The 90,862-nt window shown below is 40.0% G+C and carries 80 protein-coding genes, 1 pseudogene and 1 riboswitch (1 of these 82 running past the window's edge); of the genes and pseudogenes, 64 read left to right on the top strand and 17 right to left on the bottom strand.

The annotated features are described in order from the left end of the window. From fabD to PBAT_RS19835, 3 genes are all read left to right on the top strand, one after another. Positions 1–711, top strand: the 3' portion of a protein-coding gene (gene fabD / locus PBAT_RS19825; protein ID WP_068652165.1) for an ACP S-malonyltransferase. Its footprint begins 564 nt before the window's first position; only the last 711 of its 1,275 coding nucleotides appear in the window; its start codon lies off the left edge, out of view; the stop codon is at positions 709–711. Between the two features lie 44 nt (positions 712–755). Continuing rightward, a complete protein-coding gene (locus PBAT_RS19830) occupies positions 756–2,117 on the top strand; it encodes a M20/M25/M40 family metallo-hydrolase (RefSeq protein ID WP_246168390.1) in 1,362 nt (453 codons plus the stop codon). Between the two features lie 35 nt (positions 2,118–2,152). Beyond that, positions 2,153–2,287, top strand: a riboswitch (cyclic di-AMP (ydaO/yuaA leader). A gap of 4 nt (positions 2,288–2,291) precedes the next feature. After that, positions 2,292–2,762 carry a C40 family peptidase gene (locus PBAT_RS19835; RefSeq protein WP_068652167.1) on the top strand — a complete coding sequence of 157 codons (471 nt, stop codon included), beginning with the start codon at positions 2,292–2,294 and terminating at the stop codon, positions 2,760–2,762. Between the two features lie 115 nt (positions 2,763–2,877). Here PBAT_RS19835 and PBAT_RS19840 read toward each other — a convergent pair whose 3' ends face one another. Together PBAT_RS19840 and PBAT_RS19845 are read right to left on the bottom strand one after the other, a co-directional pair. Next, the gene (locus PBAT_RS19840; protein WP_068652169.1) at positions 2,878–3,465 is read right to left on the bottom strand and encodes an SGNH/GDSL hydrolase family protein; all 588 of its coding nucleotides are present in this window, start codon (positions 3,463–3,465) and stop codon (positions 2,878–2,880) included. A gap of 33 nt (positions 3,466–3,498) precedes the next feature. Further along, the gene (locus tag PBAT_RS19845; RefSeq protein ID WP_068652171.1) at positions 3,499–4,470 is read right to left on the bottom strand and encodes a YpdA family putative bacillithiol disulfide reductase; all 972 of its coding nucleotides are present in this window, start codon (positions 4,468–4,470) and stop codon (positions 3,499–3,501) included. 204 nt (positions 4,471–4,674) lie between these two features. Here PBAT_RS19845 and PBAT_RS19850 point away from each other — a divergent pair, with 204 nt between their 5' ends. The 4 genes from PBAT_RS19850 to PBAT_RS19865 are packed head-to-tail and all read left to right on the top strand — an operon-like array spanning position 4,675 to position 7,104. After that, on the top strand, positions 4,675–5,100 hold the full coding sequence (locus tag PBAT_RS19850) for a DMT family transporter (RefSeq protein ID WP_068652173.1): 426 nt from the start codon (positions 4,675–4,677) through the stop codon (positions 5,098–5,100). Between the two features lie 45 nt (positions 5,101–5,145). Further along, on the top strand, positions 5,146–5,844 hold the full coding sequence (locus PBAT_RS19855) for a Crp/Fnr family transcriptional regulator (RefSeq protein ID WP_068652174.1): 699 nt from the start codon (positions 5,146–5,148) through the stop codon (positions 5,842–5,844). Between the two features lie 47 nt (positions 5,845–5,891). Beyond that, a complete protein-coding gene (locus tag PBAT_RS19860) occupies positions 5,892–6,347 on the top strand; it encodes a DMT family transporter (RefSeq protein ID WP_068652176.1) in 456 nt (151 codons plus the stop codon). 40 nt (positions 6,348–6,387) lie between these two features. Next, positions 6,388–7,104, top strand: coding sequence for a YjjG family noncanonical pyrimidine nucleotidase (locus tag PBAT_RS19865; RefSeq protein WP_068652178.1), 717 nt, complete (start codon positions 6,388–6,390; stop codon positions 7,102–7,104). A gap of 132 nt (positions 7,105–7,236) precedes the next feature. On the opposite strand, the gene PBAT_RS19870 is transcribed toward PBAT_RS19865, so the two are convergent. After that, the gene (locus PBAT_RS19870) at positions 7,237–7,599 is read right to left on the bottom strand and encodes a winged helix-turn-helix transcriptional regulator (protein WP_068652180.1); all 363 of its coding nucleotides are present in this window, start codon (positions 7,597–7,599) and stop codon (positions 7,237–7,239) included. A 222-nt stretch (positions 7,600–7,821) separates the two neighbouring features. On the opposite strand from PBAT_RS19870, the gene PBAT_RS19875 reads away from it, so the two are divergent. From PBAT_RS19875 to PBAT_RS25660, 17 genes are all read left to right on the top strand, one after another. Next, a complete protein-coding gene (locus PBAT_RS19875; RefSeq protein ID WP_068652182.1) occupies positions 7,822–8,664 on the top strand; it encodes an aldo/keto reductase in 843 nt (280 codons plus the stop codon). Between the two features lie 132 nt (positions 8,665–8,796). After that, complete coding sequence (locus PBAT_RS19880; RefSeq protein WP_068652184.1) at positions 8,797–9,591, top strand: SDR family NAD(P)-dependent oxidoreductase; 795 nt, start codon at positions 8,797–8,799, stop codon at positions 9,589–9,591. 660 nt (positions 9,592–10,251) lie between these two features. Next, positions 10,252–10,569 carry a winged helix-turn-helix transcriptional regulator gene (locus PBAT_RS19885; protein ID WP_068652186.1) on the top strand — a complete coding sequence of 106 codons (318 nt, stop codon included), beginning with the start codon at positions 10,252–10,254 and terminating at the stop codon, positions 10,567–10,569. Positions 10,570–10,899: 330 nt separating this feature from the next. Next, complete coding sequence (locus PBAT_RS19890; protein ID WP_068652188.1) at positions 10,900–11,655, top strand: SDR family NAD(P)-dependent oxidoreductase; 756 nt, start codon at positions 10,900–10,902, stop codon at positions 11,653–11,655. A 214-nt stretch (positions 11,656–11,869) separates the two neighbouring features. Continuing rightward, the gene (locus tag PBAT_RS19895; protein ID WP_068652189.1) at positions 11,870–13,138 is read left to right on the top strand and encodes an MFS transporter; all 1,269 of its coding nucleotides are present in this window, start codon (positions 11,870–11,872) and stop codon (positions 13,136–13,138) included. Positions 13,139–13,250: 112 nt separating this feature from the next. Next, on the top strand, positions 13,251–14,516 hold the full coding sequence (locus PBAT_RS19900) for an MFS transporter (RefSeq protein ID WP_068652191.1): 1,266 nt from the start codon (positions 13,251–13,253) through the stop codon (positions 14,514–14,516). A 215-nt stretch (positions 14,517–14,731) separates the two neighbouring features. Beyond that, positions 14,732–15,100 (top strand): globin domain-containing protein, encoded by a 369-nt coding sequence (locus tag PBAT_RS19905; protein ID WP_068652194.1) that lies wholly within the window; start codon positions 14,732–14,734, stop codon positions 15,098–15,100. 74 nt (positions 15,101–15,174) lie between these two features. After that, positions 15,175–16,113 (top strand): bifunctional riboflavin kinase/FAD synthetase, encoded by a 939-nt coding sequence (locus PBAT_RS19910; RefSeq protein WP_068652196.1) that lies wholly within the window; start codon positions 15,175–15,177, stop codon positions 16,111–16,113. Between the two features lie 49 nt (positions 16,114–16,162). Further along, positions 16,163–16,804 (top strand): helix-turn-helix transcriptional regulator, encoded by a 642-nt coding sequence (locus PBAT_RS19915; RefSeq protein WP_068652198.1) that lies wholly within the window; start codon positions 16,163–16,165, stop codon positions 16,802–16,804. A 57-nt stretch (positions 16,805–16,861) separates the two neighbouring features. Then, positions 16,862–17,749 carry an oxygen-dependent tRNA uridine(34) hydroxylase TrhO gene (gene trhO / locus PBAT_RS19920; RefSeq protein WP_068652305.1) on the top strand — a complete coding sequence of 296 codons (888 nt, stop codon included), beginning with the start codon at positions 16,862–16,864 and terminating at the stop codon, positions 17,747–17,749. A 250-nt stretch (positions 17,750–17,999) separates the two neighbouring features. Next, a complete protein-coding gene (locus tag PBAT_RS19925; protein WP_068652200.1) occupies positions 18,000–19,100 on the top strand; it encodes an amidohydrolase/deacetylase family metallohydrolase in 1,101 nt (366 codons plus the stop codon). Continuing rightward, positions 19,078–20,181 (top strand): DgaE family pyridoxal phosphate-dependent ammonia lyase, encoded by a 1,104-nt coding sequence (locus tag PBAT_RS19930; RefSeq protein WP_068652202.1) that lies wholly within the window; start codon positions 19,078–19,080, stop codon positions 20,179–20,181. Before PBAT_RS19925 ends, PBAT_RS19930 begins: the two co-directional genes overlap by 23 nt. A 1-nt stretch (position 20,182) precedes the next feature. Further along, on the top strand, positions 20,183–20,938 hold the full coding sequence (gene dagF, locus PBAT_RS19935) for a 2-dehydro-3-deoxy-phosphogluconate aldolase (RefSeq protein ID WP_068652204.1): 756 nt from the start codon (positions 20,183–20,185) through the stop codon (positions 20,936–20,938). After that, positions 20,931–21,947 carry a sugar kinase gene (locus PBAT_RS19940; protein WP_068652206.1) on the top strand — a complete coding sequence of 339 codons (1,017 nt, stop codon included), beginning with the start codon at positions 20,931–20,933 and terminating at the stop codon, positions 21,945–21,947. The genes dagF and PBAT_RS19940 overlap by 8 nt, the downstream gene beginning before the upstream one ends. 9 nt (positions 21,948–21,956) lie before the next feature. Beyond that, entirely contained in the window at positions 21,957–22,670 is a 714-nt protein-coding gene (locus PBAT_RS19945) for a GntR family transcriptional regulator (protein WP_068652208.1), read from the top strand. Between the two features lie 72 nt (positions 22,671–22,742). Next, entirely contained in the window at positions 22,743–23,438 is a 696-nt protein-coding gene (locus PBAT_RS19950; RefSeq protein WP_068652210.1) for a copper homeostasis protein CutC, read from the top strand. 235 nt (positions 23,439–23,673) lie between these two features. Then, on the top strand, positions 23,674–23,847 hold the full coding sequence (locus PBAT_RS25660; protein ID WP_169810143.1) for a hypothetical protein: 174 nt from the start codon (positions 23,674–23,676) through the stop codon (positions 23,845–23,847). A 117-nt stretch (positions 23,848–23,964) separates the two neighbouring features. On the opposite strand, the gene PBAT_RS19955 is transcribed toward PBAT_RS25660, so the two are convergent. Beyond that, positions 23,965–24,147: a uracil-DNA glycosylase gene (locus tag PBAT_RS19955; RefSeq protein ID WP_068652307.1), complete on the bottom strand. Its 183-nt coding sequence runs from the start codon at positions 24,145–24,147 to the stop codon at positions 23,965–23,967. A gap of 773 nt (positions 24,148–24,920) precedes the next feature. Between PBAT_RS19955 and PBAT_RS19960 the strand changes: the two genes are divergently transcribed. From PBAT_RS19960 to PBAT_RS20040, 16 genes are all read left to right on the top strand, one after another. Beyond that, positions 24,921–25,970 carry a chymotrypsin family serine protease gene (locus tag PBAT_RS19960; RefSeq protein WP_338045665.1) on the top strand — a complete coding sequence of 350 codons (1,050 nt, stop codon included), beginning with the start codon at positions 24,921–24,923 and terminating at the stop codon, positions 25,968–25,970. 199 nt (positions 25,971–26,169) lie between these two features. Continuing rightward, the gene (locus PBAT_RS19965) at positions 26,170–26,730 is read left to right on the top strand and encodes an SLOG family protein (RefSeq protein ID WP_068652214.1); all 561 of its coding nucleotides are present in this window, start codon (positions 26,170–26,172) and stop codon (positions 26,728–26,730) included. Between the two features lie 134 nt (positions 26,731–26,864). Then, on the top strand, positions 26,865–27,149 hold the full coding sequence (locus PBAT_RS19970) for a DUF6509 family protein (protein WP_068652216.1): 285 nt from the start codon (positions 26,865–26,867) through the stop codon (positions 27,147–27,149). A 42-nt stretch (positions 27,150–27,191) separates the two neighbouring features. After that, entirely contained in the window at positions 27,192–27,722 is a 531-nt protein-coding gene (locus tag PBAT_RS19975; RefSeq protein WP_068652218.1) for a hypothetical protein, read from the top strand. Positions 27,723–28,215: 493 nt separating this feature from the next. Next, positions 28,216–30,276 carry a methyl-accepting chemotaxis protein gene (locus tag PBAT_RS19985; RefSeq protein ID WP_068652221.1) on the top strand — a complete coding sequence of 687 codons (2,061 nt, stop codon included), beginning with the start codon at positions 28,216–28,218 and terminating at the stop codon, positions 30,274–30,276. Positions 30,277–30,511: 235 nt separating this feature from the next. Then, entirely contained in the window at positions 30,512–31,669 is a 1,158-nt protein-coding gene (locus tag PBAT_RS19990; RefSeq protein ID WP_068652223.1) for a cation:proton antiporter, read from the top strand. 194 nt (positions 31,670–31,863) lie between these two features. Further along, positions 31,864–32,601, top strand: coding sequence for a glycerophosphodiester phosphodiesterase (locus tag PBAT_RS19995; RefSeq protein WP_068652225.1), 738 nt, complete (start codon positions 31,864–31,866; stop codon positions 32,599–32,601). A 3-nt stretch (positions 32,602–32,604) separates the two neighbouring features. Further along, entirely contained in the window at positions 32,605–33,822 is a 1,218-nt protein-coding gene (locus tag PBAT_RS20000) for an SLC45 family MFS transporter (RefSeq protein ID WP_068652227.1), read from the top strand. 122 nt (positions 33,823–33,944) lie between these two features. Beyond that, the gene (locus PBAT_RS20005; RefSeq protein ID WP_068652229.1) at positions 33,945–34,877 is read left to right on the top strand and encodes a manganese-dependent inorganic pyrophosphatase; all 933 of its coding nucleotides are present in this window, start codon (positions 33,945–33,947) and stop codon (positions 34,875–34,877) included. Positions 34,878–35,108: 231 nt separating this feature from the next. Continuing rightward, positions 35,109–35,426, top strand: a complete 318-nt coding sequence (locus PBAT_RS20010) for a thioredoxin family protein (protein ID WP_068590801.1) — start codon at positions 35,109–35,111, stop codon at positions 35,424–35,426. Between the two features lie 182 nt (positions 35,427–35,608). Continuing rightward, positions 35,609–36,286: a deoxyribose-phosphate aldolase gene (gene deoC, locus PBAT_RS20015; RefSeq protein ID WP_068652231.1), complete on the top strand. Its 678-nt coding sequence runs from the start codon at positions 35,609–35,611 to the stop codon at positions 36,284–36,286. A 233-nt stretch (positions 36,287–36,519) separates the two neighbouring features. After that, positions 36,520–37,812, top strand: a complete 1,293-nt coding sequence (locus PBAT_RS20020) for a homocysteine synthase (protein WP_068652233.1) — start codon at positions 36,520–36,522, stop codon at positions 37,810–37,812. A gap of 195 nt (positions 37,813–38,007) precedes the next feature. Next, entirely contained in the window at positions 38,008–39,210 is a 1,203-nt protein-coding gene (locus PBAT_RS20025) for a hypothetical protein (RefSeq protein WP_068652235.1), read from the top strand. A gap of 364 nt (positions 39,211–39,574) precedes the next feature. Then, positions 39,575–41,482, top strand: a complete 1,908-nt coding sequence (locus PBAT_RS20030) for a heavy metal translocating P-type ATPase (protein WP_246168784.1) — start codon at positions 39,575–39,577, stop codon at positions 41,480–41,482. A gap of 124 nt (positions 41,483–41,606) precedes the next feature. Next, positions 41,607–42,548, top strand: a complete 942-nt coding sequence (gene trxB / locus PBAT_RS20035) for a thioredoxin-disulfide reductase (RefSeq protein ID WP_068652237.1) — start codon at positions 41,607–41,609, stop codon at positions 42,546–42,548. A 78-nt stretch (positions 42,549–42,626) separates the two neighbouring features. Further along, on the top strand, positions 42,627–42,863 hold the full coding sequence (locus tag PBAT_RS20040; protein ID WP_068535939.1) for a glutaredoxin family protein: 237 nt from the start codon (positions 42,627–42,629) through the stop codon (positions 42,861–42,863). A 154-nt stretch (positions 42,864–43,017) separates the two neighbouring features. On the opposite strand, the gene PBAT_RS20045 is transcribed toward PBAT_RS20040, so the two are convergent. After that, the gene (locus PBAT_RS20045) at positions 43,018–43,215 is read right to left on the bottom strand and encodes a hypothetical protein (RefSeq protein WP_068652239.1); all 198 of its coding nucleotides are present in this window, start codon (positions 43,213–43,215) and stop codon (positions 43,018–43,020) included. A 334-nt stretch (positions 43,216–43,549) separates the two neighbouring features. On the opposite strand from PBAT_RS20045, the gene PBAT_RS20050 reads away from it, so the two are divergent. After that, on the top strand, positions 43,550–44,686 hold the full coding sequence (locus PBAT_RS20050) for a transglutaminase domain-containing protein (RefSeq protein ID WP_068652309.1): 1,137 nt from the start codon (positions 43,550–43,552) through the stop codon (positions 44,684–44,686). An 88-nt stretch (positions 44,687–44,774) separates the two neighbouring features. On the opposite strand, the gene PBAT_RS20055 is transcribed toward PBAT_RS20050, so the two are convergent. The 5 genes from PBAT_RS20055 to acnA form a co-directional block, all read right to left on the bottom strand. Continuing rightward, positions 44,775–46,376, bottom strand: a complete 1,602-nt coding sequence (locus tag PBAT_RS20055) for an alpha/beta hydrolase family protein (RefSeq protein WP_246168404.1) — start codon at positions 46,374–46,376, stop codon at positions 44,775–44,777. A 33-nt stretch (positions 46,377–46,409) separates the two neighbouring features. Next, positions 46,410–47,510: a DUF1648 domain-containing protein gene (locus tag PBAT_RS20060; RefSeq protein WP_068652243.1), complete on the bottom strand. Its 1,101-nt coding sequence runs from the start codon at positions 47,508–47,510 to the stop codon at positions 46,410–46,412. Beyond that, positions 47,510–47,908, bottom strand: coding sequence for a GntR family transcriptional regulator (locus PBAT_RS20065; protein WP_068652245.1), 399 nt, complete (start codon positions 47,906–47,908; stop codon positions 47,510–47,512). Before PBAT_RS20065 ends, PBAT_RS20060 begins: the two co-directional genes overlap by 1 nt. A gap of 219 nt (positions 47,909–48,127) precedes the next feature. Next, a complete protein-coding gene (locus tag PBAT_RS25350; protein ID WP_157091332.1) occupies positions 48,128–48,283 on the bottom strand; it encodes a hypothetical protein in 156 nt (51 codons plus the stop codon). A gap of 254 nt (positions 48,284–48,537) precedes the next feature. Beyond that, positions 48,538–51,252 (bottom strand): aconitate hydratase AcnA, encoded by a 2,715-nt coding sequence (gene acnA, locus PBAT_RS20070; RefSeq protein ID WP_068652247.1) that lies wholly within the window; start codon positions 51,250–51,252, stop codon positions 48,538–48,540. Positions 51,253–51,584: 332 nt separating this feature from the next. On the opposite strand from acnA, the gene PBAT_RS20075 reads away from it, so the two are divergent. From PBAT_RS20075 to PBAT_RS20105, 7 genes are all read left to right on the top strand, one after another. Next, a complete protein-coding gene (locus PBAT_RS20075) occupies positions 51,585–52,589 on the top strand; it encodes an amidase domain-containing protein (protein WP_068652249.1) in 1,005 nt (334 codons plus the stop codon). Positions 52,590–52,725: 136 nt separating this feature from the next. Then, positions 52,726–53,817, top strand: coding sequence for a D-alanine--D-alanine ligase (locus PBAT_RS20080; RefSeq protein ID WP_068652251.1), 1,092 nt, complete (start codon positions 52,726–52,728; stop codon positions 53,815–53,817). Positions 53,818–53,864: 47 nt separating this feature from the next. Further along, positions 53,865–54,185, top strand: a complete 321-nt coding sequence (locus tag PBAT_RS20085; RefSeq protein WP_068652252.1) for a hypothetical protein — start codon at positions 53,865–53,867, stop codon at positions 54,183–54,185. Further along, on the top strand, positions 54,182–55,183 hold the full coding sequence (gene uvsE / locus PBAT_RS20090; RefSeq protein ID WP_068652254.1) for a UV DNA damage repair endonuclease UvsE: 1,002 nt from the start codon (positions 54,182–54,184) through the stop codon (positions 55,181–55,183). Before PBAT_RS20085 ends, uvsE begins: the two co-directional genes overlap by 4 nt. 113 nt (positions 55,184–55,296) lie before the next feature. Then, positions 55,297–56,067 carry an enoyl-ACP reductase FabI gene (gene fabI, locus PBAT_RS20095; RefSeq protein WP_068652257.1) on the top strand — a complete coding sequence of 257 codons (771 nt, stop codon included), beginning with the start codon at positions 55,297–55,299 and terminating at the stop codon, positions 56,065–56,067. Between the two features lie 246 nt (positions 56,068–56,313). After that, positions 56,314–57,183 (top strand): inositol monophosphatase family protein, encoded by an 870-nt coding sequence (locus PBAT_RS20100; protein ID WP_068652258.1) that lies wholly within the window; start codon positions 56,314–56,316, stop codon positions 57,181–57,183. A gap of 141 nt (positions 57,184–57,324) precedes the next feature. Continuing rightward, on the top strand, positions 57,325–58,584 hold the full coding sequence (locus tag PBAT_RS20105) for a stalk domain-containing protein (RefSeq protein WP_068652260.1): 1,260 nt from the start codon (positions 57,325–57,327) through the stop codon (positions 58,582–58,584). 96 nt (positions 58,585–58,680) lie between these two features. Here PBAT_RS20105 and PBAT_RS20110 read toward each other — a convergent pair whose 3' ends face one another. After that, entirely contained in the window at positions 58,681–59,658 is a 978-nt protein-coding gene (locus tag PBAT_RS20110) for a DMT family transporter (RefSeq protein WP_068652262.1), read from the bottom strand. A gap of 114 nt (positions 59,659–59,772) precedes the next feature. Between PBAT_RS20110 and PBAT_RS20115 the strand changes: the two genes are divergently transcribed. After that, a complete protein-coding gene (locus tag PBAT_RS20115) occupies positions 59,773–61,134 on the top strand; it encodes an aminotransferase-like domain-containing protein (RefSeq protein WP_068652264.1) in 1,362 nt (453 codons plus the stop codon). A gap of 62 nt (positions 61,135–61,196) precedes the next feature. Here the strand turns inward: PBAT_RS20115 and PBAT_RS20120 are convergent, their stop codons facing one another. Together PBAT_RS20120 and PBAT_RS20125 are read right to left on the bottom strand one after the other, a co-directional pair. Next, the gene (locus PBAT_RS20120; protein WP_068652311.1) at positions 61,197–62,507 is read right to left on the bottom strand and encodes a glutamate-1-semialdehyde 2,1-aminomutase; all 1,311 of its coding nucleotides are present in this window, start codon (positions 62,505–62,507) and stop codon (positions 61,197–61,199) included. A 107-nt stretch (positions 62,508–62,614) separates the two neighbouring features. Continuing rightward, positions 62,615–63,613 carry an LCP family protein gene (locus PBAT_RS20125; protein ID WP_084403272.1) on the bottom strand — a complete coding sequence of 333 codons (999 nt, stop codon included), beginning with the start codon at positions 63,611–63,613 and terminating at the stop codon, positions 62,615–62,617. 141 nt (positions 63,614–63,754) lie between these two features. On the opposite strand from PBAT_RS20125, the gene bcp reads away from it, so the two are divergent. The 3 genes from bcp to PBAT_RS20140 all read left to right on the top strand — a co-directional run bounded on the left by bcp (position 63,755) and on the right by PBAT_RS20140 (position 66,383). After that, the gene (gene bcp / locus PBAT_RS20130) at positions 63,755–64,228 is read left to right on the top strand and encodes a thioredoxin-dependent thiol peroxidase (RefSeq protein ID WP_068652266.1); all 474 of its coding nucleotides are present in this window, start codon (positions 63,755–63,757) and stop codon (positions 64,226–64,228) included. 163 nt (positions 64,229–64,391) lie between these two features. Beyond that, on the top strand, positions 64,392–64,886 hold the full coding sequence (locus tag PBAT_RS20135; protein WP_084403273.1) for a MarR family winged helix-turn-helix transcriptional regulator: 495 nt from the start codon (positions 64,392–64,394) through the stop codon (positions 64,884–64,886). A 3-nt stretch (positions 64,887–64,889) separates the two neighbouring features. Beyond that, positions 64,890–66,383, top strand: coding sequence for a DHA2 family efflux MFS transporter permease subunit (locus PBAT_RS20140; protein WP_068652268.1), 1,494 nt, complete (start codon positions 64,890–64,892; stop codon positions 66,381–66,383). Positions 66,384–66,541: 158 nt separating this feature from the next. Here the strand turns inward: PBAT_RS20140 and clpP are convergent, their stop codons facing one another. The 3 genes from clpP to PBAT_RS20155 form a co-directional block, all read right to left on the bottom strand. Then, complete coding sequence (gene clpP / locus PBAT_RS20145; protein WP_068652271.1) at positions 66,542–67,126, bottom strand: ATP-dependent Clp endopeptidase proteolytic subunit ClpP; 585 nt, start codon at positions 67,124–67,126, stop codon at positions 66,542–66,544. A gap of 76 nt (positions 67,127–67,202) precedes the next feature. Then, entirely contained in the window at positions 67,203–67,892 is a 690-nt protein-coding gene (locus PBAT_RS20150; protein ID WP_068652273.1) for a sigma-70 family RNA polymerase sigma factor, read from the bottom strand. 248 nt (positions 67,893–68,140) lie between these two features. After that, positions 68,141–68,788 (bottom strand): DedA family protein, encoded by a 648-nt coding sequence (locus tag PBAT_RS20155; protein WP_068652275.1) that lies wholly within the window; start codon positions 68,786–68,788, stop codon positions 68,141–68,143. Positions 68,789–68,910: 122 nt separating this feature from the next. Between PBAT_RS20155 and PBAT_RS25665 the strand changes: the two genes are divergently transcribed. The 11 genes from PBAT_RS25665 (at position 68,911) to PBAT_RS20210 (ending at position 87,388) form a co-directional block, all read left to right on the top strand. Then, the gene (locus PBAT_RS25665; protein WP_084403274.1) at positions 68,911–70,251 is read left to right on the top strand and encodes a polysaccharide deacetylase family protein; all 1,341 of its coding nucleotides are present in this window, start codon (positions 68,911–68,913) and stop codon (positions 70,249–70,251) included. Positions 70,252–70,342: 91 nt separating this feature from the next. Next, a complete protein-coding gene (locus tag PBAT_RS20165) occupies positions 70,343–71,353 on the top strand; it encodes an AAA family ATPase (protein WP_248912442.1) in 1,011 nt (336 codons plus the stop codon). Continuing rightward, positions 71,350–72,645: a DUF58 domain-containing protein gene (locus PBAT_RS20170; RefSeq protein WP_068652277.1), complete on the top strand. Its 1,296-nt coding sequence runs from the start codon at positions 71,350–71,352 to the stop codon at positions 72,643–72,645. Before PBAT_RS20165 ends, PBAT_RS20170 begins: the two co-directional genes overlap by 4 nt. Further along, positions 72,605–74,899 carry a transglutaminase-like domain-containing protein gene (locus tag PBAT_RS20175; protein WP_068652279.1) on the top strand — a complete coding sequence of 765 codons (2,295 nt, stop codon included), beginning with the start codon at positions 72,605–72,607 and terminating at the stop codon, positions 74,897–74,899. The genes PBAT_RS20170 and PBAT_RS20175 overlap by 41 nt, the downstream gene beginning before the upstream one ends. A gap of 84 nt (positions 74,900–74,983) precedes the next feature. Next, on the top strand, positions 74,984–76,522 hold the full coding sequence (gene guaA, locus PBAT_RS20180; protein ID WP_068652281.1) for a glutamine-hydrolyzing GMP synthase: 1,539 nt from the start codon (positions 74,984–74,986) through the stop codon (positions 76,520–76,522). Positions 76,523–76,982: 460 nt separating this feature from the next. Beyond that, positions 76,983–79,280 carry an AraC family transcriptional regulator gene (locus PBAT_RS20185; protein WP_068652284.1) on the top strand — a complete coding sequence of 766 codons (2,298 nt, stop codon included), beginning with the start codon at positions 76,983–76,985 and terminating at the stop codon, positions 79,278–79,280. 279 nt (positions 79,281–79,559) lie between these two features. Further along, positions 79,560–80,510, top strand: a complete 951-nt coding sequence (locus PBAT_RS20190) for an ABC transporter permease (protein ID WP_084403275.1) — start codon at positions 79,560–79,562, stop codon at positions 80,508–80,510. A gap of 24 nt (positions 80,511–80,534) precedes the next feature. Further along, complete coding sequence (locus tag PBAT_RS20195; RefSeq protein WP_068652286.1) at positions 80,535–81,434, top strand: carbohydrate ABC transporter permease; 900 nt, start codon at positions 80,535–80,537, stop codon at positions 81,432–81,434. 172 nt (positions 81,435–81,606) lie between these two features. Then, on the top strand, positions 81,607–83,163 hold the full coding sequence (locus PBAT_RS20200; protein ID WP_068652288.1) for an ABC transporter substrate-binding protein: 1,557 nt from the start codon (positions 81,607–81,609) through the stop codon (positions 83,161–83,163). 105 nt (positions 83,164–83,268) lie between these two features. Beyond that, complete coding sequence (locus PBAT_RS20205; RefSeq protein ID WP_068652290.1) at positions 83,269–84,660, top strand: sulfatase family protein; 1,392 nt, start codon at positions 83,269–83,271, stop codon at positions 84,658–84,660. 64 nt (positions 84,661–84,724) lie between these two features. After that, the gene (locus PBAT_RS20210; RefSeq protein WP_068652292.1) at positions 84,725–87,388 is read left to right on the top strand and encodes a carbohydrate binding domain-containing protein; all 2,664 of its coding nucleotides are present in this window, start codon (positions 84,725–84,727) and stop codon (positions 87,386–87,388) included. A gap of 138 nt (positions 87,389–87,526) precedes the next feature. Here the strand turns inward: PBAT_RS20210 and PBAT_RS20215 are convergent, their stop codons facing one another. After that, entirely contained in the window at positions 87,527–89,521 is a 1,995-nt protein-coding gene (locus tag PBAT_RS20215; protein ID WP_068652294.1) for a beta-galactosidase, read from the bottom strand. Positions 89,522–90,597: 1,076 nt separating this feature from the next. Here PBAT_RS20215 and PBAT_RS26425 point away from each other — a divergent pair. Beyond that, positions 90,598–90,730: pseudogene (locus PBAT_RS26425) on the top strand (GMP synthase (glutamine-hydrolyzing)); the annotation flags it as partial. Between the last annotated feature and the right edge of the window lie 132 nt (positions 90,731–90,862).

Below are 90,862 nucleotides of genomic sequence, written 5' to 3' on the forward strand. Positions count from 1 at the left end.
ACGAAGCGGGGAGGAGTTGTTATCCCTCTTCAAGTGAGCGCCCCATTCCATAGTCCACTTATGGCGCCTGCAGCTGAACAATTTGCGGAAGAACTTAATAAGTATACGTTTTCGCCGCTACAATATCCCGTATTATCGAGTGTGACAGCCAAGTTGTACGCAAGCTCTGATGAAATTACCAAGGTTCTGACTGAGCAGTTGACTGCGCCTGTACAATGGGTGGCAGTACTCCAATATTTACGAGAGAACGGAGTGGCGGAAGCCGTAGAGTTAGGACCGAGGACGGTTTTGAAAAAGCTAGCACAGAATACTACAGGCATGAAGATGTTTGCCTTCGACGATGGTTCGGATGCAGAGCAGTTGCTAAGTAATAGTAAGATTGCTAAAGAAGAATATCCGCTTGATTTCATAATCCAATGCGTGTCGATCGCGACATGTACACGTAACAGGAATTGGGACTCAGAAGCTTATGCACATGGTGTTATTACGCCTTACCGTAACGTTCAGACGATGATATATCAACTTCAGCAATCAGGAGGTCAAGTGACATGGTCGAATATGGAGCAAGCATATAAGATGCTTCTGTCTGTGCTAAGGACGAAGCTGATCCCGGAAGTTGAACAGCTCAGTCGATTGGAGCGTTTGCTGGCAGAGTATAGCTTACAGGACAAATTTGCTCAAGGATTACCTGTAGGCGTACTGAATTCCTGATGGTCATGGAATATGTCCCAGTGATGCGGAAGGGGGAAGAACTGGTGAATGAAGGAAGTCATGATAGTCGTATATACGAATCACCTGAAGTAATACTACAGCAATTAATTCGGTTCAACACTACGAATCCACCGGGTAACGAAGCGGCCTGTGTGCAATTTATTCAGGAGCTGTTGCATCAGGCAGGAATTGAGACGACGATTGTTGCGGAAGTGGAAGACAGACCAAATCTGATCGCTCGTCTAAAGGGGTGCGGTGAAGCGCCCCCTCTTCTGATGTATGGGCATGTCGATGTTGTTGGCGTAGAGAAGCAAGTATGGAGCCACGACCCATTCGGTGGTGAAATCCATGACGGTTGCGTATGGGGCAGAGGAAGTCTTGATATGAAGGGTGGCGTGGCGATGATTCTCGCAGCCTTTCTCCGCGCTCATGCGCAGAGAGTTGAACTACAGGGTGACATTATACTAGCCATCGTGTGTGATGAAGAAGCTGGTGGTGATCGGGGAGCTTCCTATTTGGCAGATTATCATGCGCATCACTTTGAAGGGGTGAGATATGCCATTGGTGAGTTCGGGGGATTCTCATTGCAGGTAAGTCATCGGAAATTCTATCCCATCATGGTTGCTGAGAAGCAAATCTGTTGGCTTAGAGCTTCATTGAGAAGCGAAGGTGGACATGGTTCACTTGAACATAGCGAAGGTTGCATGGCCCAGCTTGGAGATCTTCTTCAAGCGCTGAATAAGATTAAGCTACCCGTTCATGCGACACCAGCAGCGAGCTATATGATTGAATCTATGGCATCGGCATTACCTATGGTGCAGAGATTATTGCTGAGAGGTCTACTTCGACCACGAATGAGCAACAGTATTTTGAAACTGATGGGTGATAAAGGTAGATTATTTCAGCCGCTTCTTCGCAACACAGTGAGTGCTACAATTGTGCGTGGCGGAGAGAAAATTAATGTACATCCAAGTGAGATTATAGTGGAGTTGGATGGGCGCCTACTACCTGGATTTACACCTGCACAACTTATAGAAGAGCTTTACGAACAATCCGTACATCGTAATGTTATGTTTGAGTTGATACGCCATGATGCTTGTCCAACAATCCCGGATATGGGGATGTTTGAACTGTTGTCGGATGTACTCAGAGCAGCAGATCCCGATGCCGTTCCCGTACCTATGCTTCTACCAGGAGGGACGGATGCGAGACATTTCGCAAGATTAGGTATTCAAACGTACGGTTTCCTACCTATGCCGCTACCAGAAGATATGAAATTTACTGAACTGATTCATGCTGCTGATGAACGTGTACCCGTAGATGCTATTCGTTTTGGAGCGGAAGCCATTTATCAAGTCATTAAGAATTATGGTCTATCACATTTTAAGAAAGGATTGACAAGGTGAATCTAAATATACTAGAGTATAAATAGTTACAAAATATTAACCAATTGCCGAATTTTGTTTTTTTGAAAACGGGGGAACCATTCCGGGTGAATTATTCTTGAAAGCAAGAGAATATAGGGAACCTTTTACCGAATCCTCAGCTAACTCCGTAGGCATCGAAAGGAAGACGAGATTCTGAAGAAGTTCATAATATCACTACTTGGAGCTGCAGTATTATTCACCACAGTTGCACCTAGTACATTTGCAGCACGTGAGGCTAGAATGGAAAATGAAGTGAATCAGGTAGTGGGAACGCCATACTTATGGGGTGGAACCACAGCTTCAGGATTTGATTGCTCCGGATTCATCCTGTATATAATGGGTAAGTTTAACGTTGATAATCTTCCACGGACATCAGAGACTCAAGCCAAAGAGGGAATAGCAGTTGCTAAAGAGGATCTGCAATTAGGTGATTTAGTATTTTTTAATACTATTGGTAATAAAATCTCTCATGCAGGAATCTATCTAGGCGACAATCAATTTGCGCATTCCTCCAGTAGTAAGGGAGTAAGAATAAGTAAGTTGTCGGAAACTTACTATAAAGATCGTTATGTTACTGCTCGACGAGTGGTAGATGAGAAAAGTTATCTTAAAATGATTGAATAATACATATCGAAAAAAAGGACAAACCTGTTATTCATATAACGGGTTTGTCCTTTTTTTTGTTCATGTAACAATCTAATCCTGTTGTCTTAATTAGGGGGCTAGTTCCATAGCTGTCTTATTTGATGTTTACAGATACGTGTTTAAAGATCGTCTCAGCAATTACCCGATATCCTCTTGAATTGGGGTGAATCAAATCTTTAGACCATAAGGTATTGTCTTTAGCCATAGGGTGATTCCAACAATCAATATGATATAACTTGTACTCGTTACTAAGTGATTGTAAGATTTCATTTGCTTCTATTAATTGTTCTTTTACTATATGTTGTTGTTCAATAGGCAATGGCAATCGAACTGTAAAGTCCGGAAGATTAGCTATGATAATGGCAGCACCCGACTTATGTATACGACCGACCATAAGTTCCATGTCATTCTTGTATTGATTATGATTCCAACGGCCTTTTAATATATCGTTAGCTCCTGCGATTAGACTGACTAAGTCGGGCTGCAATGCTATAGCTTTTTCTAATTGCGTGACGCGAATCTCTTGGCTTACCAATCCTCTTTTAGCTAAGTTGGTATATTGTAACTCAGGCGTATGCAGGTTAGCGAAGTGATCAACCCAACTATGTAATGCTGCTCCCTCAACTTCATCACCAATTCCTTCTGTGAAACTATCTCCTAGTGTTACAAAATGCTTCCACATATCAGACACCCCTTTGTTGAATCTAAACTTATTCTATACTAGGCGTCGTTCGATTTCTTCTGAAATGGCTAATCCGTGAAATCTTCCATCTTCAATATAAACACGATTAGTAGTTCCCCCTGTTACGACACCTGCAAGAAAAACGTTATCAACGTTGGTTTCATAAGTACTTGGATTAAAGGTAGGCACTAATGTGGAAGGATCTACTTCTATCCCAATACTTTGAAGCATCGTTGTATTCGGTTGATATCCAATCAGTGAAAAGAGGTAGTCATTTGGAATGGAGACTAATCCTTCAGGTGTATGTATACTAATGGATCTGTCCTTTATCTCTTTAACACTAGAATTGGGATAAAATTTAATTTTTTCTTTTTGGATGAAATTACGGATATCTAGAAGTAAAGATGGTTTGATTCCTTCGTAAGCAGAGTCTCCCCGATGGATAAGTGAGACATGAGCCCCGTTACGATAAAGGTCGATTGCTGCTTCGATAGCAGAATTCTTACCTCCTACTACGGCTACTTCTTGTCCATGATAGGAATGTCCTTCTTTGTAATAATGCATTACTTTGGACATGGACTCCCCTTCAACGCCGATTCTTTTTGGGTGATCAAAAATCCCAGTAGCCATAACGATCATCCGTGCTTGATAGACAATGTCTGATCCTGTACGATCTTCGGCATGTACGGTAAAAGAATCCGTTTCTTTCGAAATACGAGTAACCTTATGATAACATTTGATATTAATGGATTGTCGTTCGGTAACAAGGCGATAATACTTTAACAGTTCAGAACGTGTAGGTCGTGCTTCTTGAGATAAGAAGGGGATATTACCGATTTCTAGACGGTCTGAAGTACTATAGAAGCGCATATCTAAAGGACAGTTCACAATTGAATTCACTATCGCTTCTTTTTCAATAATGATATAACGAATTCCTTTTTCTTGAAGTGCAAGTCCAGTGCTTAAGCCACAGGGTCCTCCACCGATAATGATAACATCGTACATTGTTTGACACTCCTTATGTAGTTTCCATGTTTGATTAGTATTTTGTATCATGCCCAGATCATATCACAATATGATTGTGTAATAACTTCTTTTCACTAGAAGATTAAATTCTCGGTATTTATTCGTTTAGGACATATGTCCTTCCCATGATGCACGAATATATCATTTAATGAAGTAAAGAAATTGATTTAAGGAGAGAGACTTTTGAGAGGAATTATATTTGCGTTATTTGGAGGTGCCTTTATTACACTCCAAGGTGTAGTGAATGCACGAATTAGTCAAGATATTGGGACGTGGCAAGCGGCGACGATAACCCAGTTCACGGGATTCATTGCTGCCTTGGTTATCCTGATGTTCGTCCGAGACGGGAAATGGCAGGGATTTAAGCAAGTAAACCCATTATATTTGATGGGCGGAGCCTTTGCGGCGATTATTATTTTCAGTGATGTCACAGCGATTCAGCAGATCGGGGTTACGCTTACGATATCTGCGCTATTGATTGCTCAACTGGGTCTGACCTTTATAATTGATATTAAGGGATGGTTCGGGGTACAGAAGCAGAAAATGAGAGTACCACAGTTCATTGGCATTGGTATGATGATTGCTGGTGTGGTGATTCTAGGATTTTAAAATTTTTAATGTTAGTGGTTAAGGACAGGAGGTAAATTTCGAGTCATGAAAGAAATAAAAGATCATGTGCAACTAGATCATTATTTGCATACACATCACATAGATTCCGTATTTAATGAGCAATTATTGCCGTATTTATCGTTGTATAGCTATGATCAAGGGGAACTGATCTGTTCCCAAGGGGAACATTCGGAGGTTCTTTATGTTCTTGTGAAGGGGAAAGTTAAAATTTATACGACTTCGCCTGAGGGCAAAAAACTTATTCTTTCTTTTAAGAAACCGCTTGAGATCATCGGGGATATTGAATACGTACAGGAAATTAACATTATCAATACGGTTGAGGCAGTATCATCAGTTCATATGATCTGTATTGATTATCGTTGGTTAAGAAAATACGGAAGCGATCATGCGCCATTGCTACAATTTCTACTGAGCATCATTACACGGAAGTTTCATCTTAAAAATAATGCCATGAGCTTCAATTTGATGCATTCGGTGGAAGTTCGATTGGCAAGTTATCTATTGTCTGTTTCATTCAATGGATCCGAATCTCTTAATCAAGGGCAACAAAGTATCGTCAATATAAGGGATGCAGCGAACTTTATTGGAACCAGTTATAGACATCTGAATCGGGTTATCCTACAATTCTGCACAGAAGGTCTGATTGAGCGAAATAAAGGGTTCATTTTTGTTAAAGACAAGGAAGGTTTAAGTAGGCTCTCAAGTCACAATATCTATGAGTAAGCGTAAGATTTCATTAGAATAAATCAGCATATGGGAGAATAAATGGTATGATGCTAGGACTCGTATTGGCAGTTATCGCAGGTTCACTGGTTAGTTTGCAAAATATTTTTAATAGTAAGGTGAATGAACGCGCGGGGTCTTGGGCGACAACGACATTGGTATTAGGTATGGGATTCTTGGCTTCACTAACGTTCGGTCTGATTTTTGAAGGGAAAGAAATGTTTAACTTGCACAATACGCAGCCATGGTACTGGTTCAGTGGCTTGATCGGTGTTGGTGTGGTTATCTGTATGGTACAGGGGATGAAGCTACTGAGTCCTACGTATGCCATCGCTATCGTTCTAACATCGCAGCTTGGGTTCGCTTTATTATGGGACTCACTAGGATGGTTGGGACTAGATAAGGTTCCATTTACAATTAGCAAGTTGGTAGGTGTGTTGGTCATCGTAGGTGGGATCTATGTATTTAAATTAGGCGGTGGAGAGAAACAGAGGGCGTCTTAGTTGACTACTTAAGTAAGTTTACGAAAATGGAGTGATGATTTTGAAGAATTACCAGACGTTATTATTTGATGTAGACGACACACTATTAGATTTCGGTGCAGCGGAGAGATTAGCGTTATGCTTGCTATTTGAGGAACAAGAAATGCCATTAACCAGTGAAATAGAAGCTCATTATAAAAGAATAAATCATGGTCTATGGAGGTCTTTTGAAGAAGGGGAAATGAATCGTTATGAGGTAGTGAATACGCGATTTTCAATTTTATTTAAGGAATACGGTCAAGAAGTTGATGGATCCTTACTGGAAAAGAAGTATCGTAGCTACTTAGAAGAGGGGCATCAGCTTCTTCACGGTGCTTTTGAATTGATAACAGCTCTACAACATCAATATGACTTATATATTGTTACGAATGGTGTTTTCAAGACTCAGGATAGACGTTTACGTGATTCAGGTTTACACACGTTATTTAAAGATGTTTTTGTGTCAGAGGACACAGGCTTTCAAAAACCTATGAGGGAATATTTCGATTATGTCTTTGCAAGAATCCCTAATTTCACTGTGGAAAAGGGATTGATTATTGGAGATTCCTTAAGCGCGGATATTAAAGGTGGGCAGCTAGCAGGGTTAGATACATGTTGGTTCAACCCGAACATGTTACTCAATAACACTGGGATTGTGCCAACTTATGAAATCCAACATCTCGATGAGTTGTATAAGATTTTGAATGTTGAGAAAGAAACGGTGGCTGTCAGCTCGTGATTGTGTCCTGAAGATCGAAGTATCGTTAAAGTAATCCTTACCCTTGGGTAAGGATAATAAATGAGCAGAAATGACATCCTACATGAGATGATTTTTCTGCTCTATTATGTGTTTATTTATTTATTTATTTATTTATTTATTTAATATGTTGTCCTCTAAAACAGCGAACTTATCACCGTATTCTTTAATGATGTGTTGTTCACCCCAATTACATAATAAATTCAAAATACTTTCCAGACTCGTTCCATATTCACTAAGTTCATATTCGACTTTTGGAGGAACCTGATTATAAATAATTCGATTAATGATTCCATCAGATTCTAACTCTCGTAGTTGCTGTGTTAACATTTTTTGTGTAATCCCAGGCATCAACTTTTTTAACTCTGAAGTACGCTTTTTTCCATGGGTTAAATGACATAGAATCACACATTTCCATTTCCCGCCGATGACCTCAAGTGTTGCTTCAACTGAAATGTTATATTTTTTCTTGATCATGATGTTCCTCCGATTTAGATGTTATAGGTACTTTAAAGTACCTATATTACTTTTAAGTACGTACTATTCTTTTTGTCTGATTTCATCTATCATAGCACTTGTAGCCATTGATGACTATAACTCAAATACGTAAGTTGGTTTGATAGGTGGGATATTTCATACTGCATTATATTTTGTTAGTATGTGGATTTATAAAATATTAATTAGATGGAGGAAAATATAATGGTAAAGAATTTGCAAGATACAACAACGTTGCATAATGGTGTGAAGATGCCTTGGTTTGGATTAGGTGTATTTCTAGTGGAGGAAGGTCCTGAACTTGAAAATGCTGTGAAAACGGCAATCAAGAATGGCTATCGAAGTATTGATACAGCTGCTATTTATGGAAATGAAGAAGGTGTTGGTAGAGGGATTCGCCAAGGGATGGAAGAAGCGGGTATTTCTAGAGAAGAACTTTTCATCACATCGAAGGTATGGAATGCTGATCTAGGTTATGAAGCAACTATCGCTGCTTATGAGACAAGTTTAAGTAAATTGGGATTGGAATATTTGGATCTGTATCTGATTCATTGGCCTGTAGCGGGTAAGTTCAAGGATGCTTGGAGAGCTTTGGAGACGATCTATAAAGAGGGGCGCGTAAAATCAATCGGTGTAAGTAACTTCCTTATTCATCAACTCGAAGAACTAATGAAAGATGCGGAGATTAAACCAATGGTGGATCAAATGGAACATCATCCACGTTTGACTCAAAAGGAACTTCAAGCATTTTGTAAAGAAAATGGCATTCAATTTGAAGCATGGTCTCCATTAATGCAAGGTCAGTTATTAGATAATGTGGACTTAAAAGAAATTGGTGATAAATACGGGAAATCCATTGCCCAAGTGATCTTACGTTGGAACTTACAAAATGGCGTCGTAACGATACCGAAATCAACGAAAGAACATCGTATCATTGAAAATGCATCTATTTTTGATTTTGAGTTGACTAGAGAAGATATGGAGCGTATCGATGGATTGGATCAGAATCTTCGAGTGGGTCCAGACCCAGATAATTTCGATTTCTAACCATCTGACAACGCGACATATATAAACAGAACAATCCCTTTTATTTCTTTGCAAATAAAGGGGATTGTTCTATATTATGAACCCCAATAGATCAGAGTAACGTAATAAGAAAACACATCGGGAGGGTATTTCATGGAACTACATTTAAAAGGGAAAACGGCATTGGTTACAGGATCTACAGCTGGTATTGGTAAAGCAATCGCTATATCTTTAGTTGCAGAAGGTGCGACAGTTCTTATTAATGGACGCAATGAACAGAGAGTGAGCCAAACGATTCATGAAATTCAAGAACAATATCCAGAGGCTATTCTTCAATCAGCAGTAGCTGATTTAGGAACAGAACAAGGATGCCAGGAGATGATTAAGAAATATCCGGAAGTAGATATTCTGATAAATAATCTTGGAATATTTGAGCCGGCAGAATATTTCGATATCCCTGATGAAGAATGGTTTAAATTCTTTGAGGTCAATATAATGAGTGGCGTTCGCCTTACAAGGCACTACCTTAAATCAATGATTCATAATCAGGAGGGGAGAATCGTCTTTATTGCCAGTGAGGCAGCTATTATGCCATCTCAGGAAATGGCTCATTATAGTGCAACCAAGACGATGCAACTCTCACTCTCTCGCAGTTTAGCTGAGCTAACCAGAGGGACGAACGTGACTGTGAATACGATTATGCCTGGTTCTACGCTAACGGAAGGGGTGGAGACGATGTTAGATACTCTTTATCCTGGTGATCATTTGACGCTCGAAGAAGCAGAAAAGCGATTTATGAATGAAAATCGTCCAACGTCCATTATTCAAAGGCTTATTAGACCCGAAGAAATAGCAAATCTCGTTGTCTTTTTAAGTAGTCCACTATCATCAGCTATTAATGGTTCTGCATTGCGAATTGATGGGGGACTTGTGCGTAGCGTGTTTTAATAGTGGAGCTAACATTAGCGCTTTGATTATCCGCTGAACTGAGCAAATTTCAGGTATCTATTCCTGTGGTTTACTCGGTTTTTCTTTTGTATTAAAACACGAAAAGAAAATTTCTTGTTCGTGTGTTTTCTTGATAATGCTATGTAATTACATAAGTACTAGGGTTGCATGAATTGAAGTGAAGATATTGAATGTTTATGCGTATAAATGTTATTCAGTATAAGGGATTGTCAATAACATGGTATGAAAGTCAGGGGAATGACACACTTGTTATATCATGCGCATTTATCATACTTTCCTGTAATTCCTAAAGCATTTGGTATTTTTTTAGGGTCTCATCACTTGCTTCAGTGAACTTGGATTTTACAGTTATGGTCGTTTATCTAGTGATGAAATAATTATTCAGTACGATCATTTTTATGTATATATATACTTATGCTTTTACTGACAAATCTATATTTATATACTGAAAGTTTGGCTTTTCTATCAAAGTACAGATACTTAAATTTTGTGCCAATAATGTGTCTCTTAATTATTTATAAGGTCATTTTTAGCTTTATAAGGAAGAAATTGCATGGTACTATCAAAGGATACAAATAGTTTCTTTGTTATTAATTGTCACATGTTTAATAAAGTAGCACCTATCAAGGGGGGGCAGTCATGACTAAAGAAGTGCACAACGAAGCATTCAAAAGAATAGAAAAAGGCTATCAAATTTTAGGGAAGAGGTGGTCGGGGCTAATCATTTATACGTTGGTTGATGAGCCAAAGCGATTTAGTGAAGTGCATGCGCGTATACCTGTATTAAGCAAAAGAATGCTGAATGAGCGGCTGAAGGAACTTGAAGATTGCGGTATTGTAATACGAAATGTGATTTCTGACCGCCCTGTGCGGATAGAATATTCTTTAACTAGAATGGGTACTGAATTAGCAGTTGCTCTAAAGCCAGTTGAAGTATGGTCTAATAAATGGTTATAGTATACATGCGAAAAGCAGTTCTTCTTGATAAAGAGATGAACTGCTTTTTTATATGGACTCTTTAATATGTTTGTGATTAAGATGTGTTATTTTTATGATATCTTTGTGTTATATTTCACATTATTGACACAATAGATTATTGGGGTTACTATGGTTACATAAAGTAACTTAAATAAAAAAAGTTACTTCGATTAATTTAGTTTTAACAGGTACAAACATGCAGTCCGGACTCGTAGAAGTCTATAATGCAACAGGGAACATGTAGTTACTTCAAAATTAATTTAGTCGTTTGATACTTATAAATTATTTTGCTATAAAGGGGATTGAATGATGAAAAAGCTTGAAGGAAAAATCGCCATCCTTACTGGCGCTGCTGGTGGTATTGGTAAAGGAATGGCAACTGCTTTCGTAAAAGAAGGAGCAACCGTTGTTATTATCGACTTGAATGAAGAAGCTGGTAAGCAAACCATTAAGGAATTACAGGAGTATGCACCGGAATCCATTTTCATTCAGGCAAATCTTGCAGAACATGATAAATTAGCTGGTATTGTTAAACAAGTTGCTGATAAGTTCGGCAAATTAGATATCTTAGTAAATAATGCGCATGCATCAAGAATGAATTCAATCGCTGAAACAACACAAGCGGATTTTGATCTATCCTTCAACACAGGATTTTATCCAACATTCTACTTCATGCAAGCAGCACTACCTTACTTAAAAGAAACACAAGGGAAAATCATTAACTTTGCATCTGGTGCTGGAATTAACGGAGATGTAAATCAGATTTCTTATGCTGCAGCAAAAGAAGCTATTCGTGCAGCTACACGTGTAGCTGCAAATGAATTCGGTCCATTTGGTATCAATGTTAACATCATTGCCCCAATTGCTAAATCACCTGGATTGATTGAATGGGCAGAGAAAAACCCAGAGTATTATCAAGGTATGCTAGCTAAGATCCCTATGAGAAGACTTGGTGAACTTGAAAGTGATATCGGACGTGTTGCGGTATTCCTAGCAAGCGAAGATTCTGATTATATTACGGGTCAAACGATTATGGTAGATGGCGGTTCTATTAAATTACGCTAATTTATCTTTAACTAATCATATGAATTATTGAATGGAATGCCCTTTCCTATAAAGGGCATTCATATTGTAATGCAAAGATTAGTAGGAATTATTTCAAAAACAATTATTCAAGCTGTATTTTTTTTTGCAAAAATAGCTCTCAGATACGGATTTAAAGCTATCTGTGAAATATAAAAGACAACAATATAGATAAGTAGAAGAATGGGGATGCAACATGAGTCAAACAAAAAAGAAAATTCATTTCGCATGGTGGGTATTAGTAGGAATCGTTATTATGGTCGGTCTTATGAAGGGCGGTATTAACTCAGCAGGGGGATTATTCTTAACACCTGTTACCGAGGATTTAGGCATTGGGATGGGAAGCTTGTCCCTGTACTTTAGTATCTCGTCAATTGTTACAATGGTATTCTTGCCTATCGCAGGTAAATTGATGGGTAAATATGATATTAGAACGGTACTCATAGCGGGTACTATTTTACAAGCGGGATCATTTGCAATGTTCGGTCTTATGAACTCCGTATGGGGTTGGTACTTGTTCTGTATCCCAATGTCTATTGGTTCGGTATTCGTGTGTCAAATGGCAGGTCCAGTACTGATCAATAACTGGTTTAAAAAGCACAATGGTTTAGCAATGGGTATTATGGCTGCTTCAGGTGGTTTGTTCGGAGCGATCCTTCAACCGATGGCAGGTAACCTTATTTCTAGCGAAGGCTGGAGATATACTTATATCTTCCTAGGTGTATTAGTTGCGGTTATTCTTATTCCGACGATCATTCTAACACTTAGAATGGCTCCACAACAAAAAGGTTTACAACCACTTGGTATGGACGAAGTGAAGAGTGAGGATAAATCTACTGCTCCTAAAGGTATGGTAAATAAAGGTGTTACAGCAGCGATCGCAAGAAAATCATCTGCTTTCTATTTCTTGGTCCTATTCTTCTTCCTAATCACTTCTATCGGAAGTTTTGGTCAATATGTAGCGCCATACGCTATGAGTTTGGGTTATGATATCGCATTTGGTGGTACTGCAATGGGTGGATGGATGGTTGGTTCACTTATTGGATCACTCACGTTCGGATTCTTGACGGATAAAATTGGTGCAAAAAACACGGCAATGTTTGCAATGATTTTAGGATTAGTACCTGTTATCATGCTCGTAACGGTTGGTACTAACAAAACGATGTTTGCATTAGCAATTGCTATTTATGGATTCGTAGTTGCATCTATCGCTACATTAGGGCCCCTACTTACATCAGCATTATTTGGTAATAAAGAATACAGTCAAATTTATTCAACTGCTGTCATGGGACTAGCTGTTGCCGGTATCGTTGCTCTACCAGCATACGGATTCATCTCTGATATCACAGGCAGTTATACTTCTATTCTTTATGCAGTTGGCGTTATGTTGCTTATCAACGTTGTTGCAATTGCCTTTGCTTTCAAAGGTAAAAAGAAATTAGAACAAGCAGGTCACTGGAACTAAAATAATCACTTATATAACAAAAAAAGAGATGCCCCTCTGGGAATTCTCTTTTTTTATGCCAATTAAAGTTATTTATTAGTGCTTAAATATAAAAAAATGAGGCTTTCACAAAATGAGTAAGCAAAAGAGAAAAATTCACTTTGCATGGTGGGTATTACTGGGTATAGCAATAATGGTAGGTCTAGCCAGAGGCGGTGTTATGACAGCAGGTGGCTTATTCTTAAGCCCAGTTACGGAAGACCTAGGTATTGGAATGGGAAGTTTGTCCTTATATTTCAGTATCTCTGCCATTGTTACCATGATCTTTCTACCCTTCGCAGGTAAGTTAATGGCTACATTTAATATTAGAGTGATACTAATCTTAGGTGTTATTTTACAAGCTGGATCATTTGCTATGTTCGGACTTATGAACTCCGTATGGGGCTGGTACTTGTTCTGTATTCCAATGTCTATGGGTTCCGTCTTTGTCTGTCAAATGGCAGGCCCTATCCTGATTAATAACTGGTTTAAAAAGCATAACGGCTTGGCAATGGGTATTATGGTGGCTTCAGGAGGTTTATTCGGAGCGATCCTTCAACCTATGGCGGGTAACTTAATCTCTAGCGAAGGTTGGAGATACACGTATATCTTCCTAGGCTTGTTAGTTATGATCATCGTGATTCCTACCGTATTGTTAACAATTAGAATGGCTCCACAACAAAAAGGTCTACAAGCATTAGGCAGTGAAGAAATAACCACAGATCAGCCTTCCACTACTCAAACAACAGTAGCTAAAGGTGTTACCGCATCTGTTGCACGCAAATCATCCGCATTTTTTGCACTGGTTATCTTCTTCGTCTGTATAACTGCGATTAGTAGTTTTAGTCAATACGTAGCCCCATTTGCCATGAGCGTAGGCTATGATGTATCATTTGCAGGTTCCGCAATGGGTGGATGGCAGATTGGTACTCTGTTTGGCGCTTTATCATTTGGTTTATTGACAGATAGAATTGGTGCCAAGAACACGGCAATCTGTGCGATGATTCTAGGACTAATACCTGTCATTATTCTTATAGCGGTTCCTTCCAACAAAACCATGTTCACGATTGCTATTTGCATCTATGGATTCGTGGTTGCTTCGGTGGGTACTTTAGGTCCGCTACTTACAACGGCTTTATTCGGTAATAAAGAATACGGTCAAATCTATTCAACTGCTGTTATGGGGTTAGCCGTTGCAGCTATGGTTGCTCTTCCTATTTACGGTTTTATTGCTGACACTACAGGTAGCTTTACCGTGATTTTATATGCGATTGCTGCTATGATGCTCATCAACATCTTAGCTGTAACGTATGCCTTTATAGGTAAGAAGAAATTAGAAGCAGCAGGATTATGGAATTAACCCTATCTAAAGCCACTTATAAACAGCGCATGCCGATGGATCATCGACTATGCGCTATTTTTTTCTTCTATTATAAATATGTTATATCATCAATGATTAAATGAATTAAGTTTTGGTATAACACTATACATTGTCAACATTGCTGTATACAATATATACTTATGAGAGTATTTCATAAATGATAATAATAGAATGATATAAAGAAACTGGAGGGCATGCCCGTGATCTTATTTGATGAACTTGGCGGACAGCAAGGCGTACGCAAATTAGTAGAGTCCTTTTACCCCAAGGTGTTGAAGGACCCTTTGTTAGCACCATTATTTCCAAAGGACATTTCGACTACAATGGATAAGCAAGAAATGTTTCTAAGTCAGTTCTTTGGAGGACCTGATCTATATACATCCGAATTTGGACACCCTAGAATGAGAGCGCGCCATATGCCCTTTAAGATTACGCCAATACACGCGGATGCATGGTTATCATGTATGAGCCAAGCACTCGAAGAAACGGTTGATTCTGAACTCATTCGAGAAGCAGTCATTGAACGATTGAGGGTTTCCGCCTACTTTTTCGTTAATTCCTAAGATTTCTTAAGTGAGAGACTAATAAAGAGTGCTGTTCATGGATCACAATAAATAAGTAAAAGAAGGAATATAATGTGGAGTATATTGAAATTACGTCCAAACCCCCAGAAGATTCAACACCTATAGTATTAGTCATAGGCAAATTTGACGGCGTGCATAGAGGTCACTCACAGCTTTTACATACGGCATCTGAATTTCAAGATGGCATGTTAACTGTGATGAGTTTCTCGGAACATCCTTCTTGGATTGTGAAGAAGGACCCAGCGTATGACAAGTCACTTACACCGGTGCATCATAAAATGGAATTATTACAGAACGATGGCGTGAAGAGGTTCTATAACATTCATTTCACTAAAGATTATGCTCAAATTACGGCAAAAGAATTTGTGTTAGATCATTTAAGCAGATTGAACATTAAACACATCGTAGTTGGGGAAGGTTTCCACTTAGGGAAAGCACGAGAATCAGATACGCTTGATCTAATTAGACTTTGTAAACAAATAGGTATTCCAGTTACGGTGATTCCTCTATTAAAAGAAGTTGGAGAAAAGATAGATAGTACCGCGATTCGATCGCTTATTAAGAATGGCGAGGTGGTAGCTGCTCAAGGTCTATTGGGTCGACCTTATACTGTGAGAGGAAACGTAATCCATGGTGAAGCCTTAGGCCGAACATTAGGGTTTCCAACGATCAATCTAGGAGGGGAAGTAGCTCAATATGTCCTCCCTAAACCGGGTGTGTACTTAGGTATTGCCGAGATCGTAAATGGCGATCATGGCCAGGAACGTCGGAATGCACTTATTAGTGCTGGTTACCGTCCTACGGTCGAAGGAGAAACATACTTAATTGAAGCCTACTTATTAGATTATTCTGGTGATTTGTACGAAAAAAAAGTATCGCTATCATTTGTTTCGTTTCTACGTGAAGAGATTAAATTCTCTGACCTTGATGAGTTGGTAGAACAAATGAAGCTAGATGAACGTGATGCATTTGTATTTTTCGAAAATGTATGAAGTCGGGGTGTAAAATATAACGTTTATCGGATGGTGATTATGATTGACAATGTTAGATAAGAGGCAACTTTCGACGAGGGAATGTATTCTTCAACTCCTTAAAACGAAAGGTGAATTAAGTACAAAAGATCTTACAGAAGAGTTAGGAATAACCGTTATGGCTGTCAGACGCCACATTCAATCGTTAGAAAGAGATAATCTGATTTCATCCAAGACGATAAGGCAATCCATGGGTAGACCTACGGCTGTGTATTGTTTGACCGAACATTGTGATCGTTTCTTTCCGCGTAAATATCATACATTAACACTTGAATTATTAGATGAACTCACTGATAGTTTTGGAGAACCAGCTATTGAACAGCTCTTTGAAGGGCGTAAAAATAAAATGGTTAAGAAATATGATACGAGTATGGAAGGTAAGAATCTTGAACATCGGGTCTCGACACTCGCAGAAATTCAGAACGACAACGGTTATATGGTCGAGTGGGAAAAGATTAATGATGAAGAATTTCTGTTAAAAGAACACAATTGCCCCATTGAGCAAGTGGCAACAAAGTATCAACATGCGTGCCTTTGTGAGTTGAAGTTGTTTGAATCTTTGCTAGGCGATGCAGAAGTTGAGAGAACGGAATGTCTTGCCAAGGGCGGACAACGATGCACTTATTTAATTAAAAAGAAAACAGAAAAATAACAGTGAGATGTCGATGACATATCACTGTTTTTAGGTATTAGATTGAAAGGTGGAAATATTGTGGATAAATATCAAATTTTGTTGTTCTATAAGTTCGTAGAGATCACTAATTCCGAGAAGGAAGCCGTGAATCATTTGGCATACTGCAAAAGCCTAGGGGTAAAGGGACGGATATTAATCGCAGATGAAGGCATAAACGGTACGATATCAGGAACTATAGAGCAAACAGAGGCTTATATGCGAGAGATGCATAGTAATCCGCTGTATTCTGATATGGAATTTAAAATAGATCCGGCGGAGGAACATGCATTCAGAAAGATTTTTGTAAGACATAGAAAAGAATTAGTGACTCTGGAGTATAAGAACCCTATAAATCCTGCTGTCACAAGTGGAAAGCGATTGGATCCGATACAATTTCATGAGTATCTACAAAGAGACGATGTCATCGTCGTTGATGGAAGAAATGATTACGAATATGATCTTGGACACTTCCGCAATGCGATCAAACCAGAGGTTGAAACGTTCAAAGAATTTCCTGATTGGATCAATGAGAATTTAAGTGAATTTAAGGATAGACCGATCTTGACGTATTGTACGGGTGGTATTCGTTGTGAGAAATTAACTAGCGTACTTCTTGATCAAGGTTTCACGGATGTCTACCAACTAGATGGCGGCATTGTAACTTATGGGAAAGACCCAGAAGTCGAAGGCAAATTGTTTGATGGTAAATGTTATGTATTTGACGAGCGTATGTCGGTAACGATCAACCATACGGATGAAGATACGCTGATAACGGCGTGTAAACATTGTCACAAACCTTCCGCGCATTATATTAACTGTACGAATAACGACTGTGATGCGCAGTACATTTGTTGCGAGGATTGCGAAGAGGAGATGCAAGGCTTCTGTTCGAGCGAATGTAAAGAGATTGAACACGCACTATAAGTAGATCATTCCATAGCGTGTAATAAGTCCCAAAGGGTGTTCCCTTTGGGGCTTATTTGAGTTCTGATGAATCGTTAATACATCGTCTAATGCGGAAAGTTCAAACACCAATGAAGATGAATTAAACATTATAACGTTATATTTACTTAGCTCATTGCCTGTGTTATTCTGAGTTCATTAGGCAATGAACGCTATGGATATGTGATATAGAAATAGAGTAAGTAGTTATGCCATTAAGGAGTGAGAGCGAGTGACAGACAGATTAGTGCTGCGCAATGCTAAGCTTGTCAATGAACAGCCTGTGGATATTGTCATTGAGAACGATAAGATTGTCGAAGTGACGAACCCGGGCGGAGCAACGGGTGTTGACGGTTATGACTGTTCGGGCTTATATGTTTCTAGCGGATGGATTGATATGCATGTACATGCGTTTCCAGCTTTTGATCCATATGGTGATGAGATTGATGAGATAGGTGTTAAGCAAGGGGTAACAACCATTATAGATGCAGGAAGTTGTGGCGCAGATCGAATAGCACATCTTCGGGCTAGTGGGGTTAAGGCACAGACGAATTTGTTCGCTATGCTGAATATTTCCCACATTGGTCTCCTACAAGTGGATGAATTGTCCCGATTAGAATGGATTGATCTAGAGAAAGCAGCACAAGCCATTCTCGATAATCAGGATATTATCGTAGGATTGAAGGCGCGCATTAGCAAGAGCGTCGTTAAAGACACTGGGATTGAGCCACTTCGACTAGCTAGAATTCTAGCAGAGAAGATGTCACTTCCGATTATGGTTCATATTGGTTCGGGACCCCCAAGAGTCCAAGATGTGTTGGCTTTGCTTGTAGAAGGGGATATCATAACTCATTATTTGAATGGCAAGCCGAATAATCTGTTCGATGTGGATGGGCAGCCGCATCAAGAACTGTTAGATGCAGTTGAACGGGGCGTTCATCTTGATGTTGGACACGGAACGGCCAGTTTCTCATTCAAAGTAGCGGAAGCTGCGAAGCGTGCGGGTATCAGACCAAATACAATCAGTACGGATATTTATCGTGGTAATCGTGTGAATGGTCCGGTGTATAGTCTGTCGAGTGTGCTGACGAAGTTCCTTTACTTGGGCTACAGCTTGAAAGAGGTTATCGATACGGTGACAATTCATGCGGCGGAGTGGCTGAACAAGCCAGAGCTGGGACGCATTCAGCCTGGAGAAGCAGCTAATCTTACACTGTTTGCTGTCAATCAAGGGGCGGTTACGCTAACGGATTCCGAAGGTGAACAACGAATTGCAAATACCTATATTGAAGCAAAAGGAGCGATTGTGAATGGCACATTCATTAAATGCTAAATATGGTCTGAAGCGGGTTATTAATGCAAGTGGACGTATGAGTATTCTGGGTGTCTCGGCACCGACGGATACGGTTATGGAAGCCATGAAGCAAGGTGGCCAACAGTATGTAGAAATTGCCGATTTGGTCGATAAAGCGGGAGATTACATAGCAAATATTCTAGGGTCGGAAGCAGCCGTTGTCGTTAATTCGGCATCCAGCGGAATCGCACTTTCTGTAGCGGCAATTGTGACGCAGGGGAACCGCCGCAGAAGTGAACGGCTTCATCAGGAGCCAATCGTGAAGAACGAGATCATCATGCTCAAGGGCCATAATGTTCAGTATGGAGCTCCTGTGGAAACCATGGTCTATTTGGGTGGTGGAAGAATCACTGAAGTAGGTTACGCCAATGAAGGGCGCAAGGAACATATTGAAGATGCTATTTCTGAGCATACGGCAGCTATTTTATATGTGAAGTCACATCATTGCGTACAGAAGAATATGATTTCCGTTGAAGAAGCATGGGAGATTGCGCAACGTCGTGGCGTTCCTCTTATTGTAGATGCCGCAGCAGAAGAAGATATCCGTAAGTATGTTCAGGTATCCGATCTGGCAATTTACAGTGGATCCAAAGCAATAGAAGGACCAACGTCGGGTATCGTTGGCGGTAAACGCTGTTACATTGACTGGCTAAAGGTACAACTCCATGCGATCGGTCGCAGTATGAAAGTAGGCAAAGAGACTACTTTTGGATTGCTTCAGGCGTTGGATGAATATATGAACAAAGAAGATAAGAGTGAACAAGAAAAAGCATCATTGGAAGCATTAATGTCATTGTCTCAACATCCTGGTATTAAGGTATCTGTCGTGCAAGATGAAGCGGGTAGAGCTATCTACCGTGGTCGAATTCATATTGATTCGCAAGTCGCGGGTAAATCAGCTAAAGAAGTGAATGATCAGCTTCGTGATGGCAGTATTGCGATATATACCCGTGATTACGGTGTTCGGCAAGGATACTTTGACATCGATCCGCGTCCTTTACAAGGTGATGATATTCAGGTTATTGCAACAACAATCCAAGAAATCGTAGGAGGTAATTAATATGACTCAAATGGAAAAACGCCTTTATAAAAATCGTGTGGCACTTAACGTACTGACAAATAGCATCCAGAATGCAAAGGAGATTTTTGATGCGGCAGAAGGGCATGTTGTGGTCGGCGTATTATCTAAGAGTTATCCCAATGCACAAGAAGCCGTCGTAGCGATGAAGGAGTATGGAGCAGCTATTGACGATGCTGTTTCGATCGGTCTTGGAGCAGGCGATAATCGTCAAGCATCAGTGGTTGCTGAAATTGCTAAGAGTTATGGGGGGACGCATATTAATCAAGTGTTCCCTGCTGTTGGAGCAACTCGTGCTAATCTTGAAGGTCGAGATAGCTGGGTTAACAGTCTTGTATCTCCAAGTGGACGTGTAGGTTATGTGAATATCTCTGCGGGACCCATTAGCGCAGCGCACACGGAACAAGCCATAGTTCCAGTGAAAGCAGCAATTGCACTCGTACGCGATATGGGAGGGAATTCGCTAAAGTATTATCCGATGCAAGGTCTGAAGTTCGTAGACGAGTATCGTGCAGTGGCACAAGCTTGCGCAGAAGAGGGATTCGCGCTGGAACCGACGGGTAGCATTGATATGGATAATTTCGAGGAAATCCTGGAGATTGCTCTAGCAGCAGGTGTTCAGCAGGTGATTCCGCACGTCTATTCTTCGATTATTGATAAAGAAACAGGGAGCACGAATATAGATGATGTGCGAGTATTATATGACATTGTGAAGAAACTGGTTGATAGCCATGGCTAAGCGGATCGCGGCATTCGGAGAGGTCATGATGCGGATGCAAGTTCCGGGTTATGAGTCACTTACCCAAGCAAGTACGCTACAATATTCCTTCTCCGGAACAGGGGTAAATATCGCTTCCGCTTTATCCCGGTTCGGTCATTCAGGATATCTCGTCTCTACACTGCCCAACAATTCCATTGGTGAAGCGGCAATAGCCTACTTACGCAAGCTCGGAATTCAAACGCCATTCCTCAGCAGGGCCGGGAAATATGTCGGCATGTACTTTCTAGAGAATGGGTTCGGCGCTCGTCCGAGCCGTGTGACGTATTCGGATAGACTTGGAAGTAGCTTTAACACATCTGCACCGGATACCTATGATTTCAGTAAGATTTCCGAAGAAATCGATATTGCTCATTTTTGTGGCATTACATTGGCTATGAATGATTCAGTACGAGACCAGATGAAGCAATTTGCTAGGGAAGTAAAGAGTAAAGGCAAGTCCGTCGTATTCGATTGCAACTTTCGTCCGTCCCTCTGGGGTACGGATGGCTATACAATAGCAAAGCCGCATTATGATGAGATGCTCGCGTTAGCGGATATTGTGATGATGAACGAGAAGGATGCCATTCTTACCTTAGGAATGGAAACACAGGAAGTGGATTCATTGGAACAACTCAAGGACCTTATACCGAAAGTGGCCGAGAAGTATGGTATAACTGTAATAGCAGGTACACACCGCTTAGTAAATCGTGATAATACACATTCACTCAGAGGTTATATGTATAAAGATGGCGCATTTGAATTTTCAAAAATGTTAACGTTCTCTGTATATGATCGCATTGGAGCAGGAGATGCTTACGCAAGTGGCATCATTCATGGGGAAGCGAGCGGATTTACAACAGAACGTACAATAGCTTTTGCATCAGCTGCCGCCATGCTGGCTCATACGGTAGTTGGTGATACACCAACTTCGACTGAAGCAGAGGTGTTTCAAGCGATGACGGATAAAGCGTTTGATGTGGAAAGGTAGTGACAATGCATGGCTATTACACGCAAAAAAGGTCCTTTATATCTCCAAATAAAGAAGATTATTAAAGATCGTATTTTGCAAGGTGTGTATCCACTCGGAAGCATTATCCCGTCAGAACCACAATTGGAGAACGAATTTAATGTCAGCAAGATGACGGTTCGTAATGCAATTCAAAAGCTTGTGCAAGAGGGATATGTGGACAAGCGAAGCGGGATAGGAACGAAGGTTATTAGCAACACCTCATTCACCAAGTGGTCAAAAGGAAAGAACTTTACGGAAATATTAGTCGGTGAAGGTCATAAAATCGAGAAAAGATTACTGGGATCAGAATTGGTTCGTAATGATGAAGATACGGAATTATTCGAGATGTTTGGAGAGCAGTGCGTAAGAGTGGATCGACTTTATATTTTAGATGGGCAGCCGTACATCCATTACGTTCACTTTCTTACTTCCGATATTCCAAATGTAGATTTGGAAGGGTTAGATATCCAGTCTTTATATGATCTCATCGAAGAACACAATATTGAACTGGAGAACTTTAGGGACCGATTTACTGTTGCAATTGCATCTGTGGAAACAGAGAACCTGCTTGGTACTCCGGAGGGAACACCTCTATTAAAGAGGCTCAGGTACTCTTACGATTCCGAAGGTAGAGTCATTGAATATAGTATTGGACATTATAATACGGAATTGCAGCATTACCTTGTCAGCTACGATTTGTAAGGGATAGATTCATGCGGAGTATCATCAGAGCGGCACATATGATTATGGTTAGGATCAAAGGAGGTCAATGAAATGCTGTTAGAAGTGATTGCTACCACAGTAGGGGATGCCATTATGGCAGAACGCGGAGGCGCTGATCGTATTGAACTGATCACGGCTATACGTGAAGGTGGCTTGACTCCGAGTATCGGACTTATAGAAAGAGTTAGGGAGGCAGTGTCTATCCCCGTACGGGTTATGGTGAGGCCTCATGCCCGCTCATTCTATTATGATAAAGAAGATATCGAAACGATGAGACGTGATATCTTGCAGATTGGTTCTATTGGAGGTTTGGGGATTGTCATAGGGATGCTTAGTCAAGATGCAACGATAGATGAATTGAATCTGCAGTACCTTTTGGATGCAACAGACGATATGGAGGTTACCTTCCACCGTGCATTTGATGAGGTTCGGGATCAAACAGAAGCATTAAATGTACTCCTGCGTTATCCACAGATAACAGATATACTTACATCTGGAGGATGTGATTCTGCACTTGAAGGTGCAGATCAACTTGCGAAGCTTGAGCGTATGACAGTTGGTAAATCCATTTCGATTTTGGCAGGTGCAGGCTTAACTGGACAAAGCCTCGAATCTTTCCTTCAACACTCCGGCGTAAGCCGCGTTCATTTCGGTTCAGCCGTAAGACAAGGTGGCGACCCTATGAAAGCATTTGACGCGGAGAGGTTGCAATATATTCGTACCATTTTAAATCAATCGATAAGGTAATATAACTTCCTCATCATGTGAAGGTGCCTTCAATCCCACTGTTAAACAGGGCATTGAAGGCATCTTTTTTTGTTGTTCTATACAAATGAGTGAGATTACAAGTGTTGTTGTCACGCACCGTCTAATCGAGGGGATATCTATAATATTCCTAATGATCCTCAGGAGGTTTGTATAGAACAAGAAATAAATGGGGAAATTATGGAGGAGATCGGAAGTAGGAAAGGAGTGAAACCTAATGGACGTTACGCTAGGAGCCGATGAGGTTATTGAGCGCATCAGGAAGCTTCAATCCAATGGAGAAACAGTAGGGAAGAAACAAGTGAAGCAAAGTGATCCGGAGTTAATGCGGAATGCATTGTTTTATTTCCCAAGTTGGGACCATGCGCTAAAAAATGCAGAAACATTTTAATTGCACATGAGTACAAAAGAGTCGAGGAAATCCAGGTAATTAACCCTGTATTCCTTGGCTCTTTTTCTTTTTTCTTAATAGATTATAATTTTGGAATTAGATACTGAATGAAAGCAGCTAACGTAATCGTTCTTTGAGTTCGAAATTCATACAAGGTCTGCCAGAAGAAGAAAGAACAGCGGTGCTTGGCATGGTTTTTGTTTTGAATCCGAAAGCTTTACAGCCTTTAGGAAGTTGTGGATCCCAGGTGACGTAATAAAAGGAGCATTTCGTACAATCAATACGTTGTGATTCAGACATATGTACCTCTCTATCATATAAGATGAATTCATTATACTGATTCACATCAAACAAGTGTTAGTATAATTTTATAAAGAACTAATCCCTCTTGTCTCCAAATTGAAAGCACGAGAGATTTCTCTTTATTTTAGAATTAGAGGGTATTATTTGAATCCACAATGTAAGCAATTAATGAAACAGTATGGAGGGAAACCAGTTAAATAGACTCTTGCCTTATGAGCAGAGTCTATTTGCAATCTTATGACTAAGTGTCGTTAATAAATGAAAAAAGCGATTCTATTAATGAGGTTAATGAATATAAGATATATTCGTTAACCTCATTAATGGAGATCGCTTAGGGAGCGAGCATCATGAACGATACTTCCAATAGTCATTGTCGCTCAATGAGTTCTATGAAATAAGTTATTGTTATTGCCCATGAATGGAGTACAGAATAAATATACTGTAAAATGCGGCATAAAATACACCGATACCTACAAAGATAAGAAATATTTGACTGTCACGTTTACTTTTAGGGGTTACCATATAACGTCATCTCCTTAAATTGTTCACAAATTAATTGTGAATATTGTGTGTCTTTTATTAATTATTGAACATTCTGTGACATAAAACAAATACGTAAATTAGATGAATAGAAAGCGGATTCAATATATAACGAAGATATATCAGGAACAGCTCAGGTATCATCTATTTTTATAAATGTTTGAAATGCCTATGAACAAATACATCACGTCGAATACAATAGCGTATCAAATGGGAAAAGGTGATGGATATTGGCCACTTTTTTAGCGGCACATGCAATGAAAGAACGAATGTCTCGTCAAATGTTAGCAAGATCTGAAATACATGGTATTGGTGTGGGTTATCGTGATCCGAGGAATCCTAAGAAAGGCGCAGCTGTCATCATCTATACCAATTCACTGTCTCCCACAATGCTTAGACTTTCATCCACTCTGACCATGACGACAAAAGGGAAAGCAGTAACTGTGCCTGTTAGGTACGTGAAATCAGGAAAGATACAAGCTTATGTTGATTATAAAAAGAGAATACGCCCAATCCCAGCTGGTTATAGTATTGGAACTGTTGTTAGTTCTGGTAGTATAGGTCTGATTGTCACGAATGTACCTAATGCTAGTCAACGTTATATATTTAGCAATAATCATGTCTTGAACCCTACTAATTCCAGTGCGGTAACAGAAACATTACAGCCTGGGGGGGCAGACAATGGACAATTAGGAAGAGATACTGTGGGTAGATTATATCGATATGTAAAGTTACAGAAAAACAAAAGTAACTGGGTAGATATAGCCTTAGCTATTCCACGAACCAACCGTTTGTTGAGTCCTCGATATGCAACGGTGGATGTTCTCCCTGGGTATGTAACGACCTATCGAATAGGTGAGAGGCTTAAGAAAGTAGGTCGTACAACGGGGTTGGTAAGAGGTGTTGTGGATTCTATAAATACTGATATTCAAATTGATTATGGTGAGAGTCTAGGGATTCTTAGCTTTAAGAGCCAGACGGTAGTTAGAGGAAGGAATCCAGTCTCTTTGCCAGGAGACTCGGGATCTGTGTGGCTAAGAGAGCGTGATAATTATGCGGCGGCTGTGAATTTTGCAGGAAGTAACAATGGGCGTGTATCGGTAGCCTTCCCGGTCAATTGGGCGATGAAGATATTCAAGACTCGCGTAGCACGTCCCGATGGAGCTGGATACGTCAAAAGAGTAAAGAAGGATAAATCACCACATTCTTATGCCCGTCAACTTACAGCAAGAGAACTTGCATCATTAAAGGTATTACAGGCTAGAAGCAAGAAGTGGTAAAGAACCTAGCCTTGGGCTAGGTTCTTTTTCCTATAAAGAGGACGAATTGTCATCGTAGTGACATCGTATACTGTTATTCAATCTATACATTGCGTTGTAATCATGGACAGCGACGAAGAGGACACCTATACTAAAAAGATTGAAGTGGACGGGTTGCAAAGTCTTTAACGAAATCAAAGAAATCAAAGGGAGCTTAGAAATGAAAAATCTCCTCGTTACAGGTTATCGGGCACATGAACTGAATATTCATGATCAGAAACATAAAGGTATTCCTTATATCAAAAAAGCCATCATTCGGAAATTGATTCCGCTCATTGAGGAGGGACTCGAATGGGTGATCACGCCGGGTCAATATGGAGTTGATCTATGGGCATGTGAGGCCGTTATCGAGCTGAAGGAACAATATCCTCAATTGAAACTATCCATCATCACAGCGTTCTTGAATCAAGAAGAGAAATGGAAGGACACCAAAAAAGACTACTATAATGGCATCTTACATCATGTAGATTATTTTGCTGCGGTGAGTAAGCAAGCATACGACGGAATTTGGCAATTCACAGCGAGAGATGATTTATTATTCAGAAAAACAGATGGAATCTTACTCTTGTATGACGAAGATGCAGGGGAAGGAAGTCCAAAGTTTTTTAAAGAGAAAGCCTTAAGAAAGCAAGATAAAGATGGATATCGTTATATGAATATCAGTCCAGAGGATATTCAAAGCATTGCGGATGAAGAAAACTTAAGTATGGATTATAATTAATGATTAATTTGGAATAAATAACAAATACTATAGGAATAGAGTCTGATGTATTTGGATCGAACATTCAATTTAGATCATATTAATGGTATGATGAGGTATTGTTCCCCTCTTAAGGGATTTGAAAGGATGACGATATGTTAACAATTACGAATCATACAGTGAAATTGATTAAAGACCCATTTAAGATTTTGACCGGAGATCGCTACGAGTTCATTCTTGAACTGGATGTTCCAGAGGACGATGAATTATATTTCGAGAACGGATTGAATGTAAGAGTGATTTACACAGTTGAAGAGACTCGTACAGGCATCGTGAAATATGAACTTCATGAAAGAACTTCAGAGAAATATGTTGAATTTGATTTGGAAGATGATGAGCTTGAATTGGTTGATACTTTTTGTAAAGAGCACTTATCTTAAAAGGTACATACCGTTAGCTAACTCGCTATAGGAGGTAAAAGCATGAGCCGGAACAATATATCCGTACCATTTGGTCATGAACCGCAAGAGGAGAAACAAAAGGGCACATTAATTTACTATGATACTTTTGAAGACACTACGGATGTTCAACTAGATCTTGCAGTCCAAAGTATGGAGCAATATTCATTTGATAAGCTTGTGCTGTATCCTCTACATGAGGAAACTGTAAGACGGATGATGAAGGGACCGGTAAGTGCTTTTCATAAGCGAGAGAAGCGGTTATTTGAGTGGAAGCATGATCGAGGATACACTAAGACTGTCTCGGTTGAAGGATGGGAAGGAAAGCGGAAGAAATATACACCTATGGATTCTGCTCTTCGGCTCCTATCGGAGAAATATAAAGCGCCGTATTTTCTGTACATAACGCCAGAGATGGCGAATCTAATTGCTTCATTCTCTTCGTTTGATGAATGGATTGTTAAGATTCGGCTTCTATTAACACACGCACCCCATGATGTTCATCCTAAGCTTGAGGAATATCAACATCGATGGGGTTGTATTGTCTCACCATAAGTCTCAATAGGCATATAAACCGTTAGTTGTTAACACGAATGTTAATAACTAGGATAATTATGTGGATAAACGAGGTATATAATGTTAATAAGTAGATATTAATGTTGATAAGACATTCCAAATTGTGGATAACAATTTTGGGATGTCTTTTTATTGTAATGAATAAAAAAGTTGTCCAGAATGATTCTGGGCAACTTTTTCTGTTCAGAGTTATAAAGAATTTCTTGTTCTACCAATAGATTCGAACCTTTTGCAGCTGTCGCCCTCCATATTTGTTCACCTTGGATTAGGGCAAACAAAGTCAATTTAAATAGATTCCTTTTTTACAAAATTAGACCGAAAGTTAACTGACAGCTGAATTCCCTCTATTTAGTGGAGTGACGATTATTCTAATTTTGTACTTATATAATGACATAATTCGTCCGATATCTATTAAAAGTGTGATGATTATCATATCAATTATTATTTTGACACAGCAGAGGGGTTATATCAGATGAAGAAATTTAGTGAATGGAATCAGAGAATAAGGAATACATCATTAAGAATAAAGCTTCCCCTATATGTGAGTATTCTTGTTCTTGTTGTACTAGTTGGAACAAGTACCTTGTTGTATCTGGCGGGGTCTAATTTACTTCTTAATAAAAGTAAAGATGAAATGAATGCAAATGCGGATCGTATTGGGGAGAATTTATACTCAACGGTTAAATTAGAGAAACAGTCAACATACTTGCTAACTCTTCATAATTCTTTTAAAGATTTATTGAAAGCAAGAAATGAAGGAAACCTTCCTGATAAAGAATTCTTATCTGCGCAAAATGAACTGTTCACTAAATCGAATAACATTCTAGCGGAAAGTATAAAAGGAACTGCGGGTATTCAAACCTTAGTAATATTGGATAAACAAGGAATAGCTGTTGCAAGTGATAGTCCGAAGTCGATTGGAATTAACGTCGCAGAACGAGAGTATTTCCAGAAAGCGATGAAGGGGGAATTCTTTGTTAGTGATGCCCTTCTATCGAAATCGACAAATAGTCTAATCGTTGTATTTGCACAACCCATTAAGGATGATGATGGTACGGTATTAGGCGTATTTATTAGTAATATAGACGCATCCCTTTTTGTTGAACAGCTTGATGGAATTAGCATCAATGAAGAAGGTGTTATATATATCATCAGTCGCGGTGGAACTGTTGTATATCATTCTAAAGATGAATCATTGGTTAGTCAGAAGGTGGAAGCAACCGAAATGGCCGACTTAATGAAACAGACAGCAACGGAAACTATATTACGGGATAATATTGATTACCCTGACAAATATATGCGATACTCCAAAATTCCAATTGCAGATTGGACGGTTGTCGTCGAAGATAGTTATCAGGATATTCAAAAACCGTTACAGCAATTGTTCCGACAGATTGCTGTGGTGACTATATTTGCTCTTATCCTTGCTTGTATAGTTGGAATTATCATATCTAGGATCATTACAAAGCCGATCTCAAGACTTACGAACCTATTCAAACAATTAGCTTCTGGTGATTTAACGATTTCAGCAGAGGGAAGGTACACCAGTGAGTTCAAGGAGTTAGCGGATAGTTTTAATGTGATGGTAAATATGAATAGAGAGCTCATTACTAACATGAACAGTACAATTGATGTTCTCAATATGAGCACACAAGAGTTGGAGAGAGCATCGAAGCAAACAGCGAATTCGATTGAAGAGACAGCTACAACAACGATGGAGATTGCCAAAGCCACGGAATCTCAATCTAATGACACTGAGCAAATCGTAGATAGATTTAATGAGATAGGTGACAAGATCAACAATATCAATACGAGATCACAGTCTGTTAAAGATAGCGCAGAGGATATTATTGATGTCTTTGATCGCAACAAAGAGGTTATAGGTCATTTGATTCAGAACAATCAGAAGAATGAAGAAGAAGTACGTAAGATTTCTTCCATTACATCCCGACTTGAAGAGAGTTCAAGGAACATCAATGACATTACAGGTGCGATACAGAACATTGCAGCGCAGACTAATCTACTTGCACTAAATGCTTCGATTGAAGCCGCAAGAGCAGGGGAGTATGGAAGAGGTTTTGCGGTAGTTGCTACAGAAATTCGTAAGCTGGCCGAACAGAGCTCGAAGCAGTCGGGTGAGATAAATGCTATTATCGAACAAACACTTCAGTATGTTGTAGAGAATAATCAGAGTGTGGCAGAAATTAGAGATATCTCAATCAAGCAGAATGAATTTGTTAGTCAAACGGAAACAGCGTTTGATACGATATGGCACAATGTTGTTGAGATAACAGATCAAATAAGACCGATAGCTGATGAAGTGACGGATATTGAGAATAACAAGAATACGGTGTTAGAATCTGCACAAAGTCTATCAGCTTCGGGAGAAGAAGTATCTGCATCCGTAGAAGAAGTAACAGCTACGATCAAGGATCAATCAGCTATGGTGCAAAGTTTGTCGGATATGGTCGTAATCATTGATAAATTGAGCCAAGAGTTGATGGAAGCAGCGTCACGATTTAAAATAAAGTAACTTGCTAAGACAAGTGTAAATGTAAAAAGGTTTACAAAATTATAAGTTTTCTTTATAATTAGAACATAAGCTTAATTATATGTTTGTGTTGATTTACGGAGGAGCCTGTCACCAAGGGCTCCTCCTGTTTATTTTTGGGGGGTCCTGGTTTTAGGGGATCCTCTTTTTTTGTTGTAGTCATTCTCATAAGAAGCAATATTTGAGGGCATTTTAGTTATAGAGAGGGAGATGGAGTATGGAATTTATTTTGTATCTTGTACTTATTTTATTCTTTACGAAAGTAGCGGGAGATCTATCTGTTCGATTAGGTCAACCTGCGGTATTGGGTAAATTAATTATTGGTGTTGTGTTAGGACCAGCGGTATTAGGTTGGATTCCAAATGATAGTAACTTTATTCATTACATGTCTGAAATCGGTGTATTGTTGCTTATGTTTATAGCAGGTTTAGAAACCGATGTGGATCAACTTCGGAAGGATTGGAAATCAGCTCTTGCTGTTGCGGTAGGGGGGATATTCCTTCCCTTTGTCGGAGGGTTTGCTGTCGCTGAACTATTCGGGTTCCCTAGTAGTTACGCTCTCTTTATGGGGGTTATATTTAGTGCTACATCCGTTAGTATTTCAGCCCAAGTGCTTAAAGATATGAATAAGCTGAATTCCCGTGAAGGTACGACAATTCTGGGAGCTGCGGTAGTAGATGATGTGTTGGTTGTTATTCTGTTAGCCGTAATGATGAGTTTACTCGGAACGGGAGCAGATGTGAACCTTGGGTTACTTATCGGTAAGAAAGTATTATTCTTTGTCATTATTATTGTCGTTGGCGCATTCCTTGTACCGAAGATCATGAAGCTACTCTCAAAGTTGAAAGTAACCGAAGCCACGATTACAGCAGCCTTAGTTATTTGTTTTGGTTTTGCTTATTTTGCAGAAATGATGGGTATGGCAGGTATTATAGGTTCATTTGCAGCAGGCATAGCGATTTCACAGACATCATTTAGACACGCTGTGGAACAGAAAATAGAACCGATTGCGTATTCCATATTTGTCCCTGTCTTCTTCGTAAGTGTTGGACTTAACGTATCGTTTGTGGGTGTGGGACAACAAATTGGATTTCTAATTTTACTCACATTGGTAGCCATTATGACCAAATGGATTGGTGGAGGACTTGGGGCACGTATGACTGGATTTAGTAGACAGTCTTCGATTGCCATCGGAGCAGGAATGATCTCGAGAGGTGAAGTTGCTCTAATTATAGCGGCAACAGGACTGGAGGCTGGTCTTCTTTTACCGGAATATTACACTTCAGTCATCATCATGGTTATTCTCACCACGTTGGTAACTCCTCCATTATTGAAATACTTTTTTCGTGAGCCGCTTACTGTAAAAGAGAAATAAGTATCACATATCTTAAATATCGTTCCAGAAACAACCTCAATCTGAATCTTTAGATTGAGGTTGTTTTTTTACAGTTCATCAAGATTGCTTATCGAAATTGAGATGGCATTTTTTACATTCTGATGATGTATTTCACTACAATAGAAACTATAATATTAACGATAGATAATTATGATATATGGGGGTAACGGAGGATGAAGAAGGTAATCAACTATGCGCATCGAGGAGCATCAGCAGTATGTCCTGAGAACACGATGGCCGCCTTTGTTAAGAGTCTTGAACTTGGAGCAACAGGGATTGAAACGGATGTTCAGATGACCAAAGACGGACATTTGGTGTTGATCCATGATGAAGCGGTCAATCGAACTACGAATGGTTCGGGGTATGTGAAAGACATGACTTTTGAACAATTATCTGTATTAGATGCTGGTTCTTGGTTCGGAGATTCCTTCGAGGGCGAACGAATACCTACACTAGAAGAATTGTTGAGATTGCTTCATCAACGTGACACCATACTAAATATTGAATTAAAAAATGGCATTTTCATGTATCCAGGCATGGAGGAAAAGGTAATCGATCTTGTACGGAAATATGAGATGGCTGATCGGGTTGTGTTCTCAAGCTTTAATCATTACTCTTTAGCATTCTGCAAGAGTATTGCAAGTGATATTCGGACTGGAATTCTGTATATGGAAGGGCTCTATCGTCCGTGGGATTATGCTTCAACAATAGGTGCGGATGCCCTTCATGCTAACCATTTTGCCGTACTACCTGAGTTTGTAGCTGAAGCTACTGAACATGGTAAGGAATATTGTCCTTTTACTGTCAATGATCCAGAGCGGATGAAAGCTCTTATAGAATCTGGTGTCGCGGGGATCATAACGGATTATCCTGAGCGACTCGCTGAATTATTATCCAATAGAGGAGAGTGACGTGTGAAGAAGACATGGCTCCTAGGTTTTGGGTTCTTTAGTATTAGCATTACCTGGGCATTATATAATGCCTTTGTTCCTTTTTTTCTTGAACATTATGTACAGAGTGTAGCTGTCGTCGGATTCTTAATGACCATCGATAATTACTTTGCTCTATTTCTACAGCCATGGATAGGTAATAGAAGTGATCGTACGACAACGCGATACGGTAGAAGAATGCCTTATTTACTTATTGGAATGCCCTTGGCTGCGATCTTTACAGCTATTATTCCCTTCCACACGGGGCTCTTCACGCTCTTACTATTTATGATACTGATGAATCTGTCCATGAGTTTGTATCGATCACCTACGGTGGCGTTGATGCCTGATACTACATTAGAGAATAAGCGTACGAAAGCAAATGGGATCATTAATTTCATGGGTGGTGTAGGAGCTGTCATTGCATTTGGAGTAGGCTCTATATTGTATGACTACCATCAATCGTTACCCTTTATTGTTGCCGGACTGTTGACTCTTATCTGTCTTTGGGTTGTCTCACGCACCATACGGGAATCAAGAGATTCTGTGATTACATCTTTGGATACGACCATCCTTGGAAAGAAACCACGTATATCATTGAAGGGACAACTCGACCGCACAACAGTATTGTTATTAGCAGCGATCTTCTTCTGGTTCGTTGCCTATCAAGGTGTTGAGACATTATTTACTCTGTATGGCAAAAATTATTTAGGACTTAGTGAGAAAGCTTCATCGTTCTCTCTGACCTTCTTCTCATTAGCGTTTGTGGCATTTGCTATTCCAAGTGGCTTTCTTGGTAACCGATTTGGTAAATTTAAAATGATTATTACAGGCATATGTGGTCTGTTTGTAGTCTTTGCACTCGTGATCTTTGTGAATGATTTACTTGTGCTTCGTATTCTGTTGCTTATTGGCGGGATGTTCTGGGCATGCATTAATATCAATTCGTATCCTTTCATCATTTCAACTGGAAAAGAAGAGAGTATTGGTACGCGGACGGGGCTGTATTACTTGGTATCCTCTTTGGCAGCTATATCCTCTCCACCACTTCTAGGTATGATGATTGATAGCTTCGGTTACGCTATATTGTTTTACTGTGCATCGTTAAGTATGTTGGTAGCATTAGCGTTTATGCTGATGGTTAGGCAAAGAAATATTTCCTTAAGTGTACCGAACAATGATGTTCCGACAAAGGGTGTTTAACTATTTTGAAATTATTCATTGTAAAGTAATTGGATTAAGAAGGATTTGAAGTTATAATTAATATTAGGACAATCATTCTTGCATATTCTTATATTGACCACGAGAAGGAGAGAGTAATTATTATGACAAAGGTTCTTATTTTTGGACACAAAAACCCTGACACAGATACGATCTGCTCGGCTATTGCCTATGCTGAATTAAAGAATGCATTGGGTATTGATGCAGAACCTGTACGCTTGGGTACAATTAGTGGGGAAACACAATATGCATTGAACCATTTCAATGTGGAAGCACCTCGTCTAGTAGAGACGGTATCTAATGAAGTAGAAGAAGTTATTCTAGTAGATCATAATGAACGTCAGCAAAGTGTTGGTGATATTGATAAGGTTCGTGTTATCGAGGTTATCGATCATCATCGTATTGCGAACTTTGAGACCAGTCATCCTTTGTATTACCGCGCTGAGCCAGTGGGCTGTACGGCAACTATTTTAAATAAAATGTATAAGGAAAAAGGTGTAGAGATCCGCAAGGAAATCGCAGGATTAATGTTATCTGCTATTATTTCGGATTCCCTGCTCTTGAAATCCCCAACTTGCACAGATGAAGACGTAGCAGCAGCGAAGGAATTGGCTGAAATCGCTGGTGTTAACTTGGAAAGCTATGGTCTTGAAATGCTCAAAGCGGGTGCAGATCTTAGTGATAAGACGATCCAAGAATTGATTTCACTTGATGCTAAAGAATTTCAAATGGGCAACTACAAAGTAGAAATTGCTCAAGTGAATGCAGTAGATACGAATGATATATTGGTTCGTCAAGCAGAATTAGAAGTTGCGCTATCAAGTGTAGTGTCTGAGAAGGGCTTGGATCTATTCGTATTTGTTGTTACCGATATTCTAAATAACGATTCGGTAGCCTTAGCAATCGGAAGTGTAGCACATGCGGTTGAACAAGCGTATGATGTTCAGTTAGTTGATAACAAAGCCTTACTTAAAGGCGTAGTATCACGCAAGTTGCAAGTTGTACCTCTGTTAACTGAAGTTTTAAATAAATTGTAAGTTTAGAACAAGAAGCGTAATCATAGCCCAATAGGGCGTGATTACGCTTTTTTATGTGCTCTAAAGATAAGTAGGAAGTGAACGGGGTGGGTTTGGATGTATCATTATGGAGCATACTGAGTTTGCAAAAGAATAAATAATCAGTATGATTAAGAAATAGATTGTGATAATGTGAAGTTTGTTATTGCATAATTCAAAATAAAATGATTCATACTTAGGGGGAACGACAAAATGGAAAGAATCCAAACAGAAGAACAGTACCGTCAGCTGACACAAGGTGATGAATGGACTGTCATTAAATATGATGCAACTTGGTGCCCAGATTGTAAAACGTTGGACAAATTCATGGATGGTATTATTGAGAACAATCCCGACAAAAAGTTCTATGCACTAGATGTTGAACAATTTCCTAATATTTCTGAAGAAAATGATGTTCGTGGAATTCCAAGCTTGTTAGTGTATCGAAATGGAGAGAAGAAGGCGCATCTACATAGCAAATTTGCCAAAACACCGACTCAGATCACAGAATATTTAGATTCAATCGAGTAATGTTATGGTGAAAATACCCTTATCCTATGGATAAAGGGTATTTTCATTTAGTGGTACTTCAATTTCAACTTTGGTACGCGTTCTTGATGTTACTTTTGCGTTTATTAAAGATGGGAACCATAATATAGAGAGCAATTGAAGGACAGAATGATAGTGAGACTAGACTATAGGAGGCAGTATTTATGAACCAACAATCTATTTCAAGAATGATTGACCATACGTTATTAAAGCCTGATGCAAAGAAGGAAGATATTCAAAAGCTAGCTGAGGAGGCCAAAGTTCACAGCTTTGCTTCTGTGTGTGTGAATCCGACGTGGGTTGCAACTGCTCATGCTATATTGAAGGATACTCCTGAAGTGAAAGTATGCACAGTCATTGGGTTTCCACTGGGGGCTTCTACACCTGAGGTTAAAGCGTTCGAAACATCCAACGCGATCACAAATGGCGCAGGTGAAGTGGATATGGTGATTAACATTGGAGCTTTAAAAAGTAACGATGATGCATTAGTGGCACGAGATATTGCGGCCGTAGTTCAAGCGGCAAACGGAAAAGCGCTGACTAAGGTCATCATTGAGACCTGTTTGCTTTCGGATGAAGAGAAGGTACGTGCCTGTAAGTTAGCTGTTAAAGCGGGTGCTGATTATGTCAAAACTTCTACAGGTTTTTCTACAGGTGGAGCGACAAAAGAAGATATCGCATTGATGCGTGCTACGGTAGGCCCTGATATAGGTGTAAAGGCGTCAGGCGGCGTACGTAGTGCCGAAGATGCGCAAATCATGATACTAGCGGGTGCAACGAGAATTGGTACAAGCGGGGGCGTAGCTATCGCTAATGGAGAACAATCTCAAGGAAATTATTAATATTTAGATGAATGATGTGAAAGTGAACTGACTTCCTACTCTTATTTGAGAAGGAAGTCAGTTTTTTTGTTTAATGAATTTGAAGTAACTTATTTTATGGGAATAATCTATTTTTATCTGATGTGTTTAGTGTGAATTTGTCTGTTCAAATCTATATATTTATGAGAAAATGTGGAAGTATACCGTATGGTTATTATACCATCATATCTATGATTGATAAGGGAGGATTCATCATGTCCGAAGAACAAAGCTTATCGTTTGAAACCTTGGCTGTTCATGCTGGCCAACAGATTGACCCTACTACGTTATCGCGTGCAGTTCCATTGTACCAGACGACATCTTATGGATTCCATGATAGTGAACATGCTGCGAATTTATTCGCACTTAAGGAGTTCGGTAATATTTATACTCGAATCATGAATCCTACAACGGATGTATTCGAGAAGAGGATTGCTGCTCTAGAAGGTGGAGCAGGTGCACTGGCTACAGCATCGGGTCAAGCAGCGATTACATTCTCCATACTTAACATTGCTGGAGCTGGTGATGAGATTGTTTCTTCGTCCAGTCTATATGGAGGAACCTATAATCTATTTGCTAATACATTAGCAAAATTGGGAATTAAGGTTCATTTCGTAGATTCAAATGATCCAGAGAACTTTCGGGCAGCGATTACGGATAAGACAAAGGCTATTTATGCGGAGACTATTGGTAATCCCCAAGGAAATATTCTTGATGTAGAAGCGGTTGCGAATATAGCGCATGAGCATGGTCTTCCTCTTATTGTAGATAATACATTCCCAAGTCCGTACTTGCTACGCCCGATCGAACATGGCGCTGATATTGTCGTTCATTCGGCAACGAAGTTTATTGGCGGTCATGGTACATCTATTGGCGGTGTCATTGTTGACGCTGGTAAATTCGATTGGAAAGCTAGTGGTAAATTTCCAGGTCTTACTGAACCAGATCCAAGCTACAATGGCGTAGTCTATACAGAAGCTGTGGGGCCAGTTGCATATATTATCAAAGCTCGCGTTCAATTATTAAGAGATATGGGTTCTTCGATATCCCCATTCAATTCTTGGTTGCTGGTACAGGGTCTGGAGACGCTTCATTTACGTATGGAACGTCATAGTGAGAATGCACTTAAGGTAGCGCAATATTTAGAGAATCATGCAGACGTATCATGGGTCAGCTACGCAGGACTTGAAAGTCATCCTTCACACGAACTTTCTAAGAAGTATTTACCTAAGGGGCATGGCGCAATCCTGACATTTGGAATTAAGGGTGGTACAGAAGTAGGCCGGAGATTAATCGAGAATGTAAAACTATTCTCGCATCTGGCGAACGTAGGAGATTCAAAGTCACTGATCATTCACCCTGCAAGTACGACACACCAACAATTGTCTGAGCAAGAACAAGTATCAGCAGGTGTTAAACCAGAAATGATTCGATTGTCCGTTGGAACAGAAAATATTAATGATATTATAAGTGATTTGGAACAGGCCATTCAAGCTAGCCAGAAATAAGTGAGTGGCATTTAGGCAACACGGGATGTTCATTTAAACAATAATTCATATATCTAGGCACTTTGTCCCTTCGAAAGGAAGGGGAAAGTGCCTTTTTTTGTGTATAAATAGGTAATGGCTGTATATTTTTAATAATGGCTTAATACGCTTATGTATGTTCGTTATTTCGATGAGAAAAGAGGGTGGACAGCGATTATGAACCGTAAAGAGGATCATTATTCTTGCAATGGAACAACAGGAGGTTCAAGTATCAGCAATGTGAAAGCGCTATTCTCCCTTAGTGGGCAGGAGCAAGCTGTGGCTGAGAATGAACAAGGTTGGGTGCAAGATGATTATTTGTTCCGAAGTGAAGGAGACCTCTACAGGACACATGCTGATCATCTAGCTGTCAAAGCAAGTTCATTATCGGAATTGCTCTCACTTGTGGAGCTTGTTGAGATAGGAACAATATCGCGGGAAGAAGCATTAATGAGCATAGATGCCGATTGTTTTCGTAAGATTGTAGGGGATATTGAATATTCTCATCAGGGTTATCATGAAATGCCTTCCCCTCAGAAATTACTCTTATGGAGTGATCAAGTAAGAAATCTGAAGGTATTCACTGGTGGAATAACTCCGAAGGAAGTATGGATAGGAAAATTCATGGGTGTGAGTGGTTTAGGTTTAGTGCGTTGTGAAGAATTGTTGAAGATGGAACCCTTAAAGAGTATTATTCCCACTGAATGGATGAGGGATGAGGAGATTGCTGTACCTATGCAGCGACGACTATTATGTCTGCTTCAAGAACAATGGGAATCGTTATTGTACGCGCTTCAAGGGATGCCTGTGACAATTAGCTTGATGCGGACATCCGATGGCACGACCTGTTCTTACTTTACGGATGGAATTCAAGATATTCAGATTGAGGCTTTGTTTCGTGCGATGCGAGCTTGTGAACAGCAGGGAATAGATTGTATTGTGGATATTGTAGTGAATCATCCAGCAAGTGCAGAACAATTTGAAGATGGAGTTCGTTTCATTGATCAGGTTGCGGAACAGACATTGGGACATTTACGCCGTTCAATTAAATATAGAGTGGGGGCACTAATCCCTTGGAATATCCGATCATCCATTGCATCAGATCTTGCACGAGTTACGAACTTATTGGTAGTGGAATGGGACGAAAGATATGGGACCTCTCTGGTTGATTCAACGATCATAGGAGTCTATCATCATATTAGACTCATCCATCCACGTATTCATATTAGAGCAGTAGGGCATTTAACGAGTGAGGATCTTCCTGTCATTTACGGAATGGGAATGGATCAGATTAGTTGTGATCCACAAGAAGTACCCGTTATGCGTATAGCTGCGGCACAATTGGAATTAATGGAGCAAGTAATTGGAGTTCATTTATAGAACTTATAATAGCGACCTGAATGTGAGAACGTTGTCTGTGACACGTTGGTCACCTTCAGGTTTTTTAGAATATATAAAATTATAAGTTACATGGACGCTACTGCTTGGAAGTGTAGAATGTTGCCTATTTACTTGCCATCAATAAAGGAATATAATACTGCTATAAAGTTGTGATAGGGAAAAATAATTGTATAAGTACAATAAATGATTTTCATTCTCATTTACCATGCTGCTCCGGATACCCGGAGCAGCATGTGCCATTTTTAGGGGCATAATAATGCAAATCATTCTCAAATGAAAGGTGATTAACATGGACAATACTCTGAAAGTTTTATCAAGAAAAGTGCCGTTTGTTGCGCGGAAAATGGATAATCAGCCTAATCCCAACAAAAGGGGAAGATTTGATCTACGTAGTATGCTGCGTAATAAGGAGATGCTTGCTGCGTTAGGAAGTGGAGTACTTACATTTATAGCGTGGTCAGTCGGATATTGGTCCGAGTACCTATCGATCTTAGTGTATGTTGCGGCTTATACAATAGGGGGATGGACTACAGCAAAAGAAGCTGTGTATACGTTAGTTAAAAATCGTGAGCTTGATGTTAATTTGCTTATGATCGCCGCAGCACTGGGCGCAGCTACAATAGGCTACTGGAATGAGGGCGCTTTGCTTATCTTTATTTTTGCTTTAAGTGGCGCATTGGAGAGTTACACCATGGAGCGAAGTAAGAAAGATATCTCGTCTTTAATGGCTCTGAAACCAGAGACGGCTCTAAAGATTGAGGATGGTGAAATGATACAGGTTGGTATTGAACAACTTGAGATTGGAGACCTGTTTCTGGTTAAGCCAGGTGAATTGATTCCAGCAGATGGTTGTATTCAACGGGGATATTCTGCGGTTAATCAAGCCTCCATCACAGGTGAAGGTATCCCTGTCGATCGTACGACTGGAGATACTGTCTATGCCGGTACGCTCAACGGCGAAGGTGTATTGTATGTCGAAGTGAATCAATCAGCTGAATCTACGGTATTTGCCAAAATTATCAGACTTGTCGAGGAAGCGGAGAGTGAAGTACCTCAATCGCAACGCTTCATTAAACGATTTGAATCGGTCTATGCACGTATTGTAGTTACGGTAACACTAGCTATCATCTTCCTACTACCTCTTCTGCTCGGATGGAGCTTTGGAATGGCGTTCTATAAAGCTATGGTATTTCTTGTTGTTGCCTCGCCATGCGCGTTAGTATCATCGATTATGCCTGTTATGCTGTCGGCTATCTCAAATCGTGCACGTAGAGGAATTCTTTTTAAGGGTGGAGCTCATGTGGAGAACATAGCGCTGACATCTGTGGTAGCTTTTGATAAGACGGGGACATTGACGATGGGAACACCACAGGTGACAGATTTTATTGTGGATGAGCGTTACAACCGTGATGAATTACTTGCCATATGTGCCTCTGTAGAACAGTTATCTGAACATCCACTAGCAAAGGCTATACTGCGAAAATCGCAGGGAGAGGGACTCCAATTGAAAGCTGTTGATAACGCTCAGTCAATGACGGGGTGGGGAATGTCTGCCGAGGTAGATGGAACCGTATGGAGAATTGGAAAATGTGATATTCTTGATGGTTCAACAGATGAATTGAAGTCGAGCTGGAAAGATCAGAGAGGTCGCTTCATTGCGGAGGGAAAGACCGTATCTATTATTATGGATGGTGACCAAGTAGCGGGGCTGATTGCATTACAGGATACAATACGACCTCAGGCGGTACGTGCAGTGCGGTCATTACAAGCCTTAGGTATTCGCGTGGCTATGCTTACAGGAGATCATCGGGATACAGCACAGGTGATTGGTGAGCAGATTGGTGTTGATTGGATTTATGCAGATCTTCATCCGGAAGCAAAGGTTAACCATGTCAAAGAATTAAGGGAGAGATATGGGCATGTGGTTATGGTAGGAGACGGTGTTAATGATGCTCCTGCACTGGCTACGGCAACCGTCGGGATCGGTATGGGAATGAACGGAAGCGGTACAGCTTTAGAAGTGGCAGATGTCGTTCTTATGAATGACAATATTGAGGAGATTGCTAGTACAATTAAGCTTGCACGACGTGCCCAAAGGGTAATTAAACAAAATATGGTGTTCTCGATCAGTATCATTCTAATTCTAATTATTAGTAACTTTATAGGAAATATTGCTCTTCCTCTAGGTGTGATAGGGCATGAGGGAAGCACGATATTAGTGATTGTGAATGGGCTACGACTGCTTAGATGATCTGTAACAAATAAGTTGACAAATAGATGGTTTTGAAACATAATATTTACTATATAATAATTATTATAATTAACAATTTCAAATGATATTTATACACACTACTATTTTATTGGGGGAAGCCTATATGTACAAATCTATTATTGTTGGAACAGGTCCAGCAGGATTAACCGCTGCGATTTACTTGGCTCGTGCTAATATGAAACCACTCGTTATTGAAGGACCACAACCAGGTGGACAATTAACTACAACGACTGAAATTGAGAATTTCCCAGGGTTTCCTGATGGTATTATGGGTCCTGAATTGATGGATAACATGCGTAAGCAAGCCGAACGTTTTGGTGCAGAGTTCAGAACAGGATGGGTCAACAGCGTAGAACTAGGAAGTCGTCCATTTAAGTTGAATGTAGAGGGAATCGGAGAATTGGTTACTGAAACGCTTATTCTTTCCACGGGAGCGACAGCTAAGTATCTAGGTATTCCTGGTGAGCAGGATAATATCGGACGTGGTGTAAGTACATGTGCAACGTGCGACGGATTCTTTTTCCGTGGGAAAGAGATTGTAGTTATCGGTGGTGGGGACTCCGCACTTGAGGAAGCTAACTTCTTAACTAGATTTGCTTCAAAGGTTACGCTTGTTAACCGTCGTGAGGAATTACGTGCATCGAAGATTATGCAAGATCGAGTTCGAGCTAATGATAAAGTAGAGTGGTCTCTGAACCGTACACCTCTTGAAGTATCCGCTAATGAGAAGGGTGTTAATGGTCTTAAGGTGATGAATAATCAGACAGGCCAAGAAGAGCTGATTGAGGCAAGTGGCGTGTTTGTAGCAATCGGTCACCACCCGAACACGGCATTTCTAGGTGGGAAAATCACAACAGATGCGAATGGATATATTGTTGTGACACCAGGGACAACTGAGACGAATATCCCAGGCGTATTTGCTTGTGGTGATGTTCAGGATACGAAGTACAGACAAGCGATTACGGCGGCTGGTAGTGGCTGTATGGCAGCAATGGACTGTGAAAAGTATATTGAAAGCCTTGAATATAGCGAAGTTAAGATTTAATATAGCGAATAAGAGTACTCATGTTACGCAGTATAGGGTTGAAGAAGTAAGAATAGTATAAATAAAGGAGAGATTAGTATGGAAAATGTTATCGTGTACACAAGTTCAAACTGTCCTCATTGTCGTCAGGTGAAAGGATATTTAGCTGACAAAGGGATTCAATATGAAGAACGTAATATTGAGACAAATGATGATTTCGCTCAACAAGTATGGGATATGGGACTTAGAGCTGTTCCCGTTACTGTTATTGGTGAACATAAGATCGTAGGTATGAATACGACACAGTTCAATAGAGCATTGAATCCAGAAGCATAATTAATAAATGGAGAAAGGCTTCACCTTCCAATTAGAGGAGGGTGAAGCCTTTTTTGTGTACCATAATAAGATAGGTTAAGATCTCATATGTTATATGACATCACTAGTTGTGAAAGCTAGAATTTTAAGATGACCAACTATTCATTTAGCCTCGTCAAAAAAATATCAGCATGCTGGCTTGGAATACAACATACGTAAGTACACCTGCAAGGATAAGCGTAAATCCGGACTTACGCTTGGCCTGGAAGAATCGCAAGATGGCGAGGCTGAATAATGGAGCAATCACCAGCAGAAATAATAATACAGTGATGAACATTTGTGCCGAGATATTAGAAGTATCAACGTAGGTCAAGGAACCTCTCTCCATTTCATAAATGATATGACTGAAATCACAATCGTTATTTCTATTATAACGAAATTCTTCCGTAGTGACGCTATAAAAGAAGGCGAAAATGCGAATTATAGTTAAATCATTCCTGTAAATGGGCAATGATGGAGAAGTAGAAAATGCTCGGCTCGGGTAGTAAGGGGAATTTTCATATATTCTACGCATATATTTAATTATTAGAGATCGAGAATTATGTTATGGAAGGAGAGAGCACGTATGACAACGTACTTATTCAACTTACATAATAAGGATGTGATACAATATTTGTGTGAATTAAGTAGAGAAAGGCAGGGTGTTCATGAGAGATGGTCGCTATCGACTTGTAAAAGTACTGCTAATCGGAATGTTAATGACGGTTGCAGTTCCAAGGACCGTGAACTTTGAGCAGGCTTATGCTGCTTCTAAATCTACTGTAGTAAGATCCGTAAGTGACATTCAACAGTTATTACTATCAGCTATGAGTAATACGCAAGTGAATGTTACCTTTGAATACAAAGGCAAGACAAAGACGCTCAAATCGCAATTGAAACAAGCATTAGATCAAGCGATGGAGAGCGATCCATATATTAATTATACGATTGCAAGTTATGGTTATTCATATCGTGGTAGCCCAAGTGCGGCGGATGTTACGGTAAAACTCAGTTATCGCGAGACAGCTCAAGAAACGGCATATGTGGAGAATCGGGTAAAGAGTGTACTGAATGAAATTATTGTTCCAGGTATGAATGATCATGAGAAAGTTAAAGTAATCCATGACTGGATTGTTACCCATCTGGAATATGATAAGACGTTGCAGAAATATACTGCATATGAGGGACTTAGTACGGGAAGTGCAGTATGTCAGGGGTATTCCCTTTTAACGTACAAAATGCTGAAGGAATCGGGTATACAGAATAAAATCGTAGAGGGAACTGCTACACCAGAGGGTAGTCGCACAAGTCAGCTTCACGCATGGAATTTAGTTCTTATCTCGGGTAGTTGGTATCACTTGGATACAACGTGGGACGATCCAGTTCCTGATCAGAAGAACGTTGTGGGCATAGCCTATTATCTGCGCAATGATAAGCAGATGCGTAAAGACCATACATGGTCTAAGCCGTATCCTGAGGCAACCACACTATATCGAAATACACTAGCGGCACTTGTTCAAAAGGGAGGAAATAAAACATCCTTTTATAAGAAGTTGGTGAAGGATCTTCAATATCAGCTCTATGAGAGAAGCGAGATTGTATCTTCTTCAACGCAATTGAAAGCGAAAGCTAAGGATACTATACAACAAGGAGACAAGTCGATCGTCTTCCGGTTTCATGGAGATGAAGCCACATTAATCGAAGCACTTCAACAGTTATATACGCTTAATATCAAGGGGATATCCTATAATCACAGCCCTTTTGAAGAGACAGGAGATTTGAAGGTAGTTGTTACTTGGAAGTGAAAAACAGTTATAAGTAAATACACAAATAGAGAAGGGCATAGATTCTGCTCTTCTCTATTTGTGTATTCCTGAAAGAAGGTCATATTAATTATTTGCTCTTCTTAATCCAAGTGGCGATATCATCAATAATATTCGAAGATACGTTGGAAGGTAGGGCATATTCTTGTCCTGTAGAGACACCGCTATATGCGTTAAGAAGATGTGTCACGTTAGGATAAGATTTATATTCCACGTCAGGCCTATTCTTCAACTCACTTTTCCAAGTATTAAATTCAGAGAGAGGGACCTGAACGTCATTCTCACCTTGTAACACGAGCATGTGTCCACTTTGTTTCTTGGCGAGATCAGTTGGTTTATAATCTCTTTGTTCGAACCACCAATAGGCAGGCTGAATTGGGAAATTCTCAGGTAAATGGTCGACTGAATATTGTGGGTCGTTTACGGTTGAAATAACGGATGACCACATAGCAACTTGGGCTTCATAAGGTGCAGTATCTTGGCCTAATCCTTTCATACGACTAATGATTTCTTTAAGTTGAACCGCTAATACATCAACATATGGTGAACTTGGTCCAGCCAAAATAATCGTACCTGCGATATCACCACCCGTGTCGGCAGCAACAATTAGCGGCATCGCGAATCCACCTTGGCTATGACCTGCGACATAGATGTCAGAAGATGCGATCATAGGATTTGACTTCAATAATGCTACAGCAGAGATAGCATGATCTACGGTTTCATTCTTCAAGGTGAATTTAGGGGTGGTTGCGACCTTAAGGGTATGCTCATAGGTAACCTTATCATACCGAAGAACTGCGATCCCCTTCGCGGCAAGGCCGACGGCAAGATCACGTAGTGGCTTGGCACCACCAGCAGACGAATCACGATCGCTAATTCCAGACCCATGCACTAGAACGAGCGCGGGAAAGGGGCCTTTGCCTACTGGCATAGACAGTGTTCCTGGTAGCGCCAACGTACCACTTCCAACAGTGACTTCTTGTTCCGTATAGGATGCTGGATTATCATAGGAAGGCTTCTGATAAGTCGAAGGAGTTGCTGCAGCGATATTCAAATCATCGATTTGTCCTTCTTGGTTTAGGCGTAATGTAATACTGAAGGGAATGATGGTTGACTTGATGTTGTAAGTTACATTTCTATGAATGGCATTTGTCTTCTCTGACTTAAGTGGCTCTCCAATCGCTTCACCATACGCTTTTTCAGAGTTTCCCCATAACGTATCTAGCATTTGTGTAGGTAAGGTCTGTTTCAACGTGGGGCTCAGATATTCAGCAGCTTTGGTACCATTTCCGGCTTTTATCTGATCAAAGAACAGATCTGAGGTATCGGTAGATGCTGCTTCTTTACTAGCGAATACGTTCGTAATGAACTCTACAGGCATAACTGCTTGATTAGAAACTATGCGAAGGGGTCCAGCTAAAGCGATGGATTTACCATTCACGATTGCCTGTGAATTGCCTATGGTAAGTATCAACGTTGTTGTGTCCTTGGTGAGGGTGATTGTGTGAGAAGTTTGATCCCATTTCACTTCAACACCAAGATTCTTCGCTGTTTCACGAACAGGTACGATTGTTTCCTTCTGCAGTGACGCCGCTGAGACCGATGCCATAGGAATTGCTAAACTTAACGCGATAGAGGCAAGTGTGATAGAACGTATTACTTTGTTTTTCATAATCATTCTCCTTGTTATAATATCAAGCTATACCTAGCTAATAAATAAAGAGACAACAATGATGATAGCTGTAATAGCGAGTAAGATGATCCAACTTATCGGTCTAGCGAAATTGACAGTCCAGCCGATACCCATGCGTTTCTCAATCCAGATAGATGGGTCCTGAGGATTATAATAGATACCACCGAGTTTCCAGTGGGAGTCATCGTTGATAGGTTGTGTACTTGAACCTGTGGAAGGTTTGCCGATCCGACTACCTCCTTGACCCGTGGTGAACGCAAGAACCAAAGCACCTATGATAATGATCGCTGTTATGAGAAAACTGACTAAGGAGAGTATTTGCACATTGAGCTCAAACAGCATATTTAACTGGATGAATGAGAATAACAGCACCATAAGCAGTCCAGTGATAATAATAAATAGTGATGATCTACGACGGAATGTTGCGTTTTGTTTAATTGAGTTCTCTGGATGATCAGAACTAATCTGCTGTTTACTCTTCAGAATAGTCATATTAATGAACATAAATAAACACGTCATCACGAATTGCATGAGGTTAAGACCTAGTACGGTTCTGTGGGTTTTAGCTACACTTCTTGTCACATGACCTTGAAAGTCGAACTTCATAGCTAATGTGTCTGGGAATTGGTTGTAATACTTTAAGGCGAGAAGGGCACTAAAGATCGTTATCAAGAAATGAATGATAAACCACTTATTGGAGAAGATTAGTTTGTTGCGTCTAAATCCAGTATCGACAGCGAGGATGGTTGATTTAGGAATAGATACCATGGGATGTTCCGATTTGTATTTCTTCATCTTATAATAAAACATTAGATTAATAACCATAGAAATCACAACAATGGATATGACAGAGATTACGAGGATCAATTCTTGTTGTAAGGCATCGCGGAGGGAAGATCCAATGAGACAGAAGAGAAGTAAAAGTGTGTAAAGGATAGAACTAAGGAAGACATACCTTTTGCGTAACGCACGTAAAGGTTCACTATAGTACATATCTGTACTGACCGATATGCCGAAGCTTACGGTATCTCGAGTGAAATAAGGCATGAAGATGAGAGATGCTGAGATCGGCAGAAACATGAGAATTAGAATAAGATTGGAAATCCAATACATTAGGCATTCCCCTTTCCATTATACATAATTTCTTTGTGAACTTGTTCGATATTTTGAAGGAGTTGTTCTTTGGTCATTCCACGACATATGGCTTCAGCTATGATCGGTCTTAATTGGTTATATTGTTTCAATTCATACTCTGGCGTTACTTCGGGCATACCATCTGGTTGAATAACGACACCTTTTTGACGGTGAATTTGGATGAAACCCTCTTGTTTAAGAAGATTGTAGGCTTTGTTCACCGTATGTAGGTTGACGCCAATATCGGATGCCAGACCACGGACAGAGGGGAGAGCTTCCCCAAGCTTTAGATCTCCACGGGCAATACCTTCAATGATTTGATTCATAAGTTGCGTATAGATTGGAACATCGGACTGCATATCTAGTTGAATAATCATGTAAGTTCCACCTCCTGCATATGTTATACTACAACTATAACAGATAGTACTTATGTTGTAAATAAAGAATGTAATAAATATACAAATAGCACCTCTGTGTAGATACAGAAGTGCTATTTACCCGTTATTGTATGTATATAGATTGAGCTAAAGAAGAACCCCAAATTCTTGATTCTCTTTAGAAATGAAGGACATTATGAATGCATACTTTAGTTCAATCTATGTAGTTAGTGAAGTTTGTTTGGTCATTTGTTGATTAAGAATATCTTCGAAGCTCCTCTTTGAATCGATAGGTTCTTCTTTCTTGAGTTGACTCGTTATTTGTGGACGATGGTACTGAGGATGATAAGGCATAATGTAATTAATGTTCAGCATAGTGATGATTCCTCCTAAATGTTCATGATTATTTAGTGTTAATAACTCTATATCTTTCTATACCCTGTTCAGACCCATCTCAAGCAATACTTTGTTATGATCGGAGGAGGAATCATACGTAACGTATGGCTTATTGTCTGCTAAGGGATGGATGATCACCGGCTACACACGAAAAAAACCATGAAGAGTGAAATCTTCATGGTTTTTACTATGTTATAGATAAAGAGATCTAATGATTACTAAGAAGTTTTCAATTACCCGTTCTTAATCATTTCACGTAGAACGGTTTGAAGGATTCCACCGTTATGGTAGTAATCCACATCTACGGTACTATCAAGGCGTGCTGTAACTGTGAAGTCAAACTTCGTACCATCTTCACGTGTTGCTGTAACAGTCACTTCTTGGTTAGGTTTGATATCATTGTTCACGCCAAGGATATCAAAGGTTTCACGACCGTTTAGACCAAGGCTCTTCCAGCTGGAACCATCTTGGAATTGTAATGGTAGAACACCCATACCCACAAGGTTGCTACGGTGAATACGTTCGTAACTTTCAGCGATGACAGCTTTGACGCCAAGGAGAGTAGTTCCTTTAGCAGCCCAGTCACGTGAGCTTCCAGTTCCATATTCTTTACCCGCGATGACGATCAGGTTCTGTTTATGGTCTTGGTAATCCATGGATGCATCATAGATGGACATGACTTCGTCCGTTAATAGATTTGTAGTTACTCCGCCTTCGGTGCCTGGAGCAACAAGGTTACGAATACGAATGTTAGCGAAGGTTCCTCTCATCATCACTTCATGGTTACCACGACGGGAACCGTATGAGTTGAAATCTTTGCGATCTACGCCATGATCTTTCAAATAAAGACCTGCAGGGCTGGATGGTGAAATATTCCCTGCTGGTGAGATATGGTCAGTTGTAACCGAGTCACCAAGAAGTGCTAATACGCGAGCGGAACGAATATCTTGAATATCCGTTAGATCACTGCCAAGATTCTCGAAGAACGGTGGATTCTGAATGTATGTGGAGTTATCGTCCCATTCATACAGTTCCCCTTCTGGCACTGGAATGTTGTTCCAACGCTCATTGGCAGTAAATACATTCTCATATTTCTGACGGAACATTTCAGGAGTCACTGCCATTGCAATAGCTTCCTTAATCTCAGCAGAAGATGGCCAAATATCTTTCAGATAGACTGGTTCGTTATTCTGATCGTAACCAATAGGATCATTTTGTAGGTCAATGTTAACTGTACCTGCAAGAGCATAAGCTACAACCAATGGTGGAGATGCTAGGTAATTCGCTTTAACTTGAGCATGAACACGACCCTCAAAGTTACGGTTACCTGATAGTACGGCAGCTACAGTCAGATCGTTATCTGAAATTGCTTGGCTCACTTCATCTGGTAGTGGGCCTGAGTTACCGATACATGTTGCACATCCGTATCCCGCAAGGTAGAACCCAAGAGCTTCGAGTGACTCTAGGAGTCCAGCTTTCTTCAAGTACTCGGTTACGACGAGTGAACCTGGTGTTAAGCTGCTCTTAACATAACCTGGTTTCTTCAAACCACGTTCAACGGCTTTCTTAGCAAGGAGTCCAGCACCTAACATAACACTTGGGTTGGAAGTGTTCGTACAACTTGTAATGGCAGCAATAACGACTGCACCCGTTCCAAGTTGGCTTACTGAACCATCCGTATGTTGAATGCTTACGGACTCCTCAATTTTGCTATCACTAAGGCCGTATCCACCTTTATCAACAGGAGTTCGCATGATGTCATTGAAGGAATCCTTCATGTGCGTCAATTCAATACGGTCTTGTGGACGTTTCGGTCCAGCTAAGCTAGGTACGATAGAAGCCAAATCTAGTTCAATAATCTCTGTGAACTCAGGGTCTACGGTATCTACCGTACGGAACATATCTTGTGCTTTATAATAAGCTTCAACGAGCGCAACTTGTTCATCAGGACGTCCTGTAGTTCTTAGGTATGCCAATGTTTCATCGTCTACTGGGAAGTAACCAATGGTTGCTCCATATTCTGGAGCCATATTAGCAACAGTAGCACGGTCAGCTAGACTAATGTTGACTAAACCTGGGCCGAAGAACTCAACGAATTTACCGACAACACCTTTTTTACGTAAAATTTGAGTTACGGTAAGGGCTAAATCTGTCGCAGTTGCACCTTCAGTTAGGCTACCTGTAAGCTTGAATCCTACTACCTCAGGCATAATGAAATACAACGGTTGTCCAAGCATTCCTGCTTCTGCTTCAATTCCACCTACGCCCCAACCAACCACACCAAGTCCGTTAATCATCGTTGTATGTGAATCTGTTCCTACAAGGGAGTCAGGATAGACAACAGTCTCACCATCAATTGTCTTCGTTGCTGCTACAGAAGCAAGATATTCTAGATTGACTTGATGAACAATACCTGTTGCTGGTGGGACAGCACGGAAATTATTGAATGCCGTCTGAGCCCAACGCAAGAAGCGATAGCGTTCCTCATTACGTTCAAATTCAACTTCCATATTATATTCTAGCGCGTCCGGCGTTCCGAATGCATCTACCATAACGGAGTGATCAATGACAAGGTCCACAGGTACAAGTGGGTTGATCTTCTTAGGGTCTCCGCCAGCTTTCTTTACGGTGTCACGCATGGCAGCAAGATCGACCACGACAGGTACACCTGTGAAATCCTGAAGTACAATACGAGCGGGAATGAACGGAATTTCCTTACTCTCGTCACTACCCTTATTCCAATCAGCAAGTTGTTGGATATGCTCTTCTGTAATTGCTCGTCCATCGAACTGGCGGACAGCAGCTTCTAGTAATACTTTAATGGAGTAAGGAAGGGTTGAGACGCTACCTATTCCTTGTTCTTGTAAAGATTGTAGGCTGTAGTAACGATAGTTCTTGTCACCAACCGTTAGATTACGAGCGGTAGAGAAATGATCTTTTCCTGACATACACATGTTCCTCCTTGTTTGTATAAAACGCCTCTTGTTTCACTAGATGAAACGCAATTTCATAATTTAGTATTTGATTTAATTATACCGTTTACATAGAAGCTAGTAAAGAAGTTTTTGACTCTATTTGGAGTTTGATTCCCAAAAATACGCGGTGGTGAACTATGAAGTTCATAACTTATTCTGATACATATTTAATGAAGTAAGATATAAATCCGAATCAAATGCAAAGGGTCTTTTACAACATGAGAATAAATGGATAGAGCAAGGATTACGTTCATATATTGAGATATATAGGTGTGTACAATTTGCAATAAAGGAGAATTGATCTTATGGAGCAGGAATGGAAGCAAGTCCTTTTTACTTTTGTTAATCAATACAATCAGTTTCAGATCGATGACCGAGCAGAGACGAGGCATCAAATCGTAACAGATTTAACATATTTAATGGAGAGATCAGAACGAACGCAGAGACTTGGTGATTGGTATAAGTTACGAGATGCTCAGCCGTTACGAAGTGAGACAAGGGCTACACTGTTACGAACGATTCATGAGACGCCTCAAGAAGTGGTTGTAGACATACAACTGCATTCGCATCTTTTTTATACGAAGGGTGGAATGACTCATCGAGAAGATACAATACAGCGTCAACGTCTTACATTTATTCGCGATGGAGAGGAATGGGTCATTGTTTCGGTAGAACAATTGACTACAGAACATCACCCACTCTCACAAAATGTATTATCTTCAAAGGGGACAGAAGAGATGTATGGCGGAGCTACGGGACCTTATCTAAATGCAAATATACTAGGAGGCGGAGGTGGGCGTCGATCATCTAAATATCGTAGAGATGACGCCGTAGCTTATGCAGATCGCTGGTGGGATTCAGAGAATCCAGAATTCACAGCTTTTGAGGTCAATTGTACGAATTATATCTCGCAATGTCTCTTTGCAGGGGGGGCTCCAATCCACTATACTGGTAACAGAGCTACAGGATGGTGGTATAAAGGATATCTTGGTGGCAAGGAATGGTGGAGTTATAGTTGGGCGGTATCAAACAGTTTAGAACAAATGCTAAGAACGAGTACTTGGGGTTTGAGAGCAGAAGTTGTTGATCGGGCGGAACAACTCATGCTGGGTGATGTCATCGTCTATGATTGGGATGGCAATGGCAACTATGAGCATAGCACCATTGTGACAGCTTATGATGCGGGTGGAATGCCCTTAGTAAATGCTAATACTGTAAGTAGTCGGCACCGTTATTGGGATTACAAAGATTCCTATGCGTGGCAGAAGAATACGAGGTATCAGTTCTTACATATTCCAGATGTGTTCTAAGTATATAGATTGAACAAAATTATGCACTCATAAGTTCAATCATTTCTAAAGCGAATTATAAATATGGGGGCTCGTCATTAGTTCAATCTATATAGATGAGAGAAATTAAATTATATATGAAAGAAAGAGGTTAGGCATGAGTAAATCTACAGTAGGTGTTGTATATGGCGGTAAATCAGGAGAACATGAGGTTTCATTACAATCGGCTTTTGCAGTGATGAATGCTTTTGATTACAATAAATATGAAATTATTCCTTTCTATATTACGAAGCAAGGCGAGTGGCGCAAAGGGGAGCTAAGACAGTCCCCTTTTGAACGAATTGAAGAGCTTAAGCTTGAGAATAATGCTGAAGGAACTGAGGCTGCACTAAGTGTGCTATTCAGTCGATTATATGGTAGTAACGAATCGCAAGTGAAATTGGATCTTATGTTTCCAATCCTTCATGGAACCTTTGGGGAAGATGGTACGATTCAAGGATTATTCGAAATGGCTAATATACCTTATGTTGGTGCAGGGGTATTAGCTTCTGCTGCAGGGATGGATAAGGTTGTTATGAAGAAGCTATTTGGCGAAGCGGGATTACCACAGTGTGGTTATCGATATTTCACTCGTAGCCAATGGAAGCGTGATAGCTATGATCTTGTCATAGGTGTGGAAGATCATTTAGGATATCCATGTTTTGTTAAGCCGGCTAATTTAGGATCTAGCGTAGGAGTTTCTAAGGCGAAAGATCGTGAAGAACTGACAAAAGCTGTTGAATTCGCTTTCCGTTACGACACTAAGGTTATTGTTGAAGAATTTGTAGATGCTAGAGAAGTTGAAGTTAGCGTTCTAGGGAATGATGAACCTATGGCTTCTGTTCCGGGTGAGATTGTATCCTCAAGTGAGTATTATGACTACGCTGCTAAATATACGGATGGTCAATCACAGATGCTGATCCCAGCACCACTGGATTCAGAAATGGCTGATCGGATAAGAGAAGCTGCTATTGTGGCTTTTCAAGCGATCGAAGGATCTGGCATTAGTCGTGCAGACTTTTTCGTTCGTAATTCGGATGGGGCTATCTTTATCAACGAATTGAATACAATGCCTGGATTTACGCCTTACAGTATGTATCCGCTATTGTGGCGGGAGACAGGATTAAGTTATGCTGCTTTGCTAGACAGAATGATTGAATTAGCATTAGAACGTTTCGCCAGCAAACAGGCACTGGATTACAATAACTAATCTGTAGTCTAGACCTTTTATCTTAGAATAGAAAAGAGGAATCTGGTATGGGTTTTCAGACGGAATTCAACTCAGTATGTAAGTTTAAGAGCGAGCAAGAACTATATGAATTAATGGAGTATGGACGCGGTAAAATGGTGAAGAAGGGCTTTCGTGTCTATCCTACAGGACAGAAGGTGATTGCTTACACGCCAGATAATGTAGCAATCGCAATCGTTAAGCTTGTTGGATGCATCGCTGAGATTAATTTTCAGGGAGAAGAAGTAACGGAAGTGGAAATGGAATTCATTCGTAAATTGAATCCAGAAGAATCTCGTATTCAGACGGATCTGGCGTATGAGATGTTCTTCAGCGAACAAGAAGTATGATTGTCCGTTTCGGATATGTAGCTATGTCCATGGTGGTGCAGAATGCATCCCCCTCCAAGACGATGACAATGGCAAGCTTTAATAAGATAGGGGATCGGGACGCGGCGCTTCGGAAGCTGGAACGTATTGCTCAGGAGAATTTACACAATACGTTACGGCTTCTGAAACATTCTGTTGCGCACGACATTAAAGTCTATCGCTTCTCATCCAAGTTAGTTCCTTTAGCGACTCATCCGGATCTTGCGGATTGGAACCCTATGGCTATACTACAGGATTCATTTGCTGAAATAGGAGATTTTGTACACAAACATGGTATGCGTGTTTCCTTTCATCCGGACCATTTCACTGTACTAAGCACACCACGACCAGAAGTATTAATTAACTCTGTGCGTGATCTGCAACATCATGTGGCTATGCTTAAAGCGATGGGACTAAATGCTACTGCTAAGAATAATATTCATATAGGTGGGGCATATGGGGACAAGCTTACTTCGGCAGCACGGTTTGAAGAACATTGTTCACAATTGAGTCAGGATATAAAGGAACGGTTGACGCTAGAAAACGATGATAAGACATTTAATGCGGTTGAAACATTAAGTGTATGTCAGAACTCGGGGCTACCCATGGTACTAGATATTCATCATCAATGGGTTAACAATGAAGGAGAACGTCCTTGGGAATTATGGCCAGATATTCTTAAGACTTGGCAAAGTTCGCTTGCACAAGCAGACACGCTACCAGGTACACCACTTGCACCCAAAATTCATGTATCGAGTCCAAGAAGTGTTACGGATATAAGGAGCCACGCTGATGGTATAGAGATTGGCCCGTTGCTTGATTTCTTGAGACATATCTCCCAGGATACGCAACATTTGGATGTTATGATTGAGGCTAAAAGTAAAGATGTTGCGTTGTTTGACCTGATGAAGGATATGAAACAGAACACATCTGAAGGGATAACGATTCTGGATGATGCAAGCATCGAGATTCTCATCTAACGTGCAAAGGGAATCACTACTTGAAACAATAGGTGAAATAAGGTATTTTGAAATAAAATACAAATCTCGGTAATGATGATTACTTTGGGGTTCTTGAAGGGAGATAACGATAGATGGGCAAGTTATTGGAAGGAAAAAATGTAGTTGTGATGGGTGTAGCTAATGATCGGAGCATCGCCTGGGGAATTGCTCAGAGCTTAGCAGCCGAAGGTGCGCGCCTTGCATTTACATATGAAAGTGAACGGGTAGAAGGACGTGTACGTAAATTAGCGGATACGATTCCGAATTCCTTGGTTCTTCCTTGTGATGTCACAAAAGATTCAGATATCGATCAACTTACAGAGACGCTTAAAGGGGAATTTGGTGTAATCCATGGGATTGCACACTGTATTGCTTTTGCCAAAGGGGAAGACTTGGCAGGTCAATTCTATGAGACTTCCCGAGATGGTTTTGCTCTAGCTCAGGATGTTAGCGTGTATTCGCTCGTTGCTGTCGTACAACGGCTACAGTCCCTTATGACAGAAGGTGGTAGTGTCGTGACACTAACGTATATGGGTGCTGTACGTGTTATGCGTAATTACAACGTAATGGGTGTGGCTAAAGCTGCATTGGAATCTTCTGTTATGTATTTGGCTAATGATCTGGGAGAGCGTAATATTCGAGTCAATGCGATTTCAGCAGGTCCGATTCGTACTTTAGCAGCTAAGGGTATTGGAGACTTCAACGTTATGCTGAAGGTTGTTGAGGAGAAATCTCCATTACGTCGCGGAACAGATACAACAGAAGTAGGAGACACAGCGATGTTCTTAATGAGTCATTTGTCGCGTGGTATAACAGGTGAGGTCATATATGTTGATAGTGGATATCACATTGTTGGGGTATAGACCTTTGACTAAATCGACTATGAACCACGACAGTACTTAAGTGTGAACAATATCAAAGTTCGTTCTTGATCCAAGCCCAAGAAAAGGCGCGGCTAAGGACGAACTTTTTATTTGATATTTAGAATGGATGATATAATAGAATAAGAAAAGGGCTATAATAGCATCATTTAGGCGAAACTTTGAACAAGGAATGGCGTATACTTGTAAAATGAAGATTTGAATTGCTAGATTTATAATAGAAAGTAGATGATTGCTTTGAACCAAGAGGATAAAGTACCTTATGTCGTGACAAGCAAAGGCTATACAGCAGTTGCTATTAATGCGGCAGCAAAAGTTGGGGAATGGATTAAGAGTAGAGTAGGCACGGTGAAAGAATTAGATACTAAATTCTCTCCTCAAGATTTAGTGACGGAAGTCGATAAAGGTGCTGAGCAAATGATTCGTAAGCTTATTCTGACTCATTTCCCGGATCATGCTATTCTTGGTGAAGAGGGTGTGGAGCCTGGACCAGAAGCTTCTGCTCAAGCATTGAAGGAATCATTACAAGAAGAATACTTATGGATTGTAGATCCTTTAGATGGCACAACGAATTATGTACACGGTTATCCATTTTATGCGGTTTCGATTGCACTTGCTCATAAAGGCGAAGTCATTGTTGGTGTCATTTATGACCCTAATAAGGATGAGTTGTTTGTGGCTGAAAAAGGCAAGGGGGCCTATGTACATGGTAAAACCACGAGAGTATCGAATGAAGAAACACTCGCTACAAGTCTTCTAGCAACGGGGTTTCCTGCGGATGAGAAATTTGCATTGCCTATTAATATGGCAGGTCTTCAGCATTTAGCACCGAAGGTTCGTAATATCCGTTCTAGTGGTTCAGCAGCTTTACACTTGGCTTATGTTGCAACAGGAAGAGTCAGCGGATTTTGGGAAATTGGACTGAATGCATGGGATCTAGCGGCAGGTATGCTATTGGTGAAGGAATCTGGAGGGACAGTTACGGATACCCTTGGTCGTCCATATGACTTAAGTGTAAGACATATTGTGGCTAGTAATGGACATATTCATGATGAGATAGTTGGTTCTCTGAAGGAAGCAGGAGCAACCGGATTGTAGAATTATGGTAGTAGGCTAAAGAGTAATTTCCTTGAATTTGGGAATTACTCTTTTTTTATGTGCAATAGCAATGGTAAGATAAATGGATCGGGATCAAATGGGGAATAAAGGGACCGAATTATACGAAAGGGAGTTGAAGATATGCTTCAATGGAAAAAGTTTATTTCGGCTGCGACCGGAATAGTAATGCTATCTACCGTATTGATAGGTTCTGTAAGTGCGTCTACAGTTGCACAGGGACAGGAGGCTCAGGCGAAGTCCTATAGGATTGTGGCATTGGGTGACTCTATTACGGTTGGATATGAACCTAAAATGGATATGAACAGCAAGCCTTATGGTTTCGTGGAGCGATTATATGAACAGGGGCTATTTCATAGCAGAACAACACTATCTAATTATGGAATATTAGGTTTGAAAGGAGCAGGGTTAGAGCATTTCGTTGAAGCAGCGAAGAAGGGGCAAGCTATTTCGGCAGATGCAATTCAGGTAGGGTTGTCTGATCCTAGAGCTGAAGATATAGGTGCTTCTGCAGTCCAACTGAAAGCCGATATTGCCTCAGCCGACCTCATTACGATTACGATCGGTGGTAATGATCTTAGACCTATTATTGAAAGTGCGTTAACACCGGGAAGTGCTGATTTCACTTCAAGCATGGAGAACTTATTCACATCATATATCACTTCAATGACTTCAGTTATTGGGAATTTACATGAATTGAACTCGGATGCTCTTATTGTGGTTGCCGATCAATATCAGCCAGTACCTTCAATTGCTAATCAAGCTATGTATCCCAAGTTGATCGCAGCTTCTGATACATTCTCAGGTATTGTAGATAAAATGGCAGCAGGCTACCAGAGTCAAGGCGTCAATGTTAAGGTTGCTCATGTAGCCAAAGAGTTTGTTGGCGGCGAGGGAACCATGACCCATATCATTGCGGACAGAGATATTCATCCTAATCAATTTGGATATGAGGCAATTGCTAAAGTATTCGCAGAGACGGTCTGGGGAGAATACCGTAAGCCTAGCATTATTGACAAAACCCTTCCTATGACGATTGTGGTGAAGGGAAAAGAACTAAATACATCATATAAGCCTGTCTTACGTAATAATCAGAATTTCGTAGCGATTCAGGATATTGTTACTGCTGTGGGTGCTACCTCTAAATGGGATAGTCGTACTTCCAGTGCTACAATTACCTACGACACACGCACGGTTATTATTAAGATAGGTTCCACTAGCGTATTGGTTAATGGCCAATCCGTGCCTACAGATACACCAGCATTTTTATACAAGGTAGGCAAAGAGAATAAAACGTATGTACCTTTAGCATTATTAGCAACAGGGCTAGGTCTAGAAGTGGAATTTAGTTCTAAATTAAGAACGGCTTTTATTAATCCGTAAATGCTGATTTATTAAATAACAGTAGGCATCAAGGTGAAATTATCCTTGGTCTACTGTTTTTTATTTAGTGCTTCTTTATTTAGCGGATTTAAATAGCTAGACCTCGTTTTTCTGAGGGACTGATTCAGCACGCACCATCTGCTTTCTAGTATCTATAGTACCGCGTTTATTCCCAAGGAAGTTAGTACCGAGCACGCCTAGAATAATCATCAAGGACCCAATGATATGATAGTAACGTAATTGCTCGTTCAGGAATAGGGCGCCTGCTGCCATAGATACAAGTGTAGAGAAATTACTGAATACGCTCATTTTGGAAGCTTCAATTCGTGAGAGTGCGAAGCTTGAGAGTAATGTTGTAATCATCGTTGAGAGTATGCCGAGATATAGTAATGCACCAATATAACGTATGTCTGTTAGTGGCTGGAAGAATTCATTCAAAGATCTATCAACAGTGTGTCTTCCTACAGCCATAATATTAAATAGGATGAAGCCAACTCCGAGCGTGATGTAGGTCAGTTCCATCGGTTTAAAGGTACGAGTTAAAGGTCGTGCAAGTACACTATATCCAGCGAACGAAAGTGCTGAAAGAAGTAGTAAGGACACACCTTGAAAGTTACCCGAACCTAACAGAGAACCGCCTTTCATAGTGAAGATGAAGATGACACCAGCTACGGAGACAAGTAAAGAAACTTTTTGTAGACGGCTGCTCCGTTCTTTGAGGAAGTATGAAGCAAGTAATAATGTGAAGACTGGCACGGATGCCTGAATGATTCCAGCCTCAGATGAAGATGCATTCATAAGCCCGAAAGCTTGGAAGGAGAAGAATAAGACGGGAGACAATAAAGATAGTCGGATAATGGGCCATAAGTCTTTCTGTTCAATTCGTACAGGCATCCAACCTAAGATTACAGGAATACTGGCAGCAAGGAAGGAAAGTGCAAAACGATGCGCTAGCACATCTAAGGGATGGGCTGCTGAGATCGTCATTTTAACAAATAAAAAAGAGAATCCGATAATGATGGCATATAGAAATGCAGCCAGATAGGCGGGGCCATTCTCACGTGTAGTATTCAAGCGTATCCCTCCAGTGTGTTTAACTAATGTATTCAATATACAGGTGCACTGGAATGCGCTACAATAACAACTAAACCTAAGTGTACCGGTACAGATTTGACTATGGGAGGAACTATGAATAAATACTCACGACTGATTCTAGCGCTTGAAGAACGGATTCAAGAAGGTGAATTCTCTCAAGGAAAGAAATTACCTTCGATTAGAAATTTGGCAGACATGTATGACTGTAGCAAAAGCACAGTCATTCGTGCTTATGAGGAAATGGAGAAACGTCATCTCATTTATTCGATTCCTCAGAGTGGATATTACGTGGTACAGAAGCAGAGAGAGAGTAGAAAAAAATTGGTCGAGAGCAGTCAAGAGGATGTATTGGATTTTGCATCATCTGCACCAGATAAACATGTATTCCCGTATATAGATTTTCAACATTGTATAAATAAAGCTATCGATGCTTATCAGGATGATTTGTTCACATACGGTACACTTAAGGGGCTCCCTTCTCTGATTCAGGTTCTGCAGAAACACTTAGACGGATATCAGGTGTTTGCCAAAAGGGATCAAATTGTAGTGACATCGGGTGTTCAGCAAGCGTTAGCTATTCTTGTCTCGATGCCTTTTCCGAATGGTCGGGACACGATTGTAATTGAGCAACCGGGTTATTTTCTACTTATTGAAATGTTAAAAACCTTGAAAGTCCCGGTAATAGGAATACCTAGAAATGAAGAGGGGATAGATCTCGAGAAGTTGGAGGGGATATTCGCCTCTGGAAAGATAAAGTTCTTTTATACGATGCCTCGGTTCCATAACCCTCTTGGAACATCTTTGACGATGAGACAGAAGCAGGAAATCGCACGACTTGCCGATAAGTATGACGTATACATTGTTGAGGATGATTATCTAGCAGATTTAGAGAGCGATTCGAAGGCGGATCCTATTTATACATATGCTCCTTCACCTCATGTAATTTATCTCAAAAGTTATTCTAAAATTCTTTTTCCAGGCCTACGGGTAGGTGTTGCTGTACTCCCTCCAGTATTGATTGACACATTCAGCCGATTCAAAGTGCTTTTGGACATTGATACTTCAACGTTATCTCAAGCAGCACTTGAAATATATATGAAAAGTGGCATGTTCGAACGTCACCGTGAGCGAATTAAGGCTTCATATAATAAAAAAATAAAACAACTGAACGAAGCTCTAACTATGAATTCTGATCATGAGTTATTCGCAGCTGCACCTCGAAACCGGTGTGTTCATACTGTTATGCCCATTCCAAGAAAACTCCCATTTGAAACGCTGAGACATGCATTAATGAAGCGGAACATTATTGTAGACAGTACCGAAAATTATTATCTAGCTGGAGGATATACCGAGAAGACGCTGAGATTGAACGTATCTAATGTTCCACATACCAGTATAGATACAGGAATCAGAATCATTCGTCAGGAAATTGATAGATTGAACATTTCGCGATAAACAAACAATCCGACTCTATAATCTGAGTCGGATTGTTATTATTTTATGATATAAGTTGAATACTATAGTGCCATTTCTCGAAGTGAATCATCTGCAGCTTCAAGAGTCTGGTCAATATCTGCATCTGTATGAGCTGTGGTAAGGAACCAAGCTTCATATTTAGATGGAGCGAGATTAATGCCACGATTCAACATATGGCGGAAGAATGAAGCAAACATTTCACCATCGGTATCCTGCGCTTCTTCATAATTCGTAATCGGATGATCACAGAAATGGGTAGAGAAAGAACCACGAATTTGATTAATCGTTAGTGGGATTCCATGACGATCTGAGGACGCTTGAAGACCATCAGTAAGTTTCACTGCAAGACGATTCATTTCTTCATAGACACCTTCGCCTTGTAATACCTCTAGACAAGCAATACCTGACAGAATGGAGGCTGGGTTACCTGCCATCGTTCCGGCTTGATAAGCAGGTCCGAGCGGTGCGACTTGTTCCATAACATGTTTTCTGCCACCGTAGGCACCGATAGGTAATCCACCACCAATGATTTTACCTAAAGCTGTCAGATCAGGTACGATTGACTCATGATTCTTTAGACCAGCAAATGTCTGTGTTGATCCATAATGGAAACGGAATGCTGTGATGACCTCGTCATAGATCACAAGAGAGCCATTATCATGAGTCATCTTGCATAGACCTTCCAGGAAGCCATCTTGAGGCATTACCATTCCGAAATTACCTACGATTGGTTCAACCATAACAGCAGCAACATCATCACCCCAACGTTCGAGTGCGGATTTAAGTGATTCTAAGTCATTAAATGGTACGGTGATGACTTCTTGTGCGATACTAGCCGGAACCCCAGCACTATCTGGAATACCGAGTGTAGATGGACCTGATCCAGCGGCTACAAGTACCAAGTCTGAATGACCGTGATAACAGCCAGCAAATTTAATGATTTTGCTACGCTTGGTATAAGCCCTTGCGACTCGGATCGTGGTCATAACAGCTTCAGTGCCAGAATTCACAAATCGAACCTTATCCATGGAAGGGATCGCATCTTTTAGCATTTTCGCTAATTGTATTTCCCATTCGGTTGGAGCCCCGTACAATACACCATTCTCAGCTGCTCTAGTTATAGCCGCTGTAATATGGGGATGGGCATGTCCTGTAATGATAGGACCGTATGCTGCAAGATAGTCAATATATTGGTTGTCATCGGCATCGAAGAAATGAGCTCCTTTGGCCCGTTTCATAAAGACGGGCGCCCCGCCACCTACCGCTTTGAATGAGCGAGAAGGGCTATTGACGCCTCCAACAATATGCTGCAATGCTTCTTGATATAAAAGTTCGGATTGTGTACGTTTCATCATCTGTATAAACTTCCTTTCGCTATTTCACGGGGAGCAGGTGTATGTCGCTATGAATTAGCTACGGTTGCTCCCTATAAGTGTGGATAGCTTCATTATTTATAGTATTATTCTTTCATCGGAGTAACGTTTCCATCATCAATCGTAGATGTAGGTGTTTTAAATACATTCTGTACATACTCATGCAATTCATCTAAATCCTTCACTGTAATAACGGATGCAGAACCAACGATTTCCTCTTTGAGAAGGTTCATAGGAGGGATTTGTTCGCTACCTGCCATCGAACTTTGATATCCAATGTTAGCAAGTTTCCACATATCATTCGTAGACAGATTGGTATCAACAAATTCACTAACGCCTTCTAAGATGGAGGGAAGCTTCATGATTGTCGTGGTAGACTTCATTTTATCAGCCACTGTTTTTAGAAAGGCTCTTTGCCTCTCGGTTCGTGTGAAGTCAGATAACGCATCATGTCGAAAACGAACATATTGTAATGCTTTATCGCCATCAAGATGCTGTTGACCCTTTTTAAGATTAATATCGTATTCGTGCTTGTCTGCATTACTGCTATACTTCATGTCTTTTTCCACATAGAAATCAACACCACCCAATGCATCAACAAGTTTAATGAATCCTTGGAAGTCGGTGTATACATAATATTGAACGGGGATACCCAGAAGATCACCGATAGCTTTCATTGCTGTGTTAGGTCCGTGTGTAATAGCTGCATTAATACGGTCTTTCCGGTATTCAGGAATATTGGTGTAAGTATCTCTTAGAATGGAGAAAAGATGAATTTTCTTCTGTAGGGGGTCTAATGTGACTACCATCATACTGTCAGAGCGAGGGATATCTCCTTTGGTTACATCACGACCATCCACACCCATGATCAGAATACTGACTAGCTCGGTCCCTTCCCATTTGGGAGGTTCAGGCACTTTGGCTTCAACTTGTTCTAAATGACTGAACGGAGATGCTTCGCCTTCTTTGTGCAATCCTTCTAGACCATTATAAATGGATGTGAAATAATACACTGTATAACCAATCACTGCAAGTAAGAGTACAGCAAGAACCAACCAGATGGTTCTTTTCTTCTTTCTCGTCATTCAAGCGTCTTCCTTTCATAACTCCGGAAATAGGTACATTTTTCGACATTGAAGGAATAGTGTTCATTACATTATAATTTTTTTTGCAGATACAATCAATTTAATAAGTAGAATAATGACATATAAAGGAGATAATTAATCATGGAATCTTTACAAATAGGTCAGAGCGCTCCACCATTCACACTTATGGCTTCAAATGGAGAAAGGATATCATTAAGTGATTATCTAGGCCGTAAGGTTGTACTTTATTTCTATCCTAAGAATATGACTCCTGGGTGTACAACGGAAGCTTGTAACTTCCGAGATGCTAATTCAGATATTGAGAAGCTAGGTGCATTTATACTCGGAATTAGTCCGGATGAAGTGAAATCACACGGTAAATTTATCGAGCGTAATGATCTACCGTTTCTTCTTTTATCAGATGCAGATCATGTGGTAAGTGAAATGTATGGCGTGTGGCAGCTTAAGAAAATGTATGGAAGAGAATACTTAGGTATTGTGAGATCCACGTTTCTTATAAATGAAGAGGGAATACTTGTGAAGGAATGGCGCAAAGTTAAAGTCGCTGGACACTCAGAAGAAGTATTAACGACACTACAGTTGTTAGAACAATAACTATTACAAATGTATGATAGCAAATCGACGGACATGCCTATAAGGTAAGTTGATTTGCTGTTTCATGACGTTCATTTATGAAAACGTTTTGGAAATAACATATGTAACTTTTATCTTATGTTTATATTGACATGATAAGATAGTAAGGATTACAATAATTCGTATGCGAAATAATATGGGTCATCATACGGAGCAAAGTGTTGAAGATATGGATATTGATTCTAAGGAACAGATTCGTGAAGTATTACATTCTTTTAACCAAGTGAAGCATTCGCTTTTTAATTTGTTACGGAAGAATGCGGATGCTTTGGGCACCACATTTATGCAATATCATGTATTACGAACACTTCATGATCATCCCGATATTGGATTATCCGAACTGGCTGACCTAATCCTGCTTGGGAATAGTACGACCAGCGGAGTAGTAGAACGATTGGTGAAGTCAGGATTAGTGATTCGTAAGCGACTAGAAAGTGATCGGAGATCAGTAACGCTGCGAATAACAGATGAAGGAGATGCATTACAAGATCGAATGGAACGTGCTTATATGCAGTCGTTGTCTCCACTAAATCAGTTATCTGATAAGGATAGACAGGATTTATTGCGGATTCAGCAGCAAGTGAATGAGATACTACAACAACAAGGAGAGATCGTGTAAATTATGAATCTTGATAATATAAAAAAGGGTCCCATCGTAGTGGCACTCATGATTGGGGCATTTGTAGCTTTTCTTAACCAAACGTTATTGAACGTTGCCCTACCTAGCATTATGAATGATTTAAAGATTGATGCTACAACAGGACAATGGTTAACGACAGGATATATGCTGGTCAACGGCGTTCTCATTCCAGTCACAGCCTATCTGATGGCTAGATTTACAACGAGACAGTTATTTATTTCAGCAATGAGTTTATTTACGTTAGGGACATTAATTTGTGGGCTGTCACCTAACTTTGGAATATTAATGGTGGGTAGAGTTGTCCAAGCCGCAGGTGCAGGTATTATTATGCCTCTAATGATGGTTGTATTTTTAACTATTTTCCCGATTGAGAAGCGTGGCGCAGCCATGGGTTTGATGGGAATGTCTATGATTTTGGCTCCAGCTATTGGACCAACACTTTCAGGTTGGATTGTAGAACACTATGATTGGCGCGTCCTTTTCTACATTATTCTACCCTTTTCTGCTATTTCTACATTAATCGGTGTATTTTTCTTGAAGAATGTTACTAAGGTAACGAAGCCTAAGTTTGATATATTATCTGTTGTATTATCTACTATTGGATTCGGTGGACTTTTATACGGATTTAGTGATGCAGGTACTGATGGTTGGGGAAGTACAACGGTTCTTTCTTGTCTAGTGCTGGGAACTTTATCATTGATTCTGTTTGTATGGCGTCAAATGACTTCGAGAAGTCCCATGCTTGAATTTAGAATTTTCAAATATAATATGTTTACATTGACGACTATTATTAACTGTCTTATCACGATTTCAATGTACGCAGGGATGATATTACTCCCAATCTTCTTACAAAATATCAGACAGTTCACACCTATGGAATCAGGGGTAATGATGCTTCCAGGTGCGATCCTAATGGGTATAATGTCTCCGATTACCGGGAAAATATTCGATAAGGTTGGCGCGAGATGGTTGTCTGTGATAGGTCTTCTTATTACCGTCGTTACGACCTTTGAGTTTACTCGTTTAACGGATGCAACCACGTACACACATATGATCATTATCTATACGATACGCATGTTTGGAATGTCACTAATGATGATGCCTATCCAGACGGCTGGTCTTAATCAACTACCACAAAGCATGAATGCACATGGTACAGCGATGTCGAATACACTACGTACCATTGCAGGTTCGATTGGAACGGCAATTCTTGTTACCGTGATGACGACACAAACGAAGAGCCGTGCTACCGAGCTGGCTGTAGAGGGTGGGGTTTCTCCCACAGATAAAGAAGCCATGGCGCATATCGTTACAGAGTCTACTATTCATGGTATTAATCAGGCGTTCTTAATAGCTACATCTTTAGCAGTAGTTGCCCTTGTCTTAGCTTTCTTTATTAAAAGAACGAAACCGGCTGTAGAGATTTCAAATAATGAAGTGAAACAAATGAAGGGTGAGCTTAAGGAAGCTCACTGAATAGTGAAGAGTAAAGTAGGAAGTAGATAAATGAATAGCAACCCGGAAGATGGACACTTGAATTATTTCAAATATGGTGCCTAGCTTTCGGGTTTATCTTGCGCAAAATAATCCAACTTCTAGGAATACAAGAAGTTGGATTATTGATCGGTTTCATGTTATAAGGGTGAACATACGACTTCATCCACAATCCCATAGGACTTGGCTTCTTCAGCTGATAAGAAGTAGTCTCTTTCCATATCCATAGTGACCTTCTCTAAGGATTGACCTGTTTTCTCAGCAAATAGACGATTGAGTTGGTCCTTTATTTTCAGAATACGACGTGCAGATATTTCAATATCTGATGCCTGGCCTTGTGCTCCACCCAAAGGCTGATGAATCATAATTTCACTGTGCTGAAGTGCAAGCCGTTTACCTTTATGACCAGCTAATAGTAGTAGTGAGGCGGCTGAAGCAGCAAGCCCAGTACAAATGGTTCTGACATTCGGTTTGATAAATTGCATCGTATCATACACTGCAAAAGCAGCAGTAACGGATCCTCCAGGGCTATTAATATACAGAGATATATCTTTGTCCGGATCATCGGCTGCTAGAAAAAGGAGCTGTGCGACAATATTGTTAGCCGTAGCATCGTTAATCTCTGACCCTAGAAATACGATGCGATCCTTCAGCAAGCGGGAATAAATATCATAAGACCTCTCACCCTGAGAGGTTTGTTCAACAACATAAGGTATAATGCTCATTTTTGGTTCCTCCTAAAAGTTTTTCGAAGAAAAACTACTTCGAAAGCATGAACTTAAAGTTTTTCGAAGAAAAACTTTATGCAGCCATATTGATTTTCGGTAAGGTTTGACGCATCATGCAGACCGGCGAATGCGATTCCTTGTGAGCATGTTTTTGTGAAGTTGTTTTACCAATTGCAATAATAAGCTCTTCGAGAACAGCAGGATTCTCATATTTAACCGCTTGAAGTAGCCGACTTTTAAACCAATCTTGTGGGATATTGAGCCAGTGCTGGCTAAAGTCTCCGGTATGGTCATGAGATTTCTGACGAGCACGATACAAGAGTGCTTTAACTGCTGTTTCTTTGATCTGTAATGTATTTGCGATCTCAGACAATGAATAGAGGAAAGCTTCCTTCATAACGAACGCTAATAGCTGTTTGGGCGTTAATTTATCAATTAGTTGATCCATTGCTTCATGAAGGTCCTCTGATCTCTTATCTTCATGACCGCATTCATCCATCGGACCCAGCTGCAACTTAGATTTTTTGCGTACTTCGTCAATCCAAGAATTACGTGCAATGGTGCGCAGTAAGGGCATAGTGATACTTGGTTCGCTTTTAGACGCATAGTAGGATAAGGTCTTAGCGAGTGTCTCCTGTGTTAAATCGTCGGCGTCCCAACGATTATTGGTTAGAGAGAGACAGTGTTGTTGCAATACCGTATATAGATCTTCACATTGTTTCTTTAGTTCAATTTGTGTGTCTGTTGTTGTGTGGATTAACATGTTAATCACTCCTTCAAGGCCTATGGTTATATAACGTATGAGCAGGGTTGAAAGATACGCCCTCCATTTAATTAAATTATCACTCGATGTACTTAATGATCAGGATCTTGAGCAAATGATAGATCTTGCAAAGAAGTAGCCTTGGAGAGAGCCGGAATTCCATTCAAAATATAGATTCAAAGAAAAAGGGTGCCCCTAGTCATTTTATAAATGATTCTTGGGGCACCCGATGTTAGCCTATGTAAATTTCATGATGACCGTTTAACTCTTTTCTTGCTAGATTTAGTAGACACCGTAAGCATCGCTTTTTTACGGAAACGATAGGATATGTATATAAGAGCGATGATAAAGATCCCTCCAACGATCCATAGAGAATACATTTCTGCCAAGTGAAATGCAACTTGCCATTGGGGACCGAATATTCTGCCCACGCTTAGAAAGAGAATGACCCAGAATAGTGCTCCGCTATAGGCATACAATGCGAATTTACGGAAGGGAAGAGCATTCAGACCCGAGAAATAACCTGTGAAATGTCGAACACCAGGAATGAAGTAGCCGATAAGGATTAAGTTATGCCCATATTTACTGAACCATTTCCGTGTTTTCTCAAGTTTACGAGGAGATAGAAATATCCATTTGCCAAATCGATTCACAAAGGGGAGACCGGCTCTTAGCCCAATGAAATAAGTAATTGTCATACCGATCGTTGTACCGAGGAAAGCCATAATGAGAAGCCATCCAAAGTCCAACGAACCTAAATAGGAAAGATAGCCTGCATAAGCCATCGTGGTTTCTCCAGGGAAGGGGAGAGCGATGAATTCCAATAGCAGACCTACAAACAATACTAAATAACCGTATTCCTCGAATAGAAGTTGAATCCAGCGTAGTACTTCCATTTTGCTCACTCTCCAGATATAGCTATCATAAAAAACAATTCTAACTCTAGTCTTTTTTTGTAACCCCCACCATATAATCTATCAGAAAAGTTGAATTCATAGAAACGGTGGAGGTAAAATTTATGATTAAATCATTTTTTATCGTTAACAAACAAAAATTCTTATTCGTATTCATGATGTTGGTACTTGCTGTGTTGATCGTACCCATACAGGGAAGAGAAGATATTAACCCACCACTTGATATAACGTATAATCCGTACACGACTTCGCTATCATCCTCTACGGGAACAGCAACACCGATACAAGAATCGAGTCTTGTAAACTATCAAGCAAAGAGTTCACCTACATTAGAGTTACTGTCTTCAAGAAAGACTCAAGCTGACACTACACTCTCACAGAAAACAGTGTATCTTACTTTTGACGATGGACCAAGTAAACTCACAAGTGAGGTACTAGATATTTTAAAAGAGTCCAATATACATGCTACCTTCTTCGTACTAGGTGAGCAAGTAAAACGTTTTCCTGAATTGGTTACTAGGGTGATAGATGAGGGACATGCGCTAGGAAATCACAGTTATAACCACAATTATGAAGAACTATATAAAGGATTCTCCCCATTTTGGAGTCAGATCAAACAGACCGAGCAAGCGATTGCTGCCATTACGGGCTCACATACTTCCTTAGTAAGGGCTCCGGGTGGTACAGCAGGACATTTCGATGATACCTATTTCAAGTTGTTGAAAGAAGGTGGGTATCAGGTTGTCGATTGGAATGTAGATAGTGGAGATTCGAAGCGTCGAGGTGTGCCGGCAAGAGATATTATTAAAGATGCGACAACGCCTATCAACAGCGATCAGGTTGTGGTGTTGATGCATGATGGTAATGGACATGAAGAAACTGTAAAGTCACTTCCCAAGATTATTTCTTATTATAAAGAAAAGGGGTACAAATTTGAAGTTCTAACTCCTGAGTTACCTAATCTTGAGTCCTTCCAGTTCAAAGTGACTAAGAGCGCAAGAGCCCTACAACGCCCCCAACCTAGTGAAGAGTGGATTGTTACAAATGTGCTACCTAACGCTGAACTTTTCTCTCATGGTAAACGGTTAGTTATGGAAATTGGAAGAATGGAGACAGCGTTTAAACAGGGAGAATATCGTATTTCTGATGGAAAGATTATGGTTCCGCTTCGGACAATGATGGATAAGATAGGTGTCAATGTGAGGTGGGATGTCAACAAAAAGTTGGCTATTATAGATACGGGTCTGAAGTCCCTTCAAATTAGTGTAGCTACAGATGATTGGACTATAGTTAACAAGAATACGATTTCACAAACCATGAACATACCCGTTCAAATGAATGGGAATACGCTATGGGTCCCACTTCGTGAAATCTTAAATGCAACTGGACATAATCCTATTTCAATCAAAGTAAGCGATGAAGAGTGGAGAATTAGAACCCTATGATTAGGGCCATTCTATGATAATTAAATAGTCTCATGTCTACTTCTCTTCTTTTATGGGAATAATAGTTGATAGATTTAAACAGAATTAATCCATGAGGAGAAGAGAGGTAATCATGTTGTCTACTCCATCTATGAATCACAAAGAGTTCGCGCCTGAACTGATAGATAGAATGATTTCACGCGTGAGTACAGTTATGGTTGGGAAAGAGTCGGAGATTCGACTTGTACTCATGTCTATGTTAAGCGGTGGGCATGTGCTACTAGAAGATGTACCTGGTGTGGGTAAAACCATGCTTGTTCGAACAATTGCTGCCTGTATGGGGGGATCGTTTGGTCGTATTCAGTTCACTTACGATCTTATGCCTTCTGATATTACAGGTATTTCGGTATATCTTCCGCATACGGGACAATTTGAATTTAGACCAGGACCCATCCTATCAAATGTTGTATTGGCAGACGAGATTAATCGTGCCTCCCCACGTACGCAATCAGCTCTGCTGGAAGCGATGGAAGAGAAGAAGGTTACAATCGATGGTACAACGTATCAATTACCACGTCCTTTTTTACTGTTAGCTACTCAGAATCCACTTCAATTTGAAGGTACTTACAGGTTGCCTGAAGCGCAACTTGATCGTTTCCTTATACGACTTAGTCTAGGTTATCCAAGCCCAGAGCAGGAGATTGATTTGTTATCACGTATGCAAAGTAACCATCCTTTAGATCGCGTGAAACCTGTGATTATGGCTGGAGAAATGGAAGCTATGCAACGAGATGTGAAGAATGTATTTGTAGATGATTCCATCAAACATCTAATGGTATCTGTTGCTGATGAGTCACGTCGTCATCCAAGAATAAAGCTCGGTATCAGTCCGCGTGGAACCTTGTCATGGATGGTAGCCTCGCAAGCGGTAGCCTATATGAATGGGAGAATGTACGTCACACCAGATGATATTAAAGAAACGGCTGTTGCAGTACTTTCTCATCGTGTTGTCATTGATGCACGTAGCTTATTGGAAGGTGTTTCGGGAGAAGAACTAGTGGTAGAACTGATGTCTAGAATCAGTGTACCTCCGTATCGAAGCCGAAGAGGAAGCAGATCATGAGGGCCAGGATATGGGAATGGTTGATTGCTATCGCCTGGTTAGGAGCGCTCATTTCATTATATATGTGGAATGGAGGAGCCTCTGTATGGTTTCTGATGATTGTTACGGTAATCCTTATGTCCGGGGGCTTGATTCTACAATGTTTTGGTGCTCATGATATTGAGATTAAGAGGACAGTCAATCCATCACAGATTACCGTGGGTAAAGAAGTAGAAGTAGAAGTGCATATTGAATTTAGGTCTGTACTTCCCCTTCCTTGGATGAGTATCACCGATTATTTCACAAACAGTAGTTATAGTAAGTTATTATTTCCGGGATTTCGTCGTTCGTTTACCTATACGTACAGTTTAGAGCAACTCCCTAGGGGAATCATTACTTTTCAAGTCTGCCAAGTGGAGTGGGGTGGGCTATTTCGTTGTTTCAAGAATAGTTATTTATTACCTTGTGAAGAAGATATTATCGTGCTGCCGATGCCTGCAATCATCTCCGTAGAACATGGGTGGACAAGTCAGGATATTAGAGATGGAGAACAAGTAGGGCTTCTACCGAAACGAACTACAGGTGCTTGGGGTTTAGAGGTTCGAGACTATAATGTTGGGGAGCCATTGAGTGGTGTTCATTGGAAAAGCTCTGCACGGCGGGGGCGATTACAGACTCGTCTTCTTGAAGAGGAAGAGGATCTTGAAGTATGTATTATACTGGATCATTGTCCAGAGAGTTATACAATACTAACTTCTGATATCGGAAGCCAAAAGAAGCTTAGACATGAGTTATTCGAAGGTGTCGTTTCCACTGCTGCTAGTTTGCTTGAGAAAGCATTAGAAGAAGGGGTTCATGTGGATTTAATTACTGGAGAAGATAGTCTGAAGAAGCACATCGTGTATCCTTCTGATCACACTATCCTTGCCTTTATCGAACCAGATGGAACGAAGAGAATTGCTGAGGTGATGGAGGGCATGGATCATTTACGACAGGGAACAAGGGTTACTGTCATTACAGGGAGCTTACATGATGATCTAACAAGAGCCGTTACTTATCTACAACGTAAAGGCTTGAAGGTAGATATATACTCAGTTGTTTCATTTGTTCCTTCATCATCCAATAGGAATGGTACAGATGTCGAACGAACAAGACAGGATACGATTTCAAATTCACTCTGCTGTTTAGGTGCTAGGTTGTTCAGGTTAAACATAGTACCAACAATTACAAGTAATTCAATAGAAGGAGTCCTTGGTAAGGAGGTGAATAGTTATGACGGTCCCTATGCAGAACGGAGAAATCGCTATATATAATTCGATTGGGCATGCTCCTAAGAGAATAGATGACTCTCTTCATAGATCTAAAAGTGAGGATACCCTGCTGTATCGCTGTATCTTATCCTTGCCTATTATGGGATTATTCGCAGAGTGGCTATATCCACTCTCAACTGGATATTTCAGCTTAAGTGCTTCATTAATCGAAGTTTTGTATGGACTAACGGCCTTACTATTACTCGTGGGGATGTTTCATTCAAAGGTTTGGATTTCCATTCCCTTACATCTGATCTTAACTGTTGGAGCATGGAGCTTCCTCTTTGGGCAAGATAGAGGGTTAGATTGGTTTATTTCTTATGGGGCTATTGCACAGCAAGATTTTACAGTTGTTATGCAGAAATGGAACTTAAACGTCATTGGACCAGAGACCCGTACACTGATCCTTATGATGGGATGGAGTCTACTGGTATCAATGGTACAATCCTTGGCTCTTTATCGAGGGAGTATAGGGCTCTTCGCTATAGCAACCTTAGTCTATTTGCTCTGCCTAGAAAAGCTACTTGGATTAGAGGTATATCCAGATATTATTCGTACGGCTCTATTGCTTGTTATCCTTTATGGGAGCATCTCTTTATCTAGACTCCTTGAACGTTCTTCCTCTTCTTATGGTATAAGCAATCGCCAGTATAGTGCTTGGTTTATCATTGTTTGTGTGGTAAGTACGGTGGTTATTGGTGCAGCGTGGATGAGCGGTAAAGTGATCTCAGTTGAACCTACGAACCAGATTAGTATTAAAGCTACGGTGGAGAAATTAAAAGATTGGTCTGGACTCGAGTTTGAAGAACAAGACTCGCGTGCAGCTGTTACTGGATATGGCTTAGGTGAGCAGGACCTGGGTGGACCTCTTAAGCTTATTAGTAAGACAGAGTTCACAGTGGAATCAGCTGTATCTTCATATTGGCGTGGGGAAACTTTCGGTTATTATGATGGTCGACGTTGGTCGGAACCACAGGCTTATTTCAACGCCGTTGATAATAAGGTTAATTTGAAGAATGATTTGCTATTGAACAAAGATAGTGAACAGAAGCCCATCGTTCAGACAATAAAATTCAATCAACCTATGAAGGGTGAGTTTCCTCTATTTAGTGGTGGGGGTATTGGAAAGGTTACGAATATAACTACGATGGACGGAGAAAGAGCAGTATATTTGTTACATGATGAAATCGCAGGTACGCTCAAATATCCAGGAACCGTAAGTTCTAGTCCTGTCACCAGCTATCAAGTTGAAGTATCGGTTCCAAAGATTAATGATGTGCTATTGCGTACAGCTTCGGATAATGATCCGGAGTCGATCACGAAACGATATTTACAGTTGCCGGAACAACTTCCGGTACGTGTTAAGGAACTAGGTATGCAAATGGCATCTAATACGAATAATCGCTATGATGCTGTACGGGCTGTGCAGACCTATCTACAGGACAATTATAAATATTCTCTTAATACAAGCGTTCCTCCAGCCAATCAGGACTTCGTTGACAACTTTTTATTCGAGACAAGACTGGGATACTGTAACCATTTCTCTACATCTATGGTGGTTCTTCTCCGAAGTCAAGGAATTCCATCTCGTATGGTAAAAGGATACGCACCAGGAACACTCAAGGATGGTAGTAGTACGACTTATGATGTCAAATCGAGTGATGCACATTCTTGGGTAGAGGTCTATTTCCCTCAGATGGGATGGATTTCTATTGATCCAACGCCAGGCATCTTGGGTCCGGAAGAGATTTCAGAATCGGTTGCAATCCCGCAACAGGTGGGGGATAATAAAGGGTCTATTGTGAATTTAATTACCGAACGTATGGTTCAGCTCATGGGCATGGTATCGAAGATACGAATAGCGGCAGTCGAAGCGGGGTATTTTATCCCAGGAATGATTGTTGTGATGGCATTAGTTATTGCTACGATTATGAGCATTTGGAAAAGTCGTCGACATGTTCGTCTGTGGAGGTTGCGTTACATAACGAGGAGCTCTTTTCCTCAAAAGAAACAACTGTTACAGGCTGCTTTTCTTATTTGGGATGAGGTTGCAAGACGTTATGGATCGATTCCCAAGGGCGTTACGATAAGAGAGTATGTCGATTCCCTCGCGATTACGGATGAGAAGCTACGAGGGGAATTAGTTCAATTTGTGGAACAATGGGAAAGCATTGCATACGACAACATGATCCTAAATCGGGTACAAAGTATATCCTTTTTACAACGTTGTACAAAGTTAGCTCATTCACTGTCATAATCATCTAGCTCTAACTTTCTTGACGGTATGATTTACGTTTGCGTATAATTAGCAATAACAATTAAGGGAGGCACGAACAACATAATGAGTAAACCTAATGAAATCATCGTAGTCCTTGACTTTGGAGGACAATATAATCAATTGATCGCACGCCGCATCCGCGACTTGGGTGTATATAGCGAATTGCTGCCATACAACACACCAGTCGAGAAGATTCGGGAACTTTCCCCTAAAGGGATTGTATTCTCTGGAGGTCCATCCAGTGTGTATGCAGAGAACGCGCCACATGTAGATCCAGCTATCTATGATCTGAACCTTCCGATCCTAGGTATTTGTTATGGGATGCAGCTTATGGCACATCAGTTAAATGGAAAAGTAGAACGTTCCTCTAAACGTGAATACGGTAAGGCTGATTTGCAATTTAATAACCAGACTACACTTCTTAAAGGTTTAGAACTGAATCAGACAGTATGGATGAGTCATGGAGACCACGTAGTGGAACTTCCAACGGGATTCGTTCTGGATGCTGGTACAGAATCTGCACCGATTGCAGCGATGAGTAACATTGAGAAGAAGTTGTATGCAGTACAGTTCCATCCAGAAGTTCAGCACTCTGTGAATGGTAACGAAATGATCCGTAACTTCCTTTATGAAATTTGTAAATGTGATGGCAATTGGACGATGGAGTCTTTTGTTGAAGATAAAGTTCGCGAGATTCGTGAACTTGTTGGAACAGATAACGTATTGTGTGCACTCAGCGGAGGTGTAGATTCTTCTGTTGTGGCTAGATTGATCCATAGAGCTATTGGTGACCAGTTAACGTGTATGTTCATTGATCATGGACTATTACGTAAAGGTGAAGCTGAGAGCGTAATGGAGACTTTCGTAGGTAAGTTCGATATGAAAGTTGTTAAAATCGATGCTCGCGATCGATTTATGTCCAAGCTTGCTGGTGTAGATGATCCTGAACAGAAACGTAAAATTATTGGGAATGAATTCATCTATGTATTTGAAGAAGAATCAGGTCAATTCGATGAGTTTAAATACTTGGCACAAGGAACACTCTATACGGATATCGTAGAGAGTGGAACAGCTACAGCTCAAACGATCAAATCACATCACAATGTGGGTGGACTTCCTGAAGATATGAAGTTCAAGTTGATTGAACCTTTGAATACTTTGTTTAAAGATGAAGTCCGTAAAGTCGGAGAAGAATGCGGATTGCCTCCTGAAATCGTATGGCGTCAACCTTTCCCAGGACCGGGTCTTGCAATTCGTGTATTGGGTGAAGTAACAGAAGAGAAGCTTACGATTGTAAGGGATTCTGATTATATTCTGCGTGAAGAAATTGCGAAAGCAGGATTAGATCGTGAAATTTGGCAGTACTTTACCGCTCTTCCTAATATGAAGAGTGTAGGTGTTATGGGCGATGCTCGTACCTATTCTTATACAGTAGGTATTCGTGCAGTTACTTCCATCGATGGTATGACAGCTGATTGGGCTCGTATCCCATGGGATATCTTAGAGAAAATCTCCGTTCGTATCGTAAATGAAGTAGATAATGTTAACCGTATCGTCTATGACGTTACATCTAAGCCACCTGCAACGATCGAGTGGGAATAGATTGGGAATATCGAAGATGTTAATCGCTTGAAAACCCTTGATGCATAAGGGTTTGTGGTGTTTAGATTGGTGATATTTAACGTACACGTGCAACAATTGAGTGCAACAAATTACTCTCTTATATTTGCTTTAATTAGCGAATAGAAGGGAGTTTTTTGTTGCATATATTAAGGGTATTTAAGATAAGTCCATTGTGATTCATGGTTGGGTTCTAAATCTCGTTTAGTACAATATGATGCGAAAGAATATGAGGAAATGTGGAGTTTTAGATTGATGATGTATCTTAAGTTAACTTTAAAATCCCTAATCTAGTTGTTCATCTAATGCAGGTCGTTAAAAAAAGGTATTACTTTGATTTTGTCGAATGTTCTTTTATAGGGGAATTTGTCCGGAAATATAGGGTGGGTTTTACGAGTCATAAACTCACAGAATATGGTGCTGAGGATAAGAGGGATGATTCATGAAACGTATTAGTATGATAAAGGCTCCTTTTAAGAAGAATGCTTTTTTGCTTCAGATTTTTGTTGGGCTTTCACTCATCTCAATAATCATTGTAACTATTATTTCAGTGTTTATGTTTTATTGGATGAAGGATAGAACGCTTGAAGAGATTAATAAGATAAACAGAATATCATTACAGAATACAGATACTGTTTTTTCAAGCTACTTGAAAGATTTTCAGAACTATTCAGTAGAGCTATATCAAAATCCAAATATTCGTAAGATTATGTTTCTTGATACCTTAGAGTGGGATAGCGGAATAGACAATGCGGTTACGCATATTCAGAATATATTATCGATTAACCGCGATACGATGAATTCTGTATATGTATTGAATAATACAAAAACGATTTTGAGTATTTCTGAGAAGTTTGCAGAGTCTAATGCGGATCTTCAATTATTTGAGCTTGTTAGTAGCCATAGAACTGGGGAAAGTCCTATTGTATGGACAATGAAAGACAAGTACAGCGGTAATGAGATTAAAACGATGACTTTTTTCTATCATCAAGGTGCACAGGGGAGTTTAGGTGGTGCAGCTGTTATTAACGTTGATTTGGAAGCGCTTGCCAAAACTATATTTTCTGAGGAACCGAATAAGAATCAAAAAATGTATATTGTAGATCGAGAAGGGGATGTTATTCTCCATAGCGATAAGTCTCTGTTTAAGCCGAATATAATGGATGACCCCTATTTCGCCACAATTCTACATTCAAATAAAAGTTACGATTCCTTTATATTGGAGAGTCAGAATAAAGCAATCTCTTACTCGTACATATCTTCTTCGAATGACCGCTATTTTATCATATCTGAAATGGAAGATACGTATACCTTTTCCGAAATGGTCAATACAAGAAATATAATTTTTACATATGGATTGTTAATGATTATGCTTGCACTATTCATAGCGGGTGTTATTACTTATTTTGTCTATAAACCATTCGGTCATGTAATAAAAAACATCAGAAGCGTATATAAAGAAGAAACCAACGGGTATCAACATGTAGATGAACTTCAATTAGTATCTAATGCATTCACAAACATAGTGGAACGAATCAATTCGTTGGAAAAGGAAAACGACAGCCATACCTTTGTAATGATGTTGAACTCAGAAAGAGATGAAGATGCACAATGGATAGAAAACGTGTTTATGAAAACGGGATCTATTCATACTAACGATACGGCATATGTCTTGTTTGTTGTGACAATAGATGATTTCGATAATTTTAGTGAGATGAGTAACGTTGAGGCTGTTTCTTTCCGTATGGATTCCGTTATCACTATATTAACGGATACAGTCACCTCACGTGCTAAATGCTCTTTGTTTACCATTGCAGCGGATCAAGTGCTTTGTATTATTAGTGACCCTCACAATGAAGTCAAATTAGAGGATGAATTTCTGTTGGAAATAGCTAAAAATGCACAACAATCTGTACTTAATATGTTGAATATGGATATCTCTATTGGTATTAGTTCAATTGTGAATAGGCCTACTGTGATCATCGAGAAATATAAGGAGGCATTCGAACTTACCAGACACAGAATTGTTCAAGGAAATAGATGGATTGCTAATGCAGACCATTTAAAGACTCTTAATGCTGTCGATATTCCTGATAGTGCTGCGAAAGATGTTGTGAATGCTGTTATGCGAGGGGATTTTGAACGATATTGCGAAGAGCTAGACAATGTGGCAGCTTTCAGTCGAGAATATCATTATTCAAGTATAATTCGTTTCTTTTCTAATATGTCTTCCTCCATTATGAAATTGTCTCACGACTTACTTGTCGAGAAAACGGTGAATAATAAAACCACTTTCCTTGAAATTTATAAAAAGGTCTCTGAATTTAAAGAATATAGCGAGCTAAAGGAGTGGTTCGCAGAATTATTCCATCAATCTAGTGATGTGATTCAGGATATACTGAGTAAGAAAACGAAAGATTTCTTGCCGGAGTCGTTAGAATATATTAATCAGCATTATTGCGATCCTTCTATTTCTGTTAACAGTGTGGCGGAGAAGTTAAAGGTCAGTACTTCTTATTTCAGTAAGATGTTTAATGAATCGGTGGGATACACTTTCCCTGAATATGTGAATCACTTACGTATGGAGAAGGCTAAGGAACTGTTACAAGATTATCCAGAAATGAATATTACAGATATTTCAACGAAAGTTGGATACAGCAGCAATTCATATTTTACAACGTCATTCAAGAAAAAATATGGTGTTTCTCCTTCAAAAGTTCGTCTTCTGCATAAAAGTTAAACTACTAGATGAATTTAAAAAAGTGCTTTTTGAACGTCTTGGCTACAGCAAATTCAAGCTGTAACAGGCGTTTTTTTATTTTTTATAAATGAAAATATCGTATTTTCATCATCAATCTACTATCCTGCATGACAAGATCTATAAGTAACAAACGCAGGATAGTACCCGCTTTTATTGTGTATATACTCGAAATTGAAAGTGAAAAGTGAAATTATAATATACAAGTTGAAAGCACTTACAATATGATGGCTGTATCAATATGGGAGGTGCGATTGCAAGATGAATAACATTAGGGTAGACAACATGAAAACAAAGAAAAAATGGAGTAAATCAATTAAAGAGAATTGGCCATTGTACGTATTATCATTGCCAGGTCTAATTGCTTTATTGTTATTTTCTTATCTTCCTATGGCAGGTTTGTATATTGTATTTGAGAGATATACATATCAAGGTGGGTTATTTGGAAGTGAATTTGTAGGTCTTAAAAACTTCGAATTCTTCTTCTCAAATATGGATAACGCCATCAGAGCGACCAGAAATACAATTGTCGTTAACTTCTTCAATATTATTCTTATTACGGTTGTTGCCGTTACAATGGCGGTCATGATGAATGAGATTAGAAGCAAATGGTTCAAAAAAATTACTCAGTCCGTGATGTTTTTCCCGCATTTCATATCATGGGTAGTTGTAGGAACCATTGCGATTACATTCTTGGATGAGAAGAAAGGGATAGTAAACGGAACGATTACATCACTTGGATTAGATCCGATAGCGTGGTACTCCAATCCTTGGTTATGGTGGCCGTTGCTAATTTTCTTTAGCATTTGGAAAGCAGCGGGCTTTAACTCAATCATTTACTTTGCAGCTATTACCGGTTTTGATCCTTCTTATTATGAAGCGGCTACGGTGGATGGAGCATCGAAATGGCAGCAGGTTACCAAAATTACCGTTCCATTGTTGATGCCAACGATAACGATTTTGTTCTTGTTATCCGTCGGTGGAATATTAGCAGGAGATATTACGCAAATCCTAGGTCTTACGAATTTAAATCCGATGTTACTTGAGACAACTGATAATATTACTACTTTTGTATACCGTACAGCTATTCAAAATGGACAATTTGAATCTGCTTCTGCTGTTCAGTTATATCAGTCTTTAGTTGGTTTCATACTGGTTATGTTCTCTAATTGGGTCGTTAAACGCTATGATGAAGAGTATGCACTCTTTTAAAAATAGAAAGGGAGAGGCTAGAAAATGCACATCATAAAAAATGACAAGCTTTTAATTTGGTTCAGCTACATCGTAATTGTATTGTTCTCCCTAGTATGTTTGATACCCTTTATTATGGTAGTGTCGGCATCTTTGTCGAATGACCAAGAGGTGGCATTACATGGGTTCTCTTTAATTCCAAGGAATATCACGTTTTATACTTATGAATTCTTATTTGCAAGTAAGGGTGCTTTGTTACTTAAAGCTTATGGCATAACAATATTTACTGTCGTGGTTGGAACATTATTCTCATTAGCAGTAACCGTCTCATATGCATATGTGGCAGCCAATAGTGATCTTAAGTATGCAAGTGTACTTTCTTTTGTTGCGTGGTTCACGATGGTGTTTAGTGGAGGTCTATTGCCGTGGTATATCCTTACCACGAAATATTATTCACTTCACAATAACTTATGGGCTTTGTTCATTCCATATGCGATCAATGTATTTAATATGTTCCTTATGCGTAATTTCTTCAAAGGCATACCAAAGGAACTCTCGGAATCAGCAAAAATTGATGGGGCAGGTCACTTTAGAATTTACTTCTCCATTATGATTCCATTGGCTCAGGTGGGAATAGTCACCATTGCTTTGTTCTATGCGCTTAGCTATTGGAATGACTTTTTCCTATCATTGATGTTGATCACCGATCGAAATTTATATCCCGTGCAATTGCTACTTTATAATATGATGTCGAATATTTCATACCTCACTAGCGGTGGAGGAGGCGCGGATGCTTATGCTCAGGGGATGAGCCAAGTTATCGTTCCGACGATGACAGCAAGAATGGCATTAACCTGTATAACCATTGGTCCGGTCATTCTCGTATATCCATTTGCTCAAAGATTCTTCGTTAAGGGAATTACGATTGGCGCTGTGAAAGGATAATATCCTTAACAGTACCAATGAAATTGCTTATGATCCCTTTGCCATTTATGCTTAGAGCTGCTTCGGCCAAAGCAAACTCTATTAGAGGGCGATAGGATTTTATAATATATCCACACCTAGGTTGGATATTCATAAGACTTAATGATTTTATACTATTAGGAGGTCTAGATTAATGTTTAAAAGAAGATTGTCCATGTTTATGTTAGTTGCGCTAAGTATGGTTGTAGTGTTCACTGGTTGTTCAAGTAATACAGGCAGTAATAATGAACCTACGAAAAATACAGAATCTACTACTACGCCTGAAGCTTCGAAAGATACAGAGAAGCCACAAGAAGTAGTGAAACTAACGATTGTGAATTTTGGAGATCTGACTCCGAGAAGAACTGAGTTTTTGGAAAAAGAGTTACATGAAAAGGTATTGAAGGAGTTAAACATTGATCTATCCTTTAAATTTCTACCATGGGGTAGTGATCAGCAAGTTGACTTAATGTTTGCTTCCGGTGAGAACTTTGCAACCTATGGAGGAACAGGTGGTTTGGGAGAGAAAGTTAACAAAGGATTCTTGGCTGAAATCTCTCAGGAAAGCCTTGATAAATATGCACCTAACTTTAAAGCTATTGCGCGTCCTGATGCTTGGGAAGCCAAAAAGCTAGATGGCAAGATATATTCATTGCCGTTTGGTAACAAACCTTATGCAGGCGATTTCCAAATGATCACCGTAAGACAAGATCTTCTTGAAGAAGTAGGAATTAATGAACTTAAAACAATGGAAGATGTTGAACAAGCATTCAAGCTAGTTAAAGAAAAGCATCCTGATTACTCTATGATTCCAGAGGCAGCTCATGTGAAGAAGATGTTTAGAGCTGGACTAATGCCGGATCAGTTGTTTACACCAATGGAAGGAAACTCACCTGCATGGACTTATACTTATGTAGATTCCTCCGCTGATGACGACAAGGTATACAGTTTCTACGAATCTGAGTTATTTGAGAAAACATCTAAGGTAATGGCAGATTGGAAGAAGAAGGGGTATATCGATGACTCTATGATCACGAATCCACAATTAGGTATGGCGGATTGGAATGCTGGTAAATCGTTATTAAATCGTGGAACATCTGCATATCCAATGGAGCAACTTCCGAATTTGTTATCTAAAATATCTACTGGAAAACTAACGAATTATCAAATTGGTGAGCAGCCGTTTATGTCCACTGTAAGAGATAATGTAGCATACAGCATTTCTATTGGTGGAGTAAAAGATGTTGATCGTTATTTACAATTGTTCGATTGGATGTTTGGTAGTCAAGAAACGTATGATATGCTTTCCTACGGAATTCTAGACAAAGATTATGAGCTTACGGAGAATGGGAAAGTGAAAAAGCTAGTATCTGATTCATTCTTTGATGAGTGGCAAATTTTCAACTTGGAGTATGGCAGATTCTTTGCTGATGTACCCGATGAATTCATTGAACAGTATAAAAAGAATGATGAAGGATCAATCCAAGCTAAAAACATTGGATTCTCGTTTGATGCGAGACCAGTACAAGCTGAGGTTGCTAAGATTCAAGCAGTGTATACGGAAAAGATTGTACCTATAGAATATGGATTATATGATTATGATAAGTATTTCCCAGCTGCACTAAAAGCCTTGAAGGATGCTGGTCTAGACAAGTATGTAGCAGAAATGCAGAAACAATTCTCAGAGTGGTACAATAATAAATCTAAATAATGGTATGAGCAAGAGAGAACTCTCTCTTGCTTTTTCCAAATTCCTAATGCTAGATTCCAAATTTAGGAATGGGTATAACGGATGATTATGGGGGGATATGTCAACATGCGAATTATATATCTGGACTTAGACTCGCTTCGTCCCGATCATTTGGGATGTTACGGCTATCAACGCAACACATCACCAAACATTGATCGGATCGCAGAAGAAAGTACTATGTTTACAAATTATTATTGCTCTGATGCTCCTTGTTTGCCTTCTCGCTCAGCATTTATGTCAGGCAGATTTGGTATTCATACGGGTGTTGTTGGACATGGTGGAACAGCGGCTGATATGAGAAGAGAAGGGGCAGAACGAGGATTCGCAGATCGCCTGAAGTCAGAAAGCCTTCCATCTGTCATGCGTCAAGCTGGTTATAAAACAGCCACAATCAGTACATTTGCAGATCGTCATTCTGCATGGACTTTCAATGCCGGCTTCAATGAGGTGCATAATATCGGAGAGAATGGTGGCGAATCAGCGCATCAAGTGCTACCGGTTGCTTTGAAATGGCTAGACGACAATAGTAGCTTAGATCATTGGTTTCTCCATTTGAACTTTTGGGATTCTCATACGCCATATCGAGTTCCTGAATCATATGGACACCCTTTCCAGGATGATCCTCTACCAGAATGGTTAACGGAGGAAGTATTCCAGTCTCATCTAAAGAAAGAAGGACAACATAGTATTGAGGATATGAATGCATTAGCGAAGTCGCATTACCAACAGTGGTCGCGACATGACAAGCCTGTGAAGACGTATCAGGATCTGCGACACATCATCGATAATTATGATTGTGCAATTAGGTATATGGATGATCATATTGGTCAAATGTTATTGCAACTTGAAAGGCTTGGCATCCTGGACGATACAGCTATCCTGGTAAGTTCTGATCATGGTGAGAATCTGGGCGAACTTGGAATCTATTCCGAGCATGGTACGGCAGATCAAGGTACTTGCCGGATTCCGATGATTATCCGCTGGCCAGGTGGAGTGAAAGGCAAGGAGAATGACAGACTGCATTATCATTTAGATCTTGCTCCAACATTGGCAGAAATGGTGGGTATCGCAGCGCCCGATCGTTGGGATGGTCAAAGCTTTGCAGATAGCATCACAACAGGTGGAACTACGGGAAGGGAATTCCTTGTGCTTTCGCAATGCGCACATGTGTGCCAAAGAAGTGTGCGATATAAGGATTGGCTTTACATTCGATCCTATCATGACGGCCATCATGGCTTCACGAAGGAAATGTTATTTGACCTGCAGATCGATCCTTACGAACAACATAATTTAGCCGAGGAAAGACGAGATATATGTAAGGAAGCCGTCTATCTGTTAAATGAATGGCATGATGAGATGATGGCAACGATGGATTGCGATATCGATCCATTATGGACCGTAATGAAGGAAGGCGGCCCTATTCATGCCCAAGAATATTTGAAATGGAAGAACATGTAGAAGAACAAGAAATCTTGCGTTATGTCCGCTAGTATCTTAATCCCAAACAAAGGAGGTCATTTCAATGAAACAAAGTAAAGGGTACTCATTCATGTTGTTAATATTGGTATTTATATTGGTGATCGGAGCGGGTTCAATTCCTATAGGATCACAGGTTAAAGCACAGGGTGCAAACCTGCTACTTAACGCAGGTTTTGAACAGGTAGTTAAAGAGGCTGAACCTGTAGGTTGGTCAATCTATACGAATAATCCAACACAAAGACCGGGTATTGTAACCGATGGATCGCTTGTGAAAGATGGGAATAAAGCGGGTTATATTGTTCCAGATAGTTCGTTGACTTTTTCATTAAGTGGTTTGAAAGCGCACACAAAGTATACGTACTCTGCTTATGTGAAGTTAAGTGATGCTATAGGTAATGCAAAAGTGGGTGCAAAGTTCTACGATGGAAATCAGCCGGATATTATGGTAAGCGCTTCAGGTACGGCATATTCTTTATATACGCTGACTTTTACTACAGGAAACCAAACTACTGCACAAGTCTATTTGTGGTCTTCTAATGGATTATCAGGAAATCAAAGAGCTTATATAGATCAAATCAGCGTGGTGGAGACAAATCTACCAGCGGGAACCAACCTTGTTACAAATGCAAGCTTTGAACAAGTCAATAATGATTATGATCTAAGACCTACAAATTGGAGAGTATGGCCAACCCAAGGAAATATGCCAGTAAGCATTTCAGATCCAGTTCATGTGTATGAAGGAAATAGAGCTGGATCTATTGGATCTAGTAGTTCTTTAAATTATGATCTGACAGGATTAATGAAGAATACTTCGTATAAATTTTCAGCTTTTGTGAAATTGAGTGATTCAACTGCAGGTGCGGTGATCGGTGTTAAGGTTGGTAATAATGAAACCAAGAAGTCTGTTGCTGGTACAGAATATACTAAGCATGAAATTATCTTTAATACAGGGAATCTAACTACTGCTACAGTATATTTGTGGGATGGCGGTCTATTAAGTTCAAGTCAGCAGGGATATATTGATCTAGCGAGAGTAGAAGAACATGTAGGAGATGGATCGGTGAGCGCAGCGTTAAATATAAATGAACTATTGCTTGCAAAAGGTTATCAATATCCTTTAAATGTTACGATCTCTCCATCAAATGCTCCTAATAAACTTGTGAACTTCAGTAGCAATAATGTAGCTGTTGCTACAGTAGATGCATCTGGCGTGGTTACTGCAATTGGAGCTGGAACGGCTATAATTGCAGTTACACCACAAGCTGGAGGATCAACGGTAAGTTGTACCGTAACAGTTACAGAGAATAAGGAGCCATGGTATCCTGGGCGAGAGACCAATCAATGGAACCTAAGCAAAGAAGATGACTTTAATGGAACACAACTGGATACCTCTTTGTGGACGATTAGAGGTAAAGAGTATGCAACTTATCATAGAGATGACTTGGTATCCGTTTCAGACGGGAAATTAAAACTGAGAATTGAAAGAGAACCTGATGGTAATGTTGTTTTAGGTAGAGTGGATACGCATGGTGAAGATAGACAGACAGATGAAGTTGTTAAATTTGATCAAAAATACGGATTCTTTGAAGTTAGTGCTAAAATTCCCCCAACGGAGAAAACATACTTTACATTCTGGTTATTTAATTATCCCGGTGTATTTAATGTAGATGGTGCAGCGAAAGAAGGTCTAGAAATAGATGTAACAGAGACGGTGTGGCAAGGGGATTTCACAGAAACAGCTCTACACTGGGATGGATATGATGAGTATCATAAAAGCACAGGCAGCGGTAAAAAAGCAGCACCAAATATTCACAATGGATTTCATGTCTATGGTCTAGAATGGACAGAAGATTATCTGAAGTTTTACTTTGATGGCAAACTAACTTGGACCTATACGAATAAAGCTAACATTCCCTTAGTAAAAGAAGTGTTTATTTTATCTAGTGGTTGGGCAAGATCACCAGGTTGGGGCGAAGGTAATATTGATAATGCTCAATTACCTTATTTCTCCGAAGTGGATTGGTTCAGAACCTATCAGCGTGCGGATGTGGGACAAACACCAGATACAGTAAGCCCTATACTATATGGAGTGGAAAGTTTGCAATTGCCATTAAACAGTACTGTTGATTTGAAGGAAAAGGTATATGCAATTGATAATAGAGATGATAAAAAGGATCTAGCGAACAGAATCACCGTCAATGAATCCAACCTGAATAGGAGTGTGAAAGGAAACTATTCTGTTACTTACACTGTAAGCGATGCTGCAGGCAATACAACGACCAAAGTTAGGAATGTTACAGTCATTGATCCACCCCTTAATCTAATTCAGAATGGACATTTTAATGCGGGCAACTTAGCACAATGGACATATGGAACGGGTAAAGCTAGAATCGCACAAGGTATGTATCAAGGTAAGTATGCTGTTGTTGATAACGTATCGCAAATGAGTCAGACCTTTACTGTGAAGCCGAATAAAGTATATAAAGTTTCATATAATGCTAAATTGGAGAAATGGAACTCAGGAAATCTATTCGTTGGTGTTAACTATGGTAGCAATCCAATCGAGCTACAATTAACAAGTGCTGAATGGATACACTATGAGTTTAATTTCACTACGGGCTCATCAGATAGTGTAGCAACATTCTATATTAACAACACAGCAACAAGCAAAGCGAATGTCGATAATATATCGATAGTAGAAATGTAAAGCATGAATAAGTCCTACTAGAAATATTATAGAACGGGTAATGTTCACAACTAATCTTTAAATTAAAGACTACCTCTCCTTGAAAAGGAAGGTAGTCTTTAATTTAGTGGCGTGAGCGGGCTAATCGTTCAAAGTATACTAGGAAGAACATTTTGTCAGAATACGCACGCTGTATGGCTTCATAGAGAATTGGCCTGCTACTTGCTCATTATTCCATATATCATTCATTTGTGTAGGTATTGTAAGCAGGAGTTCTTCATTTGAACCATTAATCATGAAGTAATAACGGTTACCATCTGAATGTTGTCTCATTGATAATTCAAGATGTTTAGGTGGTGTTATGCCAAGTAAAGGTGCAAGACCTAACCTTTGACTCAAATGTTTAATCAAATCCTTATAAAAGGATGCTTCAGCAAATGTTGCAATAAACCATGCTTCTCCTGGGTCATGGGCTTGTACCGAGATAGCAGTAGTATTCGCAAACCATTGTTTTGTAAAATGACCCATAGGTTGTGCGCTAATGGTCTCAATGGGCTCATGAAATAGTTCGGAGGAATAAAGGGTTCCATTCCATTGAAATTGTACACCGCTAGCTGATCCAGTTGTTATCGTATCGGTTGCCTTGGCGCCTAATAAAGAGATCATTCTAGGGTGATGCCGCTCAGGATAGTAGGATGTTTCTGTATTCTTCACTCCACTAAGTGGATGGAGGATCAGCGTTCCACCAGATTGAGTGAATTCTTGTAGTTTCTCCATAAGTGCGTCATCAACAATGGGCAACATAGGAACTAAGAGTATCTTATAAGCAGAGAAATCCCCTTGAACACCAATGGCATCACAGTTGTATCCTAATTCTCGCACGGTATGATAGAGCTTGTTCGTGTGTTTCATATACAGAGCATTGTCACCCGTCCAGCTTGACTCGTGTTCTATATGCCAGCGGCTTTGGAAATGATAGAGAACAGCGATTTCGCTGACGATATGAGAGCCTGTTATAGATGGGGCAACAAGTTGAAGCTTTGCACCAATCGCTTTACACTCTTCATAGATTCGTGTAGGCCTGCCTGAAAAATCTGTTATGGCACCATGATTTTGCTCCGAGCCAAATGGGAACCTCTTCCATGGGAAGTAAAAGACACCATCGGCGCCATTGGCAATCGTATGAAGAGTTAATCGTTCTAACTCTCCTGGAGCGGGTGTATTGTTCGCAGCTCCAATAATAGAATGTCCCTCATTCCGTAATTCATAGACATGGAAGGGAGATTTTTTGAAGCTCCTGTTGGCAGCTAGTCCGAATGCAACATTGGACCATTGATCTCCATAACCTGGGTAATAATTGGTTCCCGTGATATCCAAATGTTTCGCCATGTCGTAGTTGTCAGTTCGATTATTCCATGGCATCTGATTATTAGTGGAAACATATTGATGGTGTTCGCATAGATGTGGACGAATCGCCTCCGCCAGTAAACCCGCTATGTTCACATTACAGTCACTGCGGAATTGTCGCCATGCTTGTAAGAATGCTGGATTATAATCAGCTTTAGTGACGCGTGGGGTCACAACTTGAGAGAATCGATCATATTCCATTCCCCAGAAGACTGTTCCCCACGCTTCATTAAGAAGATGGATATCCTCGTATTTTTCTTCTAGCCATTGATGCCATTTGGTTTTGCAGATTGTGCAATGGCAATCGGGTTCATCTCCAATTTCGTTATCTAGATGCCAACCAAGAATACGTGAATCATGACCATACCGTTCAGCCATTGCTGTGGCAAGCCTTGTTGATGATTCAATAAGAAGCGGATGATTGATACAGAAGGTATAACGACTGGCATATTCTAGCCGTGTGCCTTCAGCTGTTTCGATAAGAAGTGTATGATCTTTTTCCATAAGCCAAGCTGGAATTGTGCGCATAGGTGTACAGAGCACGATACCAATTGAAGCTTGTCGAGCAATGTCGATAAATTGATCTAACCATAAAAAGGTGTAGCTTCCCGCGACGGGCTCGAATCTTTTCCAAGCGAATTCTCCAATGCGGAGCGCGTTCAATCCAGCTTCTTTCATATATTGTGTATCTGTTAACCACTCAGATGGAGTACGATGTTCTGGGTAATAACAAGCACCAAATAGCATATGGATTCTCCTTTTTCAGTAGTCGTTAGGTAGGCCTATATATATATATATTTCATAAGAAGTTCTAATTATAATGAAGCAGAATATATGTATCCATCATACTAATTACGAGCATCCTCCAGATTAAGCTGAGATTGGTATCCATCCATGAAATCCACAATCACTCTCATTCATATACGAGAAGTCAGGGTTCTCTAACTGCTTCATACCGAAGTGTGGTGGGTTCTTATCATGCTCTTCAGGTACTATCGATGGAATATCTAATTGATAAGGTTCATAGATATGATCACAAGGTTCAGGAACTAGATATGGAGGAGGGGATCAGATATTAGAGGCCATTTATATTTGTGATAATCGAGGATGCAGATTGGATTAAATATTTGGTGTATTTATAAAAGGCAGTCCTCCTCTGATCTATTATAAGTTGTGGGTTACATATTGAGAATAACATTATGTCTGATAGATATATCATTTTGTAAGGTGTAAGAAAATGAGTAATACAGATATAGGAGTAATGGTTTACCAGAGAGCAAAATACGATGGTGTAGTAGATGTAACGGCTACCTTGGGAATGATCAAACATCTAAACGAAAAAAGGGATTGAAACGGAGCATCCCATCGTAATTATTTCATTTACCTGTGAAGAATCCTCTCGTTGTGGTAATTCAATAGTAGGCAGTAAAGTGATAGTGGATTTATTTGAGAAATAGAATACAAAAAAAGGATAGAGATGGAATTACCATGACAAGGCGATTTCTCTATGCGCCCTTATTTATAATAGTATTGATCAAGCGAGTAGAATTAATGAGGAATTTAATGCGATTTGAAATTACAAATAGAGCAAGGCTCCGTATTAATTAATAATAAGCTTGGCATTGTGACTGGAATTGCTGCATCTTTGAGACTTGATATTAAAATATCAGGGAAAGCATCCCATTCAGGAACGCCACCTATGAATATGAGAAAAGATGCATTTCTTGGTGCCTCAGAAATAGTACTAGAGATAGAAAAAGCAGCAAAATGTGAAGAAGAATGTGAAACGGTTAGGTTATTCATACCCTCGATACCTACTCTGTGCTGTAACATCCATCGACGGTATGACGGAGGACTGGGCACGGTCCCGTTCTTGTCGTAAACGAAGTGGACAACGTAAACCGTATTCTTAACGAAGTAATCTCGAAACCTCCTGCAACGATTGAGTGGGGGTGAGTTTAAAATGAAATGATGACAAAGAAGAGTAAGCCCAGATATGAATGATATGCTCCCCTTATAGTAGACAGAAAAAAGCAAGCCGATTAATCTGTCTATTATGGAGGGGATTTTTTTATGGGCGAAATTAGG

It is taken from the genome of Paenibacillus antarcticus, from assembly GCF_001637225.1.
Taxonomy (GTDB): domain Bacteria; phylum Bacillota; class Bacilli; order Paenibacillales; family Paenibacillaceae; genus Paenibacillus_AQ; species Paenibacillus_AQ antarcticus.

Bases quoted from the DNA above. Each gene is read 5' to 3' on its own strand.
- PBAT_RS19895 (WP_068652189.1), top strand. From the start codon at position 11,870: ATGAGTCAAACAAAAAAGAAAATTCATTTCGCATGGTGGGTATTAGTA.
- PBAT_RS20115 (WP_068652264.1), top strand. From the start codon at position 59,773: ATGAATAAATACTCACGACTGATTCTAGCGCTTGAAGAACGGATTCAA.
- guaA (WP_068652281.1), top strand. From the start codon at position 74,984: ATGAGTAAACCTAATGAAATCATCGTAGTCCTTGACTTTGGAGGACAA.
- PBAT_RS20195 (WP_068652286.1), top strand. From the start codon at position 80,535: ATGCACATCATAAAAAATGACAAGCTTTTAATTTGGTTCAGCTACATC.
- PBAT_RS20185 (WP_068652284.1), top strand. From the start codon at position 76,983: ATGAAACGTATTAGTATGATAAAGGCTCCTTTTAAGAAGAATGCTTTT.
- PBAT_RS20175 (WP_068652279.1), top strand. From the start codon at position 72,605: ATGACGGTCCCTATGCAGAACGGAGAAATCGCTATATATAATTCGATT.
- PBAT_RS19875 (WP_068652182.1), top strand. From the start codon at position 7,822: ATGGTAAAGAATTTGCAAGATACAACAACGTTGCATAATGGTGTGAAG.
- PBAT_RS20120 (WP_068652311.1), bottom strand. From the start codon at position 62,507: ATGAAACGTACACAATCCGAACTTTTATATCAAGAAGCATTGCAGCAT.
- PBAT_RS25350 (WP_157091332.1), bottom strand. From the start codon at position 48,283: ATGCTGAACATTAATTACATTATGCCTTATCATCCTCAGTACCATCGT.
- PBAT_RS20050 (WP_068652309.1), top strand. From the start codon at position 43,550: ATGAGAGATGGTCGCTATCGACTTGTAAAAGTACTGCTAATCGGAATG.
- PBAT_RS19900 (WP_068652191.1), top strand. From the start codon at position 13,251: ATGAGTAAGCAAAAGAGAAAAATTCACTTTGCATGGTGGGTATTACTG.
- PBAT_RS19930 (WP_068652202.1), top strand. From the start codon at position 19,078: ATGGCACATTCATTAAATGCTAAATATGGTCTGAAGCGGGTTATTAAT.
- PBAT_RS20190 (WP_084403275.1), top strand. From the start codon at position 79,560: ATGAATAACATTAGGGTAGACAACATGAAAACAAAGAAAAAATGGAGT.
- PBAT_RS19940 (WP_068652206.1), top strand. From the start codon at position 20,931: ATGGCTAAGCGGATCGCGGCATTCGGAGAGGTCATGATGCGGATGCAA.
- PBAT_RS19845 (WP_068652171.1), bottom strand. From the start codon at position 4,470: ATGTACGATGTTATCATTATCGGTGGAGGACCCTGTGGCTTAAGCACT.
- PBAT_RS20020 (WP_068652233.1), top strand. From the start codon at position 36,520: ATGTCCGAAGAACAAAGCTTATCGTTTGAAACCTTGGCTGTTCATGCT.
- PBAT_RS19855 (WP_068652174.1), top strand. From the start codon at position 5,146: ATGAAAGAAATAAAAGATCATGTGCAACTAGATCATTATTTGCATACA.
- PBAT_RS19885 (WP_068652186.1), top strand. From the start codon at position 10,252: ATGACTAAAGAAGTGCACAACGAAGCATTCAAAAGAATAGAAAAAGGC.
- PBAT_RS20100 (WP_068652258.1), top strand. From the start codon at position 56,314: ATGATTGCTTTGAACCAAGAGGATAAAGTACCTTATGTCGTGACAAGC.
- PBAT_RS20060 (WP_068652243.1), bottom strand. From the start codon at position 47,510: ATGTATTGGATTTCCAATCTTATTCTAATTCTCATGTTTCTGCCGATC.
- fabI (WP_068652257.1), top strand. From the start codon at position 55,297: ATGGGCAAGTTATTGGAAGGAAAAAATGTAGTTGTGATGGGTGTAGCT.
- PBAT_RS20140 (WP_068652268.1), top strand. From the start codon at position 64,890: ATGAATCTTGATAATATAAAAAAGGGTCCCATCGTAGTGGCACTCATG.
- dagF (WP_068652204.1), top strand. From the start codon at position 20,183: ATGACTCAAATGGAAAAACGCCTTTATAAAAATCGTGTGGCACTTAAC.
- PBAT_RS19890 (WP_068652188.1), top strand. From the start codon at position 10,900: ATGAAAAAGCTTGAAGGAAAAATCGCCATCCTTACTGGCGCTGCTGGT.
- clpP (WP_068652271.1), bottom strand. From the start codon at position 67,126: ATGAGCATTATACCTTATGTTGTTGAACAAACCTCTCAGGGTGAGAGG.
- PBAT_RS20200 (WP_068652288.1), top strand. From the start codon at position 81,607: ATGTTTAAAAGAAGATTGTCCATGTTTATGTTAGTTGCGCTAAGTATG.
- PBAT_RS19990 (WP_068652223.1), top strand. From the start codon at position 30,512: ATGGAATTTATTTTGTATCTTGTACTTATTTTATTCTTTACGAAAGTA.
- PBAT_RS20210 (WP_068652292.1), top strand. From the start codon at position 84,725: ATGAAACAAAGTAAAGGGTACTCATTCATGTTGTTAATATTGGTATTT.
- PBAT_RS19965 (WP_068652214.1), top strand. From the start codon at position 26,170: ATGAAAAATCTCCTCGTTACAGGTTATCGGGCACATGAACTGAATATT.
- PBAT_RS19995 (WP_068652225.1), top strand. From the start codon at position 31,864: ATGAAGAAGGTAATCAACTATGCGCATCGAGGAGCATCAGCAGTATGT.
- PBAT_RS20135 (WP_084403273.1), top strand. From the start codon at position 64,392: ATGCGAAATAATATGGGTCATCATACGGAGCAAAGTGTTGAAGATATG.
- PBAT_RS20155 (WP_068652275.1), bottom strand. From the start codon at position 68,788: ATGGAAGTACTACGCTGGATTCAACTTCTATTCGAGGAATACGGTTAT.
- PBAT_RS19970 (WP_068652216.1), top strand. From the start codon at position 26,865: ATGTTAACAATTACGAATCATACAGTGAAATTGATTAAAGACCCATTT.
- PBAT_RS20055 (WP_246168404.1), bottom strand. From the start codon at position 46,376: ATGAAAAACAAAGTAATACGTTCTATCACACTTGCCTCTATCGCGTTA.
- PBAT_RS20075 (WP_068652249.1), top strand. From the start codon at position 51,585: ATGGAGCAGGAATGGAAGCAAGTCCTTTTTACTTTTGTTAATCAATAC.
- PBAT_RS20030 (WP_246168784.1), top strand. From the start codon at position 39,575: ATGGATAATCAGCCTAATCCCAACAAAAGGGGAAGATTTGATCTACGT.
- PBAT_RS20170 (WP_068652277.1), top strand. From the start codon at position 71,350: ATGAGGGCCAGGATATGGGAATGGTTGATTGCTATCGCCTGGTTAGGA.
- trxB (WP_068652237.1), top strand. From the start codon at position 41,607: ATGTACAAATCTATTATTGTTGGAACAGGTCCAGCAGGATTAACCGCT.
- PBAT_RS19955 (WP_068652307.1), bottom strand. From the start codon at position 24,147: ATGTCTGAATCACAACGTATTGATTGTACGAAATGCTCCTTTTATTAC.
- PBAT_RS25660 (WP_169810143.1), top strand. From the start codon at position 23,674: ATGGACGTTACGCTAGGAGCCGATGAGGTTATTGAGCGCATCAGGAAG.
- PBAT_RS20215 (WP_068652294.1), bottom strand. From the start codon at position 89,521: ATGCTATTTGGTGCTTGTTATTACCCAGAACATCGTACTCCATCTGAG.
- PBAT_RS19905 (WP_068652194.1), top strand. From the start codon at position 14,732: ATGCCCGTGATCTTATTTGATGAACTTGGCGGACAGCAAGGCGTACGC.
- bcp (WP_068652266.1), top strand. From the start codon at position 63,755: ATGGAATCTTTACAAATAGGTCAGAGCGCTCCACCATTCACACTTATG.
- PBAT_RS20150 (WP_068652273.1), bottom strand. From the start codon at position 67,892: ATGTTAATCCACACAACAACAGACACACAAATTGAACTAAAGAAACAA.
- PBAT_RS19945 (WP_068652208.1), top strand. From the start codon at position 21,957: ATGGCTATTACACGCAAAAAAGGTCCTTTATATCTCCAAATAAAGAAG.
- PBAT_RS20080 (WP_068652251.1), top strand. From the start codon at position 52,726: ATGAGTAAATCTACAGTAGGTGTTGTATATGGCGGTAAATCAGGAGAA.
- PBAT_RS20205 (WP_068652290.1), top strand. From the start codon at position 83,269: ATGCGAATTATATATCTGGACTTAGACTCGCTTCGTCCCGATCATTTG.
- PBAT_RS19985 (WP_068652221.1), top strand. From the start codon at position 28,216: ATGAAGAAATTTAGTGAATGGAATCAGAGAATAAGGAATACATCATTA.
- PBAT_RS20125 (WP_084403272.1), bottom strand. From the start codon at position 63,613: ATGACGAGAAAGAAGAAAAGAACCATCTGGTTGGTTCTTGCTGTACTC.
- PBAT_RS25665 (WP_084403274.1), top strand. From the start codon at position 68,911: ATGATTAAATCATTTTTTATCGTTAACAAACAAAAATTCTTATTCGTA.
- PBAT_RS19915 (WP_068652198.1), top strand. From the start codon at position 16,163: ATGTTAGATAAGAGGCAACTTTCGACGAGGGAATGTATTCTTCAACTC.
- PBAT_RS20005 (WP_068652229.1), top strand. From the start codon at position 33,945: ATGACAAAGGTTCTTATTTTTGGACACAAAAACCCTGACACAGATACG.
- acnA (WP_068652247.1), bottom strand. From the start codon at position 51,252: ATGTCAGGAAAAGATCATTTCTCTACCGCTCGTAATCTAACGGTTGGT.
- PBAT_RS19975 (WP_068652218.1), top strand. From the start codon at position 27,192: ATGAGCCGGAACAATATATCCGTACCATTTGGTCATGAACCGCAAGAG.
- PBAT_RS19880 (WP_068652184.1), top strand. From the start codon at position 8,797: ATGGAACTACATTTAAAAGGGAAAACGGCATTGGTTACAGGATCTACA.
- PBAT_RS20025 (WP_068652235.1), top strand. From the start codon at position 38,008: ATGAACCGTAAAGAGGATCATTATTCTTGCAATGGAACAACAGGAGGT.
- PBAT_RS20085 (WP_068652252.1), top strand. From the start codon at position 53,865: ATGGGTTTTCAGACGGAATTCAACTCAGTATGTAAGTTTAAGAGCGAG.
- PBAT_RS19860 (WP_068652176.1), top strand. From the start codon at position 5,892: ATGATGCTAGGACTCGTATTGGCAGTTATCGCAGGTTCACTGGTTAGT.
- PBAT_RS20065 (WP_068652245.1), bottom strand. From the start codon at position 47,908: ATGATTATTCAACTAGATATGCAGTCCGATGTTCCAATCTATACGCAA.
- deoC (WP_068652231.1), top strand. From the start codon at position 35,609: ATGAACCAACAATCTATTTCAAGAATGATTGACCATACGTTATTAAAG.
- PBAT_RS19870 (WP_068652180.1), bottom strand. From the start codon at position 7,599: ATGATCAAGAAAAAATATAACATTTCAGTTGAAGCAACACTTGAGGTC.
- uvsE (WP_068652254.1), top strand. From the start codon at position 54,182: ATGATTGTCCGTTTCGGATATGTAGCTATGTCCATGGTGGTGCAGAAT.
- PBAT_RS20105 (WP_068652260.1), top strand. From the start codon at position 57,325: ATGCTTCAATGGAAAAAGTTTATTTCGGCTGCGACCGGAATAGTAATG.
- PBAT_RS20040 (WP_068535939.1), top strand. From the start codon at position 42,627: ATGGAAAATGTTATCGTGTACACAAGTTCAAACTGTCCTCATTGTCGT.
- PBAT_RS20165 (WP_248912442.1), top strand. From the start codon at position 70,343: ATGAGGAGAAGAGAGGTAATCATGTTGTCTACTCCATCTATGAATCAC.
- PBAT_RS19840 (WP_068652169.1), bottom strand. From the start codon at position 3,465: ATGTGGAAGCATTTTGTAACACTAGGAGATAGTTTCACAGAAGGAATT.
- PBAT_RS20010 (WP_068590801.1), top strand. From the start codon at position 35,109: ATGGAAAGAATCCAAACAGAAGAACAGTACCGTCAGCTGACACAAGGT.
- PBAT_RS19950 (WP_068652210.1), top strand. From the start codon at position 22,743: ATGCTGTTAGAAGTGATTGCTACCACAGTAGGGGATGCCATTATGGCA.